Here is a 115,343-nt window from a genome sequence, read left to right on the forward strand (position 1 = left end):
GGTATGAATGGGAGAACGCCTTTTGAGGTTTTAAAGAGTAAGTGGGATTGTTTGTTTAATCTTAATGTTGCTTGTTTCCCTGTTGTGCTGCTTGAGGATGTTTTTGTGGTGGCTAATAGGCTGGGGGTATTGGAAAAGGGTGGGGAGAATGTGCTCACCCCCTACCTTTTAAGCCTTTACATCCCCTTGGTCAATTTGTGTTTCAGCATATTTAAAGTAATTAAATATCCCATCTATGGTTGCATTTTCTATGTTTGCAATCAGCTCTTCAAACAGATTAAACGCTTCCTTTTTAAACTCAACTACAGGATCCTTTTGAGCATAACCTCTCCATCCTATACTTTCTTTGATGTGATCAAGAGCCCTTAAATGCTGTCGCCAGTAGTGGTCAAGTGTTTGAAGCATTATTATTCTTTCTATCTCTCTAAGCTGCTGGCTACCTATAAGTTTCTCTTTTTCCTCATACTCTTTAATTAATCTATCGTAAACTATCTTAAATAGTTTATCCCTTTCATTAACTGCCCCTTCCACTTCAATTTCCATTAGTTCTTTAAAGCTCTCAGGAACAGGAAATTCAAAACCAAACCTCATCTCAAGAGCCTGTTTAAGTCCTTTTAAATCCCATTCATCAGGAACAACCGTTTCTGGAGCATACACGTCAATAAGTTTCCAAACAACTTCTTCTATCATATAGAAAATATCTTCCTTAAAATCTTCTCCATCAAGAAGCTTATTCCTCTGCTCATATATAACCTTTCTTTGAACGTTATAAACCTCATCATACTCAAGAAGACGTTTTCTTATCTGGAAGTTCTGGTCCTCAACTCTTTTCTGGGCATTCTCAAGAGCTTTTGAAACCATTTTATGAGTAATCGGTTCATCGTCAGGAACATTCATCATTTCCATTAACTTTTTAATCCTGTCAGAACCAAACAACCTTAAAAGATCATCCTCAAGAGATAGAAAGAAACGGGACTCTCCAGGATCACCCTGTCTTCCTGCACGCCCACGAAGCTGATTATCTATACGGCGGGCTTCATTTCTTTCAGTACCTATAATGTAAAGCCCTCCAAGCTCTATAACCTTTTTCTTCTCCTCTTCCGTTTGCTTTTTAAACTTTTCAGTCTCCTCTCTTAACAGCTCCTCAAATTTCTCTTCACCAACTTTTTCAGGAGTTATTCCCCTCTTCTTAAGTTCCTGCTTTGCCATATATTCAGGATTCCCCCCAAGGAGAATATCTGTACCACGGCCGGCCATATTTGTGGCTATAGTTACAGCTCCAAGTCTTCCAGCCTGGGCAACTATTTCAGCTTCTTTCTCATGATACTTAGCGTTAAGAACCTGATGTGGAATTCCCTTTTTTTTCAAAAGAGATGAAAGGTATTCGGAAGCCTCAATGGAATTAGTCCCGACAAGCACAGGCCTGCCTATTTTGTAATTCTTCTCTATCTCTTTAACAACCGCATCATACTTTGCTTTCATTGTTTTATAAATAACATCTGGATGGTCCTTCCTTATAACAGGCTTGTTTGTTGGAATAACCACAACATCAAGACCATAAATCTCCTTAAGCTCTGCTGCTTCCGTTTCAGCGGTACCTGTCATACCGGCAAGTTTCTTATAAAGTCTGAAATAATTTTGAATCGTAATAGTTGCAAGTGTCTGATTTTCAGCTTCTATTTTCACCTTTTCTTTAGCTTCAACAGCCTGATGAAGACCATCACTCCACCTTCTACCTGGCATAATCCTTCCTGTAAACTCATCAACAATAATCACTTTTCCATCTTTTACCACATAATCAACATCCTTTTTAAACAGATTGTGTGCTCTGAGAGACTGAATTATCCCGTGAAGAAGGTCAGAAAACTTAGGATCATAAAGATTGAAATCTTTTAATCCTGTCATCTTTGTTACTATCTTTTCAACTTCTCTAATACCCTCATCTGTTAAAACAGCTGTTTTATTTTTCTCATCAACAGTGAAATGTTTATCTTTTTTAAGCTGTCTCACAATAGTATCAGCAATGTAATAAATATCCACGTTCTCTTCAGATGGTCCTGAAATAATCAAAGGAGTTCTTGCCTCATCTATTAAAATAGAATCCGCCTCATCAACAATAGCGTAAAAAAGGTCTCTTTGAACCCGCTCCTCTTTGGAAAATGCCATGTTATCCCTTAAATAATCAAATCCAAACTCACTGTTTGTTCCGTAAGTTACATCTTTTGAATACATACGTTTACGCTCTTCTTTTTCCATACTGTTTTGAAGATAACCAACTGTTATTCCAAGATAGTTATAAACAGGGCCCATCCATTCAGCATCTCTTTTCGCAAGATAATCATTAACAGTTACAACATGAACACCTTTTCCAGCAAGTGCATTAAGATAAACTGGTAATGTTGCAACCAGAGTCTTCCCTTCACCCGTTTTCATTTCAGCAACTTTTCCCTGATGTAAAACGATTCCACCAATAAGCTGAACATCATAATGTCTCATTCCAAGGGTTCTTTTTGCTGCCTCTCTTACAGCAGCAAACGCTTCAGGTAAAATCTTATCCATATATTTAAATTGTTCTTTCTCATCTTTTATCTTTGAAAGCTCTTCTTTCCATCTGTTTGTCAAAGCCTGCAAATCTTCTTTGCTCTTTTTCTCAAACTCAGATTCAAGTGCATTAATTTTCTCAACAAGAGGCTTTAACTTCTTAACCGCTCTTTCATTTTTACTTCCGAAAATTTTTGTTAAAACAAGATCTATCATTTGAAATTCCTCCAATAATTTTATTTTGAACCGTTCAAAATATAGAAAGACTTATAATTAAGAGAAACCTAACAGGAACTAAAGAGGAGGAGCTCTGGATAAATTTGAATGCTCAATTAAGTCTTCTTTTATTTTTTGGTTGTTTGAACAGTGATTGAAAAATTCTTTATTATTAAATAAAGAAAACTTTAGCAGCTCAAAGCAGCTTTCCTCATCCTTTTGAGACGAACAAACAAAAGATACAGCTTTACTTTCAGCATATAAAAAAACTTCCGTTTTCAGCTGCAAAGATGAGCTATAAACAACATCCCCACAACTAAAAACAGTTATAAATATTAACCCTGCAATTATACTGTTAAGTTTAACCCTTTTCATTCTGCCTTAAAGATACACCATTAACTTTTGAATGTCAAAATAAATGTTAATTTTTCAACTTTTTCTCTATTTCAGCTATCGCAACTTTTGTTTTCAAAAGAGCATCTGGATTAATAGAAATTGTATCTATACCCTTTTCTATTAAAAACTGCGTAAACTCAGGATAATCGGAGGGAGCCTGCCCACAGATACCAACCTTTCTACCCATCTTTTTTGCCTTCTCTATAACCATTGCAACCATATACTTAACAGCATCGTTTCTCTCATCATAGACCGAAGCAACAAGTTCAGAATCTCTATCAACGCCGAGAGTAAGTTGAGTTAAATCGTTGGAGCCTATAGAAAATCCGTCAAAAATTTCCGCAAACTGCTCAGCAAGAATCACATTTGATGGAATTTCACACATAACATAAACCTGCAACCCATCCTTCCCCCTTTCAAGCCCATATTCCTTCATAACTTCAAGCACCTTCCTGCCTTCTTCAACAGTTCTACAAAACGGCACCATCACTATCACATTTTTTAGACCCATCTCCTCCCTGACTCTTTTTATAGCAAGACATTCAAGCCCAAATGCTTCCTTAAACCTCTCTGAATAGTATCTTGATGCACCCCTCCAGCCGAGCATCGGATTTTCTTCAGCAGGCTCAAAGTATTTACCTCCAAGGAGGTTTGCATACTCATTTGTTTTAAAATCGGAAAATCTAACTATCACAGGCTTTGGATAAAAAGCAGCAGCAATTTTTGCTATTCCATACGAAAGTTTGCTTATGTAAAACTCTTCAGGTGAATTAAATCCATAAAGTTTTTCTTCTATGACTCTTGCAACTTCAGAATCTTTCTCTTTTATAAAATCAAAATTCAAAAGAGCAAGAGGATGAACACCTATATAGTTATTTATAATAAATTCCTCCCTTGCAAGACCAACCCCATCGCTGGGCAGGAAAGAAAGTTCAAATGCTCTATCTGGAGTTGCAACATTAAACAACACCGGTGTATCAACTTCTGGAATTGAAGAAATATCAACGGTCTCAATACTAAACGGAATTTCACCTTCATAAATATAACCTTCATTCCCTTCAGCACAGGAAACCGTAACCGTTTCATTGTCTTCTAAAATCTTCATAGCATCCCTGGCTCCAACAACAGCAGGAACTCCAAGTTCTCGCGCCACAATAGCCGCATGACACGTTCTTCCCCCCTTCTCTGTAACAATAGCTGCCGCCTTTTTCATCACCGGTTCCCAGTCAGGGTCGGTAATCTCCGCCACAAGAATTTCTCCCTCTTTAAAATCAACAGCATCCTGGGGAGAAGAAAGCTTTTTAATCCTGCCTGACGCAACCTTATGGCCAACGGCTATTCCTTTTAAGAGAATCTTCTTTTTCCTCTCCTCTTCAGAAAGATTCACTTTATAAATCTCAAGCTTTGAGTAATCCTTCTGCGACTGAACCGTTTCAGGCCTTGCCTGAACAATGAAAAGTTCTCCTGTAATTCCATCTTTTGCCCATTCAACATCCATAGGACACCAACGTGCATGAAACTTAGAATAATGCTCCTCTATACGAACAACCCATCTGGAAAGTTTTAAAATTTCTTCATCGGACAAACAAAACTTATGTTTATCGGTTTCATCAACAGGAACAATAACTGTTCCCTGACCATCCTCTGTATAAATCAACTTTCTATCCTTATCCCCCAACTTCTTTTCAATTATTGCATTAAAACCTTCTTTAAGTGTTGGCTTAAAAACGACAAATTCGTCAGGAACAACTTCTCCACCAACTATCAGTTCTCCAAGACCATAAATTCCGTTTATAACAACAACATTTTTAAATCCAGTTTCTGTGTCAAGGGAGAAAGAAACACCTGAAGCTCCCATGTCAGAGCGAACCATTTTCTGCACACCAACAGATATTCCAACTTTAAAGTGGTCAAAGCCAAAACTCTCTCGGTAAGAGATAGCCCTTGCGGTAAAAAGAGAAGCAAAGCAGTTTTTTATAGCTCCAAGCAGTGCATCTTCTCCGCGGATATTTAGATATGTCTCCTGCTGGCCGGCAAAGGAAGCATCTGGTAGATCTTCAGCTGTAGCAGAAGACCTTACTGCAACATCCACTTCTTTCATACCATACTTTTCACTTAAACTCCTGTAAAATTTCACAATTTCCGCTCGAAGCTGAGATGGAAAATCACCCTGCTTAATGAATGCTCTTATATGAGATGCTTCTTCCTGTAACTCTTTAATGTTTTTAACATCTATCCCCGTTAATATATTCTTAATCTTATCTTTCAGATTATTAAACTCAAGGAACTCAAAATATGCCTTTGCTGTTACAACAAAACCATCAGGTATGTTTATTCCCTCAGGAGCAAGGTTTTTTATCATTTCCCCAAGGGAAGCATTCTTTCCACCTACAAGAGAAACATCATTTAGGTCAACATCTTTTAGCCATAAAACAAATTTTGAATTGCATTTCATTGTATTACCCCCCATTTTTATGATATAGAGATTATACACAAGTAATGTAAGGAGGAGAAAATATGAAAAAGAAAGTTATATGTCTAACAGTAAGTCTTCTTCTCTTTTCACACTTATCCTACGGAGCAGAACAACCTGCTGAAAATTCAGCAAAAAGAGAACCATCAAAAATATCCTTTAAACTTCCAGGAAACCAGTGGAGAATAGGAGTAGACACTATATTTGCTGGAAAAATGAAAAGAAGCAGTGAAGGTGCACCAAAATACCTTTATGGAATATCTGCAGGTGGTGGTATTGCATTTAGATATTACATAACTACAAAAAATGAACTTCAAACTGTCCATCCTTATGCAGAAGCAGGAACGACCTCTTTAATTTATCCATACATAGGCGGCGGGATAGAATACGGACTTCCTGTGGAAGATGATATATCGGGTCAAAAAAGTGCTTTTTCCATAGGTGGTGGAGTTTATCTGTTCAGTAAGCTATACGGGGCAAAAACATTATTCTTCCCAATAATATCTGTATCTTATAGTTTTAAGTAGGATGAAATCTATAAAGCATCTATACGTTCATATACCTTTTTGCAGAAGAAAATGTCCGTATTGCGATTTTTACTCTGAAATTACCAAAAACGTTGATGAAGAAAATTACCTGCAATTACTGTTACAGGAGATAAAAATAAGAAATATACCTATAGAACCAGAAACAGTCTATTTTGGAGGAGGAACTCCATCCCTCCTATCTCCTGCCTTTTTTGAAAAGTTTATAACACAGTTTAAAAGTAATCTGAAAGAGATAACAGTTGAGATAAATCCAGAAACCGCTTCAAAAGAGTATTTATCACAACTTAAATCAGCAGGAATAACGAGAGTAAGCCTTGGAATTCAAACGTTTAACAATAGACTCTTGAATTTTATTGGAAGAAACCATACAGAGAAAGAAGCGATAAACAGTCTTGAAAATGCGCTGTCAATTTTTAATAACGTCTCCGCTGACCTTATGTTTGCCCTTCCAAACCAAACAGAAAAATCTCTTTTAAATGACCTTGAAATACTTACATCTTTTAAAGAACTAAAACACATTTCCATATACGGATTTACTCTCTACGAAAACACCCCCATCTATAAAAGAAAAGAGTCCCTTAACATTCCCGATGAAAACCGCTTTAGCAAGTTCTACAAATTAATAGTAAAATTTTTAAAAGAGAAAAAATTTCTCCATTATGAAATTTCAAACTTCTCAAAACAAAATTATGAATGCAAACATAATCTTTCCTACTGGTTTCTAAAAAAATATATAGGCGTTGGTCCATCAGCTGCGTCATTTATAGATGGAGTTTACTATAAAAACGTTGAAAATCTTACAGTTTACAGTGAGAAAATAAAAAACTGCAACCTGCCATGTGAAATAACTCCCTTCTCTTTTAATGAACTGCTTGAAATAAAACTTGGAATGGGTCTCAGAACTATATACGGAGTAAGATTAAACTATCAAGAGTTGGAAATTGTTGAAAAAGCCATAATGAAAAGCGAAATACTTCAAACATTTCTAAAAGAGGAAATAATCACTTTTGAAAAAAACGTTCTACGTCTTAATCCAGAATATTTTCACATTTTTAACTTCATCGTAGGAAAAATTGCATCCGAAATATGGAACGTTTAGAAAATTGATATAATGGTGTTATGATTAATAATCAGGAAGGTTGAATAGAAATGAAAATTTTAAGTATAGATACCTCTTCGCCTATCGGAAGCGTTTCACTGATTAAGGACAACAAAATTGTAGCTTCAAGAAGCTGGAACTCTCCACGGGAACATTCTGTTAAACTGTTTGAAAATCTACAACATATTGTAGGAACAGCAGAGAATAAATTCAGTGATATAGACATTGCAATATTCACAGCAGGGCCAGGCTCCTTTACAGGAATCAGAATAGGACTTTCTGTTGCCAGGGCATTTAAACTTTCCGGGAAACTTAAAGAAGTGGGCACCGTTTCCACTGTTGAAGCATTTTCATATTGCTTTCTTAAAGATGGATTTCCTGTATTTGTAATAGTGGAAGGCAGGAAAAATAGATATTACACTTATTGTAGAGATGAAACATCCGTTATTTTTCCCATAGAAGACCTTACTCTTAAAGAGATTAAGGAAAGGTTAGAAAAACTAACATCAAAAGTGACTGTAACGGGTTATTTTAGTGAAAACAGTGAAATAGTTGAATTTCTAAAACATCAAAATAACATCTTTATAAAGAAAGCATGCTCATCAATATCTATATGTGCTGCTCTTTATGCACAAAAATTTGGATATAGAACAGACTTAGAACCGATATATATAAGGCAACCAGATGCAAAACCTAAAAATAAGAATTTGGAATGACAGAGATATTGAAGTAATACGGAACTTTTTAAAGGAAAATTTTCCATCCTGGGAAAAAAGAGTAGATAAGGACTATTTAAATCCTAATATTAAGGCAAACTTAGCTTTTATAGAGAAAACATTGGTTGGTATCGTGATTTATATGGTTATAGATAGTGAAGCTGAAATTCATTTACTTGTCGTTGACAAAAACTACAGAAGAAAAAGTGTAGCTATAAACCTGTTAAAAGAAACCTTGAAAATGTTAGTAAATTTAAAGGTTGAGCATGTTTTTCTTGAAGTGTCAAACAGAAACAGTGCCGCACTAAACCTGTATGAAAAAGTGGGATTTAAACAGATAGGCATCAGAAAAAACTATTACGGAAAAGACAACCACGGTATCGTTATGATGCTTAAAATACAACTCAGGGAGGTTGAAGATGTACAGAGACGAAAATTTAAAAGAGCTTGCAAGGAAAAAATTTCATCACTTTGCAACCCTTGAAAGGAAACACCAGGAACTTGATGACATCATAGATAAGATGGAAAAGAAAACATATCTCACCCCTGCTGAAGAGTTAGAACTTGAAAAGATGAAAAAAGAGAGGCTAAAACTAAGAGATGAAATGGTAATGCTAATCAAAAAAGCCCAGGAGGCTTCTGAAAATGAGAAGTGATGTTTTCAGAGAATTTGAAAAGCTTCCTGCCAGAGCTTTAATGATGGCAACCGGAATTAAAAGAGAAGATATAGATAAACCGCTAATAGGTATTATTTCCAGCTATACAGATCTTGTTCCTGGGCATGCTGACATGTTTCAACTTGAAAGATTCATTGAAAGGGGAGTGGCAGCCGCCGGTGGAACTCCTTTTATAGTTAGAGTTCCAGCAATTTGTGACGGAATAGCAATGGGACATGAAGGAATGAGATTTTCTCTTCCTTTGAGAGAAATAATAGCTGACTCTGTTGAAGATGTTGTTAACGCCCATCAACTTGATGGAATAGTCCTTCTAACTGCCTGCGATAAAATAACTCCTGGAATGCTAATGGGAGCGGCAAGGGTAAACGTTCCTGCAATAGTTGTAACAGCAGGGCCCATGCTTGCAGGAAGACGTGGAAAAGAGAGACTTGACCTTGTAACTCACACTTTTGAAGCCATCGGGAAATATAAAGCTGGAGAACTCTCATTAGAAGAGCTTTTAGAGTATGAGCAGAACGCCTGTCCATCATCAGGTGCATGTCAGGGAATGTTTACAGCAAACACAATGGCATGTTTATCTGAAGCTCTCGGAATGTCTCTTCCCTACTGCGGAACATCACCAGCACCCCTTGCAGAGAAAAAAAGAATAGCAGAAAGCTCTGGAGAAAAAATAGTTGAACTTGTAAAACAGGGAGTAAAGGCAAGAGATATCCTAACTCCTACTGCATTTAGAAACGCAATAAGAGTTGACCTTGCCCTTGGAGGCTCAACAAACACTGTGCTTCACCTTCCAGCAATTGCTTATGAAGCAGGAATTCCCTTTGACATTAAAGTTTTTGATGAACTTAGCAGAACCACTCCAAAAATCTGTAATATGAGACCGGGCGGTGAATATCTTATGGAAGACCTTCATTATGCAGGAGGAATTCCGGGAGTTCTTAAAAGACTTAAACCTTTAATAGAAGACAACCCTACAGTTTCAGGAATCTCAATAAAAACCATAGCCGCATCTGGAAGAATTTTTGATGAAAATGTTATAAGGCCTCTTGACAATCCTTATAAGAAAGAGGGAGGAATAGCCATACTCTACGGGAACATAGCTCCTGAAGGCGCAGTTGTTAAACAGGGGGCTATGAGTGAAAAGATGAAAATCTTTAAAGGAACTGCAAAGGTTTTCAACTGTGAAGAAGATGCAATGGAAGCTGTAATGGCAGGAAAAATAAAACCGGGAAATGTTATTGTCATAAGATATGAAGGACCAAAAGGTGGTCCGGGTATGAGAGAGATGTTGGCGGTAACAGCAGCTGTAATGGGAATGGGACTTGGTGAATCTGTTGCACTTATTACCGATGGAAGATTTTCCGGTGGAACTCACGGCCCCTGCATAGGACACATTTCACCTGAAGCTGCCGAAGGTGGAGTGATAGGAATCATAGAGGACGGAGACGAAATTTATCTTAATATACCTGAAAGAAAACTTGAACTTCTTGTTGATGAAGAAGAAATCAAAAGAAGACTTGCAAACTTTACACCTTTAAAGAAAGAAGTTAAATCTAAACTACTAAGAAAATTTGCAAAATTAGCATCATCTGCATCTAAAGGTGCAATTCAGGAAGTTTAAAGGGGGAAATATTCCCCCTATTTTAGTTCCTAAAGAAACTTTCTATCTGTTTTCTTGCAGCTTTTTGAGCCTCTATAAGGTAATTCTCATCCCCTAAATACTCTGAAACCTCTGGATAATATGTTATATCAGCGCTTAACAAAAACCCATGATTTACATAAGCTGTTTCATTTCCGAACATATACCAGCCTGTGGAAATATCAGGATTCCCAAAGTTAACATAACTGTAATCATCAAAACCTAAAGCCTTTGCAAAAACTTTGTTTGAAATATTGGAAACAATTGAATCTCCATAGGCCGTTTGAAGTATTGATTTGTTTGAGATTGAGGAATTCATTAAATTAGCAGGGTCTGCAGGATCAAGAAGGGTCTGAAAAAGACCAAGAGCAACAAAATATTCAATTGTATTTCTTTTAACACCAAGCTTACCTACCAGAGAAGTGATGAGAGAATTTTTTGCAGTATCAAGAAGAGCAGCAAAATTTGCTCCCCCGGTATTAAAAACAGCTTTATCTATATTTGAGTCAAAAGAAACAAAGGGACCTCCCACTATACTTCCAAGAGACATCCCGACAAAATAGACATTTGAAGGTGTATCAGGAGTGCCATCTCTATCTATATCAAGCTTTCCAGATTTTAAAGCATTAGCAAAAGCTCTCAGATCAAGAATTGACTGATAGAAATTCAATCTGTCACTTCCCGGATTTTCTGTAAGAAAGCAACTTCCTGAAACAGTTTCATTACAGTCTGTATAAGGATTATCTTCTGTTAATACTCTACTCCCGTGCCAGGGCAGGTCAAAAGCCACAACAGGAAAAGAAATATCAGATGTAAGAAGTTCAGCAAGAGTTTTATTACCTCCAAGACCGTGCATAAAGATATAAACGGTATCGGTATAATTTTCACCGTTAAAAATCACAAAAGGGATTTTCTCTGTTCTGTTTTCTGAAATTAAATAGGTTGTAAAAGTATTATTTTCTGTGTCAACCTGTCCCACAAAAGATAAAGCTTCGGATTCAATACTTTTATACTCATTTGCAATAGATGAATAATCAAGACCAGATATGTGATCTTCAAGATTTTCGACAATTGTACTGTTTGTTAAAGCTTCTTTTATCATGGAAAAGTCACTAACTGCCAGAGTTTTATTCGCAGTTGTAAAAGTAAACATCTCAAGAACAGTATCCCTGTTAAGCATAGGATTTAAACTTGGCAAGACTTTATCATACAGATAAGCATACTTTTCTCTCAAGGATTCAAGGGTCTCATCAGAAAGAGGTTTTTCGGATTCAAGATAGGAATAGATTGTGGATTCTATGATGGAATTACCTGTTTCATCCTTAATTCCATCAAGAAGAAGGAAAAGATACTGATGACCGGCATCAAGAGGTTTAACAGGATAAAATTTAAGATAACTATTATCCTGTAAAAATGTAAGCTTCTCTGTTTCATCAATATCGGAACATCCTGTGTTGGCAACAATACATAAATTTAAATCTGTTAAATCAAACAACTTATAGTGCCCATCAAGACTCGTAATCTTAAAATCATTAATAAGAGGAACTGCTATAAACATATTTGGACTAAAACCCTTTATTTTAAGTGCATTAACCGCTCTGTAAAGTAGATTTGTGGCATCACTGTATTCTGTACTTTCTTGTAAAGTTACATTGCCCCCTATAGAAGCCCATAAAATATCGTTTGGGAAAGGAATAGCTCCTGTATTAGGGTCAAAAACCAACCCGTTTCTATCTATATTTACTTCTCCCTCCAATGTTACGGAAGATTCATCAAGTTTACCAAGTTGAACTCCGCATGATGAAATCAAAACAGATATTGTTAAAAAAGTTAATAGCTTTTTCATTACCTACCTCCATTAAAATGAATAAGAAACTGTTGCTCCAATACCCCACAAATGTCCTTCCGCTGAAAGTGCTACAGAACCATCGTTGTAACTGCTATTTAACTCTTCACTCTCTCCCCCTATCTCCCTTTTACTTTCAGAAACACTGTATTGAATGACCGTATCAACCTTTAACCTGCCAAAATTAAAACCTGCTCCAGCAGAATACGTTTTCTTATCAGCATCAGGCCACGCCATATCAAACGTATGATCAGGTATTGGAGAAGGATCATAAAAATACCCTCCCCTTAAAACCACCATTTCATTAAGTTTATAAGAAATACCAAATCTAACCTGTCTCGTATCCTCCCAATCCCTTACAAAAACCTCTTCCGTTTTTCCAAGCAAAGACTGGTCAAACTTCACTACATATTTATCAATCGCACTCCAATGGGTCCAAACAACATCAAGCTCAAGAGACAACCTATCATCTGGAGTGTATCTAATCCCACCTTGAATCTGCTCAGGATGGTCAATTTTGGTTGTAGCATCAACGCTGGCAACACCTTCAATTTCAACACTACCTTTAAAATCGGTTGCCGTTCTGGAACGGTAAGTAAGACCAAGCGTAACCTTATCTGCAGGTTTATACATCATTCCGAAATTAAAAGAAACATTAAAATCGTCCGAAAAATCTGACTTTACAATTTTATTGTGCAGTGATGGAATTGTTGGATCATAGAATCTTCTCTGGGTACCAGCATCAGAACGGCCAAAAGAAACACCAAAACCAAAAGAAAGATTTTTATTAAATTTAAAAGCTACTGTAGGAGTAACAACTCCCCGAATATAGTAAGATTCAAAACAATTATAAGCAGCAGGATTAATGGAAGGATCAGAGTTCCATTTTATATGAAGACCATAAGGAACATAAGCAACAACACCAAAAGCTAACTTTTCGTTCAACTTAACAGCATAACCCATAAAAGGAACAGGAAGAACTGGGGATTCATCTTTAACTTCAACATTATAAGGTACAACTTTAGCTCCACTTCCATCTTCAGCTTTAAAATTATCAACCTTAAGTTCAGGATTTAAAAGTTCAAACCCAAAAGAAACAACCTGACCATCTATATTTACAAGACCAGCCGGATTGTAATAAACTGCGTATGGGTCATCTGCAGTTGCAGAAAAGGCACCACCAAGAGCCGTAGCAGCAGAACCTATACCAAAAGTATCAACATTTCCTGCATGTGCTGAAAAAGAAAAAAAGAAAACCAATGCCAAAGGACAGAAAAACTTTTTCACAGTCTCCTCCCAAAAAATTTTACATTATTTTAACAAAAATCTTTTATTGCACTAAAACCTCCTACACCATAAATTTTGATTACACAATCTACCGAGGAAAAAGATGAAAATAGTTGCTCATATTCCTGGAAAAGAAATTTTAGAAAGAAACCTAAAAAGAATAGAAAGGGCTGCTGCAAACGGATTTGGTGTTGAACTTCAGCTCACAGCCGATGTTTTAGAAAACGTCCCCCTTAAATTTTTTGCAAAAGTGAAAGAGATATTAAAAGAAAAGCCTGTAACTTTTCACGCACCTTTCCTTGACCTGAATCCCGGGGCTGTTGATAGTTATGTAAGAGAAGCAACTATAAAAAGGTACAGAGAGATGAAACCTATTGAAGAAATCTTAAATCCTGAAGGGATAGTTTTTCACTCGGGATTTCATCCAAGAAAAATCCTGCCAATTTACGATAGGTGGTTTAGAAACTGTGTTGATACATTCCAGCAAATTGCCGACCTGTTTAAAAACACAAAAATAGCCATAGAAAACGTTTTTGATGAAACACCAGAACATCTGATTAAACTTATATCTGCAATAGACAGGGAAAATGCAGGAATATGCCTTGATATAGGCCACTGGAAAATCTTCTCCTCTTTACCTTTATCCGAATGGATAGAGAGTTGTAAGGATAAACTATTTGAGTTTCACATACATGATAATGACGGAAAAAACGACCTTCACATAGCTGCCGGAGAAGGAACAATAGACTTTTCAGATCTAATAAAACTTCTAAACAGTAAAAAAAATATATCTCAAATTCTTACAATGGAAGCAAAAACGGAAGAGGACCAGTTAAAATCGTATAATTTTATTCTTAGCAACCTTCAAGGAGTCAAAAATGGAAATACTACTTTATCCTCATGAAATACTCTTAAAAAAGGCTGAAAAAGTAACTGAATTTAATGAAGAGCTTAAAAACATAGTTAACCAAATGTTTGAAACGATGTATAAACGTGGAGGCCTCGGACTTGCAGGAAACCAAGTGGGAATACTTAAAAGAATTGTGGTTATGGATTTAAATTCAGGCAAAGAGAATCAGGGAAAAGAGCAGATTATTCTTATAAACCCTGAGATAGTTGAAATGGAAGGAGAACAGATCAATCAGGAAGGCTGTCTATCTTTACCGGGACTTTACAAAAAGGTTAAAAGAGCTGCTTACGTTAAAGTAAAAGCCCAGAATCTTGAAGGGGAAGAGTTTACAATAGAAGGTGAAAATTTGCTGGCAAGAGCGTTTCAGCATGAGATTGACCATTTAAACGGGATAGTTTTTATAGATCGCCTATCTCCTATCCAGAAACGGCTTGCCCTCCAGAGATATAAGAAACTTAAAAGAGATTTTGAAAGAAAAATAGGCAAAAGATAAGTTGGAGGGAAAAATGGAAAATAGTGTAATCAAAAGGCTTGAAGAGATAAGCCAGAGATTTAAAGATATAGAGAAACTTTTAAGTGACCCTGAAGTTATCTCAGACGGAAACAGATACAGAGAACTTGCAAAGGAACATAAAGAACTTCAACCAATTGTAGAAACTTATGAGAGATATAAGGAAATAGAAGCTCAAATAAAAGATGCGATAGAGATGATTCACTCAGGTGAGGATGAAGAGTTTATAGAACTTGCAAAAGAAGAGAAAAAAGAACTTGAAAAAGAACAGAAGACGATAGAAACTAAACTTAAAAAGCTTCTCATTCCAAAGGACCCTAACGATGAGAAAAATGTTATTCTTGAAATTCGTGCTGGAACAGGAGGAGAAGAAGCGGCACTTTTTGCAGCAGACCTTTTCAGAATGTACTGTAGATATGCAGAAAGAAAAGGGTGGAAAGTAGAAATTCTCTCCCAGAATGAAACCGGGCTTGGAGGATTTAAAGAGATTTCAGCTCTGATTTCCGGAAAAGGAGCTTACAGCAGGCTAAAATATGAAAGTGGTGTTCACAGGGTTCAAAGAATTCCAGTTACAGAGTCTGGTGGGAGAATCCATACATCAGCTGCAACGGTTGCCATTTTACCAGAAGCAGAAGAAGTGGAAATAAAAATTGATGAAAAAGACCTTAAAATAGATACATACAGAGCCTCTGGAGCGGGAGGACAACACGTAAACACAACAGATTCAGCGGTTAGAATCACACATATACCTACAGGCCTTGTGGTTACATGTTCAAATGAACGTTCTCAAATTCAAAACAGAATAAAAGCGATGAAAATTTTAAGGGCAAGACTGAAGGAGATATATGAAAGGCAGCAGAAAGAAAACCTTGATTCGGAAAGACGTTCACAAATTGGAAGTGGTGACAGAAGTGAAAAAATAAGAACTTACAACTTTCCAGAAAATAGAGTAACCGACCACCGAATAAAACTTACTCTTTACAACCTTGAACAGTTTCTTGATGGCGAAATGGATGAGATGATAGATGCTCTTGCCGCAGCAGAACAGGCTAAAAAAATTGAAAATCTGGTATCAAAAGGATAGAGATGGAAAATGTAAGCGTAATCGGTGGAGGTCTTGCTGGAGTTGAAGCAGCCTGGCAGCTGGCAAATAAAGGCTTTAAAGTTAACCTTTACGAAATGCGCCCCAAGAAAAAAACTCCGGCACACAAAACAGACTTTTTAGCAGAACTTGTATGTAGTAATACACTTGGAGGTATTGAAGAAACCACTCCAAGAGGACTGCTGAAAAAAGAGATGGAAACTTTAGGTTCTCTTGTTATAGAAGCTGCAAAAAACACCTCTGTTCCAGCCGGTGGTGCTCTTGCAGTTGACAGAGAAAAATTTGCCCAATATATAACTAAAAAAATAGAAAACCATCCCAATATTACCGTTGTAAGACAGGAAATCACCTCTATCCCTGAAAACGGGATAACAATTGTTGCAACTGGACCATTAACATCAGACAGATTCTCTTCCTATCTTACAGATTTTTTAGGTGAAGAGTCCCTCTCATTTTACGATGCCATAGCTCCTATAATTTATGCAGATACTGTAGATTACTCAAAATGTTTCTGGGCATCACGATACGGTAAAGGCGGTAATGATTACCTTAACTGTCCGATGACAGAAGAGGAATATAGCAGATTCTACAAAGCACTTATAAATGCTGAAAAAGTTCCTTTAAAGGAATTTGAAAAAGAAGCATATTTTGAAGGATGTATGCCGATAGAAGAGATGGCAAGAAGAGGAAAAGAAACCCTTCTCTTCGGACCGCTGAAACCTGTAGGTTTAATAGATCCCAAAACTGGCAAAAGGCCTTTTGCCGTGGTTCAATTAAGAAAAGAAAATAGCGAAGGAACTCTTTTAAATATGGTCGGATTCCAGACAAAACTGACCTACCCAGAACAAAAACGGGTTTTCAGACTTATACCGGGACTTGAAAATGTTGAATTTGCCAGATATGGTAGTATCCACAGAAACACTTTCATAAACTCTCCAAAATTGCTTCTTCCAACCCTTCAACTTAAAAAAAATCCAACTGTTTTCTTTGCAGGACAGATAACAGGAGTGGAAGGGTATCCAGAATCTGCTGCCACAGGAATAATTGCCGGTATAAATGCAGCTAAACTTATGAAAGGAGAAGAAATCAAACCTCCTCCTGAAACCACAATGATAGGAGGATTGTTAAAATATATCTGTGAAGCAGACCCTGATCAGTTTCAGCCAATGAATGCTAATTTTGGATTACTTCCAGCTGTTAAAATTAAAGGAAAAAGAAACAGAAGAAAATTTCAGGCAGAAAGAGCATTAAAGGAATTGGAAAAATGGAAAGAAAACTACTTGGGTTAATTACAGGAGTTATTGTAGGGTGTAGTTTTGTAAATTTCTCTTATGCGGAAACGAAAGTTTATAAAATTAATATAATAAAAACATCCCAAATCTCTCCAAATGCAGATAAAAAAATTCTTTACTATAAAATAAAACCGGGAGATACCATTTACGGTATACTGAAAAAGTACAAACTACCGATAAAGATGCTTGATGAAATCGTAAAATTAAACAAAATTAAAGATCCTGACAAAATAAAAGTGGGGCAAATTATTAAAATTCCCCTCCCGCAGACAAAATTTAAAAATAGAAAAACGGTAAAGGCAGACAAGACCTTAATTCCTGATGTTTCTACAATGTTAAGTAACTTTGGAAAAATTTATAAAAAAGGAACAATCCTTTTAAACAGCGGTGTTGTAAACCTAAAAGAAAATCCACTACTAACAATCAAAAGCAAAAATTACATTTTCAATCTTAACAACAATCTTTCTCCTGAAATTATCAAAGAGCTTGAAAGTATAGGATACAACACTGTATCAAGTAAAGAGGAGTTTCTCAAACTATTTGAAGACTATCTTCTGTCATCTTTTGGAGAATTTGAGGCAAACGGAACTTTAAAACTTGGAACTGTAGATAGGCTAATATATCATTACGACTATTTAACATACGATACGGAAACAGGAAATGTGGTTATTTTCAATCTTACACCAGATACACCCAAAAAACTAAAAAACCTCCTTTCAGCTTACGGAATCACATTAGAACAACCTGAAGGATACAAAGAAGATGGAAAAGCAGGCATTTTTAAGCTTCTAACAGGTAATCCTGAATTAAAAGTGGCAAAACTTCTCAAGCTATTGACCAGAGAAAGGCCTGTAAAAACACCTTATGGTTTCCTTTTCAAAAAAATAAAAGTGTTTATAACATCTCCTGAAATAAATCCGGAGGAAAAAACGCGGAAAAAAATGGAAGGTTTCAAAGTTATCCCTGTAGAAGAAGAAAATCTTGAAAATACAATTAAACTGGCTGTACAAAGTATCCCGTTTGCGGTTCAAAAAATAAAACTTGTTATAGTAGAACCTCCCGGAACAGTAGGAAAACGTTCAAGGTTTGAAATTAGAGGGCTATCTATTGATATTCCCGGCAAAAGATACTTTCTAATCCCGGGAGTTGAAAAACCAGAAGAAATCCCCTATATAATATCACGAGGAATAAATCTGATAATTTACTGATTCATTCCTCACAGAACATTTTAAATTCATTTATTATCTCTTTTTGCCTCTGAACTATATACCTATTAATAACATCTTTATCCTTTTCCCTTATTTTCAAGAAGGCAATTCCTGCTTTCTCTTTTTTCTTATCAGGCATTAGAGACTCCACATTAACAACCTTTCCGAAAATATTATTTACCTCTTTGCCATCAGGAAACTTTAAATCCAACATCAACTCTTCATTTAGAGAAAATGTCCCTTTTTCCGCCTCAACGCCCACACCACCTTCAGAAATATCTAAAGCCCTCAAAGTTAAAGTTTTCTCCCCATCGTTAATTCTAACAATTACAGGCTTTAAATCTGAAACCTTTATTCTTACACTGTTTCTTTTAAACCTCGGATCTATAGAAAAAGAGGGAAATGTTGTTTCTATATAATCCTTCCCATAATACAACACTCCTGCAGAAAGAATCTCTCTTTCTTTATGCACTGGATGAACAAAAGGGATATAAAAAGCTTGAGTTTGATCTACAGCTGGGATCAATTTGGGGTTACTCTCCCAGCCAACAGTTTTAAAACCTTCAACAGAAGTAGGAACCAATTTTACATGAACCGGAACCTCATTGTAAAAGCTTATAACCTCAACATGTTGCTTTTTATCTATTCTATCTTTAAGCCATTTTAAAATATGATCCTTTAACTCTCCCACAAAACCTCCATTACTAATAAAGGTACATTAAATCTTTACTTTCTATCTGTCCAGAAATTATGTTCGCAATTTTACCAAAAATAACTCTGCTTTCATCCCCAAAAAGCTTTTCAAAAAAACTTTTTTCTTTTTTAACTTCAAACGGCTTTGCATCTTTAGCATTTGCCAGAACTTTTGCCTCTTCAATAGCATCATGCAAATCACCAAGCTTATCAACAAGCCCAAACTTCAAAGCCTGCCTTCCAGAAAAAACTCTTCCGTCCGCTATCTTTTTCAACTTCGAAACTTCTATTCCCCTTCCTTTTGAAACAGCCTCAAGGAACTGTTCATAAACATCGTTAATTAAATTTTGAACTATTTCAATGTCTCCTTTATCAATATCTTTAAAAGGATTTAACAAATCCTTATGAGGGCCACTTTTAACGGTTATAACTTTTATCCCTACTTTATCAGCTACTTTCTTAAAATTCATTGTCTGCATAATAACACCTATACTTCCTGTAATAGTAGCAGGCTCTGCGAATATCTTTGTAGCAGCAGAAGAGATGTAAAGCCCCCCAGAAGCCGCAACAGAACCCATAGATACAACAACAGGTTTATCCTTTTTCACTCTTAAAATCTCATTGTATATCTCCTGACACGGAACAACAGAACCACCAGGAGAATCTACACGTAAAACTATAGCTTTTACTCTCTTTTCTTTCCTTAACCTGTCAAGTTTATTTAAATAGTAATCTGAATCAGTAATAACCCCTTTTATTTTCAAAACAGCTATTCCTTTCGGTGGATAAGTATTCCCTGCCCCAAAGATAGCCCTGAACAATGAAAAAAGAAGCAACATTAAAAACACTGCTCCAAGTAGTGTAAGAAATCTATTGAATTTTTTCATCCCTGGTCTCCTCTTTTAATATTGAAGTGGGTTTTCACAAGCTCAGGTAAAAGTTCTTCAGGAACATTATTAAGGAACGTGTCTATTTCTTCCGGTTTGTTTCCCTTCGGAAGAGAAATTCCATACTTTTTTTCCAATAGTTCCATTCTTCTTAGTCGTTCAGCCCTTGCCACAATAGAAGCAGCTGCAACAACAGGATCATCTTCGGCTCTATTTACTACAACAATATCCATATTTTTCGGAAAAATCTTTCTAAGTTCACTTTCAAGGGTATTATCATACTTATCTATCACAACCTTCTTAAATTTAAATTTCCTGTAAAGGTCTTTCAAAAGCTCGCAATAAACATAATCAAGAAGTTTATTTAAATTTTTAAACTTTGAGTAAAGAATATTGTAACTTTTCGGCATTAAAATTTTAACTTTTCCATTAACTTTCTCTCTAATTTTCTCTGAAAGTTCTAAAACCTTTTTATCCGATAATTTTTTTGAATCCTTTACTCCAAGACGTAAAAGCTTATCTATGCCGAATTCATCAGCAAATACAGCTGACACAACAAGAGGTCCAACATACTCACCTTTTCCGGCTTCATCACAACCAACCCTTGGAGTTTTATCAATAGATGAGGAAAGAACTTTCATTACAATATTTTTTAACCTCTCTTTATCTTTCCCGCCGTAAACCAGACTTCCGGAACTATAAATCGTTAAAATTCCATCTCCCAACCTGATTCTATAAGATGCATGTTTGGGCGGTGGTTCAAAAACAGCTCCACACTGCTTCAATTTTTCTACTATTTTCTCAATCTCAGTTTCTTTAAATCTTCCCAATCGTTAAACCTCACATCAAAGCCTATACCATACTCGTTTGCGTAATAATTGCTGTAAAGATACTCTAAGTAAAAATTCTTATATCTTCCGATAAAATATTGAAAACCAACGCTGAACTCCGGATCCTGACCGGTAGTTTGATATCCTATCAGACGGAGCCTGTTCCCTATCCGTTTGGTAAGCGACAGTTTAAACACAGTTTCGCCATATTTTGTAATGTAAGGTTCCACAACAAAAGACTCAAGGCTCAAAATTTTTGTAAACTGTTTCTCCACAGGTTTTAAAAGAAAAGAGGAAGCATAATAAGCAACCTGAACCACAGGAAAAATTTCATTACTCCTTTCCATATCAGATGGAGTGGCACCCGTCATTAGCAGACTTAAGATTTGCTCTCTGGAAAGTGGAGGTTCTGAAGAAAAGTAAAGCACAGGGGCTTTTAAACTTCCCCTGATAAACATGTAAATATAATAATCATTTACCTTAGATGTGGAAGCGATATTTATCGTTCCTTTTAAATCCAAAAGGTTATCTATCACTCCGGAACCGTAATCTATTTGAAACTCTTTTCCCATATATTTTATTTTTCCACCTAAAACAAAAAAATTACCTGAAACAACAGGAATAGAATCTCTCACAGTAAATTTTAAAGTTGGTAGTACTTTAACTTCCCACAGCGGTGAGCGTAAAACAATGGGCTCAGCAAAATTTATACCTATATCAGCCTCAAAAGGTAAAAAAATTCCAGAAGTTTCTTTATCATCTTTGGCAAGTTTCAATATAACAGGTCGCGAAACTGTAACCGTACCTTTTACTTTTTTCCCGTCATAATTCAAATTACCTGTAACTCTCGCTCTCCATACACCAGCCTCACCAACAGGAATATTAAATGCTGACAGAGAAATCTTACCCTTACCAGAAATAACAATATTTCCTCCGCCAGCAGAGACCCCCGCAAAAAGATACTGAAGTTTTCCATCTTCAATTCCAATGTTGACATCGGTAAATGTTAACTTTGCAAGCACATATTTCACACGCATTTTAAGCCTGTCAGAAGTTACAGACAGAAAGTAATTTAATTTCTCACTTTCAAAGCTGTACTTAAAACGGCCTGAAACACCAATCTCACCAGAAACAGCATTTACAGTATTCTGAAGTTTAGCCACTTCAACTACTTTTTCACCATCAAAGCTCCCTTCAAATTTCCCTTCAATCTTTTCCTCATCAAGAAATAAATCTTTAATCTCTAACCAGCCACCATCAAAAGAAAAACCTGTATCAGCAACAGAAACACTCATCCCTTTAACAGTAACATACACACCAGTTGAAGAATAAATTACCGGCAAAGCCTCATCATCTGGAACAAAAGAAACCACGGGAATAGCTACATCTCCCTCTATTCTGGTAAAATCAAAATCTGGGATAGAAAGCTCTGCAGTCATAAGACCTATTAAAACTTTCCCTTTTTTAGTTTTTAAACCAATATCTTTTAACTTCCCTTCTAAATTTAAAGTTTTATTATCAACAGAAACCTCAATATTCCCGTTTCTGGAAGAGAACATAAATTTCCCTTTATTCTGAGGTTCTAAAAGTTTCCCGGAAAAGGAAAATTTATGATTATTAAGAAAATAATCCGACTCTATATTCACTTTTCCTGTAACCGGTATTTCAAAACTATCAAAGGTTCCAAGCACTTTACCAGCAAGAGAAAAGATAGCCCTGAAAGAAGAAATCTTCTTTTCTCCTTCCATATTAAAGTCAGTATCAATCTTCTTTTCCTGAATATCAACAACAGCATCAAAGCCGATTTTGCTTTTATCAACAAGAGAAAGAGAAAATTTTTTGCCTGAAATTTTAAGCTGTGCGTTCTCAAAGCTAAGTTGAAATTCACCACCTTCAAAAGGAATTGTTGCAAGAGAAGTGTTTTTAGAAACTCCTTTAATTTCAACTGTAAGATATTTATCAAAAACCACTTTACCTCTACCTATTGCACTACCTGAAACAATAGAAGGAAGCTCATACGAACCATCAAATCTGGAAATACCTATCTCCATTCTAAACGGATTTTTTTTCTCTGTTCTAAAAGAAACATTAAAGTCACCAGTTGCAACTCCCTTTAAAGTTAAAGGACTATCAATCTTATATCTTGAAAAAATCTTTTCAAGAGTAGCAAGGTGAAAATTCCTAACCTTTCCCAGCACTTCAATAGAAAACCTGGGAAAGAAATCTATGGTTAACTTTGAAATAGTTAATCTCTCATCATCACTCTTAGCCATCAAAAAAAGGGAAGGATATGAAAAGATAAGCTCTCCTTTAACAGCTGAAAACTTTTCACCAAAATAGGAAAATTCGGGAGAGTAAAACTGAAAAGTGCCTGAAAGTTCTGAAAATTTACCTTCTACACTCCCTTTTCCACTTACGATACCAGCCAGTCCCTCTTTGGAGAGGAAGTCCAGTGATGAGACGGAAAAATCTTTAACATCTACTTTTAAGTTTAAAGTTTTGCTATCAATACTGGCGGTGCCGTTTAAAACTATTTCACCTTCAGAGCTCTTAATTTTTCCGTATAAAGACAATTTATCTTTACCAAAAAGAACAGTTCTTAATTCACCCTGCCCGCTGAAACCTCTAAAATAAAATTCATCCGCTATAAGAGTTGCCTGAAACTTTTTCAATCTATTTTCATTAAACTCTCCGTTGAAAACCACTTTTCCTTTTACATCAGGGATCCAGTTAAGTGTATCCTGTGAAAGAAGTTTTTTTAGAAAGTTATCTTTTAAATTAAAATTTCTAATATCTCCTGAAAAGAGAAATTTTCTCTTTCTAACAGAACCCTGTAAAGAGACGTCAAACAATCCTCCTCTTTTAAAAGAGAAATTTCCCTCAATTCTGTCAAACTGTCTTAAGTTTAAACTTACTTTAAGATTTGAAAGTTTTCCATTATTAAAAGATAAAAGATCCGATCCTCCCTTAAAAATGAAAACTGGAGATGTTAAATCACCTACCAGACTGTATTCTCCGACAAGATTTTTTACTTTGAACTCACCGATTTGTAAATCACCGTTTAAGAAACCGCGAATATTAACTTTACTTTTTGAGACCTTTCCACTAAATTCAGTTTCTAAACTTTTTCCATAGGGATAAAGCGTTCCAGAAACAAAAACATCTTCCAAAACCTGCAATTTAACATCAAAGAAAATTTTATCCAAAAACTGCGGTATCTCAAAAAAACCTTTTGAATATAGGTTGGTTGAATCTTTACTTAACAAAACATTAAACCTATATCTGTTAAACTTACCTGATATAGTAGCATTAAAAACTTTTAAATAAATATCTCCTCCAGCTCTAACATCTACCTTTCCAAAATTTGAGCTAACAGAAAACCTATTTATAAAGATTTTCTCATTCTTTATTTTTCCGGTAATTTGAGAAAAAGAAAAAATTCTCCCCTTTATATCCAATTCCAAAGGTTTCACAATAAATTTTCTATTTTCATAAAGTAATCCATTAAAACAAACATTGGTTCCCATAAATTTAATTTCCCCATCTCCTATCCCAATCCTATCCACCTTGAAAGGTAAGCTTATACTCTCAAAATCAGGAATTTTGAAACTATCAGACTCTCTTTCCTTTTCCCCTTCAATAATCAATCTGAAAGATTTAAGTTCCACATCACTAAACACAGGTTTAAACTCTCTTATAGAACTTAAAATATCAAAAACAACTTTTCCATCTCTTCCATAAAATAGAACTCCGCCTCTTTTATACTTAACACCTGAAAACTCAACTTTTATAAATTTCCCAGGAACCACTTTTAAATTCTCAAAATTAATGCCTTTTCCTTCCAATTTTTGTAAGGAATAATGAAAAACTTCAACAGAAAATTTATAAAAGAAGAAAATGAAAATAGTCAAAAAGAAAACTCTCAAAAACCTAAAAAACACACGACTCTTTAAAATCTGCCCCAACTTCACAATAAAACTTTTAAACCTACTCAATATCAAGTTTCAAGCTCTCCCAGGTTTTACATTTTGGACAGCACCATTCAAACGAATTTGTCTTATAGCCACAAGCTTCACAAACGTACCTTTTACGTTCTTTTTTTAACCTTTCAAGTGAAGAAAGTATAACATCAACTGCCTGTTTTCTCTTTCCCAAATTCCACATTAATCTTAACTGCAACTCTTTAACTTCAGCTTTTAATGGAAACTTTTCTGCAACTTTATTTATAATTTCCAGAGCTTCTTCTTCCCTGCCTTCAACTTCAAGAAGCTTTGCATACTCAACAGATAAAGAGTAAACAAGACCAACCCTTTTTATCAGAACCTCAAGCTCTTCAATATTAAAATTCCTGTACTTTTTAAGAAGTTTCAAAAAAGAGTCAGCATGTTTTTCAGAAAGCCTTATTCCTATCTCAAGGTTTTTCATCGCCCGTTCATCATCACCAATGGCAAAATATATACGAGCAAGAGTGTAATAAAAAAAGGGAACAAGAAAAATATCATTAAGCGTCTTAACAACTACAAAAGCTTTATCTATTTCTTCATTATCAATTAATCGGTTTATAAAAAACAGTTTTGTATAAAACAGTTCTTCCTGAAACTCTCCATTAAGTCCCTGGGCTATTTCAAGATTTTTAACAGCTTCCTCCCAATTATCATAAAGTTGATTGACTCTGGCAAGTTCATAGTAGAAATACCCTTCTGCAGGAAACTTTTCAATTCCCTCCTTTAAAACCGCTTCTGCCCTGTCCACAAAACCTGCAACTCTATAGGTTATAGCAAGATTAAGCATTACAAGTTTTTCATCATCATCCTCCAGAGATTCTTTTAAAAGATTTTCAAGCAGTTTTATACATTTATGAAACTCCCCTTTTTCTCTTAAAAGAATGGCAAGAGTAATATACGCATTAAACGGCTTTTCAATATCAATTTCCGGTAGCTCTTTTAAAGAATTAATGCGATTTATAGAAAGATTTTTAAGGAAATCCTCTATTTTCCTATTTACATTTCTACCTTTTCCAAAAAACCTTCCCAAAAAATTAGCCATTTTCACTCCATACTTTTTTCAAAATGTCATAAGTATCCTCAAGGGATTGAGGAATAACTTTAACTCCACCTATTACCGGCATAAAATTTGTATCTCCACTCCATCTTGGAACTACATGGTAATGAATATGAGTATCAACGCTCCCTCCAGAAACCTTCCCAAGATTGAGACCAATATTGAATCCATCAGGATTATACGCTCTTCTTATAACTTTTATCGCTTTTTTTAAAAGCTCATCTATCTCAAGCATCTCTTCTGGAAGTAAAGATTCGAAATCACCGGTATGTCTTACAGGACAGACCATCAAATGTGCTGTATTGTAAGGAAACCTGTTAAGTATTACAAGCGCCTTTTCTCCTCTGTGAAGAAGAAGATTACTTCTATCATTTTCTGACACATCATTAAAAGCATCACAAATAAAACACTTTTCACTTTTAGATTTTGTCACTTTTTGAACATAGGACAATCTCCACGGTGCCCATAGAAGCTCCATATTCTCCTCCTACTCTCTATAAACTTCTCTAACTCTCTCAATAACTTTTACAGCAACTTTTTCAGGTATGCCTATATTCTTAAGCTCGTCTATAGTTACATGAAGAAGTTCTTTAACATCAGGATAAAACTTCTCAAGTATCCTTCTTCTTTTTATACCAAGCCCTTTAATACCGTCAAATATACTCTTCTTTAATATTTTGGTTCTTAAATTTCTATTATACGTGATTGCAAACCTATGAGCTTCATCCCGCAAAGAGGTGAAAAATCTGTAAAGAGAAGGAAACTTCTTCGTTTCCACAACTTCTCCATCGTCAGTATAAACTATCTCCTCTCTTTTAGCTATAGAAAAAATTCTAAACTTTAAACCGTAAGCATCTCTTATTTTAATAGCCACATTAAGCTGACCAACACCGCCATCAATAAGAACAAGAGAAGGAACCTTTATTTTTCCATCTACAATACTTTTAAATCTACGAGAAAGAACCTCCTCCATAGAAGCGTAATCATTAACACCTTCTACTCTTTTTATTTTATAACGTCTGTACTCATCTTTTCTGAACAACCCTCTTTCCCAGACGATACAGGATGCAACAGTTGCCTCACCCTGCAGTGTAGAAATATCAAACACCTCAATTCTATCAGGAAATGAATCAAGAAAAACAGCTTCATAATCTTTAGAAAGAGAGGAAATATCAACTGAAATAGCCCGACTTCTGTATTTTTTCCTATTGCTTAACACAATACTTAACATTCTCTCAGGAATCTCTAAAGGTGAAACAGTTAAAGAACTATCAACAATTGAGAAATTTGTAAAAACAGTATCTGATAACGCACCTTTTTCAAAATAATGTTTAATCCATATAGTTCCGATAACATCTTTATCAACTTTAGAGTTTAAAAGTTCTTTCAAAACACCTGTTTCCCACGGTTCAAAAGGATCAAAAAGAAACTCCTCTTTTCCTGTGATTACACCATGCCTGACAATAAAATGAATACCATCAAATACTCCACCCCTTTCCTCAAGATAGAAAATATCACAATCTTTATACTCATCCATAAAAACAGCATATTTCTCATAGAGATTTTTAATTGCTATAAACTGATCTCTGAGAAATGCAGCTCTCTCAAACTCCTGTCTGAGAGCAAGTTCCTCTATCTGTTCATAAAGAGTATTAAGATACTGCTTAACATTTCCTTCAAGAAAAGAAAGTGCACCCTTTACCTGTTCCATATAATCACTTTTTGAAACAAATTTAGAACACGGAGCACTACACCTTTCTATATGGTATTGAATACACGGCTTATTTCTTTCTTTAAGCTCTTTACACTTGCGTATCCTGAATATCTTGTGAATAAGTTCAGCCATTAATCTTGCATTTTTAGGAGGAATAAAAGGACCAAAAAGTTTCCCTTTTAAATTTCCTTCCGTTTTCCTGACAATCCTAACAGTAGGATAATCTTCTTCAGTAAGGAGAAGATAGGGATAAGTTTTGTCGTCTTTCATAAGAACATTAAACTTTGGAAAATGCTTCTTTATAAGCTCTGCTTCAAGCGCAAGTGCTTCTCTCTCATTTCTAACAAGAATAAAGTCAAACCCAACGGCTGCTTGAACTATCCTGTAACTTTTATCAGACGGATCAGTAGCTCTCAAATGGGAAGTTAATCTTTTTCTTAAAGATTTCGCCTTCCCAACATAAATCACATCTCCTGTACTTCCATAAAACAGATATACACCTGGAGCATCTGGCACTGTTTTAATTTTTTCTTCAAGCTCTTTAAATCCCATAGGATTAAAGATAGAATAATCCTAAAATTAAAACAAGAGGAGCAGCAATGGAAGTAGTAGAAATTCTAAAAAAACTTATAGAGATACCATCTGTGTATGGAAACGAAAAGGAGATAGCAGATTTCTGCGAGGAATTTATGAAAGATAAAAACCCATCTCTTACCGTAAACCGCACAGGTAATACTCTCTTAGCATATAAAAAGTTAAATGAAGGAAAGCCAACAATTGCTCTTGTAGGCCATCTTGATACTGTCCCTGGAATAAATGAATTTACGAACAAAATCATTGACGGGAAACTTCACGGACTTGGTGCAAGTGATATGAAGGGGGGAGATGCAGTTATCTTAAAAATAGCTGGAGATTACGCATTAAAAGAATCTCCTTACAACCTGATTTTCCTGCTTTATGAAAAAGAGGAAGGTCCCTACCTTGAAAGTGGGTTGATACCACTTTTTGAGAAATTTAAAGATATATTAAAGAAAATAAACCTTGCTATAATCCTTGAACCAACAGACAACACTGTTCAAGTTGGGTGTTTAGGCGTTATTCACTGCGGAATGGTATTTAAAGGAAAAAGAGCACATTCAGCCCGCCCATGGCAGGGGGAAAACGCAATTCACAAAGGATGGAAATTGTTAAAACTTTTGTCGGAGAAAAAGCCGAAAAAATATACCTTCTTTGGACTTGATTATTATGAAGTTATCAACGCAACAATGGTTGAATTTACAGGAGGAAGAAACATAATTCCAGACTCATTTACTATAAATATAAACTACCGCTTTGCACCTTCAAAAACGGTAGAAGAAGCACAAAGAGAGCTTGAAAATCTTGGAAAAGAAGTTGGAGTTGAAAAGTTTGAGTGGAGAGATCTATCTCCATCGGGGAAGGTCTGCCTTGACAATCCTATACTTTCCCGATTTATAGAAAAATACAATCTTAAAGTTGAACCAAAGCAGGCGTGGACAGATGTGGCAAGATTCTCACAGTGGAACATAGATGCTGTAAACTTTGGACCGGGACAGCCATCACAGGCTCATCAGAAAAACGAATATATAGAGCTAAAAAAACTTAAAGAAAACTATAAAATCCTCTCAAATTTTTTGTTCCCAACTAAGTAAAGCGGGATATTTATTTGTATTTAAAGAAAAACTGAGTTGGCATAAAAAAAGCCCCTTTTCGGGGCTTTTAACTATTAAACGCCACATCCTCCACCGCAGCTTCCACAATCACCGTGATGCTTTGGACCTTCAATCGCTTCCTGAAGCATTTTATTTACAGTTTCAAGCATAGCTCCAAACTGCTGATTCGCTTCAAGGAACGCTTTAGCTTTCTCATTCTCAGCAAATTTCTTATAAGCTTCTTCAAGCTGCTGCATCACTTCAGGAGTTCCTGACATCTGTGCCATCTGCTGAAGTCTCTGAAACTCATTGTAAAGTTCCATAGCTTCAGAATCTGATAGAAGCTCCTGTTCTGCTGCTCTGAGATTTTTCAATTCTTCAGAGTTTGCAATAGCCTGTGCAAGTTCTGCTGCTCTTTTGATTACTTCAGACATACTTCCTCCAGAAAATTTATATGCTGGGTATAAATCTATACCCCTATTGGAAAATTACCAACAAATAAATATGTTAAGTTTTAAGAATTTACATAATTTTTGATAAAAATTCTTTAATACGAGGGTTGTTTGTTTTACCGAAAAACGTTTCAACATCTGTATTTTCAACAATTCTGCCCCTGTCCATAAAAATAATCCTGTCAGCCACTTCTCTGGCAAATCCCATCTCATGAGTAACACATAGAATCGTAATATCTTCCTTTGCAAGACCTTTCATAACATCAAGAACTTCAGTAACCATTTCAGGATCAAGGGCAGATGTAGGTTCATCAAAAAGCATAACTTCTGGCTTCATTGCAAGAACTCTTGCTATAGCAACCCTCTGTTTCTGTCCTCCTGAAAGTTCACTGGGATACTTGTGAAGTTGGTCGCCAAGTTTTACTCTTTCAAGAGTCTCAATAGCAATTTTCTCTGCCTCTCTCTTATCTTTCTTCTGAACTTTAACAAGAGGAAGCATTACATTTTCAAGAACAGTCATATGAGGAAAAAGATTAAAATGCTGGAATACCATACCTATCTTTTTTCTCAATTCTATAGGTTTAATCTCCCTTATATCTTTACCGTGAAACAGAATTTTCCCTTCATTTATCTCCTCAAGTCTGTTTATACACCTTATCAACGTTGATTTTCCACTTCCGCTGGGACCGCATATAACTATAATTTCAGACTTATTAACATCAAAACAGATATCATCAAGAACTTTAAAGTCACCAAAGTATTTTGTCACATGGTCAAAAACGATAATTTTTTCTCCAGTTTTCTCTTTACTCACTTAACTGTTTCCTCCATTTGTATTCAAGATGCCTTGCAAACTTACTAACAGAAAAAGCTATTACAAAATATACTATAGCAACAAGTGTAAAAATTTCCATACTTAAAAACAGCCTGTTGTTTAAAATCGTAGCAGCACGGAAAAACTCTATAACACCTATTATATAAGCAAGAGAAGTATCTTTAAAGAGTGCTATATACTGAGACAGAAGAGCAGGAAGCATTCTTTTAATAACAAGGGGCATGATAATATAAGCATAAATCTGAAATTTATTAAAACCAAGACTTACTGCCGCCTCTTTTATACCTTTTGAAATAGAGTTTAATCCACTTCTTATAATTTCAGCGACATATGCTGAAGTAAATATTGAAAAAGCTATCAGAGCAGCAATAACAGGTTGAACAGAAATATCTTTTCCTGTAATTCCCCTTACAAAAATCGGAATGGCAAAATAGACCCAGAAAATAACCATTATAAGAGGCGTTGCTCTTATAACTTCAACATATAAAATGGCAGGTATTTTAAAAATTTTTGAATTTCTCATCACAGCAATAAGCGCACCAAGAAATAAACTTACAGGAACAACTATAACTGTCATTATTATTGTAAGGGCAAGCCCTCCTATTTCTCCAGGCATCCCAAAAAGTAAAAACCTTATATTATCTTTTGTTAAAAGTGGCTCAAAATTAAGATGTTTCAAGTAGAAAAAGAAAAGAACTACTGCTAAAGTTAATGAAACAAAATGAATAACCTTCTCTCTATCGCTTTTTTTATGCAAATACACGTCTGCCATTCTTTGACACCCACCTGTTTACTAAATTCATGATAAAAGAAGTTGTTAATGTTAGCACAATATAAAGAATTGTAACTATTGTAGCTGCCTCAAAACCTCTAAAAGTTTCAGCATCTATCTGCTGTGTTACAAATGTTAACTCTGCAACACCTATTGTCATTGCAAGAGAAGAGTTTTTTATAAGATTAAGATACTGATTTGTAAGAGCAGGAATTATAACAAGAAACAGTTCCGGAATTATTACATAACGGATTATCTGAAGTCTTGTAAGACCAAGACTCATAGCAGCTTCTATCTGAGAATAAGGTATGGCATTAAGTCCTGACCTTACAACTTCAGAAATATAAGCAGATGTGTAAAGAACAAGGGCTATAAGAGCCGAAAAAAATGCGTTTGGATCATCTACATTAAGAACTTTAGCTAAGTCCTTTAAAACAGGAAAAACATCCACAATATTAAAGGAAAAATAGATAAAAAATATTTGCACTATAAGGGGAATATTCCTGAAAAGCTCTACATAATAGTATCCAAAAACTCTGAGAAAATCATTTCTTGAATTTCTAAAAAAACCTATTACAAATCCCCATACAGTAGATAAAGCTATCCCGATAAGGGATAGCTTTATAGTAGTTAAAAAACCCTGAATTATAAGCTGTTTGTATTCAACCAGAAGATCAACTATCATTTAAAACCCCGTTACTTAGGCCATACTTCAGGCAATCTTGTTGGTTCTTTTCCAAACCACTTCTTGTAGATTTTTGCATAAGTTCCATCAAGCACAGCATCCTGAATTGCAAAGTTAACAGCATCTCTAAAATCACTGTCGTTTTCCCTAACACCCATACCGTAAGGTTCATAGGTAAACGGTTCACCTATAACTTTTAACTTTCCATGAGAATCTTTTGCCTGAGTAGCACACCAGGTATAGTCTGTAGTAATAGCATCAACTTTCCCTTTCATAAGAGCCATAAGGGCCTGTGGGTATTCCTGGAAATAAACAATTTTTGCTTTTGGCTGAACTTTTTTAAAGTTTGGACCGCTTGTTGCACCCTGAATAGCAGCAACCCTTTTGCCAGCAAAGTCTTTATAGCTTTTAGCTTTACAGTCACTTCTTGCTAAAATAGCCTGACCATCAAAGTAGTAACTTATTGTAAAGTCAATAGGAAGATCCCTTTTTCTTTTGTGAGTCATAGAAGCAGCAACAAGATCAACGCTTCCACTTTCAAGCATCGGTATTCTTGTCTTTGATGTAACCTGAACAAGTTTCACTTTTGTCCCCAACTTCTTGGCTATATACTTAACAAGGTCAATGTCAAATCCTACAACTTCTCCCTTTTCATTTACAAAACCAAACGGCTTAAAGTCATACTTTACACCTACAATCATGTAACCCCTTTGCTTAATCTTATCAAGGGTTCCAGCTTTTGCTGAAGAAAATCCTATAATCGTCACAAGAAGCACCATCAACATAGCCCAAAAACCTTTCAACCTCTTCATCCTTTACCTCCTAAAAATTATTTTATTCTTTAGATTTTAATATTTTTAGTGGAGTAAATGCAAATACAGATCACAATATATTAAAGTATTGGCAATTTGTTAAAAGATATTAGCTTAAGAAATATTAGCTTTAAGAAGGGAGGAATTTTCCTCCCCTGAAAAGCTACCACTCTATAGAAACAGAACCTGTGTATCTTCTATCTTCATCCTGTCCTGCATAAGCACCAACTTCCTCAGCATAAGTGGCAAACTGAAGGGCAAATACGCCTAAACGGAAATCAACACCAAAAGTTGGATACCCCTGATAAAGACCTGTAGCAACAGCAAAGGTTGTAAATTTGTTGTCCCATATATTTACCTTTGCACCTGCACGAATCCTTTTACCCCAGTCATCATCAACACCGTTATTCTTTGTAACATCAACAATATCAAGAGCAATAACAGGATATTTAAAGAATCCTTTAAAACCTTCAAACTCAGGTTTTAAAGCTACACCAAGATTTACGCTCATAGGAATAGTTCCAGCATCCCCAAGCTCTAAATCACCAACATTAAGAATAGAAAGACCAAATTGAGGATTTAAAAAGTTTCCTTCAAAAGGAGCATATTCAAACCCAACGTCAAACCCAACTCCAGAGCCTGTAAAAAGGTAGTTATCGTTAACATAATCTGTAAAATTATCACTATTTTCCAAAATCTCTGTAGTGGTAAAGTTATGATCAACTGACTCAGCATAAAAATATTTAATTCCGATACCCGCTTTCAGCTTTCCATCAAGAAAGTTTCTTGAATAACCTCCGATCACCCCCCCATAAGCTCTCTGATGAACCTCTATCAATCCATCAGTCCCAGCACCTGTATGAGTGGAAAAATTAAACTGAGCACTGCCAACAACTGTAAAACCAAAACCTGAATTTTCTGTACTTTTTGCTATTCCAAGAAATAAGGTCTGAGCATCAAGATGAAAATTCTCGCCAAGATACTTCAAGATAAGATCATTCAGGGCTTTTGTTTGTTCAGTTTCATTATCAATATCAAGAACATCAGTAAAATCATTTACAAAATCAAACGTTTTTTCTGAAGTTGTAATACCAAGTTTAAGCAAAGTTACCTCAAACCCGGCTTCTTCCCTTACATCTGACAATCCTGCAGGATTGTAAAACAAAGAATTTACACTTCCACCAACGGCAGTATAAGCTCCTCCCATCGCCATTATAGAAGGATCCTTGTATATATAAGGATACTCAAAGTTTGCTGCTGTTGCCGGAAGAGTTGTTATTATAAGCAGAGTTAATGCTCCCATTATTTTCTTCATAATCTCCCTCCTTCCAGTTTAATTACTTAGTCAAATAATCAGCAAGCAGATCCTGAACAAGTGTTTCATTATCACTTTTTATTTTTACATCCGTTGCACTATCTAAAGTATCGTTTGTACAATCATTCCATGTAACACCATCAAAAGAACATAGACATGCTGAAGGATTCGGTTCGCATATATCTCTTTTTATATCTGTAAGGCTCTCCTCTACATCTTCGTTATCATCAGAAATAACAGAAGCCATGGTTTCCGTTCCATTGTTTATAAGTTCAACGATACTACTAATAACTGTTTCAGTATCGTTTTCGGTTACAATAGGACAGGGATAACATCTGGCAGTTTCATTTAGAGCATCACAGGTAGTTCCATTATCTGCATCACAATATCCATCTGTAAGCACCACTGTCTTAGTGTCAGAAGAAAGAATTTCAAGAACTTTGTAATCAGTAGCATTATCAGAACATGTACCATTTGCATTTATGGTAAGCTTTATTACTTCAAATTTTTTATTTGGATAGCCAAAAGTAAAGTTCCCCTCAGGAACTACAGAGTCACATGACGTTACATTTCCAGTAGCAGCATACTCAAGTGCTCCTGCACTAAACTCAACACTATCTGGTACATTATTTTGATTTGCATCAAGATCACAGGTTAAACTCTCTGTGTCATTTCCACCTGCCCATATTTCAATAACCTGCTGAACATTCTCCTCTACACCAACAGACTGGAAAAGAAGAGAAAAAGAAGTAGCTGCTTTTGCAAAATCTGCTATACCTTTAAAAAAGCAAACATCTTTTTCAAAATAATCAAGAGAGGTTGAATTACAGTCAATATTACCCAGTGCATTAGAGTAATATTTCCTCGCTTCTTCAAGGTCTTTAAGATCATCTCCAGGATTTTCACCTGCAACTTTTGATAAGAAAGTTGCCATTGGATCATCAGAATCGGTACTATCAAGAAGATCAGATAGTAAACTTGGAATATCATAGCCCGCTTTACCTAAATAGGCAGCTCCGAGATTTATATTTCTCTTCTCATCTGAAAATGCAGTTTTACATATCCCATTTAACAGAGCTATTGCTTTATCATAGTCCTGTTTATCAAGGGCTTTTGTTACCTCATATTTACAGGCTTCAGGAGATTCAGAATCACTTATACTTTCAAAACTGTTACACCCTGCAGATATCAACAGAACAGCAGGTAACGAAAACAGTAAAAGTTTTCTCATAGATTACCTCCCCATATATTTTATTTAAATATTATATCATTTTAGTTTTAAAAGATATTTAGATTTTCGGCTATAAAACAACCTTAAAATAACTTTCCCACATACTTAGGATAAAAAACTCTAAAAATCTATTGGCAAACTCTCAAAATTTTCCTATACTTATTATGAATCGTGATTCATAATTCTTGAAATGAGGAGAAAAGAGATGAACGGGAAGAAATGGTTTTCTATAGCAGGCATAATAGCAATTATAGCTGCAACAGCGTGGCTTATACACTACTTTTACTTAAGACACCTTTATGTTATTTCAGAAGATGCATTTCAGAAAGCTGATATTATTTCCATCTCAACTCAGGATACTTCAGGAAAAATAACAAAACTATACGTAAAGGAATTTTCAAAAGTAAAGAAAGGAGAACCTCTTTTTCAAATAGATAGTTCCCTCTATCAAAAACAGGTTGAAGCACTTGATAAGAAGATTGAAGCACTTAACTATAAAAAGTTATCTCTTGAAAATAAACTTTCAAAAATGGAAAAACAACTTCCAGAACAGATAAAGATGGTAATAGATAAGCTTAAGGGTGAAAAGCAGAAATTGTCAATGTTGAAAAATAAAGAAAATTTATACATTTCTGAGTATCAAACTTCTGTTTCAAAAGCCAAAAGCGCTGTAGATGCAGCAGAAAAAGGAGTGGAAGCTGCAAAAACAGATCTTAACAGATGGAAAAACCAGTATGAAAGATTCAAAAAGCTTTATGAAAAAGAAATAATTTCAAAACAGCAGTATGAACAGATAGAATCAGCTTTTAAAGCAGCTCAGTTTAAATATCAAAAAGCACTGGCAGAACTAACAGTGGCAAAGGAAAATTTAAAAAGTGCTTTATCTCTTAAAAACCGGATTGAAATTGTGAAGAAAGAAAGGAAAGCACTTGAATCAAAAATAGCTGCTACAGAAAAAGAAGTAAAAATAGCCAGAGCAAATCTTAAATCCATAAAAGAACTTAAAAACTCCATAAATGCTCTTGAAAAAGAGATAGAAGCAAATAAAGCACAACTTGAAAAAGCAAAAATCCTTTTATCTCATACAGCGGTAAAATCACCTGTTGATGGAGTAGTTGCAAAGAAGTGGAGGGAAAAAGGAGAGTTCATAACTCCAGGGCTTCCTGTTTACTCACTTTATAACCCTGAAAGCTTTTATGTTCTTGCATGGATAGAAGAGGATAAAGTCAAAGAATTTAAAACAGGCAGCAGAGTTAAAGCGGAACTTGAAGTATGCGGAGAAACTTTTGATGGGAAAGTATCTTCTATCGGAACTGCTGCTGGCTCAACCTTTGCACTTATTCCAAGGGATACCTCTCAGGGAGAGTTTACAAAAGTAACTCAGAGAATTCCTGTAAAAATAAAACTTAAAGATGTCCCCATAAACTGTATAAAACCAGGCACAAGCGTAACAGTATATATTCATAAGGATTAAGCCAAATGGACAGAAAAACGTTTTTAATAGGTGTACTTATCGTTACAGGAATGTTTATGACGCTACTTGACACAACAATTGTTGATATTGTTATTCCCCACATGATGAGCGCTTTTGATGCTAAAACAGAAGATATACAGTGGGTTATTATTGCATACATGATAGCATCTGCAATAGCAATGCCAACTGTTGGATGGGTAGGTGGAAAGTTCGGACACAGAAACACCTACCTTTTCGGTATAGGTCTATTTACCCTGATGAGTGCTTTATGTGGAATAGCTCCAAACTTTCAAACAATGCTTATAGGAAGAGTTTTTCAGGGATTAGGAGAAGGACTTGCAGTTCCAATGGCTTTAGCCCTTCTTTATGAAATATTTCCTGAAGATAAAAAAGGACTGGCAATGGGAATGTATGCAATTGGCGCTGCTTTCGGACCATCCCTTGGCCCAACAATAGGTGGATATTTAACAGAACATATGGACTGGCGATGGGTTTTTTACGTAAACATCCTTCCGGGAATTCTGGTAATCTATTTCCTGACTCTCCATCTTGAGAACATAAAAGAAGAAAACCACAATCAAAACTTTGATATTGCAGGTTTTCTGCTTCTTACCATCTCCTTAACTTCTTTACTTGTAGCACTTTCAAAAGGAAACAGCTGGGGATGGCACAGTGTCAGGATTGTTTTACTATTTTACACAGCAATAGTAACCGCCATACTTTTTATATACACAGAGTTAAAAGTAAAACATCCACTTGTAAACCTAAAATTATTTAAATACGATTTTTTTACATATAGCTCTATTTCCCGTGTGCTTTTTGGAATGGGACTTTACGCTTCCTATTTCATGCTACCACTTTACCTTGAACGATTAAGGGGATTCTCAACAATAGACGCTGGAGAAATTCTGTTCTTTCCGGCATTTTTGACCGGTGTCGTCAGTCTTATCACAGGCATTTTAATAGATAAAAAGATTATAGGCCTACGAACCGCAATAATAGGTGGTATTGTTGTTTTCATTTACGGAACCCACCTTCAGGAAAAACTTGACCTTGTCATGGGAAAAACCCAGATAATCCTCCACCTTCTACCATGGGGAATCGGAATGGGCATCTTTTTCCCTGCACTTGCACAGGTGGCACTTGCAGACTTTAAAGGAGAACTTTTAAGACAATCTTCAGCCCTTCAAAATGTATTAAGACTCGTAGGAGGAAGTGTAGGCACTTCCCTTGCAACATACATATTAACAACAAAAAAAGATACCCATTTTATTAACATGGTAGAAAGAGTATCTTCAGCATCTCCCCAGATAACAGAATATATGGCAAAAGCAAAAGGTTATTTGTACTTTTTCAGATCAACAAACCTGACAATGGCCACTGAAAAAGCAAAGGCTATACTTGGACTTTTATTTACAAAATATGCTTACTGGCTATCATTTAAAGACGTTTTCTTTTTCGCCCTTGTATGTGGTATCCTCTCCCTAATCCCCGCCATATTTATAAAGCCAAAGGAGGAAGCAAATGAAAGCAAAGGTTAAACTTATAATAACAGCATTTAGCCTGATTCCTTCCATAGCAACAGCTGAAGGTTTGCCTTTAAAAGAACTTCTAAACGTTGCATTAAAGAATAACCCTCAAATTCAAATAACAGAAAAAGACTACAAAATAGCCAGATACGAACAGAAAGAAGCTATCGGAAAGTTTCTTCCAAAAATTGAGCTTCAGTATTCCAGAATATTCCAGTCCGATGTTCCTGAAATAAACCTATCTCTTCCCGCTCCAGGACTACCACCACAACAGTTTCCACTGATAGAGAAGAACTATTACTCTTTTAAAGCTACATTAACACAACCCCTTTTTACAGGTGGATATCTTTATTACAACTACAAAATAAAATCAAAAGAAGAAAAAGCTGTGAAATTTCAAATGAAAGCAAAAGTAAATGAAATAAAGAAAATCATAAAAAAAGACTACTATTCTCTATCTGAAGCAAAAACAGCAGTTGATATAGCAAAAAGTTACGTAAAAGCAGCAAGAAAGCATCTCCAAGATGCAGAAGCTTTCTATAAGGAAGGTATCGTCCCAAGAAGAGATCTTTTAGAAGCAAAAGTTAAATACCACGAAGCACTGGAATTTCTTTCAAAAGCCAGAAGTGGTTACGAAGTTGCTCTTGAAAAGTTAAAAACAGATATCGGTGTTAAAACAGTTAAGATTGATGTTAAAAAACTTACTTACAAACCGTTAAAACTTGATACAGAAAAACTGATAGAAACAGCCTACCAGAACAATCCTCTTATAAAATTTTTAAAACTGAAAAAGGAAGAAGCAAATTACGGAGTAAGAATCGCTTACTCACAGTTTCTTCCAAAAGTAGCAGCTGTTATTGGTTATGAAAGAACCGACCAGTACCCAGGAATTGACAAATTTGATGAAACTTTTGGTGCATTAACAATTAACGTTCCAATTTTCGAAGGAACTCAAAGATACTGGAGAACATTAAAAGCAAAAGAAACAAAACAAAAAGTAGATCTTTCTCTTAAAGAGGCAAAAGATAAGATTAAACTTGGAATCGTAGCTGCAGTATCAAAAATAAAAAGTGCCGAAAGCCGTATAAAAACAGCAGAAGCGATGGTGGAAGAAGCAAAAGAGCTTTTAAAAGATTCAGAAGAAAGATATAAAGCTCAGGTTGGAACATCAACAGAAGTATGTGATGCTATGGCTTACTTTACAAAAGCGAAAGGAATGCTTAACTCTGCAATTGCTGATTACAATAAAGCTTTAGCAGAGCTTGAATATTACACTGGAACTGAAATTATCCAAAAACAATGAGGTGGAATAATTCCACCTCACCGAAATTCCTAAAACTAAATTCCAAGATAGGCCTCTTTCACTTTAGGGTCGTTTTCAAGCTCCTGTCCTGTTCCTTCCATCACTATCTTTCCATGTTCCATAACATACGCATAATCTGAAATAGCAAGTCCAAGATGAACATTCTGCTCAACAAGAAGAACAGTTAGACCTTCCTCTTTAAGCTCCTGAATAATTTTGAAGATGTCAAGAACAAGATTTGGAGCAAGACCAAGACTTGGCTCATCAAGAATCAAAACTTCCGGTCTTGACATTAATCCCCTTCCTATTGCAACCATCTGTTGCTCACCACCTGAAAGAGTCCCCGCCTTCTGATTTGCTCTCTCTTTCAATCTTGGGAAAAGGGTATAAACCCATTCAAGCGTCTCTTCCCTCTTATCCCTTGCATGCTTTGGATAAGCTCCCATTCTAAGATTTTCAAGCACTGTCATTTCAGGAAACAACCACCTTCCCTCAGGAACCATTACAAGACCTTTATCAACCCTCTCATGAGTTGGAATCCTGCTTATATCTTCTCCATTTAAAACAACCTTTCCGGTTACATTCTTAAGCAATCCACATATAGCCTTAAGAGTCGTTGTTTTTCCAGCACCATTAGCACCGATTATCGTGGTAAGGGTATGCCTTTTAACTTTTAAATTAACACCCCAGAGCACCTGAACATCATCATAGCCTGCGTGAAGGTCTATAATCTCAAGGACAGTATCTTTCTCAGACATCTCTTTTCTCCTTCAGGAGTTTAAGTGCGGCTTCAGGATCTCCAAGATAAGCTTCTATAACTTTAGGATCATTTGCTACCTCTTCAGGAGAACCTTCAGCTATCTTTTTACCATAATCAAGAACAACTATTCTGTCCGAAATGTTCATTATCGCATGCATCAAATGTTCTATCATAAGAATAGTTATCCCCTGTCTTCTTATCTCTTTTATTATCTCAAGCATCTCTTTAACCTCACCCGGGGTAAGGCCAGCAAGAACCTCATCAAGAAGAAGCAACTCCGGTTCTCCAGCAAGTGCTCTCGCCAGTTCAAGACGTTTTTTCTGAGGAACATTCAACTTCCCAGCTTCCACATCCTTTTTATCGTAAAGTTTCACAAACTTTAAAATCTCCTCAGCAATCTGTTCTGATTCTTTCAAAGATGCACTCTTTTTACCAAAGCACGCACCAACCATAACATTCTTTAGAACCGTCAAATCTTTTAAAGGCCTAACTATCTGGTGAGTTCTGGCAATACCAAGTCTTGCTTTTTTATAAGTCGGCAGGTCTGTAACATCTTCCCCTTTAAAATAAACTTTCCCTTCTGTAGGTTTATAAACTGATGTTATACACTTAAACAAAGTGGTTTTACCAGCTCCGTTAGGCCCTATAATTCCAAGAATCATTCCCCTTTCAACAGAAAATGAAACATGGTCAAGGGCAACAAGACCTTTAAATCGCTTTGTAAGATTCTCAACCTTTAAAATTATCTCTCCCATACTATCTCCACTATTCAAAAACTTCCCTGAAAAACTTAAATCTCTTTCTTAAAAATCCAACAATACCTTCAGGAACAAAAAGAACTATTAAAAGTAAAACAACTCCAGAAATTGCAAGATGAAGGTCTTTAAAGGTTGGATTAACAAGCAGAAAAGCTCTTATCTGCTCATAAGTTATAGCTCCGATAACAGGGCCAAAAACTGTTCCTATACCACCAAGCATAACCATAAATATCATTTCAACAGACTTTAGAAGATGAAAAGCACTTCCAGGGTCTATACTTCCATTTTTGAAAAAGAACAACCCTCCTATAACTCCAGGGAAAAAAGCTGAAATTGCAAAAGCTACTGTCTTATAAAGAGCAGTATTTATTCCAAGAACTTTAGCGGCATCTTCATCCTCTCTTATAGAGAAAAGTCCCAATCCAAATTTAGAATGCTTTATAAGAAAATTAACTATAAGCACCATAACAGTAATTACAGTCAGCAAAATAAAAGAAATCCACAAAGCTTTCTGTGAACCACCATAAGCAGAATAAGCTTTACGAAGATTAAAAAACAGCCCTTCAGCTCCACCAAGATAGTCAACATTGGATATTAAAGCTCTGAACGCTTCATTTATACCTATAGTTGCTATAGCAAAGTAGGCACCTCTTAAATTAAGCACTGCAAGCCCTATCAATGTAGCTATAAGTGCTGAAACAAGTCCCCCTATCAAAAGAGCAGGAATAAGATTCATTCCATAGTGATAGATCAAAGCAAAAGTTGTATAACCCCCTATTCCAAAAAACACCACATGCCCAAAAGAGACATATCCTGTAAATCCCATCAAAATATTTAATGAAAGGGCAAGACCCACATAACTTAAAAGAAGAAACATATTCTCTCTTGCCATTGGAGAACCGGTAAGTAAAGGATAAACACCACACCCGGCAAGTATAATAAGTGAAAGTATAAAACCAAAATACTTTTTCATTAATTTCCTCCAAAAATCCCCTGAGGCTTGTAAAGAAGAATAAGGATAAGTATTGTAAACTCAATAAACGGAACAATCCCCTGATTTATAAACATACCTAACACATTTTCAAGAAGACCTACAATAATCCCACCTATAAGCGCTCCTACAGGATTTCCAAGTCCTCCTATAACGCAGATAACAAAACTTTTAAGTTCGTAAAGACCACCTGATAAAACCGAAAATGGAAATATCATGGAAATCAAGGTTCCTGCAGACATAGCAAGAGCTACACCTATACCGAAAGAGAACGCAAGTATCTTTACTGTATCTATCCCCATCAACTTTGCAGCATCAGGATGCTGTGAAACTGCCCTTATAGCCATTCCTGTATTGGTTTTATAGAGAAATAGATAAAGAAGAACTGAGAAAACAACAGAAAAACCTGCCGCAATAATTTTTGCTGTAAAAATGTTGATACCAAGATTCAAGGCCTTGGGTGTTGTTGCAAACAGAAACATTAAAGTTCCAACAATTATTAAACTAACTGAATAAGTTGAAAGCAAAGTTGAAAGCTCACCCGCATTTAATACCCTGTGAAGAGCTCCAAAATACACCGCAATTCCCGCAACTATTCCAACACCTAAAGAGAGAAAAACCGCTATGTAAGGGGGAAAATGTAAAGATTCAAAAAGAAGATAGGAAAGAAACATTCCAAGTGTTATAAAAGCCCCGTGAGAAAGATTTATCACTTTCATAACACCCCATATAAGGGCAAGTCCCATAGCCGCAAGCCCGTAAACAAGACCAAGTAAAACACCGTTTATTACAGCGTCAGTATAAACTCCAAAATTCAACATCTATCCTCCTGACAAAAAAGCGGGGAAAACTCCCCGCCAAATTTTAAAACTTGGAAGAATAAGGGATAACTATTTTAGCAGTTGCTGCCTGCTCAGGATAAACAATCTCTTTTGTTAGCTTTCCATTTTCTTTAAGCCACTGAATAATAACCATTTTGTGGCCAATCTGTCTTCCATGATATTCACCGGTATCAAATTTGATATGACCAAACATTGTATAAACATCCATCTTATCAAGAGCTGATTTAACCTTGTCACTATTAATAGTTCCAGCATCCTCTATAGCTTTTTGTAAAACAAGCCCTGCAGCATATCCACCTGCTGCATGATACCCGGGAACATTTCCATACTTTGATTTATACTTTTCAACAAACTCTTTTGCGTAAATACCGTAAAATGTTGCACCAGCAGGAACAGTTTCTTTAGAGAATTTCACTTTAGCTTCCCACTGTGAAGGCCCTGTAACATAAAGAGCAGCATCTCCTATCTCTTTAAACTCTGGAAGAGCAGGTGCAACAAGAATAGAAAGAAGGTCTATTTGAAGTTTCGCATCATTAATCTGCTTTGCAAGGGTTTCTCCATCTGTAAAATGACCTCCTCCAATTACAGCTTTTGCGCCAGAAAGTTTAATCTTATTTATGATAGATGTAAAATCTGTTGTGCCTGGTTCATAACTTTCAAAAATTACAACTTTGAAACCATTTTTCTCAGCGTAATCTTTTGTTGCAGAAGCAACACTTTTTGCAAAGTTTGAATTTTCATAAACGATAGCAATTTTCTTAACTTTAGGATCTTTCTCTTTCAGGATATCAACAGCATCTGTAAGATACCTTGAGGCAGGAGTATATATCTGATAAACATACTCATAACCTTTTGCAAAAATTTTGTCAGAAGCGGCACCTGTAGCAATAAGAATCTTACCATACTGTTCTGTAACTACAGCCGCAGAAGCTGTAAGACCTGAGGAGTAAGGAGAAATTAAAAAGTTAGCTTTATCTTCATTTATAAGTTTTGTATAAAGCTGCTGAACTCTGTCTTTTGAACTTTCATCATCATAACCTTTCAATACCACCTTAAACCTTTTTCCTGCATCTTTTACATAGATACCACCTTCACTGTTCACATCTTCTGCCCACAGTTTAAGACCGTTAACCTGCTCTCTACTTTCTGTTGCAAACTTACCTGTTTGAGAAGCCGTATATCCGATAACAATAACATCTTTTCCTGAAGGAGATTTTTTTACCTCCTCAGTTGCAGTCTCCTGCTCTTTCTGAGCTGTCTCTTCCTTTTTAGAAAAACATGAGAAAAGGAATAAAGAGGAAACCATCATTAGAAGAAAAAGGAACAGAGACTTTCTGTAAATTTTCCCCATCTTTACCTCCACAAATTTTAAGTTCAGTTTTTTTGATGAATTACTAAAATATGGAGCCGGATGCGGCTCCACCAAGATTAAAAAAACACCATTTATTTTACAAAATTTTTACAGCTTACCCAAGCGGTGAACGGTATCAACAAGAAATCTTGCTTTTGAAGGATCTGTCTTCGGTAGAATTCCATGACCGAGATTAAAAATATGTCCCCTTGCTGCAATTCCCTCTTCAATTATTTTCCCAACTTTTCTTTCTATTATGTAGTCTTCAGCAAAAAGGGTTACAGGATCAAGATTTCCCTGGATGGATTTATCTGTTTTTGAAAGAGCAAAAGGAATATCTGTCCTCCAATCAAGACCTATCACATCAACGTTCAATTTATCATTAATCTCAATAAGATGACCACTGTTAACACCAAAATGGATTATTGGAATTTCTGGATATTTTCCTTTTATAGTATTAACTATCCTTTCAGTATAAGGAAAAACTTTAGTTTTATACTCCTCTTTTGATAAAACTCCCATCCAGGAATCAAAAATCTGAATAAGATCAACTCCAGCTTCTATCTGGGAGATAAGATACTTTGTAACAACTTCAGAAAGCCTGGTCATAAGTTTGTCCCAGAGCAAAGGATTATTCCACATCGTTGTTTTTGCAGCAAGGTAATCTTTTGTGCTTCCCCCTTCAAGGATATAGCTTGCAAGTGTAAACGGAGCCCCTGAAAATCCTATAAGAGGGCGGTCTGTTAATTTTTTCTTAATAAGCTGAATAGTTTCAATAACATAAGGAAGATCTTCTTCCGGCTCAGGAACTTTTAAAGTTTCCACATCATCAACAGTTTTAACAACAGGAGAAAGAACAGGCCCTTTACCAGAAACAAACTCAATATTTATTCCCATTTTCTCAACAGGAACAAAAATATCCGAGAAAAGAATGGCAGCATCAACGCCTATCTCATGAATTGGTAAAAGAGTAACCTCTGCAGCAAGTTCCGGATTCCTGCAAAGATCCATAAAAGAACCTGCTTTTGCCCTTATCTCTCTGTATTTTGCTGAATACCGTCCTGCCTGTCTCATAATCCATATCGGAACGTAATCTGGCTTTTCACCACGAGCAGCTTTCAAAATCGGGTGATCTTTCATACTCTACTCCTTAAGGTTTATTGTTATCTTTTAACCTGATTTTAACAGGAACGTAATCACACACAGGGTCTTCCTCCATATAATCCCCATATTTCCAGTAAGCTCTAACCCTGCAACCGTTACAGATTTTAAGATATTCACACTTTCCACATCTTCCTTTAAACTCATCTATCTTTCTCATATCCTGCATAATCTTTGATTCAAACCAGGCTTTACTGAAAGGAATGTCAAAAACGTTAACATCAGAAATCGGGAAATAACTGCACGGTTTAAGCCAGCCGTGGCAGTCTATAAGAGCTATAGATTGTCCTGCCACACAGCCCTTTCCACCACCAGTTCCAAAAACAAGATTTCTCCTTTTTAAATCCAGTCCATCCCTTTTAGCATTTTGCCTGAAAATCCTGTAATAGTGAGGAGCACACGTTGGACGAACAAGGATTGTGTTGTCTCCTTTCAAGATAAGCTCTTTCTCAAGTTCGTAGTGCCAGTTAAGCCAGTAGTTTGCTTCTTCAGCATTTAAAAGCTCTTCATTGGCATCTTCTCCCCTTCCAACAGGAAGAACAAGAAACATATACCACGCTTTAGCGCCAAGTTCTCTTGCCTTTTTATAAACATTGGGAATATCAAAAGCATTTCTTTTTGTAAATGATGAATTTATAAGAAAAGGAATGTTATATCGTTTAAAGTGCTCCACCGCATTTATAACAGCATCAAAAGCCCCAGGCTGTTTTCTAAAATCGTCATGAATTTCTGGCGTTGAACCATCAAGAGAAAGAGAAACAATTTTTATTCCCACTCTCTTCATCTCTTTACACACTTCATCATCAACAAGAGCACCGTTTGTAGCAATACACATTCTAAAACCTTTCTCTGTTCCGTAAGCAGCGATATCAAAAACATCTTTTCTTAAAAGAGGTTCTCCCCCTGTAAGAACTATCGTTGGTTTTGAAATAGTTGCTATGTCATCCATAAGCTTTTTTGCTTCCTCAAAAGTAAACTCTCCTTCTTCAGATTCCATGGTTGATGAAGAACGGCAATGGATACAGTTGAGATTACATCTTCTTGTTATTTCCCAGGCAAGCCATTTAGGAATAAATTCCTCATTTCTCATTTAACACTCCAGATTAAAAATTTTTAATGAAGACTGGAAGGTTAATTATACTCCAAAGTGAAAAAAGACCTAAATTTCCAAACAAGAGAAGGAACTGAAAATTGCTATTTACTGGTCACACTTAATATAGGATAATTACACCATCTGAAATCGGCAAGGAGGCTGCATGTCTGAAAGTGAAAAAAAGCTCTGGGGCGGAAGATTTAAAGAAAGCACAGATAGGCTTGTAGAAAAATACACAGAATCTGTATCTTATGATAAAAGACTTGCTCCTTTTGATATTGCAGGAAGCATTGCCCATGTAACAATGCTTGGAAAACAGGGTATATTAAAAGAGGACGAAGTATCAAAAATAGTTTCAGGATTAAATGAAATCTTAAAAGAGATTGAAAGCGGTAAATTTGAGTGGAAAGAAGAACTTGAAGATGTTCACATGAACATAGAAAAGAAATTAACTGAAAAAGTGGGGCCTGTCGGTGGTAAACTTCACACAGGTCGTTCAAGAAACGACCAGGTTGCAACAGATGTTAGACTCTATGTTCGCCATGAAATTGAAAATATCCTTGAACTACTTAAAAGAATAAGAAAAGCTTTTTTTATTCAGGCTAAAAAATATATAGATGTTGTTATGCCAGGTTACACCCACCTTCAGATAGCACAGCCTGTTCTTTACTCTCACCACATGCTTGCATACTATCACATGTTTAAAAGAGACGAAGAGAGATTTAAAGATACTTTAAAAAGAGTTAACGTTATGCCCCTCGGTTCTGCTGCCCTTGCAGGAACAAGCTATCCCCTTGACAGAAAATTCACCGCAGAGCTTTTAAAGTTTGACTCAATTTCAAGAAATAGCATGGACGCTGTAAGTGATAGAGATTTTGTAGCAGAAACGATTTTTAACTGCGCTCTTGTAATGACCCATCTATCACGTTTATCTGAAGAACTTATCCTGTGGTCAACCGAAGAGTTTAGCTTCATAAACCTTCCAGATGCTTTCTGCACCGGAAGTTCAATAATGCCTCAAAAGAAAAATCCTGATGTTTCAGAACTTACAAGAGGAAAAACAGGAAGAGTTTATGGAGACCTTATCTCTATTCTTACAATCTTAAAAGGACTTCCCTTAACATACAATAGAGACTTACAGGAGGATAAAGAACCTCTCTTTGATGCAATAGATACAGTTAAACTCGCACTTGCAGTAAATGCAAAAATAGTTGAAGAAATGATACCGAATAAAGAAAGGATGAAAACTCAAGCATCCAAAGGCTTTTCCCTTGCAACAGACATAGCAGATTACCTTGCAAAAAAGGGAGTGCCATTTAGAGAGGCCCACCGTATAGTAGGAGAAATTGTTGCATACTGTCTTGATTGTGAAAAGTCTCTTGAAGAGCTATCAATTGAGGAATTTAAGAGATTCTCAGATGCTTTTGAACATGATGTGCTAAACCTTATGAGTGTTGAAGGCTCCATAAACAGCAGAAACATCACAGGCGGAACTGCAAAAGAACAGATTTTAAAAGAGCTTGAAAAAATAGAAGATGAAGAAAACTTTAACATATGATAACTGCATTTAATTTCAGGGAGGTAGAATGCTCAGATTTGAACCGGAGTTTTTCACAGAAAGAAACAGAGATATAGATGAAAGCACTTTAAGAGCCATAAGTAGAGAGGTTAGAAAAGATATCCTTAAAATGACCTCAAACGCAAATTCAGGGCATCCTGGCGGATCAATGTCTGTAACCGACATAATGGTAACACTTTATTACTATAAAATGAGGCACAATCCAGAAAATCCTAAGTGGGAAGAGAGAGATCGTTTTGTCCTATCAAAAGGACATGTTAGTCCTGCTCTTTATTCAATCCTTGCAAGATGTGGATATTTCCCTATGGAAGAACTTAAAACCTTCAGAAAACTTGAAGGTTCCCTTCAGGGTCATCCTGACATGCTTAAAACTCCTGGAGTTGAAATATCAACAGGCTCTCTGGGACTTGGTATAGGAGCAGCTGTTGGAATGGCACTTGGACTGAAAATATCAAAATTGGACAGCAGAGTTTACTGCGTAATAGGCGATGGAGAAGCACAGGAAGGAAGTGTATGGGAAGCTTCTATGGCCGCATACCATTACAACCTTGACAATCTCTGTGTAATCCTTGATAACAATAATCTTCAGATAGACGGGCCTGTTGATGAAGTTATGTCTATATATCCTGTAATTGAAAAGTGGAAGGCATTCGGCTGGCATGTAATAGAGATAGATGGACATAATTTTAAAGAGATAAAAGAAGCTCTAAATGAAGCAGAAACGGTCAAATACAAACCAACAATGATAATTGCCAAAACTGTCAAAGGTAAAGGCGTTTCTTTTATGGAAAACAGGGCGGAATGGCACGGAAAAGCACTACCGCCAGACCTTCTAAAAGAAGCATTAAAAGAACTTGGAGAAATTGTTTAAACCCGGGAGGCGTAATGACCAAAGTAAGTTTAAGAGATGCGTACGGAGATAAACTGATAGAACTTGGAAAAAAGGATGAAAGAATTGTTGTTCTTGATGCTGACCTTTCAGGCTCAACAAAATCTGGAAAGTTTGGAAAAGTTTTCCCTGAAAGGTTTTTTAATATGGGAATTGCAGAGATAAATATGATAAATACCGCTGCAGGACTTGCCACAACCGGTAAAATTGTGTTTGTAAGTACGTTTGCCATATTCGCTACAGGAAGAGCATGGGAAGCGGTAAGACAGATGGTGTGCTATCCTGAACTTAACGTTAAAATAGTATGCACCCACGGCGGAATTACCGTCGGAGAAGACGGAGCAACCCACCAGGCCCTTGAAGATATCGCAAATATGAGAAATATCCCTAATATGAGAATTATTGTTCCAGCAGATGACATAGAAACAGCTCAGGTAATAGAAAAAGTGGCTTATACTGATGGCCCTTTCTATGTAAGACTAACAAGGGAAAAATTTCCAAGAATTTTTGATGAAAATTACAAATTTGAAATAGGAAAGGGACATGTTTTACGAACCGGTGATGATGTAACCGTTGTTGCAAACGGAATTGAAACCTCTTTTGCCCTTGAAGCTGCTGAAATTCTTGAAAAGGAAGGGATATCCGTTGAAGTTATTCACATGCCAACTGTTAAACCTATAGACAGAGAACTATTAGTGGCTTCTGCAGAGAAAACCGGAGCTGTAGTAACAGCAGAAGAACACTCCATTATAGGAGGGCTTGGTTCAGCAGTTGCCGAAACTCTTGTTGAAACTATCCCTGTTCCGATGGAAAGAGTTGGCACTCCGGACACTTTTGGACGTTCAGGAAGAGGATGGGAATTAATTGAATACTACAAACTGGATGCAAAGGGTATAATTGAAAAGATAAGAAAAGTTCTTGAGAGGAAAAAAAGATGAAGAAATCTCTAAAAAGAGGATTATTTGCCTGTCTGCTTATTCTGTTTTCCTTTTCTATTGTAAAAGTAGGACTTGCTGCAAAAACTGGAAAAGATAAAAATGAACTTTCTTACATTTCCCTTTTCACAGAGGTTTACCATCTTGTAAAGGAAAAATACGTTGAGCCTGTTACTCCTAAAAAACTTTTTGAAGGTGCTATTCAGGGTATGCTTTCAAAGCTTGACCCACACTCTGTTCTTTTTACACCTGATGACTTTAAAGAGTTTGAGGTTGAAACACAGGGAGAATTTGGTGGACTTGGAATACAGATAACAAAAACTAAAGACGGAAAACTTATGATAATAACACCTATTGAAGATACTCCCGCATACAGAGCAGGCCTTAAGCCAGGAGATGTAATTGTAGAAATAAACGGGAAACCTTTCACTCCAGAAATGACTTTGATGGATGCGGTAAAAATGATGAGAGGAAAACCGGGAACAAAAGTAACTATAAAAGTAATGAGAAAAGGCTGGGAAAAACCTAAAGAGTTCACAATAACAAGAGCTATAATAAAGATTCAGAGTGTTAAATACAAGCTTCTTGACAATCACATTGGATACATAAGATTTACAACCTTCCAGGGAAATTCTCCGGAAGAGTTTAAAAAAGCGCTTAAAGCTCTATCAAAAGATAAAGAGCTGAAAGGTATAATTGTTGATGTTAGAAACAACCCCGGTGGACTTCTTGATTCAGCAGTTGAAATAAGCGACTACTTCCTCCCGGAGGGAGATTTAATAGTCTATACAAAAGGAAGAATTCCAGACAGCAACCAGAAATTTTACTCTGAAAATCCGCCAGTTGTTCCAGAAAACATTCCCGTTGTTATGCTGGTTAACGGTGGAACAGCAAGTGCTGCTGAAATACTTACAGGAGCTTTAAGATACAACAATAGAGCAGTAGTAGTTGGAGAAAAAACTTTTGGTAAAGGTTCAGTTCAAACACTCTTCCCTCTTGAAATGGGATACGGTGTGAAAATAACAACCGCAAAATACTACATGCCAAATCACGAATGTATAGACGGAAAAGGAATAAAACCTGACATAACAGTTAAACTTTCTGAAGAAGATGTTAAACTTCTTAAAAAGGAAGCCAAAGAGATAGAGGAGCATCCTGAGAAAACAGCTGAGATAAGGAAAAAAAGAGAAAAATACATAGATAATCAGCTTAAAAGAGCTATTGAAATCATAAAAGAGTTTCAGCTGTTCCAGCAGATGAAAAAAATTGCAGATAAAAAAGCTGCTTAAATATAGCTTTTTGGGGGTCTCTCCCCCTTTTTTCATAGAGGAACGATGAACAGATGTTTAAAGTACCATTTAGATACCGTTCACACCTATGAAAGTATAAGAAAACCTCATTTTATAAATTGGAACGATTATCCATCGCCTTTTAAAGTATATAACACTACCAGCTTTAAACTTCCACCTTTTCCCACTGAAAACTCTTTACCGTTTTTAAAAGCCTTTTTTAATGGTGAAGAAAGCTTATCATCTCAATTCCTTTCCTTTGAAGAAATTTCGGCACTATGCTTTGCAATGAACGGAATAACAAAGATTGAAACGTTTGGCACAGAACCTTTCATGTTTAGAAGCGCTCCATCGGCCGGAGCTTTATATCCTTTTGAACTATATCTTTTTATCAAAAGACTTTCTGTTCCTGACGGAATATACCATTATCAACCTTTAAACCACTCCCTTGAACTGTTATCTGAAGGAGACTATTCAAAAGAACTTGAATCCATATTTTGCATAGAATTAAATTCAAACATACTTCCTATAATATCCTTTATCCATCCAAGAAGTGCATGGAAATATAGAAAAAGAGCTTACAGATACTGTCTTCTTGATTGTGGACATTTACTGTTTAACGGTCTTATATATCTTAAAAGTATCAAAAAACCAGCTGCAGTAATTTCGCAATTTTGTGATGCCAAAGCAAACAGCTTTATGAACTTTGATAAAACAGAATTTGTAGCTGCGGCTATAAATATTGGTAGCACGAAAAGAAAGAATTTTTCAACTTCAATAACGCCTATAAAATTTCCGTCTTCTTCCCAAATAGCTCAAAATCCAATAATTCTTAAAGAAATAGCAGAAACTCATACTGAGGGCAACATCTCTTCCTGTAAAGATGTGGAGCCGATTCATCTAAAATCATCAACATCAAAAGTAGATATAGATACAGCTTCCCTGGCTGTAAATAGGACTATTTTTAAAAGAAGGTCAAGAAGAAACTTTACAGCTGAATTTTTGGAAGAGAAATTTTTCTATCTTACAGTTAGAGCTTTAAACACACATATCAATTCAGACTGGAAAAGCCGCATAAATGCACTCATTATAGCAACCAATATTAAAAATATACCTGACGGTATCTACAGAATAACGGATAAAGAAGCTGTTCTTCTGTCCTGTGGGAACTTTTCAGAAGAGATTGCCTATCTTTCTCTCGGGCAATCTTTTCTGTCAAGGGCAAACCTGAACATAATTTTCTGTGCAGATCTGGTAAATTCTACATGTCATAATTATAGAGAAATTCTTTTAGAAGCGGGAATAAAAGGGGAAATTATTTACCTTCTTGCTGAAAGTAAGAATTTAGGAGCATGCGGAGTGGGAGCTTTCTTTGATATTGATTTAAAGGAATTTTTAAATTTAAAGGCAGAAGAATATCCCGTTTACATAGTAAGCATTGGAACTATTTAAGAAATTTTAATCTTTCTATCACCTTTTTAACTCTATCTGTAAAAGATATTCCCTCAACTTTAAACTTTTTACCATCTATATAAGAAACTCTTACAACATCATATCTGGCACTTGTAATAAAAGCTTCTTCAGCAGACAGGAGAAATTCAGGTTTAAAAAATCCCTCTATTACAGGAACTCCCATCTCTTTCAAAATTTCAATCACTATTTCTCTGCGAGTGCCAGGAAGACAGCCGGTTTCAAGTGATGGAGTAAAAACCACACCGTTTTTTAGGAAAAAGATATTGGCAAATGCGGTTTCAGAAACAAAGCCGCTGGTATCAAGGAGAACAACCTCATCAAATCCTTTATTTTTAGCTTTCAATAAAGCATAAAGAGAATCGTAAATTGACAAAGTTTTAAAATCGGAGAGAAAGTCTTTTTTCCTTCTTACGGAAAAATCAAAGGTAAGAGAAACTTCTTTTGGAACAAAACATTCCCTTGTTGATACGGTAAAATTACCGTCATGGTATAGAACAAATTTTACAAGATTTAATCCATCTCCGCATTCTTTTTCTACAACACTATTAAATTTTTCTAAAGAAATAGAAAAAGGAATATCAAGGGAAACAGCACTTTTTCTAAGTCTTTCATAGTGATACGAGATAAATACAGCTTTGCCGTTTTCAACTCTCACTGTTTCAAAAATTCCAAACTTTTCCACGGGAAGATACTCCTTGCATTCGGAAATTTTTCCGATAATTTTCTTCTTCCCAATTTTATCTCAAAAAAACTTCCTTGAAAATCAATAGCCACAAACTTTGTTCTAAATATGGCATAAAAACTGCTTCAGATAGAAATAGATAAAAAATTTCAGGAGGTAAGAGATGAAAAAAGTTTTAACAGGAATCATAGGGAGTTTAATAGTTGCTGGTGGTCTAACATCCTACTCTGCTGCAGCAAATAAAACTGTCTCAACAATGCCTGGAAGAGGACCGGCATACATAAGCACTCTATCTAAAGAACCTCTATCTGTAAGAGAAAAAAGAGATCTTCTCTTCATGAGAGAAGAGGAAAAACTTGCAAGAGATGTATATCAGAGTCTTTACGAAATGTGGAACATACCTGTATTTAGAAACATAGCTAAATCTGAACAGCGACACATGGATATGATAAAACTGTTGATTGACAAATATGGTCTTCAAGATCCTGTTGAAATCACAGGGGATAAAAGAGGAGTTTTTAAAAACAAAAGGTTGCAATCCCTTTACAGAAAGCTTGTAAAAAAAGGGAGTAAATCTCTTATAGATGCCCTTGAAGTAGGAGCAACGATAGAAGACCTTGATATTAAAGATTTACACGAAGCTCTTAAAGATACTGACAACCAGGATATAAGAGCTGTATATCAAAACCTTATGAAAGGTTCAAGAAACCACATGAGAGCGTTTACTCGCATTCTTCGCAGATACGGAATTGAATATAAGCCACAATATATTTCAGAAAAAGAGTATCTATCAATAGTCAACTCAAAACATGAAATCGGCGTTGTTTACTCAGGAAACGGAAAGGCTGTAAATCCCTTCCAGATAATTACTTTAGAAGGAAAAATAATAAAAGTTTATCAGCGGAAAGGATACGGAAATAGAAAAGTTGTATGGTGGGCGGCAAAAGTGAAAACAGATAGTGGAAATATAGAAGTGGCAATTGCACCTGTATGGCTTTACTCATCAATAGACCTTAAAATCGGTGAGAAAGTCACCGTAACAGGGTATGTGCCACCTTTCTGGAGAATAAACAACATTAACGGAATAATGGCATGCACGATAGAAACAGAAAAAGGCGTAAAATATAACCTGAGAGATTGCAACCGATTTAACAAAAGGTTGAGATTTAACAGATAACAGTTTATCTTCTAAATTACGGAGGGATTTTTTATCCCACCTTTTCTAAACTTTGATTTACGGGGGGAAAAGTGAATTTTAAGAAACAGGAACAGAGGAAATGGATAGATCTTATACTATTTTACAGTTTCCTTGTTCTTTTAATTTCAAGCATAGTTCTTTTTATCGTCCCTTACGGTAGAGTGGCAAACTGGACTGGCTGGAAATTCTTCAGTCTGACAAAAACTCAATGGGAGAATGTCCATCTTATATCCGGGATAATCTTTATTATTTTTCTTATATGGCATATAGTATTAAACTGGACACCACTTCAAAAATATCTTTTAAAGAAAGAAAGTATCATTTCACTGATAGTTACAGGTATAGTTTTTTTGATTGCAGCCTACAACCTTCCACCTGTTAGTTTCATAACAGCTTTTCAGGAAAAGATAAAAGAAAGCTGGGAAAAAGGAATAAAAAATCAACCTCCAATACCTCATGCAGAACTGATGACACTTAAAGAGTTCTGCACAAAAACTGGCATACCCATAGAAACTGCACTTAAAAATCTTAGAAACAACGGTATAAAAGTTGAATCTGCGGATGAAACTTTAAAAGAAATTGCCATAAAAAATAACACTTCTCCTGCAATGTTGTATAAAATTATTAATAAAGGAAAATATCAAGCACAAAATACATTTACTCCCGGGATGGGATTTGGAAGAAAAACGGTAAAAGAGGTATGCATCTCTTACGGTTTAACTGTAACAGAGTGTGTGGAAAAATTGGCAAAACATAACATTATAGTTTCGCCTGATGAGACATTAAGAACAGTGGCAGCAAAGAATGGACTACTGCCAAAAGATATTGTGCAGATAATAGCTTCACAGTAAATATGGAGGATAGATTATGAGTAAGCTTAACAGGCTGGCTATAAATGATGAGGGATTTATCTTTGACCCTGAAACTGGAAACAGTTTCACCGTAAACGGCACAGGACTTTTTATCCTTAAACTTATTAAAGATGGAAAAAACGTTGAGGAGATAATTGAAACTTTAACTCAAGAATTTGAAGTTGATAGAGAAGAAGCGATGAGAGATGTGACCGATTTTATAGAACAATTAAGACTATTCGGGCTCGTTGAACCGGAGGAGTATAATGATTAATGTAGCTGTATCAGGTATTAATGCAGTGGACAATCCGGGTCCCGGCATAGGTGTAATAAAGAGCATCAAAGAAGCTAATAAAGATGCAAAAATAATAGGTCTTGCATATGATGCGATGGAACCTGGTGTATATATGGACTGGCTGATAGATCGCACATTTATAATGCCCTATCCATCTGAAGGAGAAGAACCATTTATCAACAGACTGCTTTACATAAAGGAGACTGAAGGTCTTGATGTTGTGATTCCGACTCTTGATGCTGAACTACCACTTTTCATAGCGAATGCCGAAAAATTAAAAGCCTGTGGTATTTCAACATTTCTTCCAACAAAGAAACAGTTCAGGTTAAGGGCAAAGGATAGCCTCTCAGAACTTGCAGAAACGATAGGGTTAAAAGTGCCTGAAAGCTTTACGGTAACATCTTACGAAGAACTTACAGAAGCGATTAATAAACTCAAATTTCCCGTAATGATTAAAGGAGTTTTTTATAAAGCATATAAAGCTTTTACCTATCAGGAGGCAACATCCTACTTTAATAAAATTGCTGCTGAGTGGGGTTATCCGATAATTGTTCAAAAAGTTGTATCCGGTGAAGAGATGAACGTTGTCGGTGTGGGAGATGGTGAAGGTGAAAATTTTGGACTTGTTGGAATTAAAAAACTCTGGATAACTTCTCTTGGGAAAATCTGGACAGGTGTAACTGTGAAGCATGAAAAAATGCTTATGGCAGCAGAAAGATTTGTAAAAGCAACAAAATGGAAAGGGGCATTTGAGCTTGAGTGTATAGTTTCAAATGATGATATATATCTTATAGAAGTTAACCCCCGCTTTCCCGCATGGGTCTATTTCTCTACAGGAGTTGGAGTCAATCTACCTGCAAGGCTTCTTGACGCTGCACTTGGCAAAGAACCACCAAGGGATAGTGAATATCCTCCTGGGAAACTTTACATAAGATTTACCGATGACTTTATAACTGATATGGACATATTCCAGAAAATAGTAACAAGAGGTGAAAGATGAGAAAACCTTATGAGAAACCAACAATATTTAAACTTCACACAGGTATGATGAATAAATTTGGCAGTTTCGCATATCCGCTTTCAAGAAGAGTAAGGACAGAAATAGACTCTATACCTATAAAAGAACTGGTGGAAAAGTATGGAACGCCGCTGTTTGTCTTTTCTGAGAAGACATTAAGAAGAAAATTCAGAGAGATAAAACAAGCTTTCACCACAAGATATCCGAATGTTGAATTTACATGGTCTTATAAAACAAATTATCTTGATGCCATCTGCGCAATTCTGCATGATGAAGGAGAAACAGCTGAAGTCGTATCCGAGTTTGAATATGAAAAAGCAAGAAGGTTGGGAGTGCCTGGAAATCAGATAATTTTCAACGGACCGTATAAACCAAAAAGTATCCTCAAAACAGCGATAAAAGAAGGAGCAAAGATAAACATTGATACTTTTGAAGAGATTACAGATATTGAAGAGGTTGCAGCAGAACTTGGGATAAAACCACAGGTAGGCATAAGGCTTAATATGGATACCGGGATTCATCCTCAGTGGAGCAGATTCGGTTTCAACCTTGAATCTGGCCAAGCATTTGATGCTGTAAAAAGGATAACCTACGGCGGGCAACTTGAACTATGCGGTCTTCACTGCCATATAGGTACTTTCATTCTTGAACCTAAAGCATACGAAACTGAAGTGAAAAAAATGGTTGAATTTGCATACAGAATAGAAGATGAATTTGGACTAAAAATAGAATACATAGATGTCGGAGGAGGATTCCCGTCAAAGAACAGGCTTAAAGGAGTATATCTTCCCCCTGAAGTTGCCGTTCCTTCAATAGAAGAAATAGCAGACAGAATCTGCAGTGCTCTTCTTTCATCTTTAAGACCTGGAGATTTTCCCAAGCTTATTATTGAAAGTGGAAGAGCCATAGTTGACGAAGCCGGATATCTTATCACTCAGGTTCATGCCACAAAAAGACTTCCTGATGGAAGGAAAGGATACATACTTGATGCTGGAGTTAATATACTGTTTACAGCTTTCTGGTATCACTTTAACATTGAGATTGATAGAAATGTTACAGGACCTTCGGAACCTTGCATCCTTTACGGACCGTTATGTATGAACATTGATGTTGTTGACGACCTTGCATATCTTCCTCCTCTACCAAGGGGAACAAATCTTATCCTTTCACCTGTAGGTGCATACAACGTTACCCAGTGGATGCAGTTTATAAGATACAGGCCAAACGTAGTTTTAATAGGTGAAAACGGAGAAGTTGACCTTATCAGAGAAGCGGAAACTCTTGAAGATATAGTAAATAGAGAACACCTTCCAGAAAGACTGAAACTAAAGGAAGATTAGATGGAAGAGCTTTTAAAACTTGCAAAAGAGCATGTTAAGCACTGCTACTGTCCATACTCAGATTTTCACGTGGTAGCCGTCCTTGAAACCATTTCAGGGAAAAAGTTTGTTGGGGTTAATGTTGAAAACAGCTCTTACGGTTTGACTGTTTGTGCCGAAAGAGTTGCAATATTCAAAGCAATAAGTGAAGGGGAAAAAAATTTTTCAAAAATACTTATATATTCTCCAGACGGTACACCTTTCCCTTGCGGTGCATGTAGACAGGTTATGGCAGAATTCTGTAGTGAAGACTTTGAAGTCATAGTAGCAACAGAAAATAAAATCCTTTCATATACACTGAAAAAACTGCTTCCGTTCTCTTTTAATCTAAACAGATGAATAGTTGTTCACAAAGCACTTCCATGAGATGGTATAATTTACCTGCTGTTTGAGTATCCTTTTGAAAGGAGCAGGTATGAGAATCCTTTTTGTTGAAGACGATGAAGATCTTGGAGAAGTTGTCAAGTATAATCTTGAGAAAGAGAAATTTATCGTTGATTGGGTAAAAGACGGCAAAGAAGCTCTTGAAAAAGCTCTGAAGGACACCTACGATTTAATAATCCTTGATATAATGCTTCCTGGAGTAGATGGCACACATATATGTAAAGCTTTAAGAGAAAAGGAAAAAACAAAAGAAACTCCTATAATAATGTTAACTGCCCTGTGTGATGAAGACACAAAAGTAAAAAGCTTTTCTTACGGAGCTGATGATTATGTAACAAAACCTTTCAGTATAAAAGAATTAATCGCAAGGATCAAAGCAATAGCAAGAAGATGGAAAATATCAACTGAAGAAAAACTAAAATTTAAAGGTATAACCCTTGACGAAACTACCAAACAGGTTGAGATTGATGGAGAAAGTCTACCGCTGACAAAAACCGAATATCAGCTTTTAAAAACATTTTTATCAAATCCCAACAAAGTTTTCTCAAGAGAAGAACTACTTGAAAAAATCTGGGGAAAAGAACATAAAGAACATACAAGAACCCTTGATGTTTACATAAGCAGATTAAGGAAAAAGCTCGGGCAATACGGAAAATATCTTAAAACACTTCCAAGACTCGGATATAAACTTTCAGCGGAGGAATAAATGAAAATAGTTGACCTTAGAAAATCAAACTGGGAAAGTGATCCTGACCTTAACAGAATTAAAAACAGAGGGCAGGGACTTGAAGGGAAATATGCCCAATCTGTTCTTGAAATAATAGAAAATGTAAGAAAATACGGAGATACTGCTGTTTTTGGATATGCAAAAAAATTTGATAGGGTTGATCTTACACCTGAAAATGTAAAAGTATCTGAAATAGAAATAGAAGAAACTTTTAAAAAAGTTGAGCCTGAAGCTGTTGAAGCTATAAAACTTGCGGTTGAAAGAGTAAAAAGATTTCATGAACATCAGAAAGAGAATTCCTATTTTGTGACAGAAGACGGAATGGTTTTAGGACAAAAAGTTACTCCCCTTGATAGTGCCGGAATCTATGTTCCCGGAGGAAAAGCATCATACCCTTCTTCTGTAATTATGAATGCGGTGCCTGCAAAAGTTGCAGGAGTTAAAAAAGTTATTATGGTGACACCTGCTATCGGTTCTCTGAAAGTTAATCCCTACTCCCTTGTAGCTGCAAAGTTATCAGGTGTTGATGAAATATACAGAGTTGGTGGAGCACACGGAGTTGCGGCAATAGCGTTTGGAACAGCTTCTATTCCAAAAGTTGATAAGATTGTTGGTCCTGGCAACATCTACGTTGCACTTGCAAAGAAATTTCTATTTGGCCAGGTTGACATAGATATGGTAGCAGGCCCAAGTGAAATTCTCATAATAGCTGATGAAACAGCAAATCCTGAATGGGTTGCAGTTGACCTTTTATCTCAGGCTGAACACGACGAACTTGCTGGTTCATTCCTTGTAACCCACGATGAAAAAACAGCCTTTGAAACAGTAGAAAAAGTAAACGAACTTCTTAAGAAACTAAAAAGAAAAGAGATAGCAAAAAAATCTATAGAGAATTTTGGCACCGTATTTTTAACCGAAAATGTAAAACATTCCTGTGAAGTGGCAAATGTTATAGCACCAGAGCACCTTGAAGTCGCCACAAAGGAACCGTTTGCACTTCTTGACAACATTAAAAACGCTGGTGCTATATTCCTTGGACACTATACATGTGAATCTCTTGGAGATTATCTTCTTGGACCAAACCACGTTCTCCCAACAGGTGGAAGTGCAAAATTCTTTTCCCCTCTTGGTGTTTACGACTTTATTAAAAGAAGTTCTATTCTTTACGTAAGCAAAGAAGGTTTTGAAAAAGTTTCCTCTTTCACAGCTTTACTTGCTGATATAGAAGGGCTTGAAGCCCACGGATTAGCGGCAAGAATAAGAGATGAAAAGAAAATAAAAGTTGCTCAAAAAGCTGATAACTAATAGAAAGAGGACTGCATGAAACACCTTATATCATGTAAAGAACTAACGAAAGAGGAAGCCCTGAACCTGATAAACACAGGATTTAAAATCAGAGAAGCTTTAAGAAAGGGAAGAAAAAAATTTACAGCATTAAGAGGCAACTGTGTTGTTAACCTATTCTTTGAAGCAAGCACAAGAACAAGAACATCTTTTGAAAAAGCTGGAAAATTTCTTTCAGCAGATGTTATCAACATCTCAGCATCTGCAAGCAGTGTAAAAAAGGGAGAAACTTTAATAGATACCGTTAAAAACCTTGATATGATGCATCCTGACATAATAGTTCTACGCCATGCCTGTGAAGGTGCATGTAATACAATAATCCCTTACATAGATGCAGGAATAGTAAATGCAGGAGACGGATGCCACGAACATCCATCTCAAGCACTCCTTGATGCAATGACAATAATAGAAAATAAAGAAACCGTTGAAGGGCTGAATATAGTAATAGCAGGTGATATTGTTCACAGCAGAGTTGCCCGCTCTGACATTATCCTTTTTCAAAAACTTGGAGCAAACCTTTTCATATTCGGTCCTTCAACAATGATGCCAAGATATCCTGATGCTTTAGGAGTAAAGGTTCTATCTTCGTTTGAAGAAGTTGCAGAGATTGCAGATGTATTAATTCTTTTAAGAATCCAGCTTGAAAGACTTAACGCAAAAAAAGTGTTCCCATCTCTCAGAGAATACAGTAAATTTTTTGGACTCAATAAAAAAAGACTTGAAATGATGAAAAAAGATGCCATCGTAATGCATCCTGGACCTGTAAACAGAGGAGTAGAAATCAACAACGATGTTATCACATCTTCAAAATCTGTAATTTTTGAGCAGGTTGAAAACGGACTTGCTATCAGAATGGCCATTCTTACAACCCTATGTAATAAAAAAGAAAAACTGCTGGAGGAGATAGATGCGTAAACTTACACTCATCACATTACCACTTCTTTTTGTTATATCCTGCGGTCAGAGTGGTGTTTTAAACAAAGACCTTATCTATAAAGCAAAAGAGAAAGGGGCACCTGGAGATGTTGTCTTCAGCCATGTGTATCACGTTAAAGTAAAAAAACAGAAATGCTCTTCCTGCCATCCTGAATTGTTTAAAAAGAAATTCGGATATGACAAAATCACAATGCAGTTAATATGGGAAGGAAAATCCTGCGGTGCATGTCACAATGGACAGAAAGCTTTCAGTGCCAAAGACAAAAACCAGTGTATCAGATGTCACAGTATAAAGTAAGGAGAAAGGTTTATGGACAGCCTTTTGATAAAAGGAGCTTACATCGTTGACCCGGCCCAAAACATTGAAGAGAAAAGAGATGTTTTAATAGAGAACGGTAAAATAGTTAAAACAGAAAAAAACATTCCAGAAAGTCAGGCATCCAGAATCGTTGATGTAGAAGGTCTAATTCTTACGCCGGGCTTTATAGATATCCACACTCATCTTAGAGACCCGGGATATGAATGGAAAGAGGATATAGAAACAGGAAGCCTTTCTGCTGTAGCCGGCGGTATTACATCTTTGTGCTGCATGGCAAACACTGACCCTGTTAATGACAATCCTTCTGTAACAAGATATATTATAGAAAAAGCCAGAAAAGTTAATCTTTGTGATATTTTTCCTGTAGGTGCATTAACTAAAGGTCTTAAAGGAGAAGAGATAGCAGAAATAGGACAGATGGTTGAAGCCGGTATTGTGGCTGTCTCAGATGATGGAGAAGTCCCTCAGGATACAAAACTTTTAAGAAACGCCTTTGATTACGCTAAAAGTTTTGGAATTCCTGTTCTATGTCACAGTGAAGATAAAACACTTTCAGCCGGTGGCCATATGAATGAAGGTTATCTATCTACAATCCTTGGGATTCCCGGCATACCACCTGAAGCTGAAGAGATAGGAACAGCAAGAGACATAATGATCGCAAAAATGACAGGAGCCAAAATTCACATCTGCCACGTATCAACAAAAGGTGCGCTTGAGATTATCAAAAAAGCAAAAGAAGAAGGAGTAAAAGTAACCTGTGAAATAACCCCCCATCATTTTTCTCTTACAGAAGCGGCCGTAAAAACATTTGACACAAACGCAAAGATGGCTCCACCTTTAAGAACAGAAGATGATGTTAAAGCGTGTAAAAACGCTCTTTTTGAAGGAGTTGCAGATGTAATAGCAACAGACCACGCTCCCCACTCAAAAGATGAGAAAATGGTGGAATTTACCAATGCCCCTTACGGTATCATAGGATTTCCAACACTTCTGCCCCTTTCCTTAAATCTTGTAAGAGAAGGAATCCTCACCCTCTCCCAGATGGTAGAAAAACTTACAATCAATCCCGCAAAAGTAATAAACATGAAAGAGATAGGTTCTTTAAAACCGGGTAACCGTGCTAATATCACTATTTTTGATCCGGAAGAAGAGTTTACCCTTACAGAAGAGATGATATTTTCAAAAAGTAAAAACACACCATTTCTTAACCAAAAACTTAAAGGAAGGGTGAAATTGACTATTAAAAATGGTAAAATAGTATATAATAATTTATAAAATGAGGTGATTTATGCAGGGAGGTTCTCCTTTTGATATTTTCTGGCTTCTAATTATTTTCTTCTCTTTATGGCCACTCTTCCAGCAAAAAAACATTGAGTGGGCAAGATTAAGACTTATAAAGAAAATTGAAGAAAAAAGGAAATCAAGAGTAATAACAATGATACACCGCCAGGAAAGGCTCGCTTTTATGGGTTTTCCACTTATGAAATTTATAACAATAGAAGATTCAGAAAGAATCTTAAGAGCCATCAGAATGACACCGGACGATATGCCGATAGATCTTATAATTCACACTCCTGGCGGACTTGCACTTGCAGCAACTCAGATAGCATCAGCTTTAACAAAGCACAAAAGTCCTGTGAGAGTTATAGTACCCCACTACGCAATGTCAGGCGGAACTCTCATAGCCCTTGCTGCAGATGAAGTTATAATGGATCCCAATGCTGTTCTCGGACCTCTTGACCCGCAGTTGGGACAGTTCCCGGCTCCATCCATTGTAAAAGCCTTTAAAATGAAAAAAGATAACCTTAAAGATGAAACTCTAATCCTCGCTGATGTTGCCGAGAAAGCCTTAAACCAGATGAAAAATACTATTAAAAATATTTTACTTGTCAAAGGATATAAAGAAAATAAGGCAAAGGAGATAGCTGAACTTTTAACCTGCGGTTATTGGACTCACGATTATCCTCTTACTGTTGATGTTTTGAAAGAGATAGGGATAAATGTAAAAACTGATGTTCCTGATGAAGTTTATGACCTGATGGAACTTTATTACCAGCCGGGATTAACAAGTTCTGTTCAGTATATTCCTGTACCTTACGGAGAACCAAAAAAAGAAAACATTCCCATAAAGAAACCTCATTAGGAGAGAAAATTGATAAAAGTAGGAGATAAGGTCGCATATCCTCCCCACGGAGTGGGAGTGGTTGAGGGAGAAGAGAAAAGACAGATAGGAGATAAAAAAATAATATTTTTCCGAATCAAGATTCTTGGCAAAAACATGTCTGTTCTCGTTCCAGAAACTGTAATTGAAACATCCGGTATCAGGCCTGTTTTAAGCAAAGAAGAGGTAGAAGAGATTTTTCACTTTTTAGCAGAAGTTCCCTCAGACATAAGCAACAAATGGACTGTAAGACATAGACTTAATGTTGATAGAATAAAAACCGGCGAAATAAAAGAACTTGCAATTGTTGTTAGAAATCTCTCTTATAGAACAAAAGATAAAGAGCTTTCATACTCAGAAAAAAGAATGTTTGAAGATGCTTTTGAAAAACTCTCCGAAGAGATAGCCTTATCACTTGGAAAAGATATAAAGGAAATTAAGAAGAAAATCAGGAAAATTTTAAAAGAGGTAAAAAGTAAATGAATATCCAGCGTCTTATAGGCGTATTTTTCATATTTCTCCTTTTAGTTTCAACACTAATTTTTAGAAATTACGGATTTACTTCTACCCAATCAATGTTCATTGGTATTCTAATAACAGCCTCGGCAGTTTTACTCTACACATTTGTATTTCATCAGAAAAAATTCAAACTCAGGGGACTTGTAGTATTCTGCGCAGGTTTTTTCCTTGGCCTCTATCTTGCCAAAGGAATCACAATATCCCTTTATGCAATATTTACAAATTTTCCTTACCTTCAGGAGATTCTTTATCTGACTCTTCCTTACCTTTTCGGATTTGCTTTTCTTGAACTTATAGGAGACAAACCTCTGTCAGAAATATGGAAGGGGGAATCTGGACTTTACGCAACAGTAAAAGTGCTTGATACAAGCGCATTGATAGACGGAAGAATTGTTGAAGTTATAAAACTTGGTTTTGTAGAAGGAAAAATAGTTATTCCAAGATTTGTTCTTGAAGAATTACAGTATCTTTCAGACTCAACAGACCCTAATACACGGACAAAAGGGAAAAAAGGACTTGAGCAGGTAGCTTATCTTAAAGGAATAAAAAAACCACCTGTAGAAATTTACGAAAAAGACCTTCCCCGTATTAAAGAGGTTGACGCCAAACTCGTTGAACTGTGTAGGTTACTAAAGGCAAAGCTTATAACAACAGATTACAACCTTAATAAAGTTGCTTCAATCAAAGGAGTAGAGATATTAAACGTAAACGACCTTGCAAACGCATTAAAGCCTGTTGTTGCTGTTGGTGAAGAGCTTGTAGTTTTTGTAATAAAAGAAGGAAAGGAGAAAGAACAGGGAGTGGGATATCTTGAAGATGGAACTATGGTTGTTGTTGACGGTGGAAAAGCATACATAGGACATAAAGTAAAAGGTGTAGTTAACAACGTTCTTCAAACATCCTCAGGAAAAATTATATTTATAAAGCCAAAAGAGGTAATTAAGTGAGATACGCTATTATCCCTGCAGCCGGAAAAGGAAAGAGATTCGGTAAGAAAAAGCAGTTTGTGAAAGTTAACGGAAAAACAATTATTCAATTTACGGTTGAAGTTTTTGAAAAAAGTGAATTTATAGATAGAGTTGTTGTTGTTGCACCGGAAGATGCTATAAAAGAGATGGAAAAAGAGCTTGAACATTTTTCAAAAGTTGAAGCAGTAGTTAAAGGAGGATGTGAGAGACAGTCCTCTGTTTTAAATGGATTGAAAGCTATTGAAGGAAAATGTAAAGAAGTTATCGTTCATGACGGTGTAAGACCACTGGTGACAAAAAAACTCATATCTGAACTTTTTGGAGCCTATCAGGATTACGGAGTTGAAGGCGTTATAACGGCAGTAAAACCTAAAGACACTATAAAAGTGGTTGGTGCTAACCTTGAAGGAAATGATAGCCTTGTTATAAAAACTCTAAACAGAGAAAGGCTTATTTTAGTTCAAACGCCACAACTTTTTAACTATGAAGTCCTATACCGTTGCCACAAGAAAGCATTTGAAGAAGGATTCTGGGGAACAGATGACGCTTCCCTTCTGGAACACTACGGACACACAGTGGTGGCAATAAAAGGAGATTACAGAAACATAAAGATCACAACTCCTGAAGATATGGAAATCTTCAAAATCTTCCTTTCACAGATTAAAAGATTTGATTAAACTATAGATTAACTTCTCATTAACTTTTTCGTGTATAATCCTACAACAAAACAACTGGAGGTAGCAGATGGCTGTAGAAAGAACCCTTGTAATTGTAAAACCTGATGCAGTAAAGAAAAACGCTGTTGGAGACATTATAAGAATACTGCAAGAAAACGACCTGAAGCTTTTAGCTTTAAAAATGATTCACATGTCTAAAGAGGAAGCAAAAGGCTTTTATATCGTTCATAAAGATAGACCTTTCTATGATGAGCTAACAGATTTTATGTCTTCAGGTCCCTGCGTTCCTATGGTATTTGAGGGAGAAAACGCTATCGCAAAGGTAAGAGAAATCATCGGAGCAACAGACCCTGCAAAAGCAGAAGAAGGAACTATAAGGAAAAAATACGGAACAGATGTTGGAAGAAACGCTGTTCACGCTTCAGACTCTGTTGAATCTGCAAATTACGAAATTCCTTACTTTTTCAGTGCTCTTGAAATTCACAATCTATAAACTTTTAAAGGCGGCTCTATGCCGCCTTTTCTGGAGTTAAGTCTTATGAAAGATTTCCCTGGAATACCGTCAGAAACAAAAGAAAGATTATGTAAAAAAGCGAAAGATAAGGGAAAAACAAAAACTGTTGAGTATTTTGTATTTGAAGATATGCTTGATACAGGAGAAACTTTAATATCCCGCTCCATAGAAGAATCGGGGTTTACCATCTTCACATATCATCTTTTAAAAAAAAGCAAAAACATATTTAAAAAATGGGATAAAATAGACCTTGGTTGTTTTATAGGTTTTAAAAAGGGAATTCTTTTAAAATTTGAAGATTTAAACTTTGCCATAAAAGAACTTGAAAATTTCACTCTTCTTGTTGAAGCAGTTGAAATAGAAACAGGTGCAATTATAAACTTTAACTTAATAAATGTTTCAGACTTACCAAAAGCTTTAAAGTATGAAGTACCAGTCAGAATAGCTTTATTTTCCGAAACAGAAAACCTTCTTCCAGAATCTCCTAAATCACCGATAGAAAAAGAGTGTATAGTCAAACTCATAAAGCTGGCTCTAAAAGGTATGGGAAAAGCAATAGATAAACTTGAAAAACTCCTTCCTGACGAAAACGTTTCATTGCTTCTTAAAAGAATTAGAAGAAACCCTGAAAACTACTTTAAATCTGTAATCCTTCACACATCTAAAGAAAAATACACAATAATCGGAAAAGTGATTCAGGTAGAAGAAACTGAAATTCAAGGAATTGAGCTTTTTCACATGAAAATCGCCGTTGAAAATTTTCTCCTATCAGTAATTACAAAAAAAACATTCAAAGCAGGCGAAAGAGTTAAACTATTTGGAAAACTCACCGGGTATTACGACCAAGCCTAACTACCGTTCCTTTCATTTCCTTTAGAGAAATTAAACTTCCAGAAATAACTATAAGCAACGCTTCGATAATCTGATTTACCGCTGGTACTGGTATCTGATTTAAAAAAAGATATGCAAGAATGGTGGCAAAAACTATATCAAGGTATTGCAGAATGGAAGCTAAAGAAACAGAGATATAACTTAACGCATCATACCACAGAAAAAGAGCAAGAGCCGTATGAACAACTCCTGCTACAATAACAACTATTAGACTTTTAAAACTTAATCCCCACTTGCCTAAAAATAGGAAAGGAAAAGTAATAAAAACGGATATCAATATCTGCCATCCTGTAATTACAGTAGCTTTATGATAAAAAGTAGCTATTTTTGAAAAAAATCCAAGTAAACCGTAACTTAAAGCAGCAAGAAAAGCAATTAAAATCCCTTTACTAAATGTTAAGCTCCCACTACTAATAAATATTCCTATAAATGCTAAAACAACAGAAAGAACAACGAAAAAATCAACCTTCTCATTTAAAAATATTGATGCAAGAAGTATTGAAATTATCGGTCCTGCATAGTAAATAGTAACTACAGTTGCCACATCTATCACTTTAATTGCCCAGAAAAAGAACACCCAATTAACACCAAGCATAATACCACTTAAAAGTAATGGCCAGAAAGGCTTTACCTTGAAGAACTCTTTTAACGAAATATGTTTGAGAACAAAAAAGAAAATAAAAGGAAGAGCGAAAAGCACTCTGAAAAAGACAAAGATAGCACTTGGCAATCCTGACCATATACCCATAAGAGGAACACTTCCCCATATGAAAGTTGCTCCTAACATTTCAATAAAGCCTTTCGTTCTCATGAAATTAAATAACACCTTTTGTGGAAGGAATTTCTCCCATCATATCAGGATCTATCCTGACAGCCTGCTTTAAACTTCTTGCAACAGCTTTAAAAGTCCCTTCCGCCATGTGGTGAAGATTCAGTCCGTAAAAAAGATTTATATGTAAATTACACTTTAAGGCAAAAGAAAAGGATTTCCAGAACTCCCGCCACAGGTCAAACTCTATACCTTTTAAAACAGCCATCTCAGGAAACCCGTTATAGACAAAGTAAGGTCTGCCGGAAAGGTCAACAGCAACCATTACAAGACTTTCATCCATCGGCAAGGTGCAACTTCCATATCTGTTTATGCCCCTTTTATCCCCAAGAGCATTTCCTACAGCTTTGCCAAGAACAATTCCAACATCCTCAATAAGATGATGGTGGTCAACATCAACATCTCCCGAAGCCCACACCTCAATATCAAATCTTCCGTGTTTTGCAAAAAGTTCCAGCATGTGAGTGAGAAAAGGTATATCGGTTTTAACCTTATATTCCCCTTTACCATCAAGGTTTATCTTTATTTTTATCTCCGTCTCTCCTGTTTTTCTCTTTACTTCACCTGTTCTCAAAACATACCTCCCGTTTCTGACAAGAAATAACGATTATTTTCAGATTTTACTATACCTTTTGATTCCATCTCAAAAAGAAGCGTTATAGCTTCACAGTAGGAAAGGCCACTTTCAGCAATTATCTTATCAATATGAGCATCTCCTTTTAAAAGAACATTAATAATCGGTTGATAAGCCTCATCAATTTCCACCTTATTGATTTTTTTCTGCGAACTTTGCTTTAAATAAGGTAAATCTTCAAAAATCTGCTCAAAATCTGTAAGCGGAGTTGCTCCTGCTCTTAAAAGTCTATTACTTCCCCTGCTGTAAATTGAGTCTACATTTGCCGGAACAACAAAAAGCTCCCTTCCCTGCTCCACAGTAAATTGAGCTGTAATCAAAGCACCACTGTTTTCATTTGCCTCAATAACCACAGTAGCAAGGGCTAAACCGCTTATTATCCTGTTCCTTCGCGGAAAATTCTCTCTTGAAGGAGAAGTTCCAAAAGGAAACTCTGAAATTACAGCTCCACCCTTTTCAATGATAGCTTTTCTTAAATTTGAATTTCCTGCAGGATAATCAACATCTATTCCACAACCAAGAACAGCATAAGTAATCCCGTCAGATTCAACAGCACCTTTATGAGCTGCTGTGTCTATACCGTAAGCAAGACCGCTGACCACAGCTATTTCATGAGAAGATAAAAACTTTGCAAGCTGATAAGCTATCTTCCTACCGTAAGAAGAACATTTCCGTGAACCCACTATAGCAACAGCAGAAGACTTTCCTATCTCACCTTTCACATAGATAATCGGCGGAGGATGAGGAATTGTTTTAAGTTGAGAAGGATAATCCGGAGAGGTTATCGGGATAATACTAACTCTTAGCTTTTCAGCTTTTTCAATTTCAGCCCTTGCTCTATCTAAATCCGGCTCAAACTTTCCGGATTTATAAGCTATTTCAAAAGAACCGAACTCACAAATTATCCTTTCTATGGTCTTAAATCCTATTCCTCTTTTTAAGTAAAAACCAAGAGCGTAAAGAGTTTCTTTATCCATAAATCTATCCCTTAACTATTTTTACAGGTTCAATATTCCCGGAAACAACAATTTTCCCATCAATAACACCAAATACCCCTGAAATTTTAGAATTTGTAAGTTTTTTTGAAACTTCCGCCATCTCTTCAACAGTTCTTGAATTTGCAATATAGGTAGCGGCACAATCTGCAACAATAGGGTCTTTATCAATAGCTGTAGCAACAACACTATTGCCCAAACTCAAAGAGTGACCTATCTTGCTGGAAGAGCTGCAAACCCCCCATTTTCCAGGTGGAATTTTAAGTCCAATGTTTTTATCTATCTTATCAATCCCTGTAAATAACTTTAACACTCTATCTTTTGAAGACGAAAGATATACATCTCCCCCATTTTCAATTATGTACTCACAAATTCCATAACTTTCAAGCTTTCTACCTATAAAAAAATTTACCGCTCCAGCAACACCCGCCATAGGTCCAACTCCAATTTTTTCCGAAGCACTTATCATCAATCTTACAATTTCTGGAACCATTAAACCAACAGGCTTTATCGGCTCAAGACTTTTCAAAAACTCAGGCTGCACCTCAATATACCTTAAAAGCTCTTCCCTTAAAACAATCAAATACTCAGTCAGCTCTACCTTAATGTTTTCAGTTACAGCAGACCTGTCTAAAATATTTATCCATAGATTACTCTCACCTGCACTAATCTCAAAAGAAACACCTTCAGTCTTAACAAACTCCCTATAAAATCTCTTTTCCGGCCTTATCTTTTTCATCCTTTCTTTTTCATAAGTTCAGAAATCTCTTTTGAACGTTTATAAGCTGCAAACACCGCCTCTATAAAAGCAGACCTTACAGCCTTTTCCTCAAGTTTAACAATTCCCTCAGCAGTTGTCCCTGCAGGAGACATTACACTATCCTTTAAAATTTCTGGATGTTCCCCTTTAAGTACAAGTGCAGCAGCACCTTTAACAGTTTGAGCAGCCAGCTTTATCGCTTTATCTCTTGGTAATCCAGCCCTGACACCTCCATCAGCGAGAGCTTGAATCATAAGAAAAACAAATGCCGGGCCACTCCCAGCAAGCCCTGTTACAGCATCCATAAGATACTCTTCAACCTTCACAACTTCTGCAATATTTTTAAACAAACATTCAAAAAACTCACAATCTTCCATCTCAACATTTGAATTTATACAGTAGCCTATCGTTCCCTCTTTTATTTTCACAAGAATATTTGGCATGGCACGAATTATTTTTTTATTGCTTCCGATAATTGACTCAATAGACCCAATTGAAAGACCAGCTACAACACTTATAAAGAGCTGAGTGCTGAGAATAACCTCTCTAAGCTCCTCAAGAACAAGTTCTGCAATCTGAGGCTTTACTACAAGAACAACAATATCAGAAATAGCTGCAACCTCAGTATTAAGCAAATATGTGTTAACTTTATATCTTTCCTTTAAATATTTTAGCCTCTCTTCACTGATATCAGAAACATTTATCTTTTCAGGTTTTACTGTTTCTGAATCTATTAAAGCTGATATAATTGCTTCTGCCATTTTACCGCCACCTATAAAACCGACACTTGCATTCATAATTCCTCCGCATATTTTATTTTAAGCACAATAAGAATACCAAAAAAGCCCGGGTGGCGGAACTGGCAGACGCGAGGGATTCAAAATCCCTTGGGCGCAAGCCCGTGCGGGTTCGATTCCCGCCCCGGGCACCATCCTAAATCCCTTGAAAAAAAGAGCTTCAGCAAACTTCAGAAAAACTTTACTGATTGTAAAGGATAAGCACATTCTCCTTACTCCCTTCCTAACAACCCCAACTTATTAACCACTTAACCACACCAAAAACATTCTTTGCTTTTTAATAGTATGCCGTATAGGTTAAAATTATCTATACACATAGGAGGGAATTTTAAAAACAAAAATGGCTTTCAGATTAGATAAGAATCTCGTAAAAAGGAATCTAAAGATTTTTCTGTTTCAGAAGTTCCTGTGCTTCCTGTTGAAAAACTATTACAAGTATTAAAATTAAGAACTGAAAAACAAGCAAAATTAAAATAAGCAACTTTTATAGATAAAGAAGCTTTGTGAAAGGAGAAATATGGACAGATGAGAAACTTTGAAATTAGTAGATTTAATCTTGCTATAGAATTGATTAGCAATAGTTAGGGGGGAAGAAAACATGCTCAAATCTATAGGTGAACTGTTATATGAAAAAAAACCGTTCTACGTTCCATTCTATCAAAGAGGATATAGATGGGAGAAAGAACACGTCTTAGCTTTACTAAATGATTTGTATAGTTTCTACATAGAATCAACAGACACGTCTAATGCAAAAGTTACATATTATTCGTTGCAACCTTTAGTTATAAAAAATGAGGAAGTTAAGTATACAGTTGTAGATGGACAACAAAGATTAACTACAATTTTCATTATACTAAAGGCTTTTGAGAATTTTATCAATAGAAAGGAACGAAAATTTTCCATAATTTACGACAGAGAAGGCAGTAAAGAGTTTTTAGAAAACATTCACAATGAAACCAAGGAAAAGGCAGAAGAAAACGCAGACTTCTGGTACATGTATAATGCATATAAGGCAGTATTAAGCTGGATAAAAGGTGAGAATATACGTAATAAAAAGTTTAACGAGGATGAAATAGAAGAATTTATGAATTTTATAAAAAGAGGAAAACGTGAATTTGATGGAAGAGATATTAATAAAAATATCCGATTTATCTGGTACGAATTACCTCAAGATGAAGACGAATTTGAGGTTTTTATAAGATTAAACATAGGGAAAGTTCCTCTTACAGATGCAGAGTTAATAAAATCTTTTCTGGTTTCTCAAGGAAGAGACGAAGAAGAAAGATATGCAATATCAAAAGAATGGAATGATATGGAATATACCCTCAGAGACAACGAATTTTATGGTTTCATATCAAGTGAGGATTTAAAGAACAGGATTGAAATTGTCTTTCAGATTTTTTTGCAGAAGCCTTCATATAAGAAATATGAGCTGTATGAGGAATTGATAAGAAAATTTGAAGACGAATATAAGAAAGACATTAAGAGTCTCTGGAAAGATATAAAAGCAATATTTGGAATGCTTAGATTCTGGCATCAGGATAGGGAATTTTACCATTTAATAGGATTTTTGATTTCCCTGAGAAGCAAGGAAAAAAGGATGAGCATAGTAGATATTTACAAACTGTATGAAAAATCAACAGATAAGAAGGATTTCAGAAAAAAACTGATTGAGGAAATAAAATCTAAAACAAAATTTGAAAAACTTTTAGAACTTTATGAGATTATAGATAACGAAGATTTTAAGGAAAAAATAAAGGAGTATTATGACTTAACTTATGGTACTTCTTATAAGAATAAAACTATAGAAGACTTACTGCTTCTATTTAATATAGCAACATTGATTAATTCCTCTAAAGATTCCTACATAAAATTTTCATTTTATAAGTTTAATAACGACAGATGGAGCCTTGAACATATAACTCCGAGAACAGATAAGCTTAAACAAGATATAAGGAAGGTTATAGAAGAGATTAAAAAACTGAAATTATCAGACATTGAAATTCCTAAAAACGAGGAAGAGTGGGAAAGTTTTATTGGAGAAAAATTTATTGATGAATTCTTCAAAGAAGACGAGAACAAAGACTTACTTTTTAACCTGACTCTTTTACCCAGGAGCTTAAATTCAGCTATAAAAAATAATATTTTTCTTGTGAAGAGAAACCAAATAATAGAATTTGATAGGAAAGGAGAATTTATTCCAATAGCAACCAAAAATGTATTTTTGAAGTATTACAGTGATTTTAGCAAGCATAGCTGTGATATGAAAAAATGGAGTATAGAAGATGCTAAAAACTACCTTAAAAATATGATAGAAAGTATAAAATCTTTGCTGGGGGAGAGCAATGAATAATTTTCAGTATTTTGAGAAAATAGAGATACCTATAATCCAGAGAGATTACGTTTTGGGTCGTGATGATGCAAAAGAAATTAGAAAAAAATTTTTAAATGACTTGTTCAATGCTCTGGAGAATAATGAAGTATTCCATTTAGACTTCGTATATGGGCAATATAACAATGGAACTTTTATTCCTATTGATGGACAACAGAGGCTTACTACTTTATTCTTACTATATTGGTATTTTGCAAGAAAGGAAAATAAAAATTATAAAGTTGACTTTAAATATAGAACAAGAAAATCTGCAGAAGAATTTTGCGAATTTTTATGGGAAGTGAAAGATATTGACTTTTCGCAAGATAAAATCTCAAGTCAGTTAAAAAATCATAAAAAATTCATACCTTTTTGGGAATTTGATCCAACGGTAGAATCTATGCTTATAGTTCTGGATGAAATACATAAAAGAGGGAAATATAAAGAATATTTTGACAAATTGGAAAAAATTACATTTTCCATTTTTGAACTTGATATTATGGATAAGCAGGCTGAAGAGCTCTATAGAAAGATGAATTCAAGAGGGAAAGTTTTGACGGAACTTGAAAACTTTAAAACAATCTATGAACAAATTGCATATAAAGAAGGTATATGGAAATACAAACAAATAGCTGAAAAATTTGAAAAAAATTGGAGTAATTTTTTTTGGAAATATAAGGATGAAAACTACCTTATTGATAATCCATTTATGAACCTAATAAGATTTATTACTGAAATGAGGTCTTATGAAAATGGAAAAAACTATGAAGATGTAAATATTTATAGTTTTAATTATTTGAGGGAATTTTATAAGAGTAAAGATAATTTTTCACTTTTAGAAGAGTGTTTGGATAATCTTAAAAGGATTGAAAGTGTTTCTAAATACATTGAGGGAAAATTTATCTTTTTTGGAAAGAATGAAAGGATAAATTTATTTGTGGAAGTATTAAGAAATTATGATAATATGACGAACACTAATAAAATATTAGCTTACTTGATGATAAAAGCTGTTTTGAAGATTACAGACATTGAGAAAGACTTAAATAGAGTACTTGATTTGTTAAGGATATCAAGAAATGATCTACATAGACAGAGAACTCTAAAAAGGGGGAAGATAGAATATACTTTAACTATAGAAAACAAAGATATTCCTCAGCTCATTAAAGGTTATATGCCTTTGATAAAAAATATAAAAGATAAAGACCCTTATGAAAAATTGTTAGAGATAACCCCAAGAACAGAATCACTAAAACATGAGAAGGAAAAGGCTGAGTTAATAATAAAACATGGAGTAAAACAGGAAATTCATCAGTTAGAAGATTTTAAATATTTAAAAGGAGATCTAAGAATATTTTTAAGTAATAAATGTAATTTCATTAAAGATAAAGCTGAAAGAATGAAGTTTATAAATAAAAAATTCATTTCATTATTTAACAATCCTGACAATTTAATATGCAGAGCATTGTTAGCCATAGGTGATTATAGCATTTGGTTGGGAACAGTATGTAGAGGAGACAAGTATTTCTTTGGGCAGAAAGGATACTGGGAGATTTTCTTTACCTATAAAGCAAGACAAATAAAGGTTTCGGGAGACAAGGAAGAATTTGAGAAGAGAGCAGAACTATATTCTCAGTTTTTCAGCAAACTACAAAATAAATCTCTTCAGGAAATTATAGATGAAAAACTCCATAACTATGAAAATAGGAATAAAGATTGGATTTACTATTTCTTGAAGTATCCAATTATACTATCGAATCTTAATGATAAAAATCTTAAGAATGTATTTGGTTGGGTACAGGCATGGGAAGAAAACGCTAATTTAAATACAGGTTTTATTGAAAAACTCGAAAAAGAAACGCAAATCACAAGCTATCACATTAATGTAATTTTACTTGCCCTGTTGAATGAGCTGTTAGATAATCTGGATGAATTTCAAGATTTAAGTAAATATTTACATAACGATAATAATTGTTCAACTTACCTAGTCTACAAAGATAAAAAGATAGAAATAAGTAGTGATAAAATCATTGTTGATGGCAAAGAGATACCTTTGTATGAAAATAAAGATGCTGTAGATAAAGCAAAAGTTTTATTGACCAGTTCAATTGATCTTTAAAGAGGCTATATTAAAATATCAAGTATAAAAGATTTTAAGACAGAATTATGGAAAAGGAAATGAATATTACCTTTTATAAAAGGAAACTTCTCTCTTTTAAAGAGGAACTGGAGAAAAAGTATGGAGTTGAGATGGACCCCAAAAACTGCTCCATACCCTTAGCTAAAAATTTTAGCCAAGGGGGAGTCCGATAGGAAAGAGAAAGAACTTCTTGCCAGAATTTAAAGCCAAGGTAGCTATTGAAGCTATCAAGAAGATAGGCTACACCAAACACTTGGTTATCGAACACCAGATGAGGTTTATTATAGGAAAGAGGTATTAACTACGAATGATAGAATAGTGGTGCGACATTAGGGATCCATCTCAAACAGTGAAACACATTAAAAGACTGCTTTTTATTGTGAGTTTCATTGGAAGGGAAGAACGAGATACTTCAAAATTCAATCTATCACTGATGGGACAAAGAAAATTTTCTTTAATAAACAAAACCAAATAACCATAGGGAAATTCTGTTTCCTGAACCAATTTCTATTTCGTCAATTGCAAGATAAGAGTTTTCTATGTCTTTTATTTCTTTTTGAGTCAAATCAACGGTTATCCTGAAGGAGCCATGGGCAAAGTGATAAAACTTGTCAGTGATCATGGAAGTCAACCTACGAGTAAAAGTTTTATGAAATTCTGTTCAGAACCTGGGATAAAGCAAATACTTGCAAGCTATAACAATCCGAAGGGGAATGCAGAGACTGAAAAGATGATAAGGACTATTAAAGAAGAGGTTATCTGTGTTAATGAATTTGACAGCCTGGATGAAGCAAGGGAAAAAATAAAGGGATTCATAGAGTTTTACAACAGGGAGTATCCTCATTTAGCTATTGGTTATAAATCTCCTTCTCTTTGTTTTAAGAAATGGATGGAAAAAGAAGGAGGTGAAAAAGTTGCATAGGGAACTTAACAAATTTTCTGATTTTTGGTCTTGATTTTTGGAGAGCAGTACAAGGTTGAAGAAGATTGCAGATTTAAAAAATTATCTAGCTTTTTGGGATTAAATACAAGAGTTTATCCTTTAATTATCTCACTGGAACTTAAGGGATGATTAGACAATTCAATAATAAATATTATTGAAACATTAGATCTGAGAGTTTACAAAATACGGGGAACAGATCCACGAGCAAAACTGTACCGAGAAGTTATATCTCATATAAAAACACATATAAATCTTGAAAATACAAAAACTGGAATTATTTCATTTATAAATGAATTCATGCCTGATCCATTATTCCAGCATTACCTAAATCAGAGTATTTATGATAATCCCGCTACAAAATTTATTTTATGGGAATATGAGAAGCACAAAGATCCCACTTTTGAAGAGTGCAATTACAGCTTATATATGGATTGCCAAAAAGAACATATTTTTGCTCAGAATCCAAAACCTACATTTCCATCATATGGATTTAACAATGAGGAAGAATATTTTGCAAATATTGATAGATTAGGCAATTTATGTTTACTAGAGGGAAAACTGAATAAACAATGCCAGAACAAATTACCCGATCAAAAAAAGCAATACTATCAACAGTCCAAAATAAAAAGAACCAAACAGTTAGGTTTTAGTATAGACAATAAAGGCTTAAATAAATCTGAGATTGATAAAATAACGCAGGACATTATAGACTTTTGCTTAGTTAGATGGAAAATATGATTATTGGAACGTTGCACAACAAACAGGTATGTGGTTCACAAGATTATCTAAGTTGCCCGATAGGGCAACTTTGCATACCCGCCAACCATTTAAAAAGGAAGTGAACAGATGCAAATTGGAAAGATTTGAAACTAATGGATATAATTGAGAAAGTAAAATAAGAGTGTTATGATCCACTAAATCACTGGACAACCAAAGTAACAGATTAGACAATTTCATAAAAGGGGGACAAAATGAATTAGTTAAAAGAGGTTTAGAGAAGAAAAAAGCGCTGATAGCTACGGCGAAGAAATTGGTTAAAGTAATATTTTTAGTTTTGAAAGAGAAAAAGCAATTTATGGATTTTGTTAATAATAAATGCAACCTCTGTACTGGAAATTGACATCTTTCATAGGAGGAATGAGTAATGATTACAAAAGAATTTAAAATTTTAATTAACCATTTGGGATGGGGAAACCCTGATGCTATTCTATGGACAATAGGCATTGAAGAAGCAGGAATATGGAGTTTAGACAAGAAAGAAGAAATAAAAAAATTTAATAAGAAAGTTATACCAGTATCTTCAGGAAAGGATCCTAAATTTTCTATAGCTCATCCTATTGCAAAAATTGCATGTGGGATAAGCAATTCTTATCACAATTGGGAAAAAGAATGGAGAGATTATCGGAAAAATAAATTATGGAAAAAAGGTAGCAAAATCTGTAATCTCAATATCTATCCTCTTGGTAAGAAATCTTTAAAGAGCACCTTTCCTGACGACTACAAAGAGCTTTTTGGTATAAATAATTGGCAAGAATACGTTGAAATGGTAAAGAAAGAGAGATTTCAAAAAATCCAAGAATTCTATAAAAAGAATCAACCTCAAGCAATAATATGTTACGGAAAGTCTCATTGGGCTGAATTTGAAGAAATTTTTGAAATAGATAAAGGAAAAGCGGAGGAATATGTAGATAAATTAACGAGAATCTATCCGGGAAAAAAGATAATATTAACAAGGCACTTCAGCAACGGTTTTAGAAATGATATCTGTGAATTTCTGATAGAAAAATTAAAAGAGTGGAATGTAGAACTTCCTTAAAGGAAATGTATATCCACGTATGTAAAAATTAAATATAAAGGTGGAGGAATATTCTTCTCCTCCCTTTAATTCCTACCCCAGACACCATACTTTAAATTTAAAAACTTTCCATCAGAAACTAAATTAATTTAGAGATTAGATAATTTGGAATTTTTTACGCAAGAACTTTTAAAAATTTCATAACAATTGTTTTTTCACCAAAATTTGCAAAGTATGCAGTAACTTTCGCTGTATCCCCAGCCCCTTCAACCCTTTTAACAATTCCCTTTCCAAATTTTTTATGAAAAACTATTTTCGGTTTTTTCTTTATAGAAGACCTGGAAGAGATAGAAGAGACCGAAGATGCTTGAGTTTTTTCTCCTGATGTTTTCCTTGAAACCGGTTTTATAAGATGGGAAGGAATTTCATCAATAAACCGGGATTTTTCAGTTGGTCTGTATGAACCGAAAAATCTCCTGCTCCTAGCATAGGAAAGAACAAGCACTTTTTTAGCTCTTGTTATGGCAACATAAAAAAGCCTTCTCTCCTCTTCAATCTGTTCATTTGCATCAAGTGAACGAGCATGGGGAAATAGACCTTCCTCAAGCCCTGTTATGAAGACCACAGGAAACTCAAGACCTTTAGATGCATGAATTGTCATCAAAGTAACCTTTTCTCCATCTTCCATTTCATCCTGATCAGAAGATAAGGTAACAGTGTTTAGAAACTCAAGGTAAAGTTCTTCTCCTGACAGACCGCTTCTTTCTGCAAACTCTTCAAGGGTATTTCCAAGTTCTGTAATGTTTTCAACCCGTGTTTCCCAATCCTCTCTGTACTCTTTCCTCAAATAATCTTCATATCTTGAAATGGCGGTGATAAATTTTATGAATTCGTAAGGTTTAAGTGTTTCTAACTTTTCTTTACCAGCTTCAATTATTTCAAGAATCTCTTTAAATCCTTCTCTCTGCCTTAAAGGTGATTCTAATACAATTCTATTTAAAGCTTCTATGTTTGAATATCCTTCATCCAGCAACTTTTTCAATCTCTCTTCAGCTGCCTGACCAAGACCCCTTTTGGGAACATTTAAAATTCTGAAAAGAGAAAGTTTATCCTCCTCAAAAAGAATAACTCTCATATAAGCGATAATATCTTTGATTTCTTTTCGCTCGTAAAACTTCAATCCACCAACTATTTGATAGTTTATCCCTTCTCTTCTTAAAGCATCTTCAACTATTCTTGATTGAGAGTTTGTCCTGTAAAAGATGGCTATTTCTGAAGGTTTAAAACCTGTATTGATAAGCTTTTTAACCGTCTTTCCCACAAACAAAGCTTCTTCCTGGTCAGTAGAAGCTTCAAAAAGTCTTATCGGCTCACCATCTTCATTATCAGTAAAAAGCTTTTTTCCTTTTCTTATAGTGTTATTTGCTATAACAGCGTTTGCTGCAGAAAGAATAACACCAGAACACCTATAATTTTTCTCAAGTTTTACAACTTTTGCATGTGGAAAATCTTTTTCAAAATTTAAAATGTTGTTAATATTGGCTCCTCTCCATGTATAGATACACTGGTCTTCATCTCCCACAACACACACATTACCTTTTTCAAGGGTAAGAGCTTTTGTGATTTCATACTGGATGGCGTTTGTATCCTGATACTCATCTATCAGAACATATCTGAAATAATCAACATATCTGTTCTTTATGTCCTCATGTTCTGTTAATAATTTTTTTCCATAAAGTAGAAGATCATCAAAATCAAAAGCGTTCATCTCTTTAAGTTTCTTGTTATAGAGTTCAAAGATTTCAATAACTCTGTCGTAACCTTTTAGTTCAAAGTTTTCTATTGAAACCATTCCGTTTTTAACATTACTTATCATTGAGCCGATGAGAGATGGATTGTAAAGTTCTGTATCAAGGTTGAGTTCTTTGAGAATTTCCTTTAAGACACTTTTTTTATCGTCAGTATCTATAATTAAAAAGTTTGGTTTAAAGCCAATTCTTACACTATGAGATTTTAAAAGCTTTACACAAAAAGAATGAAATGTTGAAACGAAAACATCAGCCTTTCCTTTAAGAAGCTGACCAACCCGCTCCTTCATCTCATGAGCAGCTTTATTTGTAAAAGTCACTGCAAGGATTCTCTCAGGCTCATAGTTAAACTTCTCTATCATGTAAGCTATTTTATAAGTAATAACTCTTGTTTTACCAGAACCTGCACCTGCAAGAATTAAAAGAGGAGAGTCAAAATATGTAACAGCTTCTTTCTGTTGTGGATTTAACTCTTTTATAAGATTTTCTATCATTTTACTTCTTCAACCCTTGCACCTTCTTTATCAACATCAAGAACAAGATACTTTGCTTCTATTCCAAGACTTTCAAAAACATCACACATAGCCTTCCCAATATTATCAAAATTATTATCTGCAAGAGCACCTATACAGCTGCCAGCTCCAGAAAGATAGACAGCATAAGCTCCTTCTTTATATCCCTGAGATAAAACATCCCAGAAACCGGGTATGATATCTCCCCTATACGGCTGGTGAATCCTATCCTTAACAGCTTCCTTTAAAAGGGAAAAATCTTTCTTCTGTAAAGCACCCATTAAAAGCCCTACTCGTTGAATGTTAAAAATAACATCATCTCTTGAATATCCAGGTGGAAGAACAGCTCTTGAATCTTCAGTTGATAGAAAAAGCTCTGGAACAACCACAATTACCTTGAGTTCTTCAGGAAAGTCAAGTCTAACATAGGAAAGGTCTCCGTTTGTTGCAGCGACTACAAATCCACCTGTATATGCTGGCAAAACATTATCAGGATGAGGTTCAAATTTAAATGCAACATCTATAACTTCAGGAAGTGACAGCTTTTTCCCGGCTATCTTTTCAGCTGCCAAAATACCTCCTACAATGGCAGTGGCAGAGCTACCAAGACCTCTTCCAAGAGGAATACGATTTACCAATTTAACACTAATAGGTTGAGAAAAACCAAGATACTCCGAAGTGCTTTTATAAGCCCTAAGAAAAAGGTTTGACTCATCTTTTGGAAGATTAGAAACACCTTCTCCTTCAATATCAACGCAGTAACTGTTTGACGGTTCAACAAAAAAATCGTTATAAAGAGTCAAAGCAAGCCCAAGAGCATCAAAGCCAGGACCGATATTACTTGTAGAAGCAGGCACAGAAACTTTAAAACTCATAATTCCTCCAAAATATTTTTACCATAGAGATGATAACTTTGAAAACAGGAAAAATCAAGAACATCAATAGAAAATTTCAATCTGCCTCAACCTTGAGGCCAAGCTTATTAACAAGCTCTTCAGGAGAAGCTGAATTAAAAAGAAAAGTTCCCAATCTGACAGGTTCATCAGGATGAATTTCAACTTTTATCAATCGCGGATTCTCAATAAATTTAATAAGAGCCTTTTTAATCATTAAAGATAGAATATCATTCCCAAGCTCCTTGTTAATTTTAAGTTTAATTTTCCTTTTTACCTCAACAGGAGAAAGGTTTCTATACTTTGCAATTCCAGTAATGGCTCTTTCATAAAAACCTTTATCTTTATAAATAAGCACTCCATCTGCAATTTTAATAGACAAAAATTTAAAGATAAGGGATTCTATACCGCTAACATTTTTAAAATCAGGAATTTCATAAAGCTTTAAAGAAACAAAAAGACTGCCAGATTCTGGAACATCAAGAATATACTTATTTAAGGAAAACCTTCTCTTTTCCGGGTTAAAATGGTAACTAAATTCTGTATTGAAAGAGATAGTTTTCCTATAATCAAGCAAATTCAGAATATACCTTAAATTTTCAGGAAAATTTTCAATAGGAATTTCTACACTATCCACCACAATCCTGGCATATCGTGGAAAGTTCCCCTTTATATCAGGATTTTCCACTTCCAACTTATTAATACTTAAAGGCTTCTTCAATAAAGAACCTGAAACTGTAATATTTTCCAAAGTAACAGATTTCCTAAAAATAGAAACATCACAATTTTTATATTTTACATCAAACTCAGGCTTTAAAGCTTGAAGTTTTTTATCTATTTTTTCTTCCACTTTTTTGGTTATATAGTAATCAGCAGCAAAATAGATACCTATGAGAAAAGATACTAAAACTGCTAAGAAAACTCCAAATTTTTTTCTCATAACTTTCCCTTTTAAAACAGCTCTAACAGAAAAAATATGCTATATGTGTTAAGCTAACATTACGCCGATCTAAACATATATAGAAGTTTATTTTTAAGCTCGTCAGGAGTTATCGGTTTTGCAAGAAACTCATCAAACAGATCTTTATACTTTTCATACTCTTTAGGATACATTGTAAGGGCAACAACTTTAGTATTTAAGTTGTGTTCTTTTATGTATCGTGCAACATCTATTCCAAGACCATCTCCAAGATTTATATCTGTAATAACAATGTCATAATGTTTCTTCTTTAAAAATTCAAGAGCATCGCCGAGAGATTCAGCTTCATCTATCTCCTTAAAACATAAACCATCAAGATTTTTAGAAATTAACTTAAAAGTTTCTCTCATCACAAGTCTTGTGAAAAGAACATCTTCAACAATGAGAATAGAAATACATCTTTTACAGGAAGGTTTCAAACAGTAAGAGTCAGAAGCCCTTTTTACAATTTCATAAAGTTCAGACTTAACTTTTCTTTTTCTAAAACCTATAACAACAATACTTCCATCGGATAGCTTAAATCCATAAAGGAAAAGACCTTCATCTTCCATATGGTAAAAGTTCCTTTCTTCTGCCAGAAAACCGTCAATAAAAGTTTCCACCATTTCTTCTTGTATTTCTTCATGTTTATTCTTTATTTCAAGAACAACTTTACCATTTACATCTACTATCTTTGCAAACAGAAAATCCTCTCTTTTGACTATTTGAGAAACCAATACCTTAAAAAAGTCCACAGTATTTCCTGACACAGGCTCCTCTACCAAAAGAAGCTCCTTTTTTAAATTTTCAGCATTTGAAGATTCTTTTTTAATAGAAGAGAGAAGCTTATTTATAACCATAAGATGTTGTTTTTCAACTGCCTCACTCGGATTTTCATTTTCAGGAACATTCTCTATTCTTTTAACAACCTCACCATTTCTAAATATAAGAGTTACAACTTCTCCAGAAGTTTTATAAAACTCTGTCTGAATATGAAACACAGCATTACCAATTTTTATGTTATCATTTTTTGATAGAGTTGTATTATCCATTTTTACCAGACCTCAAACAGTATTATTAGAAAATATAATTAGGAAAAAATATTTAGCAACTTAAGGAAAAAACTGAAACTTTATTTTTACCTGAACGTTTAGAATGATAAAGAGCTTCATCAGCTTTATTGATGGCATCATCAATACCTTTCTCAAAATCTACTTCAGCAACACCAAAACTTACTGTAACTTTGATTCCAAAATCATTGTTTTCTATCAATCTCCTTAACTTTTCTGCTAATTTTTCCGCTTCTTCAACACCAATATGAGGACAGAGAATAATAAACTCCTCTCCACCCCATCTTACAAGTTTATCACATTTCCTTATGTTTTCTCTGACAAGCCGTGCTATCTCTTTTAAAACCTCATCTCCTTTCAAATGACCGTGGGTGTCATTTATCTTTTTAAAGTCATCAATATCAAACATTATTATGGATATGGAAAACCCATATCTTTTAGCTCTCTCCATCTCTTCATTAATAAAATCAAGAAACGCATATCTGTTGTAAGCTCCCGTTAAAGGGTCTTTAATTGAAAGCTCTATCAGTTGAATGAAATTTTCCTCAACTATTCTCTTTAAAACAAAAGCTCCCACAGAAGAAACAACTATAAATGCTGTTAAATTGATGAAGTAATAAGCAAATGCTCTAATATCATGATTGTGAATATATATTCCTGTATAAAGAAATCCAAAAATAAATAAAGTGATAAACATTACTGCATCTTTAAACGGCAAAAGAAGAATTGAAAGCATTGGAACGGTGATGAACCACATGTAAAGTGAATGCTCTCTTTGAAGAAGAATAGAAAAACACACCATTACAATAGATGAGATAAAGACAATAGCAGAAAAATAATACTTTTCCAGTCTATATAGAAAAATGGAAAAAATGGTTAGAAAAATGGCAGCTGCTATTCCCTGCTCTATTATCTGTTTTTCAAAGTAATGCGCGGGAATAAAACCAACAAAAATAAAACAGAAAAGAGTGACAATTTCAATGTTTCTTAGAAAACAAATTCTATAGGGAATTAGTAAATAATAACTGTCTTTTTTATCTATTTTTTTTGCCAGATTATGGCACATACCTCTTTTCCTGTTTTATTTTCTTAATAATTATTTTATCATATTGAAAAACTTCAGGGAGTTAAAATGATTAAAGGACGAAATTTATTATGTAAGGTAAGCGTAAAGGATATAGCATTTATCAACGCCATATTTGAATGGTATCACGAAGTAGGAACAGTAAGAACACGGGATAGAAAAAACGGGATTATAGAAATCTGGCTCTCTCCAGACTTTTACGAAGAAGGACTGAAAGCTATAGAGTATTTAAAAAATGAAGGTTTTGTGCAGAAAATTGAAATCCTTGAAGAAGTTGGAGACAACTGGCACAGAGAATAAAAAAGCCCCCGTTAACGGGGGCTTTACTGTTTTAGACTATCAAGGCTTACTTAAAAACAACTTCGCTCCAGTAGCTTCTTATCATGCTTTTAACTTCAGATGGAAGTGGAACATAACCAAGTCTTTCAGCAGCTCTGTCTCCGTGCTTAAATGCCCAGTCAAAGAATTCTGTAACAAGTTTGTTTCTTTCTTTCTTTTCTCTTGGAAGAAGAATCATTGTAGCAACTGTTAAAGGCCAGCTGTTTCTTCCCGGTGCAAGAAGAAGGTTTCCATCAATGTAAAAGTGTGTTCTCTTTGTCCACTTTCCGTGAGCAGCAGCAGCCTTGAAAGACTCATCACTTGGCTCTACCCAGTGTCCATCAGCTGTTTTAAGAACGGCAGCAGAAAGGTTGTTCTGCTTCTTGTAAGCATACTCAACATACCCTATAGCACCTGGAATTCTTTTAACATAGTTTGTTACACCTGCGTTTCCTTTAGCTCCAATTCCAGTAGGCCATCTAACAACTTTTCCATATCCAACTTTCTCTTTCCACTCAGGAGAAATATGAGCAAGCCAGTATGTAAAGTTCCATGTTGTACCTGAACCTTCAGACCTGTGAACAACAGTTATTGGAAGATGTGGAAGTTTAACGTATGGGTTATCCGCTTTGATTTCTTTGTCATCCCAGTATCTTATTTTACCCATAAAGATATCAGAAACTGCTTTGTTTGAAAGTTTAAGTTCCTTGTCACCAACTCCCGGAAGGTTGTAAACAACCATAATAGAACCGATTACTGCTGGGAACTGGTAAAGTCTTCTTTTATCAAGGTCTTTTGGCTTGAGCATCTTGTCAGAACCGCCGAAATCAACAACTCTGTCTGTTACCTGCTTGATACCGCCACCAGAACCGATTCCCTGATAGTTAACTTTGTTTCCTGTAGCTCTCTTAAACTCTTTAGCCCACTCAACGTAAACAGGGTAAGGAAATGTAGCACCAGCACCATTGATTGTCCAAGCTTTTGCAGTAGTTGCTGATGCGAATACTGTTCCTGCTGTTACTGCAACTGTTAAAGCTGCAACTGTAGCTTTTTTCATCTTTTTCATCCTTACTTCCTCCTGAAATTTTAAGTTTTCAAAATTTGCTAACTAAAATATCTCACAAAATTGTTAAGAAGTTGTTAAGATTTTGCTGGCATCTTAACAAAAAATGTTGTCCCCTCTCCAGTTTTTGAAACAAAATCTATTTCCCAGCCGTGATGCTTCACTATTGTTTTAACAAGGGAAAGACCTATCCCAAGGCCCGGACTTTCTTTCTCTTTTACAAATTTTTCAAATATGAATGGCTGTATGTGTTCGGGAATTCCTCTGCCTGTGTCATTGACCTCTAAAATAATATCGTTTCCTTTCTTGTAGATTTTTAAACCGATTTTACCTTTTTCTGTAAACTTTATTGCGTTATCGAGAAGATTGATTATCATCTGTCTGAAAAGGATTTTTTCCGCAACTACGATGATATTTTCATCAATTTCAACTTCAAGTTTAATATCTTTTAGAGAGATTTTATCTTTTAGTTGTTCAGTTATTTCAGAAACCACCGACTTTACATCTACAGGTTCAAAGTTTCCCTTTTGTCCTTTCATAAGTAAACTTACAGAGTTTACAATGTTTATTACCTTGTCTATCTGGTTTAAAATTTTCTCGGTTAAATCGGATTCAGCATCAAGGGAGAGAAGCTCAACATAACCTCTAACAATTGTCAGGGGAGTTTTAAGCTCGTGAGAAATTGTGGAGATGATCTTTTTCTTAAACTCTTCTATATAAACATCCGATGTAATGTCTTCCAGTTCAAGGAGATACACTTCATTAAATGCTTTAGCTTTTATCTTAATATTTCTTCCCCTGTCTTCAAACTCAGCTGTTGCTTCTTTTTTCCCCTTTTTAAGACTTTCGTAAAGTTTTATTATAGAAAGATAGGGATATCTGTCCCATATCTTTTCGGATGTTCCAATAATATTCCCTTTTTTATCAATGAAAATTATCCTATCAGAAACGGTATTTATAGCTTTTAGAGTGTCAAGATTCAAACTTGTATCCAACACCCCAGACGGTTTTGATTTTATTTCCCTCATTGCCAAGTTTCTCTCTTAAATTTTTAATATGAACATCTATAGCTCTGACAGAGCCTTTACTTCCAAGTTTCGTTGATATCTCATCTTTTCTTATGGCTTTTCCTTCGTTTTCTACAAGAATTCTGAAAATCATAAATTCTGTTTTTGTAAGATAAACTTTCCTGTCTCCTATCTCAACAGTTCTGTGGTCATCGTAAAACTTTATTTTTCCCCCATGGTTTGACGATGTGGATACCGATACCTCTCCCTTTCTTCTTAAAAGTGCCCTAACCCTTGCAAGGAGTTCTCTAACACTGAAAGGTTTTGTAAGATAATCATCAGCTCCACACTCAAACCCTTTAATTTTATCATCTTCACTTGAAAGAGCTGTAAGAATAAGAATAGGAACATCTATCTTTCTATCTCTTAACATTTTACACGCCTGTCTTCCTTCCATTCCAGGAAGCATTACGTCAAGGATAATAAGGTTGTATTTCTGGTCATACTCAATAATATCGTTCAGTAGTTTTTCAGAAGTATCAAAGACTCTTACTCTGTATCCTTCTCTTGTTAGTGCAAGTTTCAATATATTTGCTATCTCCATATCATCTTCAACTACTGCTATTTTTATCTCTTTCATTTTCTCCTCACAGGTACTAATTTATTTTAAAGCGTTTTGATTAACAGTTTATATTTTATTAACAAATTTCTTAACATTCTCTTAACAGAGAGGAGTGATGCTTCCGGAAGAATTTGAAGCAGCAGTGGAAAAGGTGCTTACTGACAAAGGTTTTGATCTGAAGGTTATTTTTACAGATCTGGAGCAATGGGATGAAGCTCTTTTTATAACCCTTTCTATTCTTAATGAAAAGGAAGAAAGTTTTATAACTGTTCATGATACTTTTACAATAGAGTATCTGTTAAGCAACGGAAATGTTATAACTATCTCGTTCAGGCCTGTGCCTTTAGATTTTGATATATAGTGAGAGGTGGTAATGGAAATAGTTGATGTGGCGGTGAAGGCGGCAGAGAGAGCTTCAGAGATTCTGAAAAAATATCATAATGAACTTAAAAGTTTTGAAGTGGAATTAAAGGCTAAAAACGATTATGTAACAAAAGCTGACACGGAGGCGGAGAAAGCTATAATTGAGGAGATTAAAGCCTACTTTCCCGATCATTCAATAGTTGCAGAAGAGAGTGGAATTTTCACGGGAAACAGCTACAGGTGGTTTATAGATCCCCTTGATGGAACGAAAAACTTTATTCACGGTTTACCCTTCTTCTGTGTATCTATTGGCGTTATGTATAAGGATGAACTTGTAGCGGGAGTTATAAAAATTCCCTTTTTTGATGAAATTTTTACAGCTGAAAAGGGATGCGGGACTTTCAGAAACGGAGAGAAAGTAAAAGTAAGCGAAAGGAGTTTCAACGAAGGACTTTTTGCTACCGGTTTCCCTTTCAGAGGGAAAGATATGCTTGACGATTATTTACCCTGCTTTAAAGAGGTTTTTCTTAACGTATCAGGAATAAGAAGGTGTGGAGCGGCGGCAATAGATCTTGCATATACAGCCTGCGGTATATTTGACGGATTCTGGGAGTTATCTTTAAAGCCGTGGGACATAGCAGCAGGAGTGCTGATGATAGAGGAAGCTGGAGGAATTGTTTCAGATTTTAAAGGTGGAAAAGAGTATTTAGAATCTGGAAATATCATCGGCGCATCGGCAAAGAGTTATCAGCAGCTTTTTGCGATAGTAAACAAACATCTTGGCAGTAAATATTAAGGAGGAAAAAAGATGGATGAGAAATGCGGAACCTGCAGTCATAAAAGCACCTGTTCAGCTATGAAAGATCCGATGGATCAAAAGCTCCTTTGTAATCTCTCAAACATAAAACATAAAATTGCTATTTTAAGCGGAAAAGGTGGAGTAGGAAAAACAACTGTTGCTACAAACCTTGCTGCAGCCCTTGCAGAAAAAGGATATAAAGTTGGACTGCTTGATGCGGATATTCACGGTCCAAATGTTGCAAAGATGCTTGGAGGGGAAGGTTCAAAGCTTCACGTTAACCCTGAAACGGAACTTATAGAACCTTATGTTCCTGATGAAATTCCAAATCTTAAAATTGTAAGTATTTCGTTTCTGCTTCCCGATTCCGACCAGCCGGTTGTGTGGAGAGGTCCTTTAAAGCATCAGGCGATTAAGCAGTTTTTAGCTGAAGTTAACTGGGGAGATCTAGATTATCTGATTGTTGATCTGCCACCTGGGACAGGAGATGAGGTTTTAAGTATTACAAATCTTATTAAGCCCCTTGATGGATTTGTAATAGTGAGCACTCCACAGGAAGTTGCTCTTCTTGATACAAGAAAATCTATAAACTTCGCTAAAATGGTAAAAGTTCCGGTGCTTGGACTTATAGAGAACATGAGCGGACTTATCTGTCCCCATTGTGGTAAACTGATAGAGATTTTTAAGAGCGGTAGTGGAGAGAAAACGGCTCAGGAGCTTGGAATAGACTTTTTAGGTAAAATCCCTATGGAGCCTAAAGTGGTGGAAGCTGGAGATTCTGGAAAGCCGGTAGTTATTGCCGAACCTGATTCTTCATCAGCAAAAGCTATAAAAGAGATAGTTGAAAAAATTATCTCCAAAATAGAAAAAGGAAAAGAGTGGTGAGAATAGATAAAAAAACAGGAGCGGCTCTGCTGCTCCTTATTCTTTCAATAAGTTTTATCTTTATAGGTGTTAAAAGCAGGCAGTGGTGGTATGTTTACAAAAACGGGAAGATTCTGTGTCTTTCCTGCATAGGAATTGAATGATGAAAATTCCTTTTTATAAACACAGAAAGTTTTATGAAGCGATAACAACGATAATTTCAAATTTTGCACTCTGGAACTTTTTTACAGGAAGGCTTTACACCGGGATTTTGAAAGCCATTCCATTTCCTATTATGAACTGCTACGCCTGTCCTGCATCTGTATTTTCCTGCCCTATAGGAACTTTATCTCACATGATGGTAATGGCAAAGTTTCCCTTTTATACCCTTGGAATTCTTACATCTGTTTCCATACCTTTTGGAAGATTTATATGTGGATGGATTTGCCCTTTCGGTTTCTTTCAGGATATGCTTTACAAAGTCAGAACAAAAAAATTTAAAATGCCGAAAAAATTGGAGTATTTTAAATACTTAATGTTGATTTTCCCCGTTCTACTTCTCCCATTCATATGCAAAAAACATCTTTTCTGTATGATTTGTCCTGTTGGAACTGTTGAGGCAGGTATTTACTGGGTTGGTTTTCATGAAAATATAAGGAGAATGGCAGGGTGGCTTTTTAACTTTAAAGTGCTTGTAGCAGTTTTAATTGTTGCTGGAAGTGTTTTTACAAAAAGACCGTTCTGCAGATTTTTCTGTCCCCTCGGGGCGTTCTTCTCCCTTTTCAACAAGATTTCACCTATAGAGTTTACTCATGACAAACATCTATGCACAAAGTGTAATCACTGTCAGGATGTGTGTCCTGTTGACCACAAAATTTATGAAGACCCGAATAGTCCATCGTGTATAAGATGTCTTAACTGTATAAGGGAGTGCAAAGCTCTTGATATTAAATATCCCTCCCTGTTTTCAGATATTGGGAAGTTTCAAAACTCATCAAAGTAAAAATCGTACTTTTTAAGTTCCTCTTCAAACTTATCAAGAATTTTTCTGCGAATATGAGCATAAAGGTCTTTATTTTCCACTTCAACAACAGGAACAAATTCTCCATTTCTCGTTTTCCGTGTTGGCATCTGAATAAAATAACCTTTATTTGACTCTATTATCTTTATATCTTTTATTTTTAGAATTCCATTAATTGTGATTTCTGCTACAGCTTTTACATTACCGCCTATAGAGGAGGTGTCAAAAGGGTATATCTTTACATCTGTAACCTCCATGTCCATAACGGGCAATCTTTCAAGGACTTTCCTGTTCAGTTTTTACCCCCTAAGTAGTGAAATTCCGTTCTCTATCTGATAAAAAATCTCTCTATCAAAATCTTTCCACCGCTTAAGGCGTTTTTTTGATATAACCTGTATCGGTAGAAAAACCCCTGTTGTCTGGTAAATTCCATAACCGGTTTCCATTATAGGCTTTAAAAATCCTGCTTCATCGTTTTCAAGGATAACAACGATCTCGTAATCATCGTCCCGATTTATAAGCTTAACCTCTTCAGGAATTACAACCGATGTAATTTTTTCAATAAATGACTTTAGAGCCCTTTTAAACTCTTCATCTTTATTAACAATGTCCCACCAGTGGGGAAGTTTTTCTGTTATATTTTTTTCTGAATATACAACTATTCCTTCTGTTCCTTCAGGGATAGAAACAGGTTCTAAAGGAACAAAAACGCCGTCTTTGAAGATAACTTTTACGGAAATTAAGCCTTTCTCCATTTTAAACCTCAAAAGGTTGTTGGTAATGTTAAAATATAACCCAAAAAGATATTAGCGGAGGTAGAAAAGATGAAAGTTTTGGGGATTAACGGTTCTCACAGAAAAGGTTCAACGTTAAAACTTCTTGAAGTAGCATTTAATGAGATAGATGAGAAAATAGAGAAGGAGATAATCTCCCTTTCAGATTATGAAATAGGATATTGTAAACTCTGCGGTGCGTGTAAAAAGAACGGGGGTATTTGCGTTTTAAAGGATGGTTTTCAGGAAATTTCTGAAAAGATGAAAAGTGCAGATTTTATCATTATCGGTTCTCCAGTCTATTTTGGTTCTGTAAGCGGAAAACTTAAATCTCTTTTTGACCGCTCAAGAGCCTTAAGAGTCAACTGGGAACTTAAAAATAAATTCTGCGGAGGTATTGCAGTAGGAGCTACAATTCACGGTGGGCAGGAACACACACTTCAGGCGATTCACAGCTGGGCATTGATTCACGGAATGGTAGTTATAGGAGACACATCACCTACAGCTCATTTTGGTGGAGCGGCAGTGGCAAAGCAGAAAGATGAAAATTTTGAGTTTAATCCCGAAGGTGTTGAAACGGTGAAAAGTCTTGGAAGACACATTAACGAAATAGCGGCAATGTTGAAATAATCAATGTTAAAATGGGAAAGGAATAGAAAATATGAAACTTTACGAAGAAAATTTAAAACAGATATACAGGTCTCTTTTTGAAAACGAACTTAAGGCTTCTCCAGATGAGTTGTGCAGGGATGCTCCCTGTCTTTTTCTTACACTTAACCTTCCTGCTGTTTCGTCAATGTTGAGGGTTGACCTTGGGATAAGGAGGGGAAGGAAAAAGAGACCTTTGATAACTTTCAGAAAAGTTAAAGGAAGATTTAAAGTTATTTTTTTGACAACTCAAAAGTCCAACTTTTTTGGGATTTCTCTTGAAAGGATTCCAATTGAAAAGTGTTCAAAATTCAAGTGTCGTGAAGATTTCACATTCAGAAAAGAGTGCTACAAATTTGTTTATGTTGATAGAAGAAATGGGGAAGTGAGGGAGTGTTTTTTCATTCCAGAACATATTTTGATGGATGAATCACTTTTTAAACTTTGTGGCAAATGCGAGGATTTTGATGGTTAAAAATTTAAAAAGCATCCTTTTTCCGGAGATAGACAAAGAAAAGTTAAGAGAGATAGCTGGAAAAATTGCAGGAACGCTTATTAAAAGGTTTAGTGAGTATGAAAAACATCTTTTGAAAGAACAGTTTGGTGATATTACATCCGAAGTATTGGAGTCGGAAGTTGTAAGAATTATTCTTGAAAAACGTCAAAAACTTCAGGATAGAGAGGAAGTTTCTTTTAGCTTTTTATATACAATCGTAAAAAATAAGCTCATAGACGAATATGTAAAGAAAAAGACGGTAACGGGCAGTGAACCTATTGAAGCGGATGTTTTTAAAGAGGATGTTAACTATGTGAGGAAAATTTTTATTCTTGAACTTGTAGAAATAGTTAAAGAAAATTTTTCAGAAAGGGAGCTTGAAATCCTATGCTGGGTTATTTCAAAAGAAAGGAAAGAGGAGAGTGGCTTTTTAAAGGAAATGAGTCAAAATGCGAAATATAAAGCCTGGAGCAGATTGAAACCAAAACTTTCTGATGTGTTTAAAAATTGTGGAGGAGTGAACGAAGAGGAATTTTTCCTTTTTTGTGAAATTTTTATGTCAGAGATTTGCAGTAGGTTTCGTTAATTAGTATTAAAGAAAATGGAAAGGATATTTTTAGAGGATTCATTATAAGGATTACACGGCTTTTAAATTACCGTTTTAGTTTTACTAACGTGAGAGAGGGATATGATGGTATTTTTAAAGGATTTACTGGAAGATTATGTGGAAAATTCAGGAATAAAATTGATAGTTAAAGATGGTATTGATGTAAAAGATTCCAATATAGAAGAAGGAACAGTTTTTGAGATAGAAACAGAGAAAAACCCTATTCTTGTCGCTGTTATAAATGCAGGAGAGCTTAACGAGGTTGTTCTTATGTCCTACCAGTATGAGTTTGCTACAGAGAATGACCTTATAATTCACTTTGAACACCCTCTAAGAGATGTGTGGATGCTTGAAGGTGATTTTGTTTTTTACCTTTCTGAGGGGTTTCTCAAGAGATGCACTCCAGTTGGAAAAATTCCAGAGGAAGCACTGAAAAAAATGAAAAAATTTTTAGAAGATGATGATTACTATTTTGACAAAACAGAAAGTGGGGTTGGGAGAAATCTACCTATTAAAGTAGCTTTCAAGAAGTTTGAGGCGGAAAGGACAAAAGCTCTCCTTGGAGAACTTCTGACAAAGATTGATCAGGAAGAAGAATCTTCCATTCCAAAAGTTTTAACCTTTTTTGTGGAAGAAAATGTAGAACTTCCAGCAGCTGCAAAATTGGAAAAAACAGCTGTTGAAATGGCAGATTATCTTTTGTTTAAAGAAGATTCACATACAGTAAAGGTAAAAGTTATTAATCCAAAGCTTATAAATAGAGAAGCTAAAATTAAGCTTGGAAGCACTGAACTTGAAATTTCTGCTCTCCCTGAAGAGTTTCGGATCGTACTACAAAATCCTGTAAACCTTGAAGCTTTTTCAAAGATATTGGAAATTGAGGTTGATGATGAGCTGGGTTGATCTATATAGGGATGGAAAACTAAGAGAGGATGAAGCTTTAAAGCTTGTAGAAAGTGGAGAGATTGGGGAAAAGGATCTTAGTGAACTCTTAATACTTTCAAAGGAGAAAAAGTTACCTATTAGAATTCAAACTGCTCTATTCTTTGCAATTAGACAGTTTGCCCATTTGAAACAGCTGGAAATAATATCTGAAATTTTAAATGTATCTATCAGCTCAGCAGAAGCTTTCGTTAACAATCAGATAGTACAGGCCTATTTTCCAATAGTTTCTGAAGATGGAAACGGTGACATTGTAACAGCCTTTGTTGTTCCGCTCCCATCTGGATTGATCAACTTTTCCCACATACCAGATGAAAAACTGTTGCCAATTGTAAAATCTACAGGAAAAGGGATAGCTGTCGCTTTTACTCACGATTTCTGTCAGGAATCGTTTATGCTTTCTGTTTGTGCTGCTCTTATTTCGGAAATAGACATAACTTACCTTGCATTTACAGGGAGAGTTGACAGTTTCGGTAATGTTTTAACGGTTAACAATATAGGTCAGAAAGAAGTTATATCCAGAAAATCCGGAAAAATCCTTATCACGCCAGAAGATGTAAACCATCTAAGTTTATTGAAAAAGCACCTTGGAAAGTCTCTGGATTTACCGTTTCCTGTTGTAATTGGAAAGCCTGAAACCGCTGTTGATCTTTTTTTTAAAAGCTTTTCGGAGAAAACAGGAATCCAGCCTGACCTTTTAGCCAAGATTTACAAAATAGATAAAGCAGTAATGGGAATACACATGTCTGAAAGAATAGAGAACAGTCCGGAAGTATTCCACAAGATTATAGACACGGCGAAAGAAAATCTTGCTGAAATTTACAGGAAGATTCCACAGGCAACGGTTCATATAACAGGCACTATATCAACTGTTATGTTTGGAATTGGTGTTGCTTTTGGAATAAGAAGAAGATTTATTCTTCACCATTTTCAGGATGGACAGTATATTCCTGTCATTGAAACGAGTAGAAGTTTAAAAGAGATAAAAGAAAAACTGACTTACGTGAAGACAAAAAAATTGAAAGACGGAACTGAAAATGAATTAGTGCTTATACTTCATATTGCCAGTCACAATCCTGTAAGCACTGTAATGGATTTTTCAGATAAAAAGCTTAAAAATATGCCTGTTTATACCATCACTTTGAAAGATAGTCTTGGAAATCTTCCAATTGATGGGAAACTCTGGACAGAGATCTCTTCAGAAATCTATTCAGAAATAAACAGACTGAGGTTGAAGGAGAAAGTTAAGAGATTTCACATATTTTTAAGTGTTCCCTGTCCGATAGCTTTTACGGTGGGAGCAGCATCGGGACATTTCATTCCTGCAACAGTATATAACTATCATTTTACAGAAGATATTTACAAACCTGTGATAAACACAGAAAAGATAGAAAATCCGTTTTAAAACTGTCAAAAATTTGAAATGCTATTCGTTCATCTAAGATGAAAACGGATTTTTGATACAATTTTAAACCAAAAAGGGGTTTAAATAATGAAAAAGAAAAGGGAACTTGAAATAGTCACAACAGCCGCTCTTTTGCACGATATTGGAAAATTTTTAAGAAGAGCAAAGCAGAAATCTGTAACTCATCAGGAAGCTTCTGAACTTGCAGTTTTAAACGATTTAAAACAAGGACTTAGCAGGTATTTCAACGAAGATGAGATAAAAGAGATAGCGGCTATATGTCGGAACCACCACTATGAAAGGGATAGAATAAAAGGAATAGATGAAAAAACAAAATCTGTTGCAACTGGAGACAGGTTAAGTGCCGGTCTTGACAGGCACTCTATGGATAAAATTGAATATGAAGAGAAATCAGCAACAGAAAAAAGCCTCTTAATTTCAATATTTGAAGAGATAAGCTTTAAAGAAAATAAAAAAATACAAGCGATTTCCCAGCTTCTTGGCGGTGAAGTTAATGTGAAAGTATATAGATTCCAGAAGCTAACTCCAGATTCTGCATTTCCGGTAGAAAAACACAAGTACGTAACGGCTGAAACAGATTACAGCAACCTCTGGGATGAATTTGTAAAAGAGTTTAATAAGATTGAACCTACAGAAAACTTTAATCTTTTCTTTGAAGCGATGAAGTCAATCATAATCAAATATACGTGGTGTATCCCTTCAAGCACCTATTCTCCCAGGGGATTTACGCTCCCGGATGTGCCACTCTGCGACCATCTTTTATCTTCAGCCGCCATAGCAACAGCAACCCACAGACTAAAGCTTGAAAATGCTAAAAAAAGCAGCTTTTTGATACTTTCAGGAGATTTTTCAGGTATTCAAAAATTTATCTTTTCAAGATACGGAGAGTCCAAAAAGGAAGCGGCAAAAATTTTAAGGGCAAAATCACTTGCTGTTTCTCTTGCTCTTGAAATTGTTATAGACGAAATCGTTAAAACGTTTAATGTAAATAGGTCTGTTATTCTCCTCAATGCCGGCGGAAAGTTTAAAGCTATTCTTCCCGATATAAATGGAGAAGAAAAGATAAAAACCTTAAAAAGGAAAATGGAAGAGAAACTGATTAAAAACCATTACGGAATCCTCTCTATAAATCTTGCTTTTGTTAAAGCAGAAGAGAAAGACTTTGAAAAGGAAAACTTTAGAAAGAAACTTGAAGAGCTTTCACTAAAAGAGGCAGAAGAGAAGTTTAAAACCTTTGAAATAAAAGATACAGATAGATTTGCAATTACAAACTATATAGATTCGCTTCATGGGGAACAGCCCTGTGAAATATGCGGTTTAAGACCAAGAGAGAACAGTAAAAATAGTTGTTCTTTATGCAATCATCTATCAGATATAGGTAAAAATCTACCAAAATCAACATTTATGGTTATAAAACCTTCTGAAAAATTTTATCCCCTTCCTGAAATTGAACTTTATGAAGCCAACGACAAAGAAGAGCTTTTAAATAGATATAGAGAGATAGAGCCTGATGAGGACGTGTTGATTTTTTCTATTGATGATACGGTTTGTTCTTCAATTCCCGTGGCAAACATAAATGTTCACCTTCCTAAAAATAACGGAAAAATAGAAGATGTTGTAAAGATTTGTATGCAGGAGAAGGAAATAGAAAATACTTCCATAAAAACATTTGAACAGCTTGGATGTGAATCCCTTCAAGAAGAAAACGGAGAGATCTACGGTAAACCTTTCATAGCTGTTTTAAAGGCTGATGTTGACAATCTTGGCTTTATCTTCTTGGATGGATTTTTAGAAGAGAGAAGCTCAAATGAGAACGGAGAAGAAAAAGTAAACAATCTCTACTCTGTCTCAAGGGTGATGTATCTAAGTAGAATGATGAACTACTTTTTCACCGCTGTTCTTACAGAAAAGATAAAGAGGGATTTCCCTGATATTTATACAGTATTTGCCGGTGGGGATGACCTTTTCCTGATAGGACCGTGGGAACAGATAATAAAGTTTACAAAGGAGATGCGGAAAGAGTTTAAAAGATATACCGCAGATAATCCCGATATAACAATCTCATCAGGTATTTTTATAACGAAACCTTCAATTCCCGTTTACTCCCTTGCAGAAGGGGGAGAAGAGCAGCTTGAAATTGCAAAGAAAAAGAAAAATAGAGTTGCTGTGTTTAACAAAAGCGTAACTTATGAGGATTTCTGTAAGCTTTTGGAAATATCAGAAAAACTTGAGAAAGAGATTAAGGAAGGGAAAGTGTCAACAGCACTTGCTTATAGATTGATAGAGCTTTCTGATATGGCGAACAAAATCTACAAAAACAGTAAAAATGCCCTCTGGAAAGCCTACTTAAGCTATGCAGTTTACAGAAATTACGGCAGAAACGGCAAAGTTAAAGATGAGGAAAGAGAGAGATTTTTGAAAGATTGGATTGAGCTTATTGAAAACTTTTCTCAAAACATAAGTAAAAAAGAGAAAGAAAATACCCTTTACATAGCGATAGCAAAAGCTTTATACAGGAGGAGAAGGTATGGGAAACTTTACTCAGCAAAGAAAAAATGACGAATTAGGTGAAATCAGACTTTTGGTTAAAGAGTTTGTGGAAGGAGACAATGAAAAAAAAGCAGATATTCTTTTGAATCAACTTGAAAGTAAATTTGTTAGAAAGTTAAAAGATGACAAAACATCTAAACACCAGATAAGAAAGCATTACCACAGGTTGCTTGAGATTAAAGAACAGATAGAGGCATCAGGAGCAAAAGATATAAAACCGTTTCTACCTGAGATAGCGATGACTTCAGCATATGCCACTTATGATAGAAACCGACAGGGAACTAAGATAGGACAACTTTTTGAGGCTTTTCTTAAATCACTGGTTAAAGAAGTTGTGGAGAGAAAAGATACACAAACCTTTTTAGACCTTATGAAACTTTTTGAAGCAGTGGTAGGACTTTCATCTAAATATTTAAGAAACTAAAGGAGGAAAGCTATGGATAGACTTAAAAAGATTATAAAACTTGAAGGCACGATGAAAGTTATAACAGGACTTCACATAGGAGCTGGAAACGATGAAATAAAGATAGGAGGAATAGACACTCCTGTTGTAAGAGACCCTGTAACAAATGAGCCCTACATTCCCGGTTCATCAATAAAAGGGAAAATGCGCTTTCTCCTTGAGTGGTATCTTGGAAAGGTTGACACAGAGAAAGGGGACGTTTTTAAAGATGTTAACGATAGTTCTGAAGAAGCAAAAGCTATACTTAAAATCTTTGGTCTGTCAGGAGATAGTAAAGTTTCCATTGGACCAACCAGAGCATCGTTCTATGACATTTTTCTTACAGATGAGAGTAAAGCGCTTCTTAAAGAGAAGGTTGGAAGTTTAATGACAGAAGATAAAACAGAGGTAAGGATAAACAGGATAAAAGGGACAGGGGAGCATCCGCGACACACAGAAAGAATTCCTGCAGGAGCTGAGTTTGCTTTCAAGCTTGTTTACAAGGTGTTTGACGACGAAGATGAGAAACTGTTTACCTACATACTTAAAGGACTGAAGCTTATAGAGTTTGACGGGCTTGGGGGAAGCGTTTCAAGAGGATACGGTAAAGTGAAGTTTGAAAACCTTAAGAAAACCGTTTTTGAAAAAGGTAAAGAAGCAGATTCAAAGGATATAACAGAAGAATTTGAAACTATGGGGCTTTAAAATGGAGAGAATCAGGATAAAAATAGAACCTGAAACTGCCTTTGCCTCGCCGATTCAAAGTGATACGCTGTTTGGTGAATTTTGCTGGCATTATAGATTTCTCTACGGAGATAGAAAACTTAATGAACTTCTTGATGGCTATAATAACAATCCTTCAATCGTTTTTTCCGACGGTTTTCCCGAAAACACTCTTCCAATGCCGACTTTAACCTTTAAAGAAAGTCCGTTTAAAGGAATAAAATTTAAGAAAGATAGAGTTGAGAGATACAAGCTGCTTAAAAAATTTAAGAAGAAAACGCTGATTGAGAAGTCACTTCTTGCTTCTCTTATAAAAGAGAAAACACTATCTGCAGACATTTTCTTGAAAATCGTGGAAGAAGAGAAGGAAGAGGAGAAAAAACCTGTCCATTTACATCAAAAGCAGATACACGTTGCCATAGATAGAGCTACCGGAAAAAGCCGTGAAGGGATACTTTTTGAGAAAAACTATACATTTTTCAGCACTCCGATAGAGATATACTGTAAATTTAATACGGAAAAAATATCCATTGAAGAGATAGAAGAGACTTTTAGATTTATGGGGATGAACGGCTTTGGAGCTGAAAAAACAACTGGAAAGGGAAAATTTATTCACAAGATTAAGGATTGGGATTTGCCAGAAATAGAAAAGCCGAACGGCTTCATCTCACTTTCAACGGGAATGCCAGAAGAAGTAGAAGTAAAAGAGCCTTATCATGTGAAATTTTTTACAAAGTTTCCAAAGCACGGCACGGAGATATTTCTTGAGAAGGATGCAAACATTTTTAAGAATCCTGTTATTATGACAGCGAGAGGTTCTGTATTTTCTTTGAAGGAGAAAAAGGAAGTTTACGGTAGAGTTTTTTATCTTTCAAAAGTTAAAACTCATATTCACTGTGGAAAAATAATCCCACTTTTTGTGAGGTTTTAAAATGGAAACTTATAAAATCAGATTGAAAGTTGAAACACCAGCTCATATAGGAACGGGAGAGGAGCATTATGCTACCGATTTTGCGATAAAAGATGGAAAATTCTATCTGATTGACCATAATAAATTCTTTAACCATCTTGAAAAGTTAGGAAAGGTTGATGAGTTTATTGAAATCGCAACATCAGACAATCCCTCATCAATACTTAAAATAAGGAAGCTGATAAAGGAAACCTTTAAACCAGAATTTGCAAAAGCTGAGATAGAAATAGATGAAACAGTTGCAAAAGAGATAGAAAAAAAATATACGGAAGTCTCAAAAGTGGAGGTATCAAGAAGAGAAGTTAATAAAGTAATAAACAGACTTTCCATCAAAAAAGTGTATAAATGTCCTTTAACTTTTAAACCAGTAGTTCCCGGTTCAAGCCTGAAAGGTGCAATAAGAACGGCAATAATAAGCTACATTCTGAAAAATAAAAAGGAAAATAATCCAGGATTAACAGCTTTTTTAACAAAGAATATCAAACTGCTTGATGACAAGACAATTTTAGATTTTAAAGTTGATGAAAATTTATCAAATCCAAAAACAGCAAGAGACCCTTTTAGATTTATAAAAGTTTCAGACTTTAACCCTATTGATACAGGTGTAAAAATAGGTAAAAGTCAGATGTATCACATAAAAAAAGGAAGCCTTAATCTTCCGGTTTATCTTGAGTATGTTAAAGAAGGTTCAACCTTTGAAGGAGAAATTAAAATAGATAGAGACATGGCGGAAAAGATATTTAAAGACACAGGTTTTCCATTTGAAATTCTTGAAATTGAAAATTTGCTAAAACAGATAAGAATACACTTTGGCAACTACGTTTATTACAAAAAAGAGAAAGAAAGAAATTTGAAATTTTCAAAGTGGAAGTTAAGAGCAAATAAACATAAAATGGAAGCGCCTTTAAAGATAGGATTTCACTCAGGAGCTTATGCAACAACAGTGGCTGATGACGAATTGAGGCAGGTTTACGACAGGAAAAGAAAGACAACAAAACCGGATCCATTAACCTTCTGGATGATAAATCAAAAGCCGATGGGATGGTGCTATTTAGAGGTGATTGAATAATGCCGGGAAGAATAAGAATAGGATTTAAAGCAGAGGAAAAAATCCCTTTGAAAGAGATAACACCAGATAGAATACACGGTTTATTTTTTTCGTTGCTTGATAAAAAAACCGCAGAGTTGCTACATGAAATAAAAGGCTTTAAACCCTTTACCCTCTATTCGCCTCTTTTCTTTTCTGATAGTGAAGAAACGACCGATTTTATACCTCTTGAGATTACATTTCTGGACGATGAGCTTTTCTCAAAAACCACAACAGCGGTAATTTTATACGGAAACAGAAAAGAGTTAAAGCTTGGAAATGTTGTTTTAAAAGTTTTAAGAGGTTTTAAGATAGAAGAAAACGATGTGATAAGCTTTGAAAAGCTTCTTGAAAATTCAGAACCAAACAGAGATTTGATAATGGATTTTGTTTCGCCGACCACATTTAAGAGGGGAAAATTTGATTATCCTATCCCCGTTCCTGAATTGATTTTTAAAAGTTTGCTGAAAAAATGGAATGTTTTTTCATCTGTCAAATTGGACTACAAAGAGTTTCTTGAAAAAGTTGGCAGGGATGTTCATATTTCTGGATGCTGGATAAAAACATATAAATTTGAATTCTCCAGTCTCAAAAAGATAACAGGATTTAAAGGTAGAGTTTTCCTTTTTAACAGCAGTAAAGATGAAAATTTCAGAAAAACCGTTCAGGCACTTGTGAACTTTGCAACTTTCTCAGGTGTTGGAAGAAAAACAACGATGGGATTTGGAAGGATCAAGAATATAAAATTTAGAATTTAAATAGATATTGAAAGTATGGAATTGCTTTTCGGGAGCTTTTTGGGGGAATGGATTGGGAATAGAAAATCTTAGAAACATATTTATTACAACTCATGGAGCGGTTATTAGAAAAAGAAAGTATGAGCTTATAGTAGAAGTTAAAAACAGGAAATATTCAATTCCATTTGGAACTTTCTCTAATGTCTTTATAGTAGCAAATGTAAATTTAACAACTCCGGTTATAAAATCTTTATCTGGAAGTGGAAAATATATATTTATTGTTAGAACAAATGGAGAGCTTTCTTCTATAATACTTCCTCAATTTCTTAGATCCTCATCAAAAAGAAGAATTAACCAATATAAGAGTTTTGAAATTGAGTATAAAAAGGTAGCAATGATACAGGAACTTTTGCGCAGGAAAGCTCTTTTAGCTCAATGGATTCTTGAGAAATTTTACGACTATTCTGGAAGACACTATTTGGAAAAAAGTGTTATAAAGTCATTTTATAAAGATACTGCTAAATGGATAGAAAAGTCGGATAAAATCTCTTTACTAAGAAGTATAGATGGATTTATAATGAATTCTCTTTATAGACACTTCTCAGCAGCTATATCTGGAAAGTGGAAATTTGAGAAGAGAACCTATAATCCGCCGGAAAATGAGGTAAACAGTCTTTTAAGTTTGGTATATACTTATACCTATTCTATATTGATACCTTTAATAGTATCTTTTGACCTTGATCCCTATTGTGGTTTTTTTCATGAAAAGAGAGGAAAACATGCAGCTCTTGCTTCAGATATTCTGGAGATTTTAAGACCTGGTCTTATATTTTTTGTAGCAGATATGCTAAATAGTGAATTTCTAACAAAAAGCGATTTCCGAAAGACAAAAAGAAGTGTACTTATTAAACCTGAAGCCTTAAAAGTCATATCAAAACTATATTCTGAAAAAATTTTGAATTCAGACTTCTTTTTTCCAGTTTCCCTATTTATTCACGAAGTAGTATTAAAATATTTGTAAGGTTACTGATATGAGATACCTTATAGTTTATGACATATCAAACGATAGAGCTCGTAATAAAATTTCCACAAAATTGAAAAAGTATGGGAAGAGAATTCAATATAGTGCTTTTGAGATAGAAATAGCTTCAAAAGAAATAGAAAGATTAATTAATGAGATGGAGAAACTTATAGATAATACTACCGATTCTATATTCCTTTTTCCACTTTCTTCTTATTTAATTCAATGTATTATAAAGCTTGGAAAAGTTGATGAAAATGAGGTAGCTCTATGAAATTTAAATTTTCGAAAAGAATTAATAACTATGTAGTAATATATGATATACTTTCTGATAAGCGTAGAGGTTGGATTTCGGCGGCAAATAGAAGAAGGACAAAAGTTTCAAGAATATTGATGGAATATGGGGTTAGAACACAAAAAAGTGTATTTGAAATTGAGATTAATACTCAGAAAGATTTTAATAGGCTGATCAGAAGTTTGCAAAAGATAATGACGAAAGACGACAAAATATACATTTACCCTATTGATTCAAAAAGTTTAAAAAGAGTTAGAAAACTTGGAAGTATGATAGAATATGACTTTTTCTTTTGAAATAGATATGTTATAATGCGCCTAATAGTTCTTTGAAAGATGAATATGCTTTAGTATTCTAATATTAAAATGCATTATAGTATCTAATAACTATTGTAAATAAGCTTGTTTAAGGCAAGTGTTGAAATGCCCTATAAACTGAGAGGGATTACAACTTGTAGTAATACATACCTACTACTCTCCTTCAGCTTACACACTAGTTGAAATGCCCTATAAACTGAGAGGGATTACAACTCCTATTTCTTCTAGTAACATTTTAACAACTGGTTGAAATGCCCTATAAACTGAGAGGGATTACAACTCATGACAACTTCTTCCATTCTCAACCTCCTTGATGTTGAAATGCCCTATAAACTGAGAGGGATTACAACCCCTCTTCAAGTTTTTGAGGAAATTGAATCATAACGAATTTCGTTGAAATGCCCTATAAACTGAGAGGGATTACAACAATTGTTACATCATCAATAGTTTCAGAATCATCATAAGTTGAAATGCCCTATAAACTGAGAGGGATTACAACTTTAGCCTAGAAATCCTATAGATGAGGAATTATCACCAGTAGCATGTTGAAATGCCCTATAAACTGAGAGGGATTACAACTTCTTTCCGCAATTCTTTTATAATCCTCTTTTTCCCAGTTGAAATGCCCTATAAACTGAGAGGGATTACAACTCAGCTTGGTTGCTGAAACGATCCTTTTTCCGAAATGTTCTTCGTTGAAATGCCCTATAAACTGAGAGGGATTACAACTTTATTTTGAAATAATCTTCAAATGTGTCATAACAATTTGTTGAAATGCCCTATAAACTGAGAGGGATTACAACTATAAGATATGCAGTATCCGTATTTGGCCGGATTGTGAACTTAGAGTTGAAATGCCCTATAAACTGAGAGGGATTACAACTTAATTTTTGCTGATTAATATTAACGTGTTTATTATCGGATTTTTCGTTGAAATGCCCTATAAACTGAGAGGGATTACAACCGGGCTTTCATCCCCTCCCGCAAAAAATAAAAAAGGGGAGGACCGTTGAAATGCCCTATAAACTGAGAGGGATTACAACACAACTTCCATTTCAACCTCCTTGATTTTATTTTCACGTTGAAATGCCCTATAAACTGAGAGGGATTACAACTTTCAAGTCATTGATATATTCTTTCGTCATTTCAATCGAATTAGTTGAAATGCCCTATAAACTGAGAGGGATTACAACTTCTTTATCATGTTAACCTCCTATAATCATATGTAATTAAAGAAGAGTTGAAATGCCCTATAAACTGAGAGGGATTACAACATGTTTACAATGAAGATGATTCACAAGATGGTGAAGAAAGTGTAGGTTGAAATGCCCTATAAACTGAGAGGGATTACAACATTCTTCGTCTATTAAAACAAATCTGTATCGTACACCTTCGGTTGAAATGCCCTATAAACTGAGAGGGATTACAACCTGTTTGTAGACAATATATTTATTAATGATTTTATATCTGTTAAGTTGAAATGCCCTATAAACTGAGAGGGATTACAACTCTAAATCAATTATTTGCCACGGTCCCCCTATTTTTTTTGGTTGAAATGCCCTATAAACTGAGAGGGATTACAACCTAATAATTATGTACTTATCTGTTTCCTTGATCTTTGTTGAAATGCCCTATAAACTGAGAGGGATTACAACCAGAAAAATATGTATAATCTCTGCAAGTATAAAAACACCGCAAGTTGAAATGCCCTATAAACTGAGAGGGATTACAACCAGAAAAATATGTATAATCTCTGCAAGTATAAAAACACCGCAAGTTGAAATGCCCTATAAACTGAGAGGGATTACAACCAGAAAAATATGTATAATCTCTGCAAGTATAAAAACACCGCAAGTTGAAATGCCCTATAAACTGAGAGGGATTACGATGAGTAGGTTTATTTTTTAGTTTAAGTTGTCCTAAACTTGATAGCTAAAAGCGAATTTTTGTTTTTAAAGATTCCCTGTCCAACGAAAAAAAGAATATTTTTATTTTAGAAAAACTTAAATCAAAAAGAGTTATATGTATGAATGAATTTTCTAAGATTTCTGAATGAAATCTTCTATAATTTTTATAGTCTGCGTATCATTTTTGTATCTTATGCTTCTTGTAATAGGGTTATACTCCAATAGATTAGTTAAAAGTCCTGAGTGAGCTATAAAATTCCTATGGCTGGGGTTTTTGCTTGTTTTAAATTTCTCGTTTTCATACTCTTGTGCATTTTTCCACATTTTTTCTATTATAGGATTGTCTTTTCCGAAATTAAAACTGATACTGGAATTTGATGATTTATGATTAGAGGTTAATTTCTTTAGTCTATCTATATCTTTAGCTAGCAAGATTTCGTTTGGAGAGTCTTTTCCAAATATTTCCCTATAAATAGAGGAAAATTTCTCATAAAGATCGTCTATAACTTCTCCTTGTTTGCCATTTTCAGGAATTCCATTTTTTTCAAGTAGGGCAGAAATTCCTCCATAGAATGAAAAAAGTAGAAAAGTGTTAGATATTAATCTGTAGTTGATTCCTTCTTTTGTAAATAGATAGTTTATTATCTTGTTTTTTTCATTTTTTTCGAATTTTGGAGGGCTTTCACTACTTCCCATTATAGGAGAAAGTTCTGAGATGAGATTTTTCATTATTTTTTTAATTTTTTTTTCAGGATAATATCCCAAGTGATATATAACCAAAGGAAAATTTTTAATTGTTGAAGTAAGAATGTATAAGGCACTTTTTGTGATTTTTTTTAGTTCATTTTTCATTTCACTGCTTACAGGTAGTTTATCTATGTTGCTCTCCACATCTCTTATTTCTTTCCATTTTATAGGTAGTGATAGGAACGCTTTAGGTTTAAAAGTTTCTTTATAAATATTAAATCTTACTTTATCAGAGTTACTGCCAATTACTGGTTCCGAATATACTATGTAAAATTTAGGTTTTTTCCTCTTTCCTAAATTTAAAAATTCAACAAATATTCTGAAGAATTTAAATGCTTCCAGCATAGCAAATGTTAATTGATTCATTCCGACAGAAACATCTGCAAAGAATTTTAGATTTTCTGTTTCTTCTGAAAGAAATTTTTTCGTGAAGTTGTGAAAGTAGAAGAATACAAGCTGGTAAAACCTTATATTATATTCATAATCATATTTTCCAAAACTTGGAGAAATTACGAAGTCAAATTCTATTTCGGAATTATTGGAAAGTTCTTTAATATCATTTAAAATACCTGATTCTAAAAGACTGTGAGGGATAAAGATTAAAGGTTTAACGTTTTCTTCTCTGCTAACAACCAAAGTGGAAAGTTTGGAAGGTTTTGAGTTTTTCCCTTCGTAAGAAAAGTTAACTTCTCTCCACCCTTTTACATTACCAAGAGTCGCACATATAAAACCTTGCATTTCCCTTTCTCCTTGTTCTTTTCCAATAAAACTTTTTATTTTCCTTTATCCATCTTTTTCTGTTATGATGCTTACTTAATTCATGGTTATACTCAGCATGCATAACTATTTTAACATTTTTTAGCTTTCTTTCTCTCATTGCGAAATCTCCTTTTTAGTTTTTCGCTAAAGCTTGCTGAATTTTTTCCGGAAACATATCCTATAATAGTAAATATTACAAATGGAGAAATGCATGCCATTAAAGTAAACAAAATTAAAACCTTTATTAAAATTGGAATTAATATTTTTGCTAAAAGCCAGAGAGCAACTATTCCTACAACTGCCAGTAGTAAAGGCATTTTTCCTCCTTTTTAAAGCTTTATATCTATAAATAACGAAATTTTTGCAGAAATTCTGACTAATTTTCCCTGTTTAAGGTATTTATAATTTCCCATATAGCAGCACCAAGTACCATAAATATGATAAATGGACTAATTGCGCTTAAAAGGGCAAATAATTTAAGGATAGCTGTGAAAAAAGGTATTAAAATTTTGGATGCAAAATAAAGGAAAACAAATATGAGTATTAAAACAAGCACAGCCACCTTTTCCTCCTGATATATTTTTTTACTCCTAATACTTGCTCTGAATTTAACAACCAAAAACTATAATCTTTACTGTACTTTGTGCGTTTACATCACTTCCTTTGTCTTCACTTAATAATTAACGATTTTTGAATAAAATTCTGACATTAATTATGCTTTTTTCTGTTTTTAATTACCGTGCCATGTAGAAATTTCTATTGTGTATGAAAGTACAAAACGGAAGATTAAATGGAAGTAATGATTTTATTAGCAAAGGAGATTTTATAGAAATAATGGAAAAGTGTTAAGTTATAATAGTTTTCCCCATTTGTTATTTTTGCTTTTATATGCAAGTGTAGATGATCTAAAAGAGTAGTAAACGGTTTTTTTGGACCAAAAAGAAAATTTAAGAAATGTTCTCTATGAGATATCCCAAATAGCTTACACAAGATTTTTTACATAACCCGGTTGTTTCTGTAGTTGTTTTTTCTGTTCGTTCATATTTTGAGTATCCTAAGAATTTTTCTAATTCAGCTTCTAATGCTTCTTGAAGTGTTTACTGAATTAGTGTCTTTATCTTCTGTTTTACTTCTTCAGGGTTGTATCCGCTTTTCATGGTGTCCACCTCCTTGTTTTGTCTGTTGTTTATTTTTACACACTTTGGTGGACACTCCCAGAAAAGGCAATTTATGGATTTTGTTGATAATAAATGCAACCTCTGTGTTGGGAGTTGACATCTTTCATAGGAGTTATTATGAATTATGAAGAGTTGACAGAAGTCGTAATCCCTCACGTTTTTCAGGGCATTTCAACCTTCCCTGAAATTACTGATGAGTGGTGGGAGGAGTAGCCTCTGTCGTAATCCCTCACGTTTTTTAGGGCATTTCAACTCGTAGAATTGAATGCAAAATCAATAAAGATGAAACAATTAAAGGTCGTAATCCCTCACGTTTTTTAGGGCATTTCAACTAACACAACAGATATAATAGATATAGATGATCTAATAGCGCCGATGTCGTAATCCCTCACGTTTTTTAGGGCATTTCAACAGAAAATTCCCTTCAAAAATAAAGGAATTGCTCTCCCCCAAGTCGTAATCCCTCACGTTTTTTAGGGCATTTCAACACCTTACAGTCGGGGCTTGTAAATGGCCCCGTTTGTAAGTCGTAATCCCTCACGTTTTTTAGGGCATTTCAACTATAGTGAATAAAATAAAATAGGAGGTTGGTATGTTGTCGTAATCCCTCACGTTTTTTAGGGCATTTCAACTAATAGTTTGAGAATTATCAATTAATGAAAGTATGTATATCGTCGTAATCCCTCACGTTTTTTAGGGCATTTCAACAGTGGCAAAATTCGGGCATTGAAATTCAATGCCTACAAAACTTAAAGTTTTAATAAATATCTAATATAGGCTACAGCTCAAAGCCTCTGACCCTCTAAAAATTTACCTTATTCATATTACAAAGAGCTACACATAAATGATAGCAAATTTTTCCACTTAAATACAGTCAAGTTTGAGAATGTTTGAAAATTCTCATTTGTTTCTAAAAGGTATTAAGATTCTTCGGCTGCAAAGCAGCCTCAGAATGACGATGAAAGTCATCCTGAGGGCAAAGCCCGAAGGATCTCTTAAAATTCATAGCCATTTTTCAAACAGCCTCAGTTAAGTTTCAAGGTTTCAAGTATTAAAAACTCTGTTAAAAATGTAATCCACATGTTTTGTATGGTAAGAAAGGTCAAAGATATCTTCTATCTCTTTATCTGTAAGAACTTTCTTAACTCTCTCATCCGATTTTAAAAGTTCTTTAAAGTCTTTTCCTTCCTGCCACACTTTCATTGCATTTTCTTGAACTACAGCATAAGCATCTTCTCTTGAAAGACCTCCCTTTTCTATAAGTGTAAGGAGCACTCTTTGTGAGAAAACAAGCCCTTTAAGAAGATTTAAGTTTTTCATCATATTTTCAGGATATACAACAAGATTATCTATCAGCCATTCAAACTTTTGAAGCATGTAATCAAGAGCTATACATGCATCAACAAAAGTTGTTCTTTCAGTAGAAGAATGACTTATATCTCTTTCATGCCATAAAGCTATATTTTCCATTCCTATAATGGAAGCACTCCTTACAACTCTTGCAAGACCGCACAATCTTTCTGATAAAATCGGATTCCTTTTATGAGGCATTGCAGAAGACCCTTTCTGCCCTTTTCTGAAAGGTTCTTCAACTTCCCTGACTTCTGTTCTTTGAAGGTGTCTTATCTCTGTAGCAAACTGTTCAATGGAGCTTGCAGTAATTGCAAGTGCGTTTAGAAACTCTGCATGTCTATCTCTCTGAACAACTTGATTTGAAACTTTAGCATACCCTATTCCAAGCTCCCTGCACGCTATCTCTTCCACTCTCGGGTCTATATTCGCATAAGTCCCAACAGCTCCAGATATCTTACCCACCGCAGCCCTTTCAATAGCTGCTGATAGTCTTTCCCTATTTCTTTTCATCTCCTCATACCAGATGGCAAGCTTTAACCCGAATGTTATCGGTTCAGCGTGGATACCGTGTGTTCTACCAATCATCACGGTATACTTATGCTCAAGCGCCCTTCTTTTTATAGCTTCAAGTATTCTGTCTATATCTTTTAAAAGAATTTCCCCAGCCTGTTTTATCTGAATGGCAAAGGCTGTATCAAGCATATCTGATGAAGTCATCCCAAAATGAAGATATTTTGCCGAATCTCCGACAATTTCCTTAATGTATGTAAGAAAAGCGATAACATCGTGATTTGTTATCTCTTCTATTTCATTTATCCTTTTTATATCAAACTCTTTCCTGCCTTCTATAAAGTCTCTTGTCTTTTCTTCTATCTCCTTTAAAGCCTCTTCTGGCACTTTACCAAGCTGAACCCACGCTTTTGTAGCAGCAATCTCTACTTTAAGCCATGCTCTATATTTGTTCTGCAAATCCCAAACTGCACTCATTTCAGGGAGAGAATAACGAGCAATCATATAACCTCCAGCAATTACGTAATTTCCATAGTTTTTAATAGATGCTTAAGCTCAACAGTTAGATTAAGCATAAGCTCTTTAGCAAACTCCGTTTTACCTTCAAATCCAAAAACCACAATATCAGAAGTTGCTCTTATAATGTAAAAAGGTAATACAGGTGATTTCAAACCCATCGCAGGGAAAAGCAATCTACCGTTTATCTCTTTATTTTCAGGAAAGACAGGTGCATCACCTATAGGATTAACAGCTATCGCTTCAAATGAAATATCCCTTAGTTTATACACATCTGGCACATCATTAATGGCAGAAACAAAGAAACCTTTATACCTTCCAATAAAAGGCAATCTAATTGACTTCCTTCTATTTTCAAAAGTAGCTACTTTTTCAACATTTAAAACATTACCTTCTACAGACTTTATGTCATAAACCTGAACCTTATTTGTATGGTCAATAAGTTTTAATCCTTTAGAAGTATCAATAAAATTCATTATTTTTAAAGCAGGAACTAAAACTCTATTTCCTTCAAATTCAACATTCACAGGGAAATCAGCCTTTGGAAGTGCAGGAATATCAAGAGTTAAAAATGCTATTGTTTTCATTAAAGTATCTCCATAATTACTGTGGTTCTTTTTCCTTCAATTTTATAATATTTTCTATCTCCTGAGGAGTGAAATAATAAGCAGTAGAGCAGAAATTACATTTTATTTCTGCCCCTCCTTCTTCAATAAGCTTTTTCAAATCTTCCACTGGAAGAAGGAAAAGGCTCTGTTCGGCTGTTTCTTTTGAACATCTACATTTAAATGAAAGCTCTTTAAGTGCAAGAACCTTAACCGTGAACCCTTCAAGCACCTGCTCAATTATATCTTCAGGTCTCTTACCAGATGTCAAAAGCTCTGTCATAGGCGGGAGTTTCTTCACATTTTCTTCAATCTTTGCAATATTCTTGTCCTTTGCTCCAGGTAGCGGCTGAACCAGAAAACCGCCTGCTGCCTGCACTTTTCCATCTTCACCTATTAAAACTCCAAGTGAAACTGCCGATGGAATTTGCTCCGATTTTAAAAGATAATAGGCTATGTCTTCTGCTATTTCTCCAGAAACAATCGGAACAGAACTTTCATAAGGAGTTCTAAGTCCTAAATCTTTCACCACAGTCAGAGTTCCTTTCCCTATTGCACTTTTAACGTCAAACTTCTTTTTCCCGTTAACAACCTTTGATTTAAGCTCAAGATGTTTATTCTGTATAAATCCTCTGACTTCTCCTTTCCCGTTGGCTTCAGCAACAACAAGTCCAGCAGGCCCATCTCCTTCTATACGAAGTAAAACTCTCTGCTCTGTAGCATGCTTTACAAGAGTGGTCAGAAGGATAGCCCCTGCCATTGTCCTTCCAAGAACAACAGTTGAAAGAGGAGTAAGCCCGTGTTTTAACCTTGCAATATCTGTAAGGTTGGTTGTTCTTATACAAAAAATTCTTATAGCATCTTCCCCTGTAACAGCTACAACACCGTAATCTCTATCACCGAAATACTCTTTAAAGTCTTTCTTTACTTGCTCATCAAGCTTCTTAAGCATAAAACAACTCCTTACTTTGCATAATCTACAGCTCTTGTTTCTCTTATAACAGTTATTTTAATCTGGCCTGGATACTGAACCTCTTCCTCTATCCTTTTTGCAATCTGGTGAGCAAGAAGTGCTGCCTCTTCATCGGTAATTTTATCATGTTCAACCATTATTCTAACTTCTCTTCCAGCCTGTATTGCAAAAGCTTTTGAAACTCCAGGGAAGGATTCAGCTATACTTTCAAGTTTTTCTATCCTTTTAATGTAAGCTTCAAGGCTCTCTCTCCTTGCTCCAGGTCTTGCAGCAGAAAGGGCATCTCCCACCTGCGCAAGAACAGACTCAACATATTTAGCTTCCACCTCTCCGTGATGAGAAGCTGCAGCGTTAACAACCTCATCAGGTTCACCATAACGTTTTAAGATTTCAGCACCAACAGCAGCATGAGAACCTTCAGTTTCATGAGATACAGCCTTTCCTATATCATGGAAAAGTCCCGCCCTTTTTGCAAGTTCAGGGTCAGCATCTATTTCAGCAGCAAGCATTGAAGCAAGATAGGCCACTTCTTTCACATGCTGTAAAACATTTTGTCCGTAGCTTGTTCTGAATTTAAGACTTCCAAGAAGCTTGATGAGTTCTGGATGAACGTTTGAAATACCAAGCTCAAATAGTGTTTCTTCACCTGCAGAGATTATCTCCTGGTCTATCTCTTCTCTTACTTTTTCAACAACCTCTTCTATCCTTGCAGGATGAATTCTTCCATCTGCAACAAGTCTTTCAAGTGCTATCCTTGCAACTTCTCTTCTTACAGGGTCAAAACAGGATATTGCAACAGCTTCTGGAGTATCATCTATGATAAGGTCAACTCCTGTAGCAAGCTCAAACGCTCTGATATTTCTCCCTTCCCTTCCGATAATTCTTCCTTTCATCTCGTTATTAGGAAGGTCCACAACAGCAACTGTTGTCTCAGCAACGTGCTCTGTCGCAAGCCTTTGAATCGTTGTAGAAAGAATTCTCCTCGCCCTTCTTTCAGCCATAAACTCAAACTCTTCTTCCATCTTTTTATATCTTGCAGCAAGTTCAGACTTTATCTCATCTTCCATCCTTCTTAAAAGCTCTTCTTCTGCTTCCTCTTTTGTCATACCTGAAATCTCTTCAAGTTTTTTAAGTTCTCCCTCAATCAATCTTGCAAGCTCAAGCTCTTTTTCTGAAAGTTCCGCTTCAAGCTTTTGAAGTTCCTGTTTTTTAGCTTCAAGTTCTTTTTCTATCCTTTCAAGAAACTCAGCACGTTTATCAAGATTTTCTTCCCGTTTATCAAGGGAAATTTCCCTTTTATCAAGAAACTCCTCCCTTTTTAAAAGCCTTTTCTCAAACTCCTGAAGTTCCCTTCTCTTTTCTCTAAGCTCTTCATCTATACGCTCTTTCTCAAGTTGAACCTTCTCCTTTGCATGAAGAAGTGCTTCTCTCCTTATTTCCTCAACCTTTTCCTGAGCCTCTTTTAGAATAGAATCAGCTTTCCTTTTTAAATCTTCAGCTTCTTCTCTGGCTCTTCTTATAACTCTTTCTGCTTCCTCTTTAGCTTCTTCTCTAATCTGCTCTCTTATCCTTTCAATCTCGGCTTTCTCTTTTTTTGTTCCTACAACAAAGCCGGCACCAACACCTGCAATGATAGATAAAATAACTATCATTAACTGTTCCATTTTTTCCTCCTTATTACTCTTTTTTCAGAAACAACAACATCAACAGGCACATCAAACGGCTCAACGGGAAGTCTGTCAATTATCTGAAAGTCAAAACAAACTCCGACCTTAAAATAGTCTTTTCCGGATAAAAACCTGTCGTAGAATCCACCACCGTAACCAAGACGGTAACATTCAAGGTCAAAAGCTATACCGGGAACAAAAACAACATCGGGCTTGTAGCTTTTTGAAAGAAAAACAGGTTCAAAAATACCTTTAAAACCTTTAGAAAGTTCATCTAAAGATGAAACTTCAATAGGAATAATCTCTTTTCCAACAACTTTAGGAAATAGAACTCTCTTTCCATGATCTTTTAAAAAAGAGAAAAGAGAAAGGAGAGAAACCTCTCCCTTGTGGGGGTAGTATAGAAGAAAACTGCTAAATTCAAGAAGGTTTTCTATGTTAAGAATATGCCCACAAACCTCAATGCTCAACTTCTCAGCGCAGGTTTTATCAAGCAATAAACGTTTCTCTTTTATTCTTTTCCTTATCTCAGCTTTAAGCTCTTTCATACTACCCCTATAATGGGGCATAAGGGGAAGGGAAAACTACGGCGCTATTTTTTTCTTTGAATTTATTAAAACCTTCGCGCCTTCCTCATGAAGTCTCTGAATTTCAAGACCAAGATCTCTTATCTGCTCTCTTAACATCTCATTTTCATCAAGAAGATACAAGCATGCTATGACAAGTGCCTTATCGTATGTAAT

The 115,343-nt window shown here is 35.2% G+C and carries 112 protein-coding genes, 1 tRNA gene and 2 CRISPR repeat arrays (1 of these 115 running past the window's edge); of the genes, 63 read left to right on the top strand and 50 right to left on the bottom strand.

From position 1 onward, the window contains the following. Positions 1 to 168: 168 nt before the first annotated feature. Both secA and ppsA read right to left on the bottom strand, forming a co-directional pair. On the bottom strand, positions 169 to 2,757 hold the full coding sequence (gene secA / locus CHB58_RS01585) for a preprotein translocase subunit SecA (RefSeq protein WP_089322355.1): 2,589 nt from the start codon (positions 2,755 to 2,757) through the stop codon (positions 169 to 171). Between the two features lie 421 nt (positions 2,758 to 3,178). Continuing rightward, positions 3,179 to 5,608 (bottom strand): pyruvate, water dikinase, encoded by a 2,430-nt coding sequence (gene ppsA / locus CHB58_RS01595; protein ID WP_089322357.1) that lies wholly within the window; start codon positions 5,606 to 5,608, stop codon positions 3,179 to 3,181. A gap of 62 nt (positions 5,609 to 5,670) precedes the next feature. Between ppsA and CHB58_RS01600 the strand changes: the two genes are divergently transcribed. Genes CHB58_RS01600 through ilvD form a run of 6 tightly spaced genes read left to right on the top strand, consistent with a single transcriptional unit; the run spans position 5,671 to position 10,287 of the window. Beyond that, positions 5,671 to 6,153 (top strand): hypothetical protein, encoded by a 483-nt coding sequence (locus CHB58_RS01600; protein ID WP_089322358.1) that lies wholly within the window; start codon positions 5,671 to 5,673, stop codon positions 6,151 to 6,153. Position 6,154: 1 nt separating this feature from the next. Continuing rightward, positions 6,155 to 7,273, top strand: a complete 1,119-nt coding sequence (gene hemW, locus CHB58_RS01605; RefSeq protein ID WP_089322359.1) for a radical SAM family heme chaperone HemW — start codon at positions 6,155 to 6,157, stop codon at positions 7,271 to 7,273. Between the two features lie 50 nt (positions 7,274 to 7,323). Further along, complete coding sequence (gene tsaB / locus CHB58_RS01610) at positions 7,324 to 7,989, top strand: tRNA (adenosine(37)-N6)-threonylcarbamoyltransferase complex dimerization subunit type 1 TsaB (protein WP_089322360.1); 666 nt, start codon at positions 7,324 to 7,326, stop codon at positions 7,987 to 7,989. Next, positions 7,958 to 8,473 carry a GNAT family N-acetyltransferase gene (locus CHB58_RS01615; protein ID WP_089322361.1) on the top strand — a complete coding sequence of 172 codons (516 nt, stop codon included), beginning with the start codon at positions 7,958 to 7,960 and terminating at the stop codon, positions 8,471 to 8,473. The genes tsaB and CHB58_RS01615 overlap by 32 nt, the downstream gene beginning before the upstream one ends. Next, complete coding sequence (locus tag CHB58_RS01620) at positions 8,409 to 8,645, top strand: HP1242/YdcH family protein (RefSeq protein ID WP_089322362.1); 237 nt, start codon at positions 8,409 to 8,411, stop codon at positions 8,643 to 8,645. Before CHB58_RS01615 ends, CHB58_RS01620 begins: the two co-directional genes overlap by 65 nt. Further along, positions 8,635 to 10,287: a dihydroxy-acid dehydratase gene (gene ilvD / locus CHB58_RS01625; RefSeq protein WP_089322363.1), complete on the top strand. Its 1,653-nt coding sequence runs from the start codon at positions 8,635 to 8,637 to the stop codon at positions 10,285 to 10,287. Before CHB58_RS01620 ends, ilvD begins: the two co-directional genes overlap by 11 nt. 22 nt (positions 10,288 to 10,309) lie before the next feature. On the opposite strand, the gene CHB58_RS01630 is transcribed toward ilvD, so the two are convergent. Together CHB58_RS01630 and CHB58_RS01635 are read right to left on the bottom strand one after the other, a co-directional pair. After that, positions 10,310 to 12,151: a hypothetical protein gene (locus CHB58_RS01630; RefSeq protein WP_089322364.1), complete on the bottom strand. Its 1,842-nt coding sequence runs from the start codon at positions 12,149 to 12,151 to the stop codon at positions 10,310 to 10,312. 12 nt (positions 12,152 to 12,163) lie between these two features. After that, positions 12,164 to 13,438: an OmpP1/FadL family transporter gene (locus CHB58_RS01635; RefSeq protein ID WP_089322365.1), complete on the bottom strand. Its 1,275-nt coding sequence runs from the start codon at positions 13,436 to 13,438 to the stop codon at positions 12,164 to 12,166. A 103-nt stretch (positions 13,439 to 13,541) separates the two neighbouring features. On the opposite strand from CHB58_RS01635, the gene CHB58_RS01640 reads away from it, so the two are divergent. From CHB58_RS01640 to CHB58_RS01660, 5 genes are read left to right on the top strand one after another with little or no spacing between them, the layout of a single operon-like run. Then, positions 13,542 to 14,342 carry a sugar phosphate isomerase/epimerase family protein gene (locus CHB58_RS01640; protein ID WP_089322366.1) on the top strand — a complete coding sequence of 267 codons (801 nt, stop codon included), beginning with the start codon at positions 13,542 to 13,544 and terminating at the stop codon, positions 14,340 to 14,342. Further along, positions 14,317 to 14,841 (top strand): peptide deformylase, encoded by a 525-nt coding sequence (def, locus tag CHB58_RS01645; protein WP_089322367.1) that lies wholly within the window; start codon positions 14,317 to 14,319, stop codon positions 14,839 to 14,841. Before CHB58_RS01640 ends, def begins: the two co-directional genes overlap by 26 nt. Before the next feature lie 13 nt (positions 14,842 to 14,854). Beyond that, positions 14,855 to 15,943 (top strand): peptide chain release factor 1, encoded by a 1,089-nt coding sequence (gene prfA, locus CHB58_RS01650; RefSeq protein ID WP_089322368.1) that lies wholly within the window; start codon positions 14,855 to 14,857, stop codon positions 15,941 to 15,943. A gap of 2 nt (positions 15,944 to 15,945) precedes the next feature. Next, on the top strand, positions 15,946 to 17,250 hold the full coding sequence (trmFO, locus tag CHB58_RS01655) for an FADH(2)-oxidizing methylenetetrahydrofolate--tRNA-(uracil(54)-C(5))-methyltransferase TrmFO (RefSeq protein ID WP_089322369.1): 1,305 nt from the start codon (positions 15,946 to 15,948) through the stop codon (positions 17,248 to 17,250). Next, a complete protein-coding gene (locus CHB58_RS01660; RefSeq protein WP_089322370.1) occupies positions 17,226 to 18,461 on the top strand; it encodes a LysM peptidoglycan-binding domain-containing protein in 1,236 nt (411 codons plus the stop codon). The genes trmFO and CHB58_RS01660 overlap by 25 nt, the downstream gene beginning before the upstream one ends. Position 18,462: 1 nt before the next feature. Here CHB58_RS01660 and CHB58_RS01665 read toward each other — a convergent pair whose 3' ends face one another. The 7 genes from CHB58_RS01665 to uvrC form a co-directional block, all read right to left on the bottom strand. Beyond that, positions 18,463 to 19,152, bottom strand: a complete 690-nt coding sequence (locus CHB58_RS01665; protein ID WP_180706389.1) for a flagellar brake protein — start codon at positions 19,150 to 19,152, stop codon at positions 18,463 to 18,465. 13 nt (positions 19,153 to 19,165) lie between these two features. Next, positions 19,166 to 20,041 (bottom strand): signal peptide peptidase SppA, encoded by an 876-nt coding sequence (gene sppA / locus CHB58_RS01670; RefSeq protein WP_089322372.1) that lies wholly within the window; start codon positions 20,039 to 20,041, stop codon positions 19,166 to 19,168. Then, positions 20,038 to 20,871, bottom strand: coding sequence for a ribonuclease HIII (rnhC, locus tag CHB58_RS01675; RefSeq protein ID WP_089322373.1), 834 nt, complete (start codon positions 20,869 to 20,871; stop codon positions 20,038 to 20,040). The genes sppA and rnhC overlap by 4 nt, the downstream gene beginning before the upstream one ends. Then, positions 20,835 to 24,782, bottom strand: a complete 3,948-nt coding sequence (locus CHB58_RS01680) for a translocation/assembly module TamB domain-containing protein (protein ID WP_219350056.1) — start codon at positions 24,780 to 24,782, stop codon at positions 20,835 to 20,837. The genes rnhC and CHB58_RS01680 overlap by 37 nt, the downstream gene beginning before the upstream one ends. A gap of 76 nt (positions 24,783 to 24,858) precedes the next feature. Beyond that, positions 24,859 to 25,917, bottom strand: coding sequence for a tetratricopeptide repeat protein (locus CHB58_RS01685; protein WP_089322375.1), 1,059 nt, complete (start codon positions 25,915 to 25,917; stop codon positions 24,859 to 24,861). Then, positions 25,910 to 26,410 carry an HIT family protein gene (locus CHB58_RS01690; RefSeq protein WP_089322376.1) on the bottom strand — a complete coding sequence of 167 codons (501 nt, stop codon included), beginning with the start codon at positions 26,408 to 26,410 and terminating at the stop codon, positions 25,910 to 25,912. The genes CHB58_RS01685 and CHB58_RS01690 overlap by 8 nt, the downstream gene beginning before the upstream one ends. 9 nt (positions 26,411 to 26,419) lie before the next feature. Further along, positions 26,420 to 28,198: an excinuclease ABC subunit UvrC gene (gene uvrC, locus CHB58_RS01695; RefSeq protein WP_089322377.1), complete on the bottom strand. Its 1,779-nt coding sequence runs from the start codon at positions 28,196 to 28,198 to the stop codon at positions 26,420 to 26,422. A gap of 47 nt (positions 28,199 to 28,245) precedes the next feature. Between uvrC and dapE the strand changes: the two genes are divergently transcribed. Continuing rightward, the gene (dapE, locus tag CHB58_RS01700; protein WP_089322378.1) at positions 28,246 to 29,316 is read left to right on the top strand and encodes a succinyl-diaminopimelate desuccinylase; all 1,071 of its coding nucleotides are present in this window, start codon (positions 28,246 to 28,248) and stop codon (positions 29,314 to 29,316) included. 74 nt (positions 29,317 to 29,390) lie between these two features. Here dapE and CHB58_RS01705 read toward each other — a convergent pair whose 3' ends face one another. The 7 genes from CHB58_RS01705 to CHB58_RS01735 form a co-directional block, all read right to left on the bottom strand. After that, entirely contained in the window at positions 29,391 to 29,750 is a 360-nt protein-coding gene (locus CHB58_RS01705) for a YlbF/YmcA family competence regulator (RefSeq protein WP_089322379.1), read from the bottom strand. An 88-nt stretch (positions 29,751 to 29,838) separates the two neighbouring features. After that, complete coding sequence (locus CHB58_RS01710; protein ID WP_089322380.1) at positions 29,839 to 30,582, bottom strand: amino acid ABC transporter ATP-binding protein; 744 nt, start codon at positions 30,580 to 30,582, stop codon at positions 29,839 to 29,841. Further along, complete coding sequence (locus CHB58_RS01715; protein WP_089322381.1) at positions 30,575 to 31,375, bottom strand: amino acid ABC transporter permease; 801 nt, start codon at positions 31,373 to 31,375, stop codon at positions 30,575 to 30,577. The genes CHB58_RS01710 and CHB58_RS01715 overlap by 8 nt, the downstream gene beginning before the upstream one ends. Then, entirely contained in the window at positions 31,353 to 32,060 is a 708-nt protein-coding gene (locus CHB58_RS01720) for an amino acid ABC transporter permease (RefSeq protein WP_089322382.1), read from the bottom strand. The genes CHB58_RS01715 and CHB58_RS01720 overlap by 23 nt, the downstream gene beginning before the upstream one ends. An 11-nt stretch (positions 32,061 to 32,071) precedes the next feature. Then, positions 32,072 to 32,872, bottom strand: coding sequence for a transporter substrate-binding domain-containing protein (locus CHB58_RS01725; RefSeq protein ID WP_089322383.1), 801 nt, complete (start codon positions 32,870 to 32,872; stop codon positions 32,072 to 32,074). A 163-nt stretch (positions 32,873 to 33,035) separates the two neighbouring features. After that, positions 33,036 to 34,187 (bottom strand): PorV/PorQ family protein, encoded by a 1,152-nt coding sequence (locus tag CHB58_RS01730; protein ID WP_089322384.1) that lies wholly within the window; start codon positions 34,185 to 34,187, stop codon positions 33,036 to 33,038. A 22-nt stretch (positions 34,188 to 34,209) separates the two neighbouring features. Beyond that, on the bottom strand, positions 34,210 to 35,418 hold the full coding sequence (locus CHB58_RS01735) for an outer membrane protein assembly factor BamD (protein ID WP_089322385.1): 1,209 nt from the start codon (positions 35,416 to 35,418) through the stop codon (positions 34,210 to 34,212). A gap of 205 nt (positions 35,419 to 35,623) precedes the next feature. Here CHB58_RS01735 and CHB58_RS01740 point away from each other — a divergent pair, with 205 nt between their 5' ends. The 3 genes from CHB58_RS01740 to CHB58_RS01750 are packed head-to-tail and all read left to right on the top strand — an operon-like array spanning position 35,624 to position 39,724. Beyond that, complete coding sequence (locus CHB58_RS01740; protein ID WP_180706391.1) at positions 35,624 to 36,892, top strand: HlyD family secretion protein; 1,269 nt, start codon at positions 35,624 to 35,626, stop codon at positions 36,890 to 36,892. 5 nt (positions 36,893 to 36,897) lie between these two features. Next, the gene (locus CHB58_RS01745; RefSeq protein ID WP_089322387.1) at positions 36,898 to 38,433 is read left to right on the top strand and encodes a DHA2 family efflux MFS transporter permease subunit; all 1,536 of its coding nucleotides are present in this window, start codon (positions 36,898 to 36,900) and stop codon (positions 38,431 to 38,433) included. Then, positions 38,417 to 39,724, top strand: coding sequence for a TolC family protein (locus tag CHB58_RS01750; RefSeq protein WP_089322388.1), 1,308 nt, complete (start codon positions 38,417 to 38,419; stop codon positions 39,722 to 39,724). Before CHB58_RS01745 ends, CHB58_RS01750 begins: the two co-directional genes overlap by 17 nt. A 35-nt stretch (positions 39,725 to 39,759) precedes the next feature. Here CHB58_RS01750 and CHB58_RS01755 read toward each other — a convergent pair whose 3' ends face one another. The 7 genes from CHB58_RS01755 to CHB58_RS01785 all read right to left on the bottom strand — a co-directional run bounded on the left by CHB58_RS01755 (position 39,760) and on the right by CHB58_RS01785 (position 46,677). After that, positions 39,760 to 40,482: an ABC transporter ATP-binding protein gene (locus tag CHB58_RS01755; protein ID WP_089322389.1), complete on the bottom strand. Its 723-nt coding sequence runs from the start codon at positions 40,480 to 40,482 to the stop codon at positions 39,760 to 39,762. Beyond that, a complete protein-coding gene (locus CHB58_RS01760; protein WP_180706392.1) occupies positions 40,475 to 41,239 on the bottom strand; it encodes an ABC transporter ATP-binding protein in 765 nt (254 codons plus the stop codon). Before CHB58_RS01760 ends, CHB58_RS01755 begins: the two co-directional genes overlap by 8 nt. A gap of 10 nt (positions 41,240 to 41,249) precedes the next feature. After that, positions 41,250 to 42,215 (bottom strand): branched-chain amino acid ABC transporter permease, encoded by a 966-nt coding sequence (locus tag CHB58_RS01765; RefSeq protein WP_089322390.1) that lies wholly within the window; start codon positions 42,213 to 42,215, stop codon positions 41,250 to 41,252. Further along, a complete protein-coding gene (locus CHB58_RS01770) occupies positions 42,215 to 43,054 on the bottom strand; it encodes a branched-chain amino acid ABC transporter permease (protein WP_089322391.1) in 840 nt (279 codons plus the stop codon). The genes CHB58_RS01765 and CHB58_RS01770 overlap by 1 nt, the downstream gene beginning before the upstream one ends. A 43-nt stretch (positions 43,055 to 43,097) precedes the next feature. Beyond that, positions 43,098 to 44,426: an amino acid ABC transporter substrate-binding protein gene (locus CHB58_RS01775; protein WP_089322392.1), complete on the bottom strand. Its 1,329-nt coding sequence runs from the start codon at positions 44,424 to 44,426 to the stop codon at positions 43,098 to 43,100. A 108-nt stretch (positions 44,427 to 44,534) separates the two neighbouring features. Further along, the gene (gene hemE / locus CHB58_RS01780) at positions 44,535 to 45,566 is read right to left on the bottom strand and encodes a uroporphyrinogen decarboxylase (protein WP_089322393.1); all 1,032 of its coding nucleotides are present in this window, start codon (positions 45,564 to 45,566) and stop codon (positions 44,535 to 44,537) included. A 10-nt stretch (positions 45,567 to 45,576) separates the two neighbouring features. Then, positions 45,577 to 46,677, bottom strand: a complete 1,101-nt coding sequence (locus tag CHB58_RS01785; protein ID WP_089322394.1) for a radical SAM/SPASM domain-containing protein — start codon at positions 46,675 to 46,677, stop codon at positions 45,577 to 45,579. A 166-nt stretch (positions 46,678 to 46,843) separates the two neighbouring features. Here CHB58_RS01785 and argH point away from each other — a divergent pair, with 166 nt between their 5' ends. Genes argH through CHB58_RS01810 form a run of 5 tightly spaced genes read left to right on the top strand, consistent with a single transcriptional unit; the run spans position 46,844 to position 52,824 of the window. Then, positions 46,844 to 48,238 carry an argininosuccinate lyase gene (argH, locus tag CHB58_RS01790; protein WP_089322395.1) on the top strand — a complete coding sequence of 465 codons (1,395 nt, stop codon included), beginning with the start codon at positions 46,844 to 46,846 and terminating at the stop codon, positions 48,236 to 48,238. Positions 48,239 to 48,266: 28 nt separating this feature from the next. Further along, entirely contained in the window at positions 48,267 to 49,130 is an 864-nt protein-coding gene (locus CHB58_RS01795) for a transketolase (RefSeq protein WP_089322396.1), read from the top strand. A gap of 14 nt (positions 49,131 to 49,144) precedes the next feature. Then, complete coding sequence (locus CHB58_RS01800; RefSeq protein ID WP_089322397.1) at positions 49,145 to 50,086, top strand: transketolase family protein; 942 nt, start codon at positions 49,145 to 49,147, stop codon at positions 50,084 to 50,086. After that, positions 50,083 to 51,372 carry a S41 family peptidase gene (locus CHB58_RS01805; protein WP_089322398.1) on the top strand — a complete coding sequence of 430 codons (1,290 nt, stop codon included), beginning with the start codon at positions 50,083 to 50,085 and terminating at the stop codon, positions 51,370 to 51,372. The genes CHB58_RS01800 and CHB58_RS01805 overlap by 4 nt, the downstream gene beginning before the upstream one ends. A 45-nt stretch (positions 51,373 to 51,417) precedes the next feature. Further along, complete coding sequence (locus tag CHB58_RS01810; RefSeq protein WP_089322399.1) at positions 51,418 to 52,824, top strand: SagB/ThcOx family dehydrogenase; 1,407 nt, start codon at positions 51,418 to 51,420, stop codon at positions 52,822 to 52,824. On the opposite strand, the gene CHB58_RS01815 is transcribed toward CHB58_RS01810, so the two are convergent. Further along, a complete protein-coding gene (locus tag CHB58_RS01815; RefSeq protein ID WP_180706393.1) occupies positions 52,817 to 53,527 on the bottom strand; it encodes an aminotransferase class IV in 711 nt (236 codons plus the stop codon). The genes CHB58_RS01810 and CHB58_RS01815 overlap by 8 nt on opposite strands. A 163-nt stretch (positions 53,528 to 53,690) precedes the next feature. Between CHB58_RS01815 and CHB58_RS01820 the strand changes: the two genes are divergently transcribed. The 17 genes from CHB58_RS01820 to CHB58_RS01900 all read left to right on the top strand — a co-directional run bounded on the left by CHB58_RS01820 (position 53,691) and on the right by CHB58_RS01900 (position 67,669). Beyond that, a complete protein-coding gene (locus tag CHB58_RS01820; protein ID WP_089322401.1) occupies positions 53,691 to 54,704 on the top strand; it encodes a DUF2202 domain-containing protein in 1,014 nt (337 codons plus the stop codon). A gap of 71 nt (positions 54,705 to 54,775) precedes the next feature. Beyond that, positions 54,776 to 55,576 carry a DUF4405 domain-containing protein gene (locus CHB58_RS01825; protein WP_089322402.1) on the top strand — a complete coding sequence of 267 codons (801 nt, stop codon included), beginning with the start codon at positions 54,776 to 54,778 and terminating at the stop codon, positions 55,574 to 55,576. Positions 55,577 to 55,592: 16 nt separating this feature from the next. Next, positions 55,593 to 55,850 carry an HPr-rel-A system PqqD family peptide chaperone gene (locus CHB58_RS01830; RefSeq protein WP_089322403.1) on the top strand — a complete coding sequence of 86 codons (258 nt, stop codon included), beginning with the start codon at positions 55,593 to 55,595 and terminating at the stop codon, positions 55,848 to 55,850. Next, positions 55,843 to 56,871 (top strand): ATP-grasp domain-containing protein, encoded by a 1,029-nt coding sequence (locus CHB58_RS01835; RefSeq protein WP_089322404.1) that lies wholly within the window; start codon positions 55,843 to 55,845, stop codon positions 56,869 to 56,871. Before CHB58_RS01830 ends, CHB58_RS01835 begins: the two co-directional genes overlap by 8 nt. Continuing rightward, positions 56,868 to 58,229: an alanine racemase gene (locus CHB58_RS01840; protein ID WP_089322405.1), complete on the top strand. Its 1,362-nt coding sequence runs from the start codon at positions 56,868 to 56,870 to the stop codon at positions 58,227 to 58,229. Before CHB58_RS01835 ends, CHB58_RS01840 begins: the two co-directional genes overlap by 4 nt. After that, entirely contained in the window at positions 58,230 to 58,607 is a 378-nt protein-coding gene (gene cdd, locus CHB58_RS01845) for a cytidine deaminase (protein WP_089322406.1), read from the top strand. It begins immediately after the preceding gene. A gap of 76 nt (positions 58,608 to 58,683) precedes the next feature. Continuing rightward, complete coding sequence (locus tag CHB58_RS01850; protein ID WP_089322407.1) at positions 58,684 to 59,358, top strand: response regulator transcription factor; 675 nt, start codon at positions 58,684 to 58,686, stop codon at positions 59,356 to 59,358. Continuing rightward, positions 59,359 to 60,684, top strand: coding sequence for a histidinol dehydrogenase (gene hisD, locus CHB58_RS01855; protein ID WP_089322408.1), 1,326 nt, complete (start codon positions 59,359 to 59,361; stop codon positions 60,682 to 60,684). Between the two features lie 15 nt (positions 60,685 to 60,699). Beyond that, complete coding sequence (locus CHB58_RS01860) at positions 60,700 to 61,638, top strand: aspartate carbamoyltransferase catalytic subunit (protein WP_089322409.1); 939 nt, start codon at positions 60,700 to 60,702, stop codon at positions 61,636 to 61,638. Next, entirely contained in the window at positions 61,631 to 61,957 is a 327-nt protein-coding gene (locus tag CHB58_RS01865; RefSeq protein WP_089322410.1) for a cytochrome c3 family protein, read from the top strand. Before CHB58_RS01860 ends, CHB58_RS01865 begins: the two co-directional genes overlap by 8 nt. Before the next feature lie 12 nt (positions 61,958 to 61,969). Beyond that, a complete protein-coding gene (locus CHB58_RS01870; RefSeq protein WP_089322411.1) occupies positions 61,970 to 63,253 on the top strand; it encodes a dihydroorotase in 1,284 nt (427 codons plus the stop codon). A 13-nt stretch (positions 63,254 to 63,266) separates the two neighbouring features. Beyond that, entirely contained in the window at positions 63,267 to 64,121 is an 855-nt protein-coding gene (locus tag CHB58_RS01875; protein WP_089322412.1) for an SDH family Clp fold serine proteinase, read from the top strand. A gap of 9 nt (positions 64,122 to 64,130) precedes the next feature. Further along, positions 64,131 to 64,622, top strand: a complete 492-nt coding sequence (locus CHB58_RS01880) for a CarD family transcriptional regulator (protein ID WP_089322413.1) — start codon at positions 64,131 to 64,133, stop codon at positions 64,620 to 64,622. Then, on the top strand, positions 64,619 to 65,605 hold the full coding sequence (locus CHB58_RS01885; RefSeq protein ID WP_089322414.1) for a PIN/TRAM domain-containing protein: 987 nt from the start codon (positions 64,619 to 64,621) through the stop codon (positions 65,603 to 65,605). Before CHB58_RS01880 ends, CHB58_RS01885 begins: the two co-directional genes overlap by 4 nt. Next, a complete protein-coding gene (gene ispD, locus CHB58_RS01890) occupies positions 65,602 to 66,303 on the top strand; it encodes a 2-C-methyl-D-erythritol 4-phosphate cytidylyltransferase (RefSeq protein ID WP_089322415.1) in 702 nt (233 codons plus the stop codon). The genes CHB58_RS01885 and ispD overlap by 4 nt, the downstream gene beginning before the upstream one ends. Before the next feature lie 67 nt (positions 66,304 to 66,370). Continuing rightward, positions 66,371 to 66,796: a nucleoside-diphosphate kinase gene (gene ndk, locus CHB58_RS01895; RefSeq protein WP_089322416.1), complete on the top strand. Its 426-nt coding sequence runs from the start codon at positions 66,371 to 66,373 to the stop codon at positions 66,794 to 66,796. 18 nt (positions 66,797 to 66,814) lie between these two features. After that, positions 66,815 to 67,669: a hypothetical protein gene (locus CHB58_RS01900; RefSeq protein WP_089322417.1), complete on the top strand. Its 855-nt coding sequence runs from the start codon at positions 66,815 to 66,817 to the stop codon at positions 67,667 to 67,669. On the opposite strand, the gene CHB58_RS01905 is transcribed toward CHB58_RS01900, so the two are convergent. The 5 genes from CHB58_RS01905 to proC are packed head-to-tail and all read right to left on the bottom strand — an operon-like array spanning position 67,644 to position 71,723. Beyond that, positions 67,644 to 68,519, bottom strand: coding sequence for a DMT family transporter (locus tag CHB58_RS01905; RefSeq protein ID WP_089322418.1), 876 nt, complete (start codon positions 68,517 to 68,519; stop codon positions 67,644 to 67,646). The genes CHB58_RS01900 and CHB58_RS01905 overlap by 26 nt on opposite strands. A 4-nt stretch (positions 68,520 to 68,523) precedes the next feature. Then, on the bottom strand, positions 68,524 to 69,111 hold the full coding sequence (gene hisB, locus CHB58_RS01910; RefSeq protein WP_089322419.1) for an imidazoleglycerol-phosphate dehydratase HisB: 588 nt from the start codon (positions 69,109 to 69,111) through the stop codon (positions 68,524 to 68,526). After that, positions 69,108 to 70,148: a DNA-processing protein DprA gene (gene dprA, locus CHB58_RS01915; RefSeq protein ID WP_089322420.1), complete on the bottom strand. Its 1,041-nt coding sequence runs from the start codon at positions 70,146 to 70,148 to the stop codon at positions 69,108 to 69,110. Before dprA ends, hisB begins: the two co-directional genes overlap by 4 nt. A gap of 4 nt (positions 70,149 to 70,152) precedes the next feature. Further along, positions 70,153 to 70,905, bottom strand: a complete 753-nt coding sequence (locus CHB58_RS01920; protein WP_089322421.1) for a UPF0280 family protein — start codon at positions 70,903 to 70,905, stop codon at positions 70,153 to 70,155. Further along, positions 70,902 to 71,723 carry a pyrroline-5-carboxylate reductase gene (proC, locus tag CHB58_RS01925; RefSeq protein ID WP_089322422.1) on the bottom strand — a complete coding sequence of 274 codons (822 nt, stop codon included), beginning with the start codon at positions 71,721 to 71,723 and terminating at the stop codon, positions 70,902 to 70,904. The genes CHB58_RS01920 and proC overlap by 4 nt, the downstream gene beginning before the upstream one ends. A gap of 47 nt (positions 71,724 to 71,770) precedes the next feature. Between proC and CHB58_RS01930 the strand changes: the two genes are divergently transcribed. From CHB58_RS01930 to CHB58_RS01955, 6 genes are all read left to right on the top strand, one after another. Continuing rightward, positions 71,771 to 71,857 (top strand) — tRNA-Leu (locus tag CHB58_RS01930). Positions 71,858 to 72,321: 464 nt separating this feature from the next. After that, positions 72,322 to 74,076, top strand: a complete 1,755-nt coding sequence (locus CHB58_RS01935) for a DUF262 domain-containing protein (RefSeq protein ID WP_089322423.1) — start codon at positions 72,322 to 72,324, stop codon at positions 74,074 to 74,076. After that, entirely contained in the window at positions 74,069 to 76,210 is a 2,142-nt protein-coding gene (locus tag CHB58_RS01940) for a DUF262 domain-containing protein (RefSeq protein WP_089322424.1), read from the top strand. The genes CHB58_RS01935 and CHB58_RS01940 overlap by 8 nt, the downstream gene beginning before the upstream one ends. Positions 76,211 to 76,820: 610 nt before the next feature. Beyond that, positions 76,821 to 77,153, top strand: coding sequence for an integrase core domain-containing protein (locus tag CHB58_RS01945; protein ID WP_089322425.1), 333 nt, complete (start codon positions 76,821 to 76,823; stop codon positions 77,151 to 77,153). Positions 77,154 to 77,471: 318 nt separating this feature from the next. After that, positions 77,472 to 77,912 carry an HNH endonuclease family protein gene (locus CHB58_RS01950; protein ID WP_089322426.1) on the top strand — a complete coding sequence of 147 codons (441 nt, stop codon included), beginning with the start codon at positions 77,472 to 77,474 and terminating at the stop codon, positions 77,910 to 77,912. A 406-nt stretch (positions 77,913 to 78,318) separates the two neighbouring features. Next, positions 78,319 to 78,990, top strand: coding sequence for a hypothetical protein (locus CHB58_RS01955; protein ID WP_089322427.1), 672 nt, complete (start codon positions 78,319 to 78,321; stop codon positions 78,988 to 78,990). Between the two features lie 154 nt (positions 78,991 to 79,144). Here CHB58_RS01955 and CHB58_RS01960 read toward each other — a convergent pair whose 3' ends face one another. The 5 genes from CHB58_RS01960 to CHB58_RS01980 all read right to left on the bottom strand — a co-directional run bounded on the left by CHB58_RS01960 (position 79,145) and on the right by CHB58_RS01980 (position 85,276). Beyond that, positions 79,145 to 81,271, bottom strand: coding sequence for an ATP-dependent helicase (locus CHB58_RS01960; protein ID WP_245807310.1), 2,127 nt, complete (start codon positions 81,269 to 81,271; stop codon positions 79,145 to 79,147). Beyond that, positions 81,268 to 82,164, bottom strand: coding sequence for a homoserine kinase (thrB, locus tag CHB58_RS01965; protein WP_089322428.1), 897 nt, complete (start codon positions 82,162 to 82,164; stop codon positions 81,268 to 81,270). The genes CHB58_RS01960 and thrB overlap by 4 nt, the downstream gene beginning before the upstream one ends. 76 nt (positions 82,165 to 82,240) lie before the next feature. Then, positions 82,241 to 83,122, bottom strand: coding sequence for a hypothetical protein (locus CHB58_RS01970; protein WP_089322429.1), 882 nt, complete (start codon positions 83,120 to 83,122; stop codon positions 82,241 to 82,243). 59 nt (positions 83,123 to 83,181) lie between these two features. Next, a complete protein-coding gene (locus CHB58_RS01975; protein WP_089322430.1) occupies positions 83,182 to 84,192 on the bottom strand; it encodes a response regulator in 1,011 nt (336 codons plus the stop codon). Positions 84,193 to 84,244: 52 nt separating this feature from the next. Continuing rightward, a complete protein-coding gene (locus CHB58_RS01980) occupies positions 84,245 to 85,276 on the bottom strand; it encodes a GGDEF domain-containing protein (RefSeq protein ID WP_089322431.1) in 1,032 nt (343 codons plus the stop codon). Positions 85,277 to 85,342: 66 nt separating this feature from the next. On the opposite strand from CHB58_RS01980, the gene CHB58_RS01985 reads away from it, so the two are divergent. Beyond that, positions 85,343 to 85,594 carry a DUF4911 domain-containing protein gene (locus tag CHB58_RS01985; protein WP_089322432.1) on the top strand — a complete coding sequence of 84 codons (252 nt, stop codon included), beginning with the start codon at positions 85,343 to 85,345 and terminating at the stop codon, positions 85,592 to 85,594. 46 nt (positions 85,595 to 85,640) lie between these two features. On the opposite strand, the gene pstS is transcribed toward CHB58_RS01985, so the two are convergent. The 3 genes from pstS to CHB58_RS02000 form a co-directional block, all read right to left on the bottom strand. Then, entirely contained in the window at positions 85,641 to 86,678 is a 1,038-nt protein-coding gene (gene pstS, locus CHB58_RS01990) for a phosphate ABC transporter substrate-binding protein PstS (RefSeq protein ID WP_089322433.1), read from the bottom strand. A gap of 74 nt (positions 86,679 to 86,752) precedes the next feature. Then, a complete protein-coding gene (locus CHB58_RS01995; RefSeq protein WP_089322434.1) occupies positions 86,753 to 87,703 on the bottom strand; it encodes a sensor histidine kinase in 951 nt (316 codons plus the stop codon). After that, complete coding sequence (locus tag CHB58_RS02000) at positions 87,648 to 88,322, bottom strand: response regulator transcription factor (RefSeq protein WP_089322435.1); 675 nt, start codon at positions 88,320 to 88,322, stop codon at positions 87,648 to 87,650. The genes CHB58_RS01995 and CHB58_RS02000 overlap by 56 nt, the downstream gene beginning before the upstream one ends. 97 nt (positions 88,323 to 88,419) lie before the next feature. Here CHB58_RS02000 and CHB58_RS02005 point away from each other — a divergent pair, with 97 nt between their 5' ends. From CHB58_RS02005 to CHB58_RS02020, 5 genes are read left to right on the top strand one after another with little or no spacing between them, the layout of a single operon-like run. Next, the gene (locus CHB58_RS02005; protein ID WP_089322436.1) at positions 88,420 to 88,665 is read left to right on the top strand and encodes a hypothetical protein; all 246 of its coding nucleotides are present in this window, start codon (positions 88,420 to 88,422) and stop codon (positions 88,663 to 88,665) included. Positions 88,666 to 88,677: 12 nt separating this feature from the next. Further along, the gene (locus tag CHB58_RS02010) at positions 88,678 to 89,463 is read left to right on the top strand and encodes an inositol monophosphatase family protein (protein WP_089322437.1); all 786 of its coding nucleotides are present in this window, start codon (positions 88,678 to 88,680) and stop codon (positions 89,461 to 89,463) included. 12 nt (positions 89,464 to 89,475) lie between these two features. Further along, positions 89,476 to 90,351, top strand: a complete 876-nt coding sequence (locus tag CHB58_RS02015; RefSeq protein ID WP_089322438.1) for an Mrp/NBP35 family ATP-binding protein — start codon at positions 89,476 to 89,478, stop codon at positions 90,349 to 90,351. Further along, positions 90,348 to 90,494: a hypothetical protein gene (locus tag CHB58_RS09020; protein ID WP_180706396.1), complete on the top strand. Its 147-nt coding sequence runs from the start codon at positions 90,348 to 90,350 to the stop codon at positions 90,492 to 90,494. Before CHB58_RS02015 ends, CHB58_RS09020 begins: the two co-directional genes overlap by 4 nt. Next, positions 90,494 to 91,333, top strand: coding sequence for a 4Fe-4S binding protein (locus tag CHB58_RS02020; protein ID WP_245807311.1), 840 nt, complete (start codon positions 90,494 to 90,496; stop codon positions 91,331 to 91,333). The genes CHB58_RS09020 and CHB58_RS02020 overlap by 1 nt, the downstream gene beginning before the upstream one ends. Here the strand turns inward: CHB58_RS02020 and CHB58_RS02025 are convergent. Together CHB58_RS02025 and CHB58_RS02030 are read right to left on the bottom strand one after the other, a co-directional pair. After that, positions 91,315 to 91,614 (bottom strand): septation protein SpoVG family protein, encoded by a 300-nt coding sequence (locus CHB58_RS02025; RefSeq protein ID WP_245807312.1) that lies wholly within the window; start codon positions 91,612 to 91,614, stop codon positions 91,315 to 91,317. The genes CHB58_RS02020 and CHB58_RS02025 overlap by 19 nt on opposite strands. Positions 91,615 to 91,650: 36 nt before the next feature. Next, on the bottom strand, positions 91,651 to 92,106 hold the full coding sequence (locus tag CHB58_RS02030) for an antitoxin AF2212-like protein (RefSeq protein WP_089322441.1): 456 nt from the start codon (positions 92,104 to 92,106) through the stop codon (positions 91,651 to 91,653). A gap of 69 nt (positions 92,107 to 92,175) precedes the next feature. On the opposite strand from CHB58_RS02030, the gene CHB58_RS02035 reads away from it, so the two are divergent. The 14 genes from CHB58_RS02035 to cas2 (CHB58_RS02100) all read left to right on the top strand — a co-directional run bounded on the left by CHB58_RS02035 (position 92,176) and on the right by cas2 (CHB58_RS02100) (position 104,364). After that, a complete protein-coding gene (locus tag CHB58_RS02035) occupies positions 92,176 to 92,754 on the top strand; it encodes a flavodoxin family protein (RefSeq protein ID WP_089322442.1) in 579 nt (192 codons plus the stop codon). 31 nt (positions 92,755 to 92,785) lie between these two features. Beyond that, the gene (locus CHB58_RS02040) at positions 92,786 to 93,247 is read left to right on the top strand and encodes a hypothetical protein (protein ID WP_089322443.1); all 462 of its coding nucleotides are present in this window, start codon (positions 92,786 to 92,788) and stop codon (positions 93,245 to 93,247) included. Then, complete coding sequence (locus CHB58_RS02045) at positions 93,240 to 93,854, top strand: hypothetical protein (protein ID WP_089322444.1); 615 nt, start codon at positions 93,240 to 93,242, stop codon at positions 93,852 to 93,854. The genes CHB58_RS02040 and CHB58_RS02045 overlap by 8 nt, the downstream gene beginning before the upstream one ends. Positions 93,855 to 93,959: 105 nt before the next feature. Then, complete coding sequence (locus CHB58_RS02050; RefSeq protein WP_089322445.1) at positions 93,960 to 94,778, top strand: hypothetical protein; 819 nt, start codon at positions 93,960 to 93,962, stop codon at positions 94,776 to 94,778. Further along, entirely contained in the window at positions 94,765 to 96,222 is a 1,458-nt protein-coding gene (locus tag CHB58_RS02055) for an SAVED domain-containing protein (RefSeq protein WP_089322446.1), read from the top strand. Before CHB58_RS02050 ends, CHB58_RS02055 begins: the two co-directional genes overlap by 14 nt. A gap of 87 nt (positions 96,223 to 96,309) precedes the next feature. Further along, positions 96,310 to 98,802 (top strand): type III-A CRISPR-associated protein Cas10/Csm1, encoded by a 2,493-nt coding sequence (cas10, locus tag CHB58_RS02060; protein ID WP_089322447.1) that lies wholly within the window; start codon positions 96,310 to 96,312, stop codon positions 98,800 to 98,802. Next, positions 98,771 to 99,217 carry a type III-A CRISPR-associated protein Csm2 gene (gene csm2, locus CHB58_RS02065; RefSeq protein ID WP_089322448.1) on the top strand — a complete coding sequence of 149 codons (447 nt, stop codon included), beginning with the start codon at positions 98,771 to 98,773 and terminating at the stop codon, positions 99,215 to 99,217. Before cas10 ends, csm2 begins: the two co-directional genes overlap by 32 nt. Positions 99,218 to 99,229: 12 nt before the next feature. Then, positions 99,230 to 99,940, top strand: coding sequence for a type III-A CRISPR-associated RAMP protein Csm3 (gene csm3 / locus CHB58_RS02070; RefSeq protein ID WP_089322449.1), 711 nt, complete (start codon positions 99,230 to 99,232; stop codon positions 99,938 to 99,940). 1 nt (position 99,941) lies between these two features. Further along, positions 99,942 to 100,889 (top strand): type III-A CRISPR-associated RAMP protein Csm4, encoded by a 948-nt coding sequence (gene csm4, locus CHB58_RS02075; protein ID WP_089322450.1) that lies wholly within the window; start codon positions 99,942 to 99,944, stop codon positions 100,887 to 100,889. A 1-nt stretch (position 100,890) separates the two neighbouring features. Then, complete coding sequence (gene csm5 / locus CHB58_RS02080; RefSeq protein ID WP_089322451.1) at positions 100,891 to 101,997, top strand: type III-A CRISPR-associated RAMP protein Csm5; 1,107 nt, start codon at positions 100,891 to 100,893, stop codon at positions 101,995 to 101,997. Beyond that, positions 101,997 to 102,773, top strand: coding sequence for a CRISPR system precrRNA processing endoribonuclease RAMP protein Cas6 (cas6, locus tag CHB58_RS02085; protein WP_089322452.1), 777 nt, complete (start codon positions 101,997 to 101,999; stop codon positions 102,771 to 102,773). Before csm5 ends, cas6 begins: the two co-directional genes overlap by 1 nt. Positions 102,774 to 102,825: 52 nt before the next feature. Next, a complete protein-coding gene (gene cas1, locus CHB58_RS02090; RefSeq protein WP_180706397.1) occupies positions 102,826 to 103,773 on the top strand; it encodes a CRISPR-associated endonuclease Cas1 in 948 nt (315 codons plus the stop codon). A 10-nt stretch (positions 103,774 to 103,783) separates the two neighbouring features. Beyond that, positions 103,784 to 104,047 (top strand): CRISPR-associated endonuclease Cas2, encoded by a 264-nt coding sequence (cas2, locus tag CHB58_RS02095; protein ID WP_089322454.1) that lies wholly within the window; start codon positions 103,784 to 103,786, stop codon positions 104,045 to 104,047. Continuing rightward, positions 104,044 to 104,364 carry a CRISPR-associated endonuclease Cas2 gene (gene cas2 / locus CHB58_RS02100; protein ID WP_089322455.1) on the top strand — a complete coding sequence of 107 codons (321 nt, stop codon included), beginning with the start codon at positions 104,044 to 104,046 and terminating at the stop codon, positions 104,362 to 104,364. Before cas2 (CHB58_RS02095) ends, cas2 (CHB58_RS02100) begins: the two co-directional genes overlap by 4 nt. A 120-nt stretch (positions 104,365 to 104,484) precedes the next feature. Continuing rightward, positions 104,485 to 106,274: direct repeats of the CRISPR family, unit length 35 nt; unit sequence GTTGAAATGCCCTATAAACTGAGAGGGATTACAAC. A gap of 150 nt (positions 106,275 to 106,424) precedes the next feature. Here cas2 (CHB58_RS02100) and CHB58_RS02105 read toward each other — a convergent pair. The 9 genes from CHB58_RS02105 to CHB58_RS02145 all read right to left on the bottom strand — a co-directional run. After that, a complete protein-coding gene (locus tag CHB58_RS02105) occupies positions 106,425 to 107,777 on the bottom strand; it encodes a TM1812 family CRISPR-associated protein (RefSeq protein ID WP_089322456.1) in 1,353 nt (450 codons plus the stop codon). Between the two features lie 110 nt (positions 107,778 to 107,887). Next, positions 107,888 to 108,115, bottom strand: a complete 228-nt coding sequence (locus CHB58_RS02110) for a hypothetical protein (RefSeq protein ID WP_089322457.1) — start codon at positions 108,113 to 108,115, stop codon at positions 107,888 to 107,890. Positions 108,116 to 108,174: 59 nt separating this feature from the next. Beyond that, the gene (locus CHB58_RS02115) at positions 108,175 to 108,360 is read right to left on the bottom strand and encodes a hypothetical protein (protein ID WP_089322458.1); all 186 of its coding nucleotides are present in this window, start codon (positions 108,358 to 108,360) and stop codon (positions 108,175 to 108,177) included. A 757-nt stretch (positions 108,361 to 109,117) separates the two neighbouring features. Beyond that, a CRISPR array of direct repeats spans positions 109,118 to 109,684; the repeat unit is 35 nt; unit sequence GTCGTAATCCCTCACGTTTTTTAGGGCATTTCAAC. A gap of 336 nt (positions 109,685 to 110,020) precedes the next feature. Beyond that, complete coding sequence (gene purB / locus CHB58_RS02120; RefSeq protein ID WP_089322459.1) at positions 110,021 to 111,343, bottom strand: adenylosuccinate lyase; 1,323 nt, start codon at positions 111,341 to 111,343, stop codon at positions 110,021 to 110,023. A 14-nt stretch (positions 111,344 to 111,357) separates the two neighbouring features. Continuing rightward, on the bottom strand, positions 111,358 to 111,942 hold the full coding sequence (locus CHB58_RS02125; protein WP_089322460.1) for a hypothetical protein: 585 nt from the start codon (positions 111,940 to 111,942) through the stop codon (positions 111,358 to 111,360). 16 nt (positions 111,943 to 111,958) lie between these two features. Further along, positions 111,959 to 112,912 carry an Hsp33 family molecular chaperone HslO gene (gene hslO, locus CHB58_RS02130; protein WP_089322461.1) on the bottom strand — a complete coding sequence of 318 codons (954 nt, stop codon included), beginning with the start codon at positions 112,910 to 112,912 and terminating at the stop codon, positions 111,959 to 111,961. An 11-nt stretch (positions 112,913 to 112,923) separates the two neighbouring features. After that, positions 112,924 to 114,597: a ribonuclease Y gene (rny, locus tag CHB58_RS02135; protein ID WP_089322462.1), complete on the bottom strand. Its 1,674-nt coding sequence runs from the start codon at positions 114,595 to 114,597 to the stop codon at positions 112,924 to 112,926. Then, positions 114,585 to 115,148, bottom strand: coding sequence for a 5-formyltetrahydrofolate cyclo-ligase (locus CHB58_RS02140; RefSeq protein WP_180706398.1), 564 nt, complete (start codon positions 115,146 to 115,148; stop codon positions 114,585 to 114,587). The genes rny and CHB58_RS02140 overlap by 13 nt, the downstream gene beginning before the upstream one ends. Positions 115,149 to 115,184: 36 nt before the next feature. Then, a protein-coding gene (locus CHB58_RS02145; RefSeq protein WP_089322464.1) for a cell division protein ZapA crosses the window boundary here: on the bottom strand, positions 115,185 to 115,343 show its 3' portion. 144 nt of this gene lie beyond the right edge of the window; 159 of the gene's 303 nt are visible here — the last part of the coding sequence; the start codon falls outside the window, past its right edge — the gene reads right to left on this strand; the stop codon is at positions 115,185 to 115,187.

This window comes from Desulfurobacterium atlanticum (assembly GCF_900188395.1).
Taxonomy (GTDB): Bacteria; Aquificota; Aquificia; order Desulfurobacteriales; family Desulfurobacteriaceae; genus Desulfurobacterium_A; species Desulfurobacterium_A atlanticum.

Bases quoted from the DNA above. Each gene is read 5' to 3' on its own strand.
- secA (WP_089322355.1), bottom strand. From the start codon at position 2,757: ATGATAGATCTTGTTTTAACAAAAATTTTCGGAAGTAAAAATGAAAGA.
- ppsA (WP_089322357.1), bottom strand. From the start codon at position 5,608: ATGAAATGCAATTCAAAATTTGTTTTATGGCTAAAAGATGTTGACCTA.
- CHB58_RS01600 (WP_089322358.1), top strand. From the start codon at position 5,671: ATGAAAAAGAAAGTTATATGTCTAACAGTAAGTCTTCTTCTCTTTTCA.
- hemW (WP_089322359.1), top strand. From the start codon at position 6,155: ATGAAATCTATAAAGCATCTATACGTTCATATACCTTTTTGCAGAAGA.
- tsaB (WP_089322360.1), top strand. From the start codon at position 7,324: ATGAAAATTTTAAGTATAGATACCTCTTCGCCTATCGGAAGCGTTTCA.
- CHB58_RS01615 (WP_089322361.1), top strand. From the start codon at position 7,958: ATGCAAAACCTAAAAATAAGAATTTGGAATGACAGAGATATTGAAGTA.
- CHB58_RS01620 (WP_089322362.1), top strand. From the start codon at position 8,409: ATGTACAGAGACGAAAATTTAAAAGAGCTTGCAAGGAAAAAATTTCAT.
- ilvD (WP_089322363.1), top strand. From the start codon at position 8,635: ATGAGAAGTGATGTTTTCAGAGAATTTGAAAAGCTTCCTGCCAGAGCT.
- CHB58_RS01630 (WP_089322364.1), bottom strand. From the start codon at position 12,151: ATGAAAAAGCTATTAACTTTTTTAACAATATCTGTTTTGATTTCATCA.
- CHB58_RS01640 (WP_089322366.1), top strand. From the start codon at position 13,542: ATGAAAATAGTTGCTCATATTCCTGGAAAAGAAATTTTAGAAAGAAAC.
- def (WP_089322367.1), top strand. From the start codon at position 14,317: ATGGAAATACTACTTTATCCTCATGAAATACTCTTAAAAAAGGCTGAA.
- prfA (WP_089322368.1), top strand. From the start codon at position 14,855: ATGGAAAATAGTGTAATCAAAAGGCTTGAAGAGATAAGCCAGAGATTT.
- trmFO (WP_089322369.1), top strand. From the start codon at position 15,946: ATGGAAAATGTAAGCGTAATCGGTGGAGGTCTTGCTGGAGTTGAAGCA.
- CHB58_RS01660 (WP_089322370.1), top strand. From the start codon at position 17,226: ATGGAAAGAAAACTACTTGGGTTAATTACAGGAGTTATTGTAGGGTGT.
- sppA (WP_089322372.1), bottom strand. From the start codon at position 20,041: ATGAAAAAATTCAATAGATTTCTTACACTACTTGGAGCAGTGTTTTTA.
- CHB58_RS01685 (WP_089322375.1), bottom strand. From the start codon at position 25,917: ATGGCTAATTTTTTGGGAAGGTTTTTTGGAAAAGGTAGAAATGTAAAT.
- CHB58_RS01690 (WP_089322376.1), bottom strand. From the start codon at position 26,410: ATGGAGCTTCTATGGGCACCGTGGAGATTGTCCTATGTTCAAAAAGTG.
- uvrC (WP_089322377.1), bottom strand. From the start codon at position 28,198: ATGGGATTTAAAGAGCTTGAAGAAAAAATTAAAACAGTGCCAGATGCT.
- dapE (WP_089322378.1), top strand. From the start codon at position 28,246: ATGGAAGTAGTAGAAATTCTAAAAAAACTTATAGAGATACCATCTGTG.
- CHB58_RS01705 (WP_089322379.1), bottom strand. From the start codon at position 29,750: ATGTCTGAAGTAATCAAAAGAGCAGCAGAACTTGCACAGGCTATTGCA.
- CHB58_RS01715 (WP_089322381.1), bottom strand. From the start codon at position 31,375: ATGGCAGACGTGTATTTGCATAAAAAAAGCGATAGAGAGAAGGTTATT.
- CHB58_RS01720 (WP_089322382.1), bottom strand. From the start codon at position 32,060: ATGATAGTTGATCTTCTGGTTGAATACAAACAGCTTATAATTCAGGGT.
- CHB58_RS01725 (WP_089322383.1), bottom strand. From the start codon at position 32,872: ATGAAGAGGTTGAAAGGTTTTTGGGCTATGTTGATGGTGCTTCTTGTG.
- CHB58_RS01730 (WP_089322384.1), bottom strand. From the start codon at position 34,187: ATGAAGAAAATAATGGGAGCATTAACTCTGCTTATAATAACAACTCTT.
- CHB58_RS01735 (WP_089322385.1), bottom strand. From the start codon at position 35,418: ATGAGAAAACTTTTACTGTTTTCGTTACCTGCTGTTCTGTTGATATCT.
- CHB58_RS01740 (WP_180706391.1), top strand. From the start codon at position 35,624: ATGAACGGGAAGAAATGGTTTTCTATAGCAGGCATAATAGCAATTATA.
- CHB58_RS01745 (WP_089322387.1), top strand. From the start codon at position 36,898: ATGGACAGAAAAACGTTTTTAATAGGTGTACTTATCGTTACAGGAATG.
- CHB58_RS01750 (WP_089322388.1), top strand. From the start codon at position 38,417: ATGAAAGCAAAGGTTAAACTTATAATAACAGCATTTAGCCTGATTCCT.
- CHB58_RS01755 (WP_089322389.1), bottom strand. From the start codon at position 40,482: ATGTCTGAGAAAGATACTGTCCTTGAGATTATAGACCTTCACGCAGGC.
- CHB58_RS01760 (WP_180706392.1), bottom strand. From the start codon at position 41,239: ATGGGAGAGATAATTTTAAAGGTTGAGAATCTTACAAAGCGATTTAAA.
- CHB58_RS01765 (WP_089322390.1), bottom strand. From the start codon at position 42,215: ATGAAAAAGTATTTTGGTTTTATACTTTCACTTATTATACTTGCCGGG.
- CHB58_RS01770 (WP_089322391.1), bottom strand. From the start codon at position 43,054: ATGTTGAATTTTGGAGTTTATACTGACGCTGTAATAAACGGTGTTTTA.
- CHB58_RS01775 (WP_089322392.1), bottom strand. From the start codon at position 44,426: ATGGGGAAAATTTACAGAAAGTCTCTGTTCCTTTTTCTTCTAATGATG.
- hemE (WP_089322393.1), bottom strand. From the start codon at position 45,566: ATGAAAGATCACCCGATTTTGAAAGCTGCTCGTGGTGAAAAGCCAGAT.
- CHB58_RS01785 (WP_089322394.1), bottom strand. From the start codon at position 46,677: ATGAGAAATGAGGAATTTATTCCTAAATGGCTTGCCTGGGAAATAACA.
- argH (WP_089322395.1), top strand. From the start codon at position 46,844: ATGTCTGAAAGTGAAAAAAAGCTCTGGGGCGGAAGATTTAAAGAAAGC.
- CHB58_RS01795 (WP_089322396.1), top strand. From the start codon at position 48,267: ATGCTCAGATTTGAACCGGAGTTTTTCACAGAAAGAAACAGAGATATA.
- CHB58_RS01800 (WP_089322397.1), top strand. From the start codon at position 49,145: ATGACCAAAGTAAGTTTAAGAGATGCGTACGGAGATAAACTGATAGAA.
- CHB58_RS01805 (WP_089322398.1), top strand. From the start codon at position 50,083: ATGAAGAAATCTCTAAAAAGAGGATTATTTGCCTGTCTGCTTATTCTG.
- CHB58_RS01810 (WP_089322399.1), top strand. From the start codon at position 51,418: ATGAACAGATGTTTAAAGTACCATTTAGATACCGTTCACACCTATGAA.
- CHB58_RS01820 (WP_089322401.1), top strand. From the start codon at position 53,691: ATGAAAAAAGTTTTAACAGGAATCATAGGGAGTTTAATAGTTGCTGGT.
- CHB58_RS01830 (WP_089322403.1), top strand. From the start codon at position 55,593: ATGAGTAAGCTTAACAGGCTGGCTATAAATGATGAGGGATTTATCTTT.
- CHB58_RS01835 (WP_089322404.1), top strand. From the start codon at position 55,843: ATGATTAATGTAGCTGTATCAGGTATTAATGCAGTGGACAATCCGGGT.
- CHB58_RS01840 (WP_089322405.1), top strand. From the start codon at position 56,868: ATGAGAAAACCTTATGAGAAACCAACAATATTTAAACTTCACACAGGT.
- cdd (WP_089322406.1), top strand. From the start codon at position 58,230: ATGGAAGAGCTTTTAAAACTTGCAAAAGAGCATGTTAAGCACTGCTAC.
- CHB58_RS01850 (WP_089322407.1), top strand. From the start codon at position 58,684: ATGAGAATCCTTTTTGTTGAAGACGATGAAGATCTTGGAGAAGTTGTC.
- hisD (WP_089322408.1), top strand. From the start codon at position 59,359: ATGAAAATAGTTGACCTTAGAAAATCAAACTGGGAAAGTGATCCTGAC.
- CHB58_RS01860 (WP_089322409.1), top strand. From the start codon at position 60,700: ATGAAACACCTTATATCATGTAAAGAACTAACGAAAGAGGAAGCCCTG.
- CHB58_RS01865 (WP_089322410.1), top strand. From the start codon at position 61,631: ATGCGTAAACTTACACTCATCACATTACCACTTCTTTTTGTTATATCC.
- CHB58_RS01870 (WP_089322411.1), top strand. From the start codon at position 61,970: ATGGACAGCCTTTTGATAAAAGGAGCTTACATCGTTGACCCGGCCCAA.
- CHB58_RS01875 (WP_089322412.1), top strand. From the start codon at position 63,267: ATGCAGGGAGGTTCTCCTTTTGATATTTTCTGGCTTCTAATTATTTTC.
- CHB58_RS01885 (WP_089322414.1), top strand. From the start codon at position 64,619: ATGAATATCCAGCGTCTTATAGGCGTATTTTTCATATTTCTCCTTTTA.
- ndk (WP_089322416.1), top strand. From the start codon at position 66,371: ATGGCTGTAGAAAGAACCCTTGTAATTGTAAAACCTGATGCAGTAAAG.
- CHB58_RS01900 (WP_089322417.1), top strand. From the start codon at position 66,815: ATGCCGCCTTTTCTGGAGTTAAGTCTTATGAAAGATTTCCCTGGAATA.
- CHB58_RS01905 (WP_089322418.1), bottom strand. From the start codon at position 68,519: ATGAGAACGAAAGGCTTTATTGAAATGTTAGGAGCAACTTTCATATGG.
- dprA (WP_089322420.1), bottom strand. From the start codon at position 70,148: ATGGATAAAGAAACTCTTTACGCTCTTGGTTTTTACTTAAAAAGAGGA.
- CHB58_RS01920 (WP_089322421.1), bottom strand. From the start codon at position 70,905: ATGAAAAAGATAAGGCCGGAAAAGAGATTTTATAGGGAGTTTGTTAAG.
- proC (WP_089322422.1), bottom strand. From the start codon at position 71,723: ATGAATGCAAGTGTCGGTTTTATAGGTGGCGGTAAAATGGCAGAAGCA.
- CHB58_RS01935 (WP_089322423.1), top strand. From the start codon at position 72,322: ATGCTCAAATCTATAGGTGAACTGTTATATGAAAAAAAACCGTTCTAC.
- CHB58_RS01940 (WP_089322424.1), top strand. From the start codon at position 74,069: ATGAATAATTTTCAGTATTTTGAGAAAATAGAGATACCTATAATCCAG.
- CHB58_RS01945 (WP_089322425.1), top strand. From the start codon at position 76,821: ATGGGCAAAGTGATAAAACTTGTCAGTGATCATGGAAGTCAACCTACG.
- CHB58_RS01950 (WP_089322426.1), top strand. From the start codon at position 77,472: ATGCCTGATCCATTATTCCAGCATTACCTAAATCAGAGTATTTATGAT.
- CHB58_RS01955 (WP_089322427.1), top strand. From the start codon at position 78,319: ATGATTACAAAAGAATTTAAAATTTTAATTAACCATTTGGGATGGGGA.
- CHB58_RS01960 (WP_245807310.1), bottom strand. From the start codon at position 81,271: ATGATAGAAAATCTTATAAAAGAGTTAAATCCACAACAGAAAGAAGCT.
- thrB (WP_089322428.1), bottom strand. From the start codon at position 82,164: ATGAGTTTTAAAGTTTCTGTGCCTGCTTCTACAAGTAATATCGGTCCT.
- CHB58_RS01970 (WP_089322429.1), bottom strand. From the start codon at position 83,122: ATGAGAAAAAAATTTGGAGTTTTCTTAGCAGTTTTAGTATCTTTTCTC.
- CHB58_RS01975 (WP_089322430.1), bottom strand. From the start codon at position 84,192: ATGGATAATACAACTCTATCAAAAAATGATAACATAAAAATTGGTAAT.
- CHB58_RS01980 (WP_089322431.1), bottom strand. From the start codon at position 85,276: ATGTGCCATAATCTGGCAAAAAAAATAGATAAAAAAGACAGTTATTAT.
- CHB58_RS01985 (WP_089322432.1), top strand. From the start codon at position 85,343: ATGATTAAAGGACGAAATTTATTATGTAAGGTAAGCGTAAAGGATATA.
- pstS (WP_089322433.1), bottom strand. From the start codon at position 86,678: ATGAAAAAGATGAAAAAAGCTACAGTTGCAGCTTTAACAGTTGCAGTA.
- CHB58_RS01995 (WP_089322434.1), bottom strand. From the start codon at position 87,703: ATGAGGGAAATAAAATCAAAACCGTCTGGGGTGTTGGATACAAGTTTG.
- CHB58_RS02000 (WP_089322435.1), bottom strand. From the start codon at position 88,322: ATGAAAGAGATAAAAATAGCAGTAGTTGAAGATGATATGGAGATAGCA.
- CHB58_RS02005 (WP_089322436.1), top strand. From the start codon at position 88,420: ATGCTTCCGGAAGAATTTGAAGCAGCAGTGGAAAAGGTGCTTACTGAC.
- CHB58_RS02010 (WP_089322437.1), top strand. From the start codon at position 88,678: ATGGAAATAGTTGATGTGGCGGTGAAGGCGGCAGAGAGAGCTTCAGAG.
- CHB58_RS02015 (WP_089322438.1), top strand. From the start codon at position 89,476: ATGGATGAGAAATGCGGAACCTGCAGTCATAAAAGCACCTGTTCAGCT.
- CHB58_RS02020 (WP_245807311.1), top strand. From the start codon at position 90,494: ATGAAAATTCCTTTTTATAAACACAGAAAGTTTTATGAAGCGATAACA.
- CHB58_RS02025 (WP_245807312.1), bottom strand. From the start codon at position 91,614: ATGGACATGGAGGTTACAGATGTAAAGATATACCCTTTTGACACCTCC.
- CHB58_RS02030 (WP_089322441.1), bottom strand. From the start codon at position 92,106: ATGGAGAAAGGCTTAATTTCCGTAAAAGTTATCTTCAAAGACGGCGTT.
- CHB58_RS02035 (WP_089322442.1), top strand. From the start codon at position 92,176: ATGAAAGTTTTGGGGATTAACGGTTCTCACAGAAAAGGTTCAACGTTA.
- CHB58_RS02040 (WP_089322443.1), top strand. From the start codon at position 92,786: ATGAAACTTTACGAAGAAAATTTAAAACAGATATACAGGTCTCTTTTT.
- CHB58_RS02045 (WP_089322444.1), top strand. From the start codon at position 93,240: ATGGTTAAAAATTTAAAAAGCATCCTTTTTCCGGAGATAGACAAAGAA.
- CHB58_RS02050 (WP_089322445.1), top strand. From the start codon at position 93,960: ATGGTATTTTTAAAGGATTTACTGGAAGATTATGTGGAAAATTCAGGA.
- CHB58_RS02055 (WP_089322446.1), top strand. From the start codon at position 94,765: ATGAGCTGGGTTGATCTATATAGGGATGGAAAACTAAGAGAGGATGAA.
- cas10 (WP_089322447.1), top strand. From the start codon at position 96,310: ATGAAAAAGAAAAGGGAACTTGAAATAGTCACAACAGCCGCTCTTTTG.
- csm2 (WP_089322448.1), top strand. From the start codon at position 98,771: ATGGGAAACTTTACTCAGCAAAGAAAAAATGACGAATTAGGTGAAATC.
- csm3 (WP_089322449.1), top strand. From the start codon at position 99,230: ATGGATAGACTTAAAAAGATTATAAAACTTGAAGGCACGATGAAAGTT.
- csm4 (WP_089322450.1), top strand. From the start codon at position 99,942: ATGGAGAGAATCAGGATAAAAATAGAACCTGAAACTGCCTTTGCCTCG.
- csm5 (WP_089322451.1), top strand. From the start codon at position 100,891: ATGGAAACTTATAAAATCAGATTGAAAGTTGAAACACCAGCTCATATA.
- cas6 (WP_089322452.1), top strand. From the start codon at position 101,997: ATGCCGGGAAGAATAAGAATAGGATTTAAAGCAGAGGAAAAAATCCCT.
- cas2 (WP_089322454.1), top strand. From the start codon at position 103,784: ATGAGATACCTTATAGTTTATGACATATCAAACGATAGAGCTCGTAAT.
- cas2 (WP_089322455.1), top strand. From the start codon at position 104,044: ATGAAATTTAAATTTTCGAAAAGAATTAATAACTATGTAGTAATATAT.
- CHB58_RS02105 (WP_089322456.1), bottom strand. From the start codon at position 107,777: ATGCAAGGTTTTATATGTGCGACTCTTGGTAATGTAAAAGGGTGGAGA.
- CHB58_RS02110 (WP_089322457.1), bottom strand. From the start codon at position 108,115: ATGCCTTTACTACTGGCAGTTGTAGGAATAGTTGCTCTCTGGCTTTTA.
- purB (WP_089322459.1), bottom strand. From the start codon at position 111,343: ATGATTGCTCGTTATTCTCTCCCTGAAATGAGTGCAGTTTGGGATTTG.
- CHB58_RS02125 (WP_089322460.1), bottom strand. From the start codon at position 111,942: ATGAAAACAATAGCATTTTTAACTCTTGATATTCCTGCACTTCCAAAG.
- hslO (WP_089322461.1), bottom strand. From the start codon at position 112,912: ATGCTTAAGAAGCTTGATGAGCAAGTAAAGAAAGACTTTAAAGAGTAT.
- rny (WP_089322462.1), bottom strand. From the start codon at position 114,597: ATGGAACAGTTAATGATAGTTATTTTATCTATCATTGCAGGTGTTGGT.
- CHB58_RS02140 (WP_180706398.1), bottom strand. From the start codon at position 115,148: ATGAAAGAGCTTAAAGCTGAGATAAGGAAAAGAATAAAAGAGAAACGT.